The organism is Streptomyces sp. W1SF4, from assembly GCF_003950035.1.
In the GTDB taxonomy this organism is placed as follows: Bacteria; Actinomycetota; Actinomycetes; order Streptomycetales; family Streptomycetaceae; genus Streptomyces; species Streptomyces racemochromogenes.
Genome location: NZ_CP034352.1, coordinates 230,687 through 313,480 on the forward strand (window position 1 = coordinate 230,687; position 82,794 = coordinate 313,480).

76 protein-coding genes (1 of these 76 running past the window's edge) are annotated in these 82,794 nt (G+C 73.2%); 21 read left to right on the forward strand and 55 right to left on the reverse strand.

Features of this window, described 5'->3' with window-relative positions:
* Window positions 1-84, reverse strand: the start of a protein-coding gene (locus D1J60_RS36685; protein ID WP_206436705.1) for a DUF1772 domain-containing protein. It extends 498 nt beyond the left edge of the window; only the first 84 of its 582 coding nucleotides appear in the window; the start codon lies at window positions 82-84; its stop codon lies off the left edge, out of view.
* Window positions 85-248: 164 nt separating this feature from the next.
* Entirely contained in the window at window positions 249-1,640 is a 1,392-nt protein-coding gene (lpdA, locus tag D1J60_RS36690; protein ID WP_125824831.1) for a dihydrolipoyl dehydrogenase, read from the reverse strand.
* 204 nt (window positions 1,641-1,844) lie between these two features.
* Between lpdA and D1J60_RS36695 the strand changes: the two genes are divergently transcribed.
* On the forward strand, window positions 1,845-7,139 hold the full coding sequence (locus D1J60_RS36695; protein WP_125824832.1) for an acyltransferase domain-containing protein: 5,295 nt from the start codon (window positions 1,845-1,847) through the stop codon (window positions 7,137-7,139).
* Window positions 7,139-7,990, forward strand: a complete 852-nt coding sequence (locus D1J60_RS36700; RefSeq protein WP_206436706.1) for a metallophosphoesterase — start codon at window positions 7,139-7,141, stop codon at window positions 7,988-7,990. The genes D1J60_RS36695 and D1J60_RS36700 overlap by 1 nt, the downstream gene beginning before the upstream one ends.
* A 72-nt stretch (window positions 7,991-8,062) precedes the next feature.
* On the opposite strand, the gene D1J60_RS36705 is transcribed toward D1J60_RS36700, so the two are convergent.
* From D1J60_RS36705 to D1J60_RS36730, 6 genes are all read right to left on the reverse strand, one after another.
* Window positions 8,063-8,263 carry a DUF5302 domain-containing protein gene (locus D1J60_RS36705; protein WP_125824834.1) on the reverse strand — a complete coding sequence of 67 codons (201 nt, stop codon included), beginning with the start codon at window positions 8,261-8,263 and terminating at the stop codon, window positions 8,063-8,065.
* 104 nt (window positions 8,264-8,367) lie between these two features.
* Window positions 8,368-9,987 (reverse strand): AMP-binding protein, encoded by a 1,620-nt coding sequence (locus tag D1J60_RS36710; protein WP_125824835.1) that lies wholly within the window; start codon window positions 9,985-9,987, stop codon window positions 8,368-8,370.
* Window positions 9,988-10,171: 184 nt separating this feature from the next.
* The gene (locus D1J60_RS36715) at window positions 10,172-12,010 is read right to left on the reverse strand and encodes a condensation domain-containing protein (RefSeq protein ID WP_125824836.1); all 1,839 of its coding nucleotides are present in this window, start codon (window positions 12,008-12,010) and stop codon (window positions 10,172-10,174) included.
* Window positions 12,007-12,975 carry an aromatase/cyclase gene (locus D1J60_RS36720; RefSeq protein WP_164721137.1) on the reverse strand — a complete coding sequence of 323 codons (969 nt, stop codon included), beginning with the start codon at window positions 12,973-12,975 and terminating at the stop codon, window positions 12,007-12,009. The genes D1J60_RS36715 and D1J60_RS36720 overlap by 4 nt, the downstream gene beginning before the upstream one ends.
* A 122-nt stretch (window positions 12,976-13,097) precedes the next feature.
* Complete coding sequence (locus D1J60_RS36725; RefSeq protein WP_241253728.1) at window positions 13,098-14,708, reverse strand: class I adenylate-forming enzyme family protein; 1,611 nt, start codon at window positions 14,706-14,708, stop codon at window positions 13,098-13,100.
* A 161-nt stretch (window positions 14,709-14,869) separates the two neighbouring features.
* Window positions 14,870-16,027, reverse strand: a complete 1,158-nt coding sequence (locus D1J60_RS36730; RefSeq protein ID WP_125824837.1) for a DegT/DnrJ/EryC1/StrS family aminotransferase — start codon at window positions 16,025-16,027, stop codon at window positions 14,870-14,872.
* Window positions 16,028-16,292: 265 nt separating this feature from the next.
* Here D1J60_RS36730 and D1J60_RS36735 point away from each other — a divergent pair, with 265 nt between their 5' ends.
* Genes D1J60_RS36735 through D1J60_RS36750 form a run of 4 tightly spaced genes read left to right on the forward strand, consistent with a single transcriptional unit; the run spans window position 16,293 to window position 19,928 of the window.
* Window positions 16,293-17,372, forward strand: coding sequence for a hydrolase (locus D1J60_RS36735; RefSeq protein ID WP_241253729.1), 1,080 nt, complete (start codon window positions 16,293-16,295; stop codon window positions 17,370-17,372).
* A gap of 58 nt (window positions 17,373-17,430) precedes the next feature.
* Window positions 17,431-17,901 carry a nuclear transport factor 2 family protein gene (locus tag D1J60_RS36740; RefSeq protein WP_125602834.1) on the forward strand — a complete coding sequence of 157 codons (471 nt, stop codon included), beginning with the start codon at window positions 17,431-17,433 and terminating at the stop codon, window positions 17,899-17,901.
* Between the two features lie 18 nt (window positions 17,902-17,919).
* Window positions 17,920-18,987, forward strand: coding sequence for an LLM class flavin-dependent oxidoreductase (locus D1J60_RS36745; RefSeq protein ID WP_125824838.1), 1,068 nt, complete (start codon window positions 17,920-17,922; stop codon window positions 18,985-18,987).
* The gene (locus D1J60_RS36750) at window positions 18,984-19,928 is read left to right on the forward strand and encodes a 3-hydroxyacyl-CoA dehydrogenase NAD-binding domain-containing protein (protein WP_164721138.1); all 945 of its coding nucleotides are present in this window, start codon (window positions 18,984-18,986) and stop codon (window positions 19,926-19,928) included. Before D1J60_RS36745 ends, D1J60_RS36750 begins: the two co-directional genes overlap by 4 nt.
* Window positions 19,929-20,019: 91 nt before the next feature.
* On the opposite strand, the gene D1J60_RS36755 is transcribed toward D1J60_RS36750, so the two are convergent.
* The 29 genes from D1J60_RS36755 to D1J60_RS36895 all read right to left on the reverse strand — a co-directional run bounded on the left by D1J60_RS36755 (window position 20,020) and on the right by D1J60_RS36895 (window position 51,130).
* Complete coding sequence (locus D1J60_RS36755; RefSeq protein WP_125824839.1) at window positions 20,020-20,853, reverse strand: AfsR/SARP family transcriptional regulator; 834 nt, start codon at window positions 20,851-20,853, stop codon at window positions 20,020-20,022.
* A gap of 272 nt (window positions 20,854-21,125) precedes the next feature.
* Window positions 21,126-24,977 carry an amino acid adenylation domain-containing protein gene (locus D1J60_RS36760; protein WP_125824840.1) on the reverse strand — a complete coding sequence of 1,284 codons (3,852 nt, stop codon included), beginning with the start codon at window positions 24,975-24,977 and terminating at the stop codon, window positions 21,126-21,128.
* A gap of 290 nt (window positions 24,978-25,267) precedes the next feature.
* On the reverse strand, window positions 25,268-25,501 hold the full coding sequence (locus D1J60_RS36765) for a tautomerase family protein (RefSeq protein WP_164721139.1): 234 nt from the start codon (window positions 25,499-25,501) through the stop codon (window positions 25,268-25,270).
* 163 nt (window positions 25,502-25,664) lie between these two features.
* The gene (locus D1J60_RS36770; protein WP_125824842.1) at window positions 25,665-26,582 is read right to left on the reverse strand and encodes an EamA family transporter; all 918 of its coding nucleotides are present in this window, start codon (window positions 26,580-26,582) and stop codon (window positions 25,665-25,667) included.
* A 228-nt stretch (window positions 26,583-26,810) separates the two neighbouring features.
* The gene (locus D1J60_RS36775) at window positions 26,811-27,749 is read right to left on the reverse strand and encodes an alpha/beta fold hydrolase (protein ID WP_125824843.1); all 939 of its coding nucleotides are present in this window, start codon (window positions 27,747-27,749) and stop codon (window positions 26,811-26,813) included.
* 20 nt (window positions 27,750-27,769) lie between these two features.
* A complete protein-coding gene (locus D1J60_RS37635; protein WP_164721140.1) occupies window positions 27,770-27,946 on the reverse strand; it encodes a hypothetical protein in 177 nt (58 codons plus the stop codon).
* Between the two features lie 7 nt (window positions 27,947-27,953).
* Window positions 27,954-28,451, reverse strand: a complete 498-nt coding sequence (locus tag D1J60_RS36785) for a nuclear transport factor 2 family protein (protein ID WP_125824844.1) — start codon at window positions 28,449-28,451, stop codon at window positions 27,954-27,956.
* 38 nt (window positions 28,452-28,489) lie between these two features.
* A complete protein-coding gene (locus D1J60_RS36790; protein ID WP_125824845.1) occupies window positions 28,490-29,461 on the reverse strand; it encodes a Gfo/Idh/MocA family oxidoreductase in 972 nt (323 codons plus the stop codon).
* Window positions 29,458-30,867, reverse strand: a complete 1,410-nt coding sequence (locus D1J60_RS36795) for an NDP-hexose 2,3-dehydratase family protein (RefSeq protein ID WP_125824846.1) — start codon at window positions 30,865-30,867, stop codon at window positions 29,458-29,460. The genes D1J60_RS36790 and D1J60_RS36795 overlap by 4 nt, the downstream gene beginning before the upstream one ends.
* Entirely contained in the window at window positions 30,864-32,168 is a 1,305-nt protein-coding gene (rfbH, locus tag D1J60_RS36800) for a lipopolysaccharide biosynthesis protein RfbH (protein ID WP_125599084.1), read from the reverse strand. Before rfbH ends, D1J60_RS36795 begins: the two co-directional genes overlap by 4 nt.
* Window positions 32,165-33,175: a dTDP-glucose 4,6-dehydratase gene (gene rfbB / locus D1J60_RS36805; RefSeq protein ID WP_125599082.1), complete on the reverse strand. Its 1,011-nt coding sequence runs from the start codon at window positions 33,173-33,175 to the stop codon at window positions 32,165-32,167. The genes rfbH and rfbB overlap by 4 nt, the downstream gene beginning before the upstream one ends.
* An 84-nt stretch (window positions 33,176-33,259) precedes the next feature.
* On the reverse strand, window positions 33,260-33,496 hold the full coding sequence (locus D1J60_RS36810) for an acyl-CoA carboxylase subunit epsilon (protein ID WP_125599079.1): 237 nt from the start codon (window positions 33,494-33,496) through the stop codon (window positions 33,260-33,262).
* Window positions 33,497-33,531: 35 nt separating this feature from the next.
* The gene (locus tag D1J60_RS36815; protein ID WP_125599076.1) at window positions 33,532-35,094 is read right to left on the reverse strand and encodes an acyl-CoA carboxylase subunit beta; all 1,563 of its coding nucleotides are present in this window, start codon (window positions 35,092-35,094) and stop codon (window positions 33,532-33,534) included.
* Between the two features lie 30 nt (window positions 35,095-35,124).
* Window positions 35,125-36,072, reverse strand: a complete 948-nt coding sequence (gene fabD / locus D1J60_RS36820; protein WP_125824847.1) for an ACP S-malonyltransferase — start codon at window positions 36,070-36,072, stop codon at window positions 35,125-35,127.
* A gap of 23 nt (window positions 36,073-36,095) precedes the next feature.
* Window positions 36,096-36,923 carry a 4'-phosphopantetheinyl transferase superfamily protein gene (locus D1J60_RS36825; protein ID WP_125824848.1) on the reverse strand — a complete coding sequence of 276 codons (828 nt, stop codon included), beginning with the start codon at window positions 36,921-36,923 and terminating at the stop codon, window positions 36,096-36,098.
* On the reverse strand, window positions 36,920-37,282 hold the full coding sequence (locus D1J60_RS36830; RefSeq protein ID WP_164721141.1) for an acyl carrier protein: 363 nt from the start codon (window positions 37,280-37,282) through the stop codon (window positions 36,920-36,922). The genes D1J60_RS36825 and D1J60_RS36830 overlap by 4 nt, the downstream gene beginning before the upstream one ends.
* A gap of 84 nt (window positions 37,283-37,366) precedes the next feature.
* Window positions 37,367-37,951 (reverse strand): NAD(P)H-dependent oxidoreductase, encoded by a 585-nt coding sequence (locus D1J60_RS36835; RefSeq protein WP_125599064.1) that lies wholly within the window; start codon window positions 37,949-37,951, stop codon window positions 37,367-37,369.
* Window positions 37,952-37,962: 11 nt separating this feature from the next.
* On the reverse strand, window positions 37,963-39,381 hold the full coding sequence (locus D1J60_RS36840; RefSeq protein WP_125824849.1) for an MFS transporter: 1,419 nt from the start codon (window positions 39,379-39,381) through the stop codon (window positions 37,963-37,965).
* A gap of 148 nt (window positions 39,382-39,529) precedes the next feature.
* Window positions 39,530-41,848 (reverse strand): SDR family oxidoreductase, encoded by a 2,319-nt coding sequence (locus tag D1J60_RS36845; RefSeq protein WP_125824850.1) that lies wholly within the window; start codon window positions 41,846-41,848, stop codon window positions 39,530-39,532.
* A 2-nt stretch (window positions 41,849-41,850) separates the two neighbouring features.
* Complete coding sequence (locus D1J60_RS36850; RefSeq protein ID WP_125824851.1) at window positions 41,851-42,795, reverse strand: aromatase/cyclase; 945 nt, start codon at window positions 42,793-42,795, stop codon at window positions 41,851-41,853.
* Between the two features lie 50 nt (window positions 42,796-42,845).
* Window positions 42,846-43,631 (reverse strand): SDR family NAD(P)-dependent oxidoreductase, encoded by a 786-nt coding sequence (locus D1J60_RS36855; RefSeq protein ID WP_125824852.1) that lies wholly within the window; start codon window positions 43,629-43,631, stop codon window positions 42,846-42,848.
* A gap of 82 nt (window positions 43,632-43,713) precedes the next feature.
* Complete coding sequence (locus D1J60_RS36860) at window positions 43,714-43,986, reverse strand: acyl carrier protein (protein WP_185899336.1); 273 nt, start codon at window positions 43,984-43,986, stop codon at window positions 43,714-43,716.
* Between the two features lie 108 nt (window positions 43,987-44,094).
* Complete coding sequence (locus tag D1J60_RS36865) at window positions 44,095-45,312, reverse strand: ketosynthase chain-length factor (RefSeq protein ID WP_125595235.1); 1,218 nt, start codon at window positions 45,310-45,312, stop codon at window positions 44,095-44,097.
* A complete protein-coding gene (locus D1J60_RS36870; RefSeq protein WP_241253730.1) occupies window positions 45,309-46,577 on the reverse strand; it encodes a beta-ketoacyl-[acyl-carrier-protein] synthase family protein in 1,269 nt (422 codons plus the stop codon). Before D1J60_RS36870 ends, D1J60_RS36865 begins: the two co-directional genes overlap by 4 nt.
* Before the next feature lie 37 nt (window positions 46,578-46,614).
* Complete coding sequence (locus tag D1J60_RS36875) at window positions 46,615-46,947, reverse strand: TcmI family type II polyketide cyclase (protein ID WP_125595233.1); 333 nt, start codon at window positions 46,945-46,947, stop codon at window positions 46,615-46,617.
* A 44-nt stretch (window positions 46,948-46,991) separates the two neighbouring features.
* Window positions 46,992-47,639, reverse strand: coding sequence for a TetR/AcrR family transcriptional regulator C-terminal domain-containing protein (locus tag D1J60_RS36880; protein WP_125824854.1), 648 nt, complete (start codon window positions 47,637-47,639; stop codon window positions 46,992-46,994).
* A 66-nt stretch (window positions 47,640-47,705) separates the two neighbouring features.
* Window positions 47,706-49,175, reverse strand: coding sequence for an FAD-dependent monooxygenase (locus D1J60_RS36885; protein WP_125595231.1), 1,470 nt, complete (start codon window positions 49,173-49,175; stop codon window positions 47,706-47,708).
* Between the two features lie 256 nt (window positions 49,176-49,431).
* On the reverse strand, window positions 49,432-50,280 hold the full coding sequence (locus D1J60_RS38555) for a hypothetical protein (protein ID WP_241253731.1): 849 nt from the start codon (window positions 50,278-50,280) through the stop codon (window positions 49,432-49,434).
* A 76-nt stretch (window positions 50,281-50,356) separates the two neighbouring features.
* Window positions 50,357-51,130, reverse strand: a complete 774-nt coding sequence (locus D1J60_RS36895) for a response regulator transcription factor (RefSeq protein WP_125824855.1) — start codon at window positions 51,128-51,130, stop codon at window positions 50,357-50,359.
* A gap of 231 nt (window positions 51,131-51,361) precedes the next feature.
* Here D1J60_RS36895 and D1J60_RS36900 point away from each other — a divergent pair, with 231 nt between their 5' ends.
* Entirely contained in the window at window positions 51,362-51,976 is a 615-nt protein-coding gene (locus D1J60_RS36900) for a ScbR family autoregulator-binding transcription factor (protein WP_277607529.1), read from the forward strand.
* Window positions 51,977-52,154: 178 nt separating this feature from the next.
* On the opposite strand, the gene D1J60_RS36905 is transcribed toward D1J60_RS36900, so the two are convergent.
* The 4 genes from D1J60_RS36905 to D1J60_RS36920 form a co-directional block, all read right to left on the reverse strand.
* Window positions 52,155-53,120 (reverse strand): SRPBCC family protein, encoded by a 966-nt coding sequence (locus D1J60_RS36905; RefSeq protein ID WP_125595228.1) that lies wholly within the window; start codon window positions 53,118-53,120, stop codon window positions 52,155-52,157.
* Between the two features lie 76 nt (window positions 53,121-53,196).
* Window positions 53,197-53,469, reverse strand: a complete 273-nt coding sequence (locus tag D1J60_RS36910) for an acyl carrier protein (protein ID WP_125595227.1) — start codon at window positions 53,467-53,469, stop codon at window positions 53,197-53,199.
* Window positions 53,470-53,629: 160 nt separating this feature from the next.
* The gene (locus D1J60_RS36915; RefSeq protein WP_007268976.1) at window positions 53,630-54,451 is read right to left on the reverse strand and encodes an AfsR/SARP family transcriptional regulator; all 822 of its coding nucleotides are present in this window, start codon (window positions 54,449-54,451) and stop codon (window positions 53,630-53,632) included.
* Window positions 54,452-54,763: 312 nt separating this feature from the next.
* Window positions 54,764-55,588 carry an AfsR/SARP family transcriptional regulator gene (locus D1J60_RS36920; protein ID WP_125595226.1) on the reverse strand — a complete coding sequence of 275 codons (825 nt, stop codon included), beginning with the start codon at window positions 55,586-55,588 and terminating at the stop codon, window positions 54,764-54,766.
* A 1,179-nt stretch (window positions 55,589-56,767) separates the two neighbouring features.
* Between D1J60_RS36920 and D1J60_RS36925 the strand changes: the two genes are divergently transcribed.
* Window positions 56,768-57,766 (forward strand): ScbA/BarX family gamma-butyrolactone biosynthesis protein, encoded by a 999-nt coding sequence (locus tag D1J60_RS36925; RefSeq protein WP_241253733.1) that lies wholly within the window; start codon window positions 56,768-56,770, stop codon window positions 57,764-57,766.
* 51 nt (window positions 57,767-57,817) lie between these two features.
* Here D1J60_RS36925 and D1J60_RS36930 read toward each other — a convergent pair whose 3' ends face one another.
* Window positions 57,818-58,666: an SDR family oxidoreductase gene (locus tag D1J60_RS36930; RefSeq protein ID WP_125595225.1), complete on the reverse strand. Its 849-nt coding sequence runs from the start codon at window positions 58,664-58,666 to the stop codon at window positions 57,818-57,820.
* 142 nt (window positions 58,667-58,808) lie between these two features.
* On the opposite strand from D1J60_RS36930, the gene D1J60_RS36935 reads away from it, so the two are divergent.
* Entirely contained in the window at window positions 58,809-59,480 is a 672-nt protein-coding gene (locus D1J60_RS36935; protein ID WP_125595224.1) for a ScbR family autoregulator-binding transcription factor, read from the forward strand.
* Here D1J60_RS36935 and D1J60_RS36940 read toward each other — a convergent pair.
* Window positions 59,473-61,062, reverse strand: coding sequence for an FAD-dependent monooxygenase (locus D1J60_RS36940; RefSeq protein ID WP_347147222.1), 1,590 nt, complete (start codon window positions 61,060-61,062; stop codon window positions 59,473-59,475). The two genes, D1J60_RS36935 and D1J60_RS36940, sit on opposite strands and share 8 nt — an antisense overlap.
* 26 nt (window positions 61,063-61,088) lie before the next feature.
* On the opposite strand from D1J60_RS36940, the gene D1J60_RS36945 reads away from it, so the two are divergent.
* Window positions 61,089-61,562: a GNAT family N-acetyltransferase gene (locus D1J60_RS36945; RefSeq protein ID WP_185899334.1), complete on the forward strand. Its 474-nt coding sequence runs from the start codon at window positions 61,089-61,091 to the stop codon at window positions 61,560-61,562.
* Here D1J60_RS36945 and D1J60_RS36950 read toward each other — a convergent pair whose 3' ends face one another.
* From D1J60_RS36950 to D1J60_RS36960, 3 genes are all read right to left on the reverse strand, one after another.
* Complete coding sequence (locus tag D1J60_RS36950; protein ID WP_125824858.1) at window positions 61,563-62,543, reverse strand: AraC family transcriptional regulator; 981 nt, start codon at window positions 62,541-62,543, stop codon at window positions 61,563-61,565.
* A gap of 4 nt (window positions 62,544-62,547) precedes the next feature.
* Complete coding sequence (locus D1J60_RS36955) at window positions 62,548-63,396, reverse strand: NAD(P)H-binding protein (protein ID WP_125824859.1); 849 nt, start codon at window positions 63,394-63,396, stop codon at window positions 62,548-62,550.
* 68 nt (window positions 63,397-63,464) lie between these two features.
* The gene (locus D1J60_RS36960; RefSeq protein WP_125824860.1) at window positions 63,465-63,671 is read right to left on the reverse strand and encodes a DUF4287 domain-containing protein; all 207 of its coding nucleotides are present in this window, start codon (window positions 63,669-63,671) and stop codon (window positions 63,465-63,467) included.
* A 168-nt stretch (window positions 63,672-63,839) separates the two neighbouring features.
* On the opposite strand from D1J60_RS36960, the gene D1J60_RS36965 reads away from it, so the two are divergent.
* Window positions 63,840-64,352 carry an FBP domain-containing protein gene (locus D1J60_RS36965; protein ID WP_125595219.1) on the forward strand — a complete coding sequence of 171 codons (513 nt, stop codon included), beginning with the start codon at window positions 63,840-63,842 and terminating at the stop codon, window positions 64,350-64,352.
* A gap of 58 nt (window positions 64,353-64,410) precedes the next feature.
* Window positions 64,411-64,956, forward strand: coding sequence for a flavoprotein (locus tag D1J60_RS36970; RefSeq protein WP_125824861.1), 546 nt, complete (start codon window positions 64,411-64,413; stop codon window positions 64,954-64,956).
* A gap of 12 nt (window positions 64,957-64,968) precedes the next feature.
* Here D1J60_RS36970 and D1J60_RS36975 read toward each other — a convergent pair whose 3' ends face one another.
* From D1J60_RS36975 to D1J60_RS37010, 8 genes are all read right to left on the reverse strand, one after another.
* A complete protein-coding gene (locus D1J60_RS36975; protein ID WP_125824862.1) occupies window positions 64,969-65,475 on the reverse strand; it encodes a DinB family protein in 507 nt (168 codons plus the stop codon).
* A gap of 41 nt (window positions 65,476-65,516) precedes the next feature.
* Window positions 65,517-66,443, reverse strand: a complete 927-nt coding sequence (locus D1J60_RS36980; RefSeq protein ID WP_125824863.1) for an NAD(P)-dependent oxidoreductase — start codon at window positions 66,441-66,443, stop codon at window positions 65,517-65,519.
* A gap of 72 nt (window positions 66,444-66,515) precedes the next feature.
* Window positions 66,516-67,337, reverse strand: a complete 822-nt coding sequence (locus D1J60_RS36985; RefSeq protein ID WP_125595215.1) for an AfsR/SARP family transcriptional regulator — start codon at window positions 67,335-67,337, stop codon at window positions 66,516-66,518.
* A 268-nt stretch (window positions 67,338-67,605) separates the two neighbouring features.
* Window positions 67,606-68,331, reverse strand: coding sequence for a ScbR family autoregulator-binding transcription factor (locus tag D1J60_RS38560; RefSeq protein WP_241253734.1), 726 nt, complete (start codon window positions 68,329-68,331; stop codon window positions 67,606-67,608).
* Between the two features lie 77 nt (window positions 68,332-68,408).
* Window positions 68,409-69,257, reverse strand: a complete 849-nt coding sequence (locus D1J60_RS36995) for an AfsR/SARP family transcriptional regulator (protein ID WP_125595213.1) — start codon at window positions 69,255-69,257, stop codon at window positions 68,409-68,411.
* A 239-nt stretch (window positions 69,258-69,496) separates the two neighbouring features.
* Entirely contained in the window at window positions 69,497-70,111 is a 615-nt protein-coding gene (locus tag D1J60_RS37000) for a ScbR family autoregulator-binding transcription factor (protein ID WP_125824864.1), read from the reverse strand.
* A 191-nt stretch (window positions 70,112-70,302) separates the two neighbouring features.
* Window positions 70,303-71,514: a cation:proton antiporter gene (locus D1J60_RS37005; RefSeq protein WP_125824865.1), complete on the reverse strand. Its 1,212-nt coding sequence runs from the start codon at window positions 71,512-71,514 to the stop codon at window positions 70,303-70,305.
* Window positions 71,515-71,565: 51 nt separating this feature from the next.
* Window positions 71,566-72,303, reverse strand: a complete 738-nt coding sequence (locus D1J60_RS37010; RefSeq protein ID WP_241253735.1) for a TetR/AcrR family transcriptional regulator C-terminal domain-containing protein — start codon at window positions 72,301-72,303, stop codon at window positions 71,566-71,568.
* Window positions 72,304-72,421: 118 nt separating this feature from the next.
* Between D1J60_RS37010 and D1J60_RS37015 the strand changes: the two genes are divergently transcribed.
* The 4 genes from D1J60_RS37015 (at window position 72,422) to D1J60_RS37030 (ending at window position 76,704) form a co-directional block, all read left to right on the forward strand.
* The gene (locus D1J60_RS37015; protein WP_125824866.1) at window positions 72,422-73,606 is read left to right on the forward strand and encodes an FAD-dependent monooxygenase; all 1,185 of its coding nucleotides are present in this window, start codon (window positions 72,422-72,424) and stop codon (window positions 73,604-73,606) included.
* Window positions 73,607-73,784: 178 nt separating this feature from the next.
* Entirely contained in the window at window positions 73,785-74,456 is a 672-nt protein-coding gene (locus D1J60_RS37020; RefSeq protein ID WP_241253736.1) for a ScbR family autoregulator-binding transcription factor, read from the forward strand.
* Between the two features lie 101 nt (window positions 74,457-74,557).
* On the forward strand, window positions 74,558-75,817 hold the full coding sequence (locus D1J60_RS37025; RefSeq protein WP_125599303.1) for a ParA family protein: 1,260 nt from the start codon (window positions 74,558-74,560) through the stop codon (window positions 75,815-75,817).
* A complete protein-coding gene (locus D1J60_RS37030; RefSeq protein ID WP_125824867.1) occupies window positions 75,814-76,704 on the forward strand; it encodes a ParB/RepB/Spo0J family partition protein in 891 nt (296 codons plus the stop codon). The genes D1J60_RS37025 and D1J60_RS37030 overlap by 4 nt, the downstream gene beginning before the upstream one ends.
* Before the next feature lie 88 nt (window positions 76,705-76,792).
* On the opposite strand, the gene D1J60_RS37035 is transcribed toward D1J60_RS37030, so the two are convergent.
* Window positions 76,793-77,251 (reverse strand): nuclear transport factor 2 family protein, encoded by a 459-nt coding sequence (locus D1J60_RS37035; RefSeq protein ID WP_125599312.1) that lies wholly within the window; start codon window positions 77,249-77,251, stop codon window positions 76,793-76,795.
* Between the two features lie 124 nt (window positions 77,252-77,375).
* On the opposite strand from D1J60_RS37035, the gene D1J60_RS37040 reads away from it, so the two are divergent.
* From D1J60_RS37040 to rfbA, 5 genes are all read left to right on the forward strand, one after another.
* Window positions 77,376-78,530, forward strand: a complete 1,155-nt coding sequence (locus D1J60_RS37040; protein WP_125599315.1) for a nucleotide disphospho-sugar-binding domain-containing protein — start codon at window positions 77,376-77,378, stop codon at window positions 78,528-78,530.
* A gap of 85 nt (window positions 78,531-78,615) precedes the next feature.
* Window positions 78,616-79,671 carry a hypothetical protein gene (locus tag D1J60_RS37045; protein ID WP_125599318.1) on the forward strand — a complete coding sequence of 352 codons (1,056 nt, stop codon included), beginning with the start codon at window positions 78,616-78,618 and terminating at the stop codon, window positions 79,669-79,671.
* A gap of 24 nt (window positions 79,672-79,695) precedes the next feature.
* Complete coding sequence (locus tag D1J60_RS37050; RefSeq protein WP_125824868.1) at window positions 79,696-80,652, forward strand: SRPBCC family protein; 957 nt, start codon at window positions 79,696-79,698, stop codon at window positions 80,650-80,652.
* A gap of 31 nt (window positions 80,653-80,683) precedes the next feature.
* On the forward strand, window positions 80,684-81,598 hold the full coding sequence (locus D1J60_RS37055) for an NADP-dependent oxidoreductase (RefSeq protein WP_125824869.1): 915 nt from the start codon (window positions 80,684-80,686) through the stop codon (window positions 81,596-81,598).
* Between the two features lie 158 nt (window positions 81,599-81,756).
* Entirely contained in the window at window positions 81,757-82,680 is a 924-nt protein-coding gene (gene rfbA, locus D1J60_RS37060; protein WP_125824870.1) for a glucose-1-phosphate thymidylyltransferase RfbA, read from the forward strand.
* Window positions 82,681-82,794 lie beyond the last annotated feature (114 nt).

An 82,794-nucleotide genomic window follows, 5' to 3' on the forward strand; every position in this document is an offset into this window, starting at 1 on the left:
GTCGGTGCCCGTGCGTGCCGTGCCGTTGGTGCCGTGTGCCGGATTGGTGCCGTGTGCCAGGTTGGTGCCGTGTTCCGGGTTCATGGATACGTCCTCGCCTGATGGCCGGTTACCGTCGGACCCCACGCCCGCGGCGCAGTGATCGTGGCATCCGGGTCACCTGTCGTACCAGCGGTTTCGCCGAAAACCCGGGAAGGGCCGGGGAGTTGACCCCGGCCCTTCCGAATGGCGGAATACCGACCGTGAGGTCAGCCGTGGACGTGCAGCGGCTTGCCGGCGAGGGCGAGGTGGGCCTCGCCCAGGGCCTCGGTCTGGGTCGGGTGGGCGTGGATGAGGCTCGCCACCTCCGTCGGCAGGGCCTGCCAGTTGAAGATGAGCTGGGCCTCGCCGATCTGCTCGCTGACGCGTGAGCCGATCATGTGGATGCCGATGACGGGGCCGTCGACGACCTGGACGAGCTTCACGTCGCCGGCCGACTTCAGGATCTTGCTCTTGCCGGTGCTGCCCGCGTTGAACTTGCTGACGACGACCTTGTCCTCGCCGTAGACCTCCTTGGCCTTCGCCTCGCTGAGGCCGACGGAAGCGATCTCGGGCTCGCAGTAGGTGACCCGCGCGACGCCGTCGTAGTCGATCGGGGTCACGGGCAGGCCCGCGAGGCGCTCGGCGACGAGGATGCCCTCGGCGAAGCCGACGTGGGCCAGCTGGAGGGTCGGGATCAGGTCGCCGACGGCCGAGACGGTCGGCAGGTTGGTGCGCAGCAGCTCGTCCACGACGACGTGCCCGCGGTCGAGGGCGACGCCCGCCTCCTCGTAGCCGAGACCGGCCGAGACCGGGCCGCGGCCGACGGCGACGAGCAGGAGCTCGGCCTCGATCTGCTTGCCGTTCTCCAGCGAGACCCGCACGCCGCTCTCGGTGTACTCGACCCCGGAAAAGCGGGAGCCCAGCTCGAACTTGATCTTCCGCTTGCGGAAGGCGCGCTCCAGGGACTTGGAGATGTCGACGTCCTCGGCGGGCACCAGGTGCGGCAGGCCCTCGACGACGGTGACGTCCACGCCGAAGGACTTCCAGGCCGAGGCGAACTCGACGCCGATGACGCCGCCGCCGAGCACGACCGCCGACTCGGGGATCCGGTCGAGGAACAGCGCGTGGTCGGAGGAGACGACCCGGTTGCCGTCGATGGCCAGGCCGGGCAGCGAGCGCGGCTGCGACCCGGTGGCGAGGACGACGTGGCGGCCCTGGTAGACCACGCCCCCGGCCTCGACCTCGGTCGGGGAGACGAGGCGTCCCTCGCCCTCCACCAGGGTGAGGTTCCTGCGCGACTTCAGCATGCCCTGGAGGCCCTTGTAGAGGCCGGCGATCACGCCGTCCTTGTACGCGTGCACCCCGGCTATGTCCACGCCCTCGAAGGTGGACTTCACTCCGTAGGACTCGCTGCGGCGCAGTTCGTCGGCGACCTCGCCGGCGTGCAGCAGCGCCTTGGTCGGGATGCAGCCGTTGTGCAGGCAGGTGCCGCCCAGCTTGCCCTTCTCGATGAGGACGACGTTCAGCCCGAGCTGGGTCGCGCGCAGGGCGCAGGAGTAGCCCCCGCTGCCGCCACCGAGGATGACCACGTCGTACACACCGTCGGCGGAATTCTCCATTGCAGATGACCTTTCGTCTTCCATGGCGTTACCAGCTCTCCCGGCATGCTCTCATCTCCCTTTCGGGTGAACGTTTTTAGGGCTGTATGAGATCCGTCCCACCTGTTGGACGGCTGGATTCAGCCGTTCTTGAGCCCGGCTCCAGCCACTGTGCGCACCATCTCCCCCGCACCACCTCGCGTCAGGACGGATGGGTGAGAAGAAATGCCTGAAGACGCTCGCGGTCCGCTCCCGGACGCCACCGTGCCCCCCGACCACCGGATCGCGGTCGTCGGCCTGTCCTGCCGCCTGCCGAAGGCCCCGGACCCGGACCCGGACGGTCCGTGGCGGCTGCCGGACGACGCGGCCGACGCCTTCGACCCGGCCTTCTTCGGGATCTCCCCGCGCGAGGCCGCGTCGATGGGCCCGCGCCGGCGGCTGGTGCTGGAGCTGTGCTGGGAGGCGCTCGAACACGCGGGGATCGTGCCGGGCTCGCTGCGCGGGGCGCGCGTCGGCGTGTTCGTGGGCGCGGTGCGGGACGGGCACGCCGCGCCCTCGTACCAGCAGGGCCCGGGGACCATCGGCCACCGCACCGGCGGGCTGCTGGGCCTGCGCGGCCCGAGCACGACCGTGTACGCCGGGCGTTCCTCCTCCCTCGTGGCCGTCCACCTGGCCTGCGAGAGCCTGCGCGGCGGCGAGTGCGACGCCGCCCTGGTCGGCGGGCTCGGTCCCGAGCCGGTCCCGGGCGCGGCCGGCTCGGTGCGCTGCGAGGGCGGCGGGGTCATCGTCCTCAAGCCCCTCGCCCGGGCGCTGTCCGACGGCGACCGGGTGCTCGGCGTCATCGCGGGCAGCGGCGTCGGCGAGGACGGCGGTACGGGGCCGGGCGCGCCCGGTGGCGAGAGCCGGGAGGAGGCGCTGCGCCGGGTCGGCGAGCGGGCCGGCGTCGGCCCCCGCGGGGTCCGGTACGTCGAACCGCACGGCGCCGTCGGCATCACGGACCTGATCGGCGCGCTGCCGGGCCTGGGCCCGGACCGGCGCGGGCCGGCCCGGGCCCCGCACCCCGGGGAGGCCGGGCGGCGGCTGGTCGTGGGCCTCGGCTCCGGGGGTACGGGCGGCCCGGACTGCCACGTCCTCCTGGAGGAGGCACCGCGTACGGCCCCGGCCGACGGGACCGGCGGGACCGGCGGGACCGAAAGGGCGGACGGGGCGGCGCACCCGCTGCCGTACACCGTCTCCGGCACCACCCCGGAGGCCCTGCGCGCCCAGGCCCGGCGGCTGCTGGGCTGGCTGGGCGAGCACTCCGGTGCCCGGCCGGCGGCCCTGAGCCGGGCGCTGGCGACCACCCGGACGGCCTTCGCGCACCGGGCGGTGGTCGTCGCCGCGGACCGGGAGGAGCTGACGCGCGGCCTGGAGGCCCTCGCCCGGGACCGGCGGGCCGCGGGCCTGGTGCGCGGGACCGCGGCCCGGCGGCGGGACCTGGCGGTCCTGTTCACCGGCGAGGGCGGGCAGCGGCCGGGGACGGGCCGCGGGCTGTACACGGCCTTCCCGGTGTTCGCCGCCGCCTTCGACGAGGTGTGCGCCGCACTCGGCGGCGGGGTCCGGGAGGCCGTCTTCGGCGCCGACGCGGACGCCGCCCGCACGGCCCTGGGCCGCACCGGGACCGCGCAGGCCGCCCTGTTCGCCGTCGAGGTCGCTCTGTACCGGCTCGTCGAGTCGTGGGGGGTGGTGCCGAAGTTCGTCGGCGGGCACTCCGCGGGTGAGATCGCCGCCGCGCACGTGGCCGGCGTGCTGTCCCTGAAGGACGCGGCCGCGCTCGTCGGCGCGCGCGGGCGGCTGATGGAGGCCCTGCCGGAGGCCGGGCTGATGGTCGCCGTGCGGACGGGCGCCGAGGAGGTCGCCCCGCTGCTGGTGCCGGGGACGGCGCTGGCCGCCGTCAACGGGCCCCGGGACGTCGTCGTCTCCGGCGCCCGTGAGGCCGTCCGGGCCGTCGTGGGACGGCTGGCCGAGCAGGACGTCAAGTCCAAGACCCTGCGCGCGGGCCACGCCTTCCACTCGCCGCTGATGGACCCGATGCTGGAGGAGTTCCGGCGGGCCATCGCGGGCCTGGACTTCCGGCGGCCGCGGATCGCCTTCGTCTCCGCGCTCACCGGCGGCATCGTCACCGACGAGGTCGCGCACCCGGACTACTGGGTCGGGCACGTCCGCGCGACCGTCCGCTTCCAGGACGCCGTCCGGACCCTGGAGTCCGAAGGCGCCACAGCGGTACTGGAGTTGGGCCCCGACGGGACGCTCGCGGCCATGGCCCGGCCCTGCCTGGCCGACGAGGGCGCCGTGGTCGTGCCCGCCCTGTGCCGCCGGGGCGACGAGGTCCGGGCGCTGCTGACCGCGACCGCGACCCTGTACGCCCACGGCGTCCTCGGCCGGCTGCCGCTCGGCGTCCCCGCCGGGGCGCCGCTGCACGGCCTGCCCACGTACCCCTTCCGGCCCGAGGACCGCCGGCCCGGCGGGGGCCCGTCCGCCCGGGCGGGGCGGTACCCCGCCGGGGGGTTCGTGCGGGCGCGGCGGCCGGACGCAGCCGGATCCGGCGGGGCCGGTGCCCCGGGCACGGGGGCGAGGGGAACGGGCGGAGCCGGCACGGGCGGAACGGGCACGGGCGGAACGGCCACGGGCGGAGCCGGCACGGGCGGAACGGGCACGGGCGGAACGGGACCGGCCGCGACGGGCATGGCCGCGACGGGGCATCCGCTGGCCGCGTGGCGGCTGGACCTCCCCGAGGCGGGGGCCGTCCTGTTCACGGGCACGGTCTCGGCGCGCAGCCACCCGGAGTTCGCCGCGGCCGGCCGCGTGCCGGCGCAGGCGCTGGTGGAGGCGGCGCTCGCGGTGGGCGGCGCGATCGGCGCGCCCGAGGTCGAGGAGGCCGCCGCGGAGGCGGCACTGACGCTGCCCGCACGGGGCGGGGTGCTGCTCCAGGTGCTGGCGCAGGCCCCCGACGCGGCCGGCCGGCGGCGGCTGACGGTGGTCTCGCGGGCCGAGGGCGCCGACCCGGAGGAGGCGTGGGTGCGGCACCTGACGGCCGTTCTGGCCCCGGGCCGGGCGCCGTCCTTCGACCTGGCGCAGTGGCCGCCCGCCGGGGCGGAGCCGCTGGAGGGGGCCGAGGAGCATCCGGTGGTGGAGCGGGCCTGGCGGCGGGGCGAGGAGTTCCTCGCGGAGCTCCTGCTGCCGGCCGGGCTGCACGGGCAGCCGTACGCCCTGCACCCCGAGCTGCTGGAGGCGGCGCTGCACCCCGTGCTGGCGGCGGCGCCGGAGCCGCTGTCGGCCGGGCAGTGGCGGGGTACGGCCCTGTACGCGACCGGGGCGACCTCCCTGCGGGTGCGCGCCGTGCGCGGGGCGTTCGGGGTGGTGGCGCTGGAGCTGGCCGACGCGGAGGGCGGTCCGGTGGCCGCGGCGACCGTGACCCTGTCCGAGCTGCCGGGCGGGCCGGGCCGGCCGCCCGTCACCCCGCTGGCACTGGTGTGGGAGCGGGTGGCGGAGGCCGCCGAGCCCGCCCGGGGTCCCCGGCGGGCGCTGCTCGGGGTGCCGGGGGGCGGGGCCGGCCCGTCACCGCTGCCGGAGTGCGACGGGGCGCCCGCGTACACGGGGCTGCCCGAGCTGCTGGCGGCCTCGGCGGACGGGCGGCCGGTGCCGGAGCTGGTCCTGGCCCGCCTCCCGGAGCCCGCGGCCGGCGCGGAGCCGTACGGGCGTGGCGTGGCGGCGGCGGTGGACGAGGTGCGGGAGCTGGTGGGTGCCTGGCTCGCCGAGGAACGGCTGGCCGGTTCGGTGCTGGCCGTCGTCACGGGCGGCGCCGAGGAGGTGCTGCCCGGGGAGGGCGTCGCCGATCTCGTGGGGGCTGCCGTACGCGGCTTCGTGCGCTCGGTGCAGGCGTGGCTCGCCGGTGCGGGCGGGGGCCGCGTCGTGCTGGTGGACGTGGACGACAGCGACGCGAGCCGCAAGGCCCTGCTGCCGGCGCTGGCCGGCGGGGAACCGGACCTGGCCCTGCGCGACGGGGTCGCGTACGCGCGCAGGCTGGCGAGGGCGGAATGCGTGGTGCCCGGGACCACGGGCGCGGGCGGCCCGGGGACGGTGCGGCTCAGCGGCGCGGTGGAGGGGCCGCGGGCGCGGGAGAGCGCCCGGCACCTGGTGGAGGCGTACGGCGTACGGCTGGCCGGGCCCGGCGAGGAGGCGGCCGCGGTCGTGCACCTGAGCGGTCCGGACGGGCCCTCGCTGGAGGCGTCGGTCGACGCGGCCCTCGTACTGGAGGGGCACCCGGCGCCGCTGGCGTTCGTCACCACCGTCGGGGCCTGCACCGGCTCGGGCGGACCGGAGTGCGATGCGGTCGTGGGCGCCTTCCTCACCGCGCTGGCCGCCCGCCGCCGCGCGGCCGGACTGCCCGCGGCCGTGCTGGGCTGGGGCGCCGGCGCCGAGGGCCTCCCGGCGGGGACGGCGCTCCCGGCCGGCGGGGACGGGGCGGCCCTGCTGGGGCACGCGCTCGCCCGGAACCTGACCCTGGTGGCCGCCCGCGCCGACGCCGCCGGGCTGCGCGCCGCCGGGGGTGCGGTGCCGGCGCTGCTGCGGAGCCTGGTGGTGCCGCGGCCGCGCCGGGCGGCCAACCGCCGTGCCGACGAGGGGACTTCGCCGGCCGGGCCGGCCGCGGAGCCGGGCCCGTCGCAGGCGTCCGCGGCCGGGGGCACCTTCGCGGGGCTGCTGCGCGGGGCGCACGCGCAGGGCCGTACCGCCGAGGGCGCGGCGCTGCTGATGGCGGCGGCCGGGCTGCTGCCCGGCTACGACTCCCGGTCCGGGGTGGCGCGCTGGCCGGCCCCCGTGCGGCTGGCCGACGGGCCGGAGGGGGCGGCGGGGCTGTTCGCGTTCCCCTCGCTGGGGGCTTCGTCCGGTCCGCAGGAGTTCCTCGCGCTGGCGGCGGCCCTGGAGGGCCGCCGGGGGCTGACGGTACTGGCGCACCCCGGCTTCGCCGGTGAGGCGGTGCTGCCGCGCAGCCGGCAGGCGTTGGTGCGGGCCCAGGCGGAGGCCGTGGCCGAGGCGGCGGGCCCGGTGCGGCCCGTGCTGCTGGGGCACTCGTCCGGCGGGTGGATCGCGCACGCCGTGGCGCGGGAGCTGCTGGAGATCGGGCGTGAGGCGGCGGCGGTGGTGCTGCTCGACACGTACGCGCGGGACGGGGACCGGCGCGGGCCCGCGACGCCGGCGGAGCGTCTGTTCGACCCGGCGGGCCCGCCAGGAATGTCCGACGACGGGCGGCTGCTCGCGATGGGCGGCCACCTGAGGCTGTTCACCGACTGGACGCCGGAGCCGGCTTCGGCGCCCACGCTGCTGGTGCGGGCCTCGGCGTCGGCGGCCTCGGCCACCGCGGGCTGGGAGTACGCGGACCACCTGGCGGAGGTGGCGGGCGACCACCTGTCGCTGCTGGGCGCGGACGCGGGCGCCGTCGCGGACACGGTGGACGGCTGGCTGCGGAAGGTGGCCGGCTGATGGCGGCGGCTGCCGGGCGGCTGCTGGCCGTGTCCGACCTGCACGTGGTGCACGCGGAGAACCGCCGGCTGCTGGAGGAGGAGATCGTGCCCGGGTCTGACGGGGACTGGCTGCTGGTGGCGGGCGACGTCAGCGAGACCGCGTCCGAGATCGAGTGGGCGCTCGGGCTGCTGCGCGACCGTTTCGCGCGGGTGGTGTGGACCCCCGGCAACCACGACCTGTGGACGCCGGCCGACGACCCGGTGCAGCTGCGCGGGGAGCCCCGCTACCGGTACCTGGTGGACATGTGCCGAAGGCTGGGGGTGCTCACGCCGGAGGACCCGTACCCGGTGTGGCAGGGGCCCGGCGGGCCGGTGGTGGTGGCTCCGCTGTTCACGCACTACGACTACTCGTTCCGTGACCCGGCGCTGACGAAGGAGCAGTCGCTGGCGGCCGCCCGCGAGTCGGGGGTGGTGTGCACGGACGAGTTCCTGCTGCACCCGGATCCGTACCCGGACATGGACGGCTGGTGCCGGGCCAGGGTGGCCGGGACGGCGGCCCGCCTGGACGCCGTGGACCCGGCGCTGGGGACCGTGCTCGTCAACCACTACCCGCTGGTGCGGGAGCCCACCGACGTCCTGCGCTACCCGCAGTTCGCGCAGTGGTGCGGGACGACGCTGACGGCGGACTGGCACCTGCGCTACCGGGCGGCGGCAGTGGTGTACGGACACCTGCACATCCCCCGTACGACGTACCACGACGGGGTGCGCTTCGACGAGGTGTCCATCGGCTACCCGCGCGAGCGCAGGCGGCGGGGCCTGCCGCGCGGGGTGCTGCGGGACGTCCTGCGGCCCCGCGAGGACGGGGCCTGAGGAGCTGAAGGGGGCCGCCGCGACCGGTGCGGGACACGGATCGCGGCGGCCCCCGGGGCGTTCGGGTGCGGTTCAGCCGGCCTTGCGGCGGAAGGTCCGGCCCTGGCCGCTGGGGCCGCTGCCGCCCTTGAGCTTCAGGCCGCCCGCGTTGTGCGCCTGCTGGGAGCGGGCGGCACTGGCCTTGCGCTCCAGGGCCTCGCGGAACCTGGCCTTGTCGTCGGGCTCGGCGGCCGCGACGGGCTCGGCGGCTTCGTTCTGCGGCGTATCGGACATGGGGTACCTCCTGTTTGTTCCGGAGCGGAGTCATTGTGTCAGCCGGGCGGCACCCCGGCGACGCTGTTTTCGATCACCGGGGGTCCCGTGGTGTGCCGGGGTGCTCAGGCGGCCGCTTCGGCGGCGGCGCGGGTGCGGACGGTGCGGCGCAGCTCGCCGCGTACGGGTTTGCCGACGGGGGTGCGCGGGACGGCGTCGATGGCCTCGACGCGGCGGATGCGTTCGAAGGGCGCCAGGCGGGTGTTGGCGCGGGCGGCGATCTCCTCCAGGACGGCGGCCCCGGCAGCCTCGTGGTCGCGCAGGACGACGCCGGCCCAGGTGACCGATCCGTGCACGGCGTCGGGCCAGCCGACGACCGCGCACTCGGCGACCCGCGGGTCGGCGACGAGGACCCGCTCGACCGCGCTGGGCGAGACGAGTTCGCCGTCGTGCAGGAACACGTCCCCGAGCCGGTCGACGAGGAACAGGTCCCCGTCGGGGCCGATCCGGCCGACGTCCCCGGTGGAGAACCAGCCGTCCGCGTCGACGGGCGGTCCGCTCTCGCCCAGGTAGCCGGCCATCAGCTGGGGGCCGCGCACCTGCACCTCGCCGGTGTCGCCCGGGCCCAGCGGCACCCCGGTCTCCGGGTGCACGACGCGGCATTCGGTGCCGGGCACGGGCGGGCCGACCGAGCCCGGCACCGGCCGGTCCGGCCTCTGCGAGTGGGTGAGCGGGGAGAACTCGGCCAGGCCGTAGCCCTGGATGACGGGTACGCCGAGCCGTTCGCCCAGGATCCGGGCGGCGTCCGGGGTGAGGGCGCTGCCGCCGCACAGCACGGCGCGCAGCCGGGGGCCGGCCGGGACGCCCGGGAGGGCGTCGGGGCCGTGCAGCCGGTCGTCGGCGGCGAGCCGGTGCAGGCGGGCGGGCAGCTCGTAGTGGTGGGTGGCGCCGGTGGCGCAGGCGAGCGCGAGCGCGGCCAGCGGATCCGGGTCGGGGCACAGCACCTGGCAGGCGCCCGCGTGGACGGCCGAGTTGAGGTGCATCGGCGGGTAGAGGGGGAGGTGGTTGAGGACGACGGAGCCGGCGTCGAGCTGGTGCGCGACGGCGGTCTGCGCGGCGTTGGCGACGAGGCTGCGGTGGGTCAGGCGCACCCCCTTGGAGCGGCCGGTGGTGCCGGTCGTGAACTGTACGCAGACCTCCGCGCCGGGGTCGAAGGCGGCGGGCTCGCCGGGTGCCGCCCGCCGGGTGGCGGCGGCGACGGCGTCCAGGACGAGGTCCACCGGGACGGTGTCCCCGGGGACGGGCTCGTCTCCGGCACCGGTGACCAGGACGAGGGACAGGCAGGGGGGCCGGCCCTCGGCGTCGGCGAGCAGTTCGGCGGTGGCGCGGGGGACGAAGGCGAGTTCCACCGCGGCCGAGGCGAGCACCTTCACGAGGCGGGTCGGCGAGACGAGCGGGTTCAGCAGGACGACGGTGTTGCCGCTGCGGACGGTGCCGTAGTAGGCGGCGGGGAAGTCGGCGTCGAGGGTGTTGGCGACCCCGACGCGGGCTCCGCGCCGGCCGACCGAGCACTCCAGGAAGGCGGCGATCCGGTCGGCCCGGGCGTCGAGTTCGCCGAAGGTCAGCGTCCGTTCGCCCACGCGGAGCGCGGGGGCGTCGGGGGCGCGTTCGGCGGCTCGGCGCAGGAGTCCGTCGAGCGGAAGGTGCGGCAGGTGCGGCGGTTCCGGTTGGGCGAGGGCCGGCACGGCTCTGCTCCCCTCTGCGCTGGGCGCTCCCGGTGACAGGGCCCTACCACGTTCGGCGGCGGCGGTTGAAGACCCCTGCAGGAACGCTCGAGCCGCACTGGCGGCGGTGTCCGGCAGCGCCCTGCCGCGGCTGCCGCGTTGAGCCGCTCCCGGCACCGCGACGCCCTCCGGCCGGGCGGCGGAGCTACGTCGCGGACGCCCTCGGGGAGAGCCCCGCCAGGGCCTTCGCGAGCGCCCGGTCGGAGCCGGCGACCACCACCGGCGGGGCACTCCAGCCGTGCGCGGCCACCCGGCGGGCCACCTCGTCGGCGAGGGCCCGCGCGCCCGGGTACCCGCCCACGGCGACGGGTTCCCCGGCGGCCAGGGCGGGAGCCAGCGCGGCCAGGACGGCCGCCGGGTCCGGGACGGTGGTCAGCAGGGCGCACGCGCCCCGGTGACGTTCCGCGAGGCGTTCGTAACAGTCCCCGGGGACGCCCGGGGGCGGAACCAGGCACACCAGCCCGGCCCCGGACGCGGTGGCCGGGCGCAGCGTCCGGGGCGTCGGCACGGGGTCCGGGGCGGCCCGGGGTGACGGCGTCCCGTGCAGCGGCGCGAGCGCCTCGGCGACGGTGGTGTCGGGCCCGGCCTCGAGCGGCAGCCGCCGCAGCAGCAGGGCGGTCTGCCAGAGCAGTTCGGCGGCGTCCCCGTCCGTGATCCGCGTCCGGTCGTGCACGGCGGTCAGCGTGAGGCCGCCGTCGTGGTCGTGGCGGGCCGTGACGGCGACCGGCATCCCGGTGAGGGCCCCGACGGTCTCGGCGGTCTCGACGGGATCGGCCCCCGCGGGCTCCGTCGGCCCCGCGGGCTCCGGGCCGGCCCACGGCGAGGGCCGGGCGGTCTCCGGCGTCGGCCCCGCGGGCCGCCGGCCGGCCGTCGGCGGGAGGAACGCCAGCACCGACTCCGTGCGCGGGGTGCCGGGAACCCAGCCGCGGATCTGCCCCGGCGAGACCCACTCGTACGCCGCGAGGTCGACGGCCCGCCCGGCCAGTTCACCGAGCAGCACCGCCACCGTCGCTCCGGGATGGACGTCCACCGCCACCGGGAGCGCGTTCCCGAGGGGTCCCGGCAGCTGGCCGGCCCCTTCCAGCGGGATGCCCCGCCCGGTGACGGCCGCGGAGAACGCCACGGGCACCGCGCCCGGTGTCCCCTCCGCGCCGGCGCGGTAGAGCAGCAGCGCCCAGGCGGCCTGGAGCGCGGTGCTCTCGGCCGCGCCGAGCAGCGCGGCCCAGGCCCGCAGCCGGCCGGCCTCCACCGGGGTGAGGCGCTGGCGGGTGCGGCCGTGCCCCTGCTGGTGGGTGGGCCCCCGGTCCAGGGCGGGTAGGGTCACGCTCCCGGGGGGCGGGGCGGCCCAGGTCCAGAACGCGCGGGCCGGGGCGGGGTCCCGGGCGTCCACCCAGCGGAGGTGGTCGCGGAGGTCGGGCCGGCGTTCGCCGCCCCGGGGCGGTCCTTCGGCGGCGTAGGCGCGGTGGAAGGCACGCAGCAGCCGGCGGGCGCCCACGGGGTCCAGCAGCGCGCGGTGGTAGGTGAGCAGCACCCGCGTGCCGCCGTCCGCCCCGTCGAGCAGGGCGATCCGCAGCGGGCCGGGCCGCGTCAGGTCGAACTCGCGCATCCGCTCGGCGGCGAGCAGCGCCTCCCAGGCCTCGGGGCCGGTGCCGCCGGAGTGGTGGTGGGTGATCAGCGGGGCGGCGTACGGGTGTACGGCGATCCGCGGCGTCGCTCCGGACCCCGGTGCGGGTTCGACGAGCGCGGTGCGCAGTACGGCCTCCTGGCCGGTGACGGTCTGCCAGGCGCGGGCGAAGCGCTCGGCTTCGAGCCGGCCGTGCCAGCACCAGTGCAGCTGCTCGGTGTACATGCCCGGGCCGGGGTGCGCGAGACCGTCGAGGAGGACGTCGACCTGGACGGGGGCCGCGGGGTGGGTCCACGGCCGGGCGGTGGCGGTGGCCCTCGCGGCGGACGGCGGCGGGCGGTCGCCGGGGGCCGCGTTCACCGCTGCGGGATCAGTTGGTGGACCGCCGTCTCCGCGTGCCGCCGGGCGAGGTGCAGGACGCGGGTGCTCGCGGCGCCCAGGGCGCGGCGTACGTGGTCGCGGGCCTCGACGAGGTCCGCGCCGGGGCCGAGCACGGGCTCGATGTCCTCCTCGCGGAGCAGCACCTGGTGGGTGGCGACGGCGGTGGTGCCGGTCTCGTCGGGGTTGACGGCCCATTCACCGGTGTGGGCGGCGAGCAGCCGGGGAGTGCGGGTCTGCTTGAAGACGATCCGGCCGGCGTGCGGGAAGCAGACCCGTACCGATTCGCTGGTCTCGGTGACGCCGTCGGCGCCCCGGGTGTCCATGCCGAGCAGCTGGACGCCCTGCCGGTCCTCCGCCACGTCGGCCCGGAGGATCTCGGGCAGGTGGACGGGCCAGTCGCCGGCCCGGTAGAGGAAGTCGTAGACGAGCTCGGACGGGCCGTGGACGCGTACCGACTCCTCGACGGTGAGCAGGAGGCCGTCGAGCTTCGCCCAGAGTTCGGCCGTCTCCTTCAGCCGGTGCAGGTTGTCCCGGCTGTTGGCGTCGGTGGCCCGGGTGAGCCACTCCACGCCGGCCGGATCGTCGTCACGGGCCGTGAAGCGGTGCAGGAGCGTCAGCCGGGAGCGGTCGGCGCCCAGTTCCTCGACGGCCCATCGGCCTCCCAGGGAGGTCGCCGGGGGCGTCGGGACCTCCTGGTGGAAGTCGATGGTCCGCCGCACGGGGTCCAGGGAGCGCCGGGAGATCCAGGAGGTGACCGTTCCGTTGGCGGTCGCCCACATGCCGAAGCGTTCGCGGGTCCCGTCGAAGTCCAGCCGTTCGACGTGGACGCTGGGCGGGACGAACAGCGGCCACCGGGTGGTGTCCGCGATCAGCGCGTAGACCACGCCCGCGGGGGCGGCCACGTCCACCGAGTACGACGTGTGCTGCACACGCTCACCTGACATCGGATCACACCTCTCTCAACCTCGCTCTCGACCATCGCGGGCTTCGGCGGAGGTCCGCTCGAAGGGTCCTGGATCCCGGCCTCATCCGCCGTCCACGGCCCCTCGTGAGGGCGACGCCCGGCTCAGGCGGCCGCCTCGGCCGCCGCGCGGCGGCGCAGCGCGCGGCGGAGCGAGCGGCGCTCGGGCTTCCCGGCGGGGGTGCGCGGAACGGCTTCCAGGACCTCGACCCGCCGGATCTGCTCGTGCGGCCCGAGCTGGGCGTTCGCGGCCTCGACGACCGAGTCGAGCACGTCGAGGACCCCGGGGGCGGTCGGGTCCGCGAGGACGACGCCGAGCCAGACGAGGGCCCCGTGGACGGCGTCGGGCCAGCCGACGACCACGCAGTCCTCGATCCGGGGGTCGGCGGCGAGGACGGCTTCGACGGCGGTGGGCGAGACGAGTTGGCTGTCGTACGAGAAGACGTCGTCGAGGCGGTCGACGACGTGCAGTCCCCCGTCGGGGCCGATCCGGCCGATGTCCCCGGTGGAGAACCAGCCGTCCGCGTCGACGGGCGGTCCGCTCTCGCCGAGGTAGCCGGCCATCAGCTGGGGGCCGCGCACCTGCACCTGGCCGGTCTCGCCGGGGGCGCACGGGACGCCGGTCCTCGGGTGTGCGACGCGGCATTCGGTGCCGGGGACGGGCGCGCCGACGGTGCCGGTGCCGGAACGGCCGTCGGGCCGCTGGGAGTGGGTGAGGGGGGAGAGTTCGACCATTCCGTAGCCCTGGAGCACGGGTACGCCGAGCCGTTCGGCCAGCAGCCGGGCGTCGGCAGGGGCGAGGGCGCTGCCGCCGGAGAGGACGACGGTGAGGCGTTCGGGGCGGCCCGGGAGGGGGTGCGGCAGGCCGTCGCCGCGGGGGCCTTCGGCGAAGCGGATGTCGGCGGCGAGCTGGTGCAGGCGGGCGGGGAGCGTGTAGAGGTGGGTGGCTCCGGTGCGGTCGGCCAGGGCGAGGGCCGCGGCGGGGCGCGGGGAGGGGCACAGCACCTGGCAGGCGCCCGCGTAGACGGCCGAGTTGAGGTGCATCGGGTAGTGGACCGGCAGGTTGTTCAGGGTCACCGAGCCGGCGTCGAGGTGGTGGGCGGCGGCGGTCTGCGCGGCGTTGGCGACGAGGTTGCGGTGGGTCAGCCGGACGCCCTTGGGGCGGCCCGTGGTGCCGGTGGTGAACTGGACGCAGGCTTCCGTGTCCGGGTCGAAGGGGACGGCGCGGCGGGGCTCGGGGCGGGGTGCGCGGTCCAGGGCGACGCACAGCGGGACGGCGTCGGCGGGCACGATCCCGTCGGGTGCGTCGGTGACGACGACCGCGCGGAGCAGGGGCAGCCGGTCGGCGGTCTTGACGAGCAGTTCCGCGGTGGCGGTGGGGACGAAGGCGATCTCGACGCGGGCGTCCTCGCACATGTGGCGCAGCCCGGCGGCCCGCACCAGCGGGTTGAGGAGGACGGCGGTGTTGCCGCTGCGCAGGATGCCGTACCAGGCGGCGGCGAACTCCTCGTCGAGGGTGTTGGCGATGCCGACGCGGGCTCCGCGCCTGCCGAGGGCGTGCTCCAGGTAGGCGGCGTAGCGGTCGGCGCGGGCGTCGAGTTCGGCGTAGGTGCGCATGCCGTGGGCGGTGCGGACGGCGCAGGCCTCGGGGTCGCGCAGCGCGGCCCGGCGCAGCAGCCCGTCGAGCGGCAGTTCCGGGTATCTGAAGATCGGCACGGCGCGTCCTCCTGATCAGGGCTGATCCCGCCCTACCACGGTCCCCGGACCCGGTCGAGCGGGGTTCGAAGGAAGCTCGATCAGCCTGCTGCCCGCCCGGCGCGGCGGTCCTCGCGCCGGCCCGGGGCGGGGGCGCGCCGGAGCGGGGGCGGTGTCCGGGCTCAGGCCGCGGTTTGCGCGAGCCGTGTGCGGACCGCCTCGCGCAGGGCGCCGATGACCGTGGCGACCTCGCCGTCGCTGAGCCCGCAGTGCAGGGGGAGGCGTACCGTGCGCTCCACCGCCCAGTCGCAGGCGGGCAGGCCCGCGCCCGGGGTCCCTTCGTCCGTTCCGTCGCCGGACCGGACCCGGTGCAGGGGGGCGTAGTGCGGGGTGGTGTAGATCTCCTCGGCGAGCAGGTCGGCGACGACGCCGTCGCGTATGGCGGGGTCCAGCTGCACCCAGTAGAGGCAGTTGGTGGACTCGTGGCCCTCGGGCAGCGGCGGCGGCGTCAGCAGGCCCTCGGTTCCAGCCAGTTCGCGGTCGTAGCGCTCGGCGATCTCCCGGCGCCGCTCCACCATCTCGGGGAGCCTGCGCAGCTGTACGGAGCCGATGGCCGCGGTCAGGTCGTTGCCGACGATCCCGCGGCCGTACTCGGGCAGGTCCGGCTCGCCCGGCACGGCGCCGTGGCCGAAGCTGCTGGCGCGCACCAGGCCGCGCCTGGCGAGCTGCCGCGTCCGGGCGGCCCGGTCGGGGTCCTTCGCGTAGACCATGCCGCCGTCTCCGGTGACCAGTACCCGGCCGGGGTCGAAGCTCCACACGGCGAGGTCGCCGAAGGTGCCGGCGGGGGTGTCCGCGACGCGGGACGCGACGGAGCAGGCTCCGTCCTCGATCAGCACGATGCCGAGTTCCCGGCATCGTGCGGCGATCCGGACGACGTCGCCGACCCGGCCGCCGTAGTGGAGCAGGAGCACCGCTCGCGTGCGGTCGGTGAGGGTGGCCTCGATGTCCTCGAGGGAGGGGTTGAGGGTGCGGCGGTCGACGTCGCTGAAGACGGGGCGGCCGCCGCGTCCGGCCACCGCCTCGGCGGTGGCCGGCAGGCCGAAGGAGGAGAGGACCACCTCGTCGCCCTCCTGGAGGTCGAGGGTCTCGACGGCCAGGTGCAGGGCGGAGGTGCCGGAGCTGGTGAAGACGACGTGATCGGGTCCGACGCCCAGGTGCTCGGCGAAGGCCGTCTCGAAGGCCCTGGTCCGGCGCCCGCTGCCGAGCCGACGGTCGTGGAACACGCCGGCGACCGCGTCGAGTTCCTCCGCTCCGACCTGGGGCTGAAAGAGATTGATCATGGTCGCCTTTCACGTGCCGCTGTCCGTCCGAGCATGTGAACGGCCCCTCGACCCCCGATGGAGGGCCGGTGGTCCCCGTACGCGGCGAGGCGCCCCGGGCCTCGCCGGAGCTGGTCGAGCGGCCTTCCAGCGGGCCTGGATCAACCGGGACCAGGGTGGTCACATTGGCACCCGCATGGCGCGCCGCCACGAAACAGCGAGGAAAGTGGTATTGATGCCGAGCTTTCCGACATCAGGCACGGACCTGCATGTCAGGACACAGGAGTTGGCCTCCGTCGCGAGCCGGTACGCGGAGCGGGCCGATGCCGATCGGATGCTGTCGCCGGCCGTCACCGACGGGATCGTCGACGCGGGGTTCGCCCGGCACTTCGTGCCCGCCCGCCTCGGCGGTACGGAGGGTACGGCCGCCGGGCTGCTCGGGGCCGTCTCCACGCTCGCGCAGGGCTGCACCTCGGCCGCCTGGAGCGCCTCGGTCATAGCCGGCGCGGGCCGGATGGGTGCCTACCTTCCCGAGGAGGGTCAGGACGAGCTGTGGGCCAAGGGGGCGAACACCGTCGTGGTGGGCGCGCTGATGCCGCGCGGGAGCGCCACGGCGGTCAGCGGCGGCTGGCGGGTGACCGGTGAGTGGGCCTACACGAGTGCGGTCGGGTTCTCCGACTGGGCCCTGGTCTGCGCACTGGTGCCGCAGGACGGAGCGCGGGTGCCGTGGTTCTTCGCGCTGCCGCGCCGCGACTACGACGTGGCCGACACCTGGACCTCGCTCGGCATGCGCGGCACCGCCAGCAACACCCTGATCGCCGACAACGTCTTCGTGCCGGCCCACCTCGGCTTCACCCGCCAGGACATGATCGAGGGCCGGAGCGTCGGTTCCCGGGCCCGGTGCCACACCGCCCCGCTGCGGCTGCTGAGCGGTCTGCTCTTCGGCGCGCCCGCGCTGGGCGCCGCACGGGCCGCGCTGCGGGTGTGGGCCGATGACGCCCGGACGGGAGCGGAGGAGGAGGAGCTCTCGCTGCGCACCGCCCTGGCCCGCGCCACGATCGCCGTCGACGGCGCCGCGCTGCTGCTCGAGCGCGCCGCCGGCGTCGCCGACGCCCCGGCCGCCGGCCCGCTCGAGCTGACGCGCAACCCGGCGGACTGCGCGTACGCGGTGGAGCGGCTGGTGGACGTCGTCGAGGGGCTGCTGCGCGCGAGCGGCAGTTCCGGGCAGCTCGCCGGCCATCCGCTCCAGCGGATCTGGCGGGACGTGCACAGCCTCGCGAGCCATGTGGCGCTCCGGTTCGACCCCGCGGCGGGCGCCTACGGATCACAGCTCCTGCAACCCGGTCCCGGGTCCGGCACACCGTGACAGCACAGGACGTCGTAACACAGCCGGCTCGCCGGCTCCTTCACGAAAGGCAGATCGTATGAGCGACTCGACCCCCGGCACCGCGCGGACCGCGGCGGACGCCTTCGTCTCCGCCGAGCTCTACTCGCAGGTGCAGCAGTTCTACGCCCGCCAGATGGGCCTCCTGGACGGCGGCGACCCCGACGGGTGGGCGCAGACGTTCACGGAGGACGCCGTCTTCCAGGAGGCGAGCCGGCTGGACGAGCCGCTGCGCGGGCGGACGGCGATCCGGGACTCCTCGCGGGCCCGCAAGAAGCGCCTCGAGGCCGACAAGATCGACTTCCGGCACTGGCTCGGGATGCTCGACGTGCGCCCCGAGCCGGACGGTTCGCTGCGGGCCCGCAGCTACGCGCTGGCGATGCGCACCCAGCGTGGCGGCGCACTCGACATCTTCGCCAGCGTGGTCTGCAACGACCACCTGGTGCTCGTGGACGGGACCTGGCAGGTCGCCGAGCGGGACCTCCACCACGACGGCTCCGGCCGCGACTGACGAGGCTGAGGAGCTTCAGTGAAATTCGGGATCGTCTTCTTCCCCACCGTCGGCCCCGCCGACAAGCCCGCCCAGCAGTACTTCGACGAGGCCCTGCGCCTGGTCGACCTGGCGGAGGAACTGGGCTTTGACCACGTGAAGATGGTCGAGCACTACTTCTTCGCCTACGGCGGCTACAGCCCCGACCCGGTGACCTTCCTCGCGGCGGCCGCCGGCCGCACCAAGCGGGTGCGGCTGGGCACCAGCGCCACCATTCCCGCCTTCCAGCACCCGGTGAAGCTGGCGGGCAAGCTGGCCATGCTGGACAACATCTCCAACGGCCGGGTCGACGCCGCGTTCGGGCGTGCCTTCCTGCCCGACGAGTTCAAGGCCTTCGGCATCTCCATCGACGAGTCGAAGGACCGTTTCGTCGAGGGCGTCCAGGCGATCAAGCGCCTGTGGAGCGAGGAGGACGTGGTCTTCGACGGCCGGTTCCACCAGTTCGGCCCGGTCACGCTGCTGCCCCGGCCCGTGCAGGCCCCGCACCCGCCGGTGTTCGTGACCACCGCCCGCAGCGCGGAGTCCTGCGCCGAGGCGGGCCGCGACGGGCACAACCTGCAGACGGTGCCGAACGTCATGTCCACCGAGGAGCTCCAGAACCGGCTGGCGATCTACCGCGCCGAGTGGGCCGCGTCCGGGCGCACGCCGGGTACGGAGCAGATCCACTTCAGCTACCCGTGCGTCGTCTCCGAGGACGGCGAGGAGGCCCGGGTCAAGGGCCGCCTCGACGACGACCGGAACTCGGCCGCGATCCGGGACGCCGTCGCCTCCTGGGGCACCACCCGCTCCGAGGCCTACCCTGGCTACGAGAAGCTGGTGGAGGCCACCAAGAACTCCCACTTCGAGAGCAAGATGGAGCAGCAGAAGCTGCTCATCGGCGCTCCCGACCAGGTGCGCGCGCAGCTCGAGCAGATCTCCGAGTGGTTCGGTGACGACATCACCATCAGCCTCGGCGTGCACTCGGGCCACCTGTCCTTCGAGGACGCCGCCACCACGATGCGCCTGATGGCGGAGCAGGTCATCCCGAAGCTGGGGGCCGGCGCGTGAGCGCGGAGCGGGAGCGCGTCGTCACGGTGATCGGCGCGGGCACGATCGGGCTGGGCTGGATCGCGCTGTTCCTGGGCCACGGGCTGCACGTGCGGGTCAACAGCCGGCGCGAGGACGCGCCGCGCATCGTGGCCGAGGGACTGGAGCTGTTCGCGCCGTACCTGCCCGAGGGCACCGCGGACCCGGCGGGCTTCGCGGAGCGGCTCAGCTTCGAGCCCGACCTGGAGCGGGCGGTGGCGGACGCCGACGTCATCGTCGAGAACGCGCCGGAGAACCTGGAGCTCAAGCAGGAGCTGTACGAGCGGATCGGCAAGGCGGCCCCGTCCGGGGCGCTGCTGCTGTCGTCGACCTCCACCCTGAACCCGGACGACATGGGCGCCAGGATGGCCGACTCCAGCCGGCTGGTCGTGGGACACCCCTTCAACCCGCCGCACGTGGTGCCGCTGGTGGAGGTCGTGGCCGGCGAGCGGACCTCCGCGCAGGCCGTGGAGGAGGCCGTCGCCTTCTTCACGTCGGTCAGCCGCAAGCCGGTCGTCCTGCACAAGCCGATCATGGCGTTCGCCGCGAACCGCCTCCAGTCCGCCCTGCTGCGCGAGTCGGTGCACCTGGTGCGCGAGGGCGTGGTCACGCTGGAGGAGCTCGACCAGGTGGTCACCACCTCCATCGGGCTGCGCTGGGCCACCGTGGGCCCGTTCCTGGCCTTCCACCTCGGCGGGGGCCACGGCGGCCTGCGCAAGTGGCTGGGCACCCTCGGCTCCAACCTGGAGCGCGGCTGGGAGGGCCTCGGGCGTCCCCCGATGGACGACGAGACCATCCGCTCGCTCATCGAGCAGGCGGAGGCGGCCTACGGCTCGAAGACGTACGAGGAGCACGTACGCGAGCGGGACGCCAAGCAGACGGCGATCCTGCGCTCCCTCGCCGCGGTTTCCGGCGAGGAGTGAGCGCGGCGCGCTGAGGGGCGCGGGGCGCACACGGGAGTCCCGGTACGGACCAGGTCCGTACCGGGACTCCGTCGTATGTGCTCCGCGCCCCTCAGGCGCCGGAGCCGGCCGGCGTCCGCACCGGGCGGGAGGCGCCGTCCCGGTCCCGGACCCCGGCCACGGGCTGGTGTCCGACGGGGCTCAGGAGCCGGGCCTGGAGCTGCTTGAGTTCGAGCGAGGGCTCGAGCCCGAGTTCGTCCGCGAGCAGGCGCCGCAGGTTCTGGTACGCCTGGAGGGCTTCGGCACGCCGGCCCGCGGCGCCCAGGGCGCCGATGAGCTGGCTGTGGAACCACTCGTTGAGCGGATAGTCGTTGATGAGCCTGCGCAGCTCGGGGATCGACTCCCGGTGCCAGCCGAGCTGTTCCTCGCAGGCGATGCGGATCTCGAACGCCCGGATGCGCAGTTCCTCGAGGTGGACCACGTGACCGGCCAGCATGTCGCCCGCCGGGAAATTGGACAGGGCGGGCCCCCGCCACAGTTCCAGGGCCTCCCGCACGGTGTGCAGGGCCGTGAGCGCGTCGCCCGCGCTCAACTCGGCGCGCGCCCTCGTGACGAGGCGCTCGAATATCCGGATGTCGATCTCGGAGTCCTCGACGAGGATCGAGTAACCGGGCGGGTTGGTGACGATGAGGGGCCGGCCCTCGGGTGTCAGTCCCTCGTTCGCGAACATGCGGCGGGCGTGGTAGACGTACGTCTGCAAGGTGGTGACGGCGCTGCGCGGCGGCTTCTCGCCCCACAGTTCCTGGATGAGCGCGTCGGCCGTGACGATCTCGTTGGGCCGCGTGAGCAGCAGGGCGAGCGTCTGGCAGACCTTCGGCGTTCCGGGACGGAGCGTCCTGCCGTCGTCCGTGACGATCTCGAAGGGTCCAATGAGATTGAAGCGCATGGATGATAACTCCTCGTCAGCAAGACAGCGGAAATTTCCGAACGGTCATCGACGGAGTTTGGAATGCAATATACAGTCCGCCTGGATTATATAGAGTCTCTTCCAGGCCTCAGATACACGTCAACCGGCCACATGTCAGGGCGTCGTCAACTTGCGTCAGAATTCGACATCCCATTTACCGGGAATCTTTTTCGGGCGTCATAAACCCAAAAAAACGGCCGCCCCGACGGACTTCTCCGTCGGGGCGGCCGTTTTGGTCCACCGGACCGCGACTACTCGCCGAGCAGGTAGCGGATGTGCTTGACCAGCTCGCCGATGTCCTCGCGCAGCAGGCTGTAGTGGTCGGCGTCGAGGTCGATGACCGTCGGCGGCTCGGCCGAGTAGCCGCTGCTGTTCTCCAGGAACGAGTAGTCGTCGCCCACGGCCTTGAAGATGCTGATCGGCGCCTGGAGGGTGCGCTCGGCCAGCTCGTGGAAGGAGTACTCGAACTCGTAGGTCTGGCCCACGACCGAGATGATCCGCCGGGCGAGGTCGACGTCGATGCCCTTGAGCTCGCTGATGAACTCGGCGAAGGACGCCTCGTCCGTCACGGTCTCCAGGCAGCGGTCGAGGTCCGGGCCGGAGATGGTGCCGGTGAACACCGAGAAGAGGATCGTGGTGTAGCCGCGGTTGGCGAAGGACGCCTCGCGGCCCCACACCTTGCCGTTCTCGGCGCGCACCTTCGGCGAGCCCGGGGCGATCAGGAAGAGGTTGTCCACCTTCTCGCCGGCCTGCTCCAGCTGGTACGCGGTCTCGAAGGCCACGCGGGCGCCGAAGGAGTAACCCCACAGGGTGTAGGGGCCGGTCGGCTGGATCTCCTTGAGGGCCTCGATGTCCTTCTTGGCCATCTCGGTGATGGTCTCGTACGGGGTCTCGCCCTCGTTGATGCCGTAGGACTGGACGCCGTAGAACGAGCGGCCGAGGCCGATCTCGCCGGCCAGGCTGCGCAGGTTCATCGGGTAGCCGCCCAGGCCGGGCCAGCAGATCACGGGCCGGGCCTTGCCGGTCTCCGCGTGCAGACGGACGAAGCGCGAGGATTCCTGGGCGACCTCGCGCTCCAGGCGGCGGGCCAGCTTCTCGATGGTCGGGGACTCCAGGACGCTCTGCAGCGGCAGGGAGACGCCGAGGCGCGCGTTGAGCTCGCGGACGAGGCCCACGGCGATGAGCGAGTTGCCGCCCGACTCGAAGAAGTCGTCCTGGACGGAGGCGTTCTCGCGGCGCAGGGCCTTCTCCCAGACCGCGGCGATCTCCTTCTCGGTCTCGGTGCGCGGGGCGACGAAGGGGCGCTCCACGAGCTCGGCGTTGACCTGGTCGGAGACGGCGAGCGCCTTGACGTCGATCTTGCCGTTGGCGGACAGCGGCAGCCGGTCGAAGACCACGACCCGGTTGGGGATCATGTAGTCCGGGAGGAAGCTGACGAGGTCGTCGCGGATGAGCTCGGCGGGACCGCGCATGTGGACGCTGTCCTCGCGCATGCCCTCGTGGCCGAGCTGCTCGTCGCTGACGCGGCCGCCGACGAAGAAGTACATCGGACCGCCCTCGACGCCGTTCTCGGCGAGGACCGCGTCCATGCGGCGCGAGGCGGGCAGCGGGTTGCCGGTCTTGGAGCTGTAGCCGGAGGACATGAAGCCCAGGTTCAGCCCGTTCATCATCAGGTGCTGGAGCTTCTTGCCGAGGGTGATGTACTGCAGCCACTCCTCCTCGGCGCGGCTGTAGACGCTGATGCCGAAGCTGGCGGCCTGGTAGACCGACTGGTTGATCGCGATGACGTGCTTCTTGAGGACGATGTCGTCCGAGAAGCGGGTCAGCGCGCCGTTCTCGTAGCGGTACTGGCCCTCGGGGAGGCCGGCGACCTTGCCGCCGTGCGTCTGGACGTAGACCTCGGCGTGGTCCTCGCGCGGGCCCTCGTTCGGGACCAGCTCGAAGGTGCCCAGGTAGTAGTCCTCGTCTGCGACGTCGAGCAGCTCGCGGACGGCCGGGTCGTAGGCGCGGTCCTGCACGTCGAGGCCGTAGGCCGGCAGGATCTGCTCGAAGAGGCCGAGGATGTGGCCGGTCTCGATCTCCAGGACTTCCTGGATGTTGTTCTTGTAGACCGGCTCGATGCCGCTCTTCTTGCCGATGAAGTGGATCTGCGCCGTCGGCCGCCCGGTGGCGGTCCGCTCGCTGATCAGGACGAGCTGGTGGCGGACCGGCTGGTAGTAGTAGTAACCGGGCTTGAGCCCGCCGACGCCCTCCAGCTCGAAGTACATCTGCGTCGCGTACAGCGCGCCCGGGGAGGCGTAGCCGTACTTCGGCAGCAGGCGCTCCTCGCTGATGTACTGGCCGAACCAGCGCAGGATCTGGCCCAGCTCGGAGGGGGCCAGGTCGGCCGCCTTGCGGGAGTAGGCCGCGGTGACCTTGGAGCCGAGCAGCTTGAGCAGGTCGTCCTGGGTGACCGCGCCGCCCTCGTAGAAGCGGTAGGTCTTGCGGGCGAAGACCCGGGCGCGCTGCTCGGGGGTGGGCTCGGAGCCGTCCAGGTCGAAGGCAGGGCGGCCCGCGAGCTCGGCGTCGTCGCGCAGGCCCGGGTTGGACAGCTGCGCCTTGACCTGGAGCTTGCTCTTCTTCGAGGCGTGGTGGGAACCGTGGTTGCCCTGGTCCATCAGGGCGGCTTCCTTCTCGCTCAGCTCGATGCAGGCGATCAGGTTCTGGAAGCCGGTGCGGCCGTCGTTCTTGACGATGACGGCGGCGTTGCGGACCCAGTCGTGGTTCTCGATGGCCAGGGATATCTCGTCCAGCTCGACGCGGTAGCCGCGCAGCTTGACCTGGTTGTCGGCGCGGCCGGCGAACTGCACGGTGCCGTCGGCGTTCCACTGGCCGAGGTCGCCCGTCTTGTACAGGCGGACGGGGGCAGCGCCCTCCTCCAGCTCGATCTCGAGGAAGCGCTCGGCGGTCAGGTCGTCGCGGTGCAGGTAGCCGCGGGCCAGCTGGACGCCGCCGATGTACAGCTCGCCGATCTCGCCGACGCCGACCGGCTTGAGGGTGTCCTTGTCGAGGATGTGGTACGTGGTGCCGTGGACCGGGGAGCCGATGGAGATGGACTGCGGGCCCTCGTCCAGCGCGGCGGGGTCGACCACGAACGAGGACGAGTTGATGGTGGTCTCGGTCGGGCCGTAGACGTTGATGAGCGCCCGGCCCGGCATCTCCTGCGTGGCCTGGATCGCCAGCAGGCGCGAGAGGGCCTCGCCACCGCTGAAGATCTGCTGGAGGGAGACGCACTCGGGGAACTTCTCGGTGTCGATCAGGCCCTGGAGCAGCGTGGGGACGCACTGGAGGGTGGTCACGCCGTGCTTGACGATGGTCTCGATGAGGCCCTCGGGGTCGGCGTAGACGCCGGGGGCGCCCATGACGACGGTGGCGCCGTTGGCCGGGGAGAGGATCTCCCACTGGGCGGCGTCGAAGCTCATCGGGGTCTTCTGCAGGATGACCTTGCTGCGGTCGATGCCGTAGGTCTCCCGCAGCCAGCCGAGCTGGTTGACGATGCTGTGGTGCTCGATCATCACGCCCTTCGGCTTGCCCGTGCTGCCGGAGGTGTAGATGACGTACGCGAGGGTGTCCGGGCGGGCGTCGCCGCCGGCGGCGGGGGCCTCCTGGCCCTCGGGGCGGACGAAGGCCTCGGACTCGCGCAGGGTCACGATGGTGACGTCCTGCGGGGCGAGTTCGCGCAGCCGGGACACCAGGCGCTGCTGCGCCAGGATGATCTTCGTCTCGCTGTTCTCGATCATGTAGCGGAGCCGGTCCTCGGGGTACTCCGGGGACAGCGGCAGGTAGGCCGCGCCGGCGCCCAGGATGCCCCACGCGCCGACCATGAGGTCGATGGACGGCTCGACGAAGAGGCCCACGCAGTGGTCCGCCGAGACTCCGAGGTGCCCCAGGTAGTCGGCCAGGGCCGCGCTTCTGGACGCCAGCTCGCGGAAGGTGAGCTTCTCGTCCCGGTAGGCGACGGCGATCGCCTCGGGGTGCTCGGCGACGCGCGCGGCGAGCAGGCCGGGCAAGGTGGTGGTGCCGCGCAGGGTGGGCTCGAGCACGCTGGTCTCCTGAAGAGTCATTTCCCGCTTCCTTAAGTTCCGTTGTGGAGCAGCGGGCGCCGTCGAACGCCCCCGCGAACCGGGCTCGCGCTGCGGCGGGCCCGGTGTCAGTGGCCGGGTTGACTGCCCGGCCGGATGAGACCGAAGAACTGAGGGGCGCAAGGCAGAGCCTCACCACCCGGAAGAACCGGAACGGCGCGGTGCGTGCTGCGGCCGCCTCCCCCAACGGACGTCGGGCCCATCGGCCCGCCCGCCCGGGCGATCACCGGCTCCTCGGGAGCCGGGTTGGAGATCTGTTCTCGAAACGTCTGTCAGCTCTGGTTCAGGTAACCGGGCCGCCTGACCTGCCGGTCCGGACGGTCCGCTATCTCGGTGAGGACCTGGGTCTCCCAGTCCTCCGGTGTGACCGGCTCGAGGGAGATCGAGACGGCGTCCTCGCCGATCGCGAAGGACTGCGTCACGGCGGCGGTCACCGCCTCGTCGATCGCCCTCAGCTGCTCGGCCGTGAAGTCCCTCGGGTAGTGCCTGATGTGGACGTGGGGCACGGGACTCGGTCCTCTCACGGTTCGGTGGCGGGACGTGGGGGGAGTGGGGCGGGGGGGGTGGGCGGCACACCGCGGACGGGGGAGGCCACGGTGTGCCACCACCTTCCCCGCCCTGCCCGGGTGGGGCGGGCCGTGGCGGGGAGTCGTGGGCGGGTCCGTCGCGCTACGCCTTGACGGATTCCCGCGCGCTCTCCTGGAGCGGCGCCGGCTCGGGCTTCTTGCGGCCGGGCCGTGGCTGGGCCACGACCACCGCCGCGACCACCGTCAGCGCTCCGACGAGCTGGAGCGGTGAGAGCGTCTGGTCGAGCACGAAGTAGCCGAGCAGGGTGGCCGCCAGGGGGGATCCGAAGCTCAGGAAGGACACGGCCAGGGCGGGCAGCCGCTGCACACCGCGGAACCAGATCGCGTAGGCGATCAGGGCCCCGATGATGCCCAGGTAGGCGAACCCCCAGAGGTTCCTGGCGGTGAGGTGGTCCGGCAGGCCCTCACCGATCAGCGTGACCGGCAGCAGGACCAGACCTCCGACCGTGAGCTGCCAGCCCGTGAAGGGCAGCAGCCCCACCCCTTCGGGCCGGCCCCAGCGCTTGGTCAGGACGATGCCCGAGGCCATGCTGACCGCGCCCAGCAGACCGGCGATGACGCCGGTGGCGTTGAGCCCGGCGTTCGGCTGGAGGACGAGCAGGGCCACGCCACCCGCGCCGAGGGCGCAGGCGACCAGGTGCATGCGCTTGATCTTCTCGTCGAGCAGCAGGGGACCGAGGAGCAGCACGACCATCGGCTGGACGGCCATCACCAGGGCCGCGACGCCGCCGGGCAGGTTGTAGGCGGCCACGAAGAGCAGGTAGAAGAAGGCGCCGATGTTGAGCACGCCGAGCACGAGGGCGCGCCACCACCAGATCCCCTTGGGCAGCGCCCGGCCGATGAGCACCAGGATCAGGCCGGCCGGCAGGGCGCGGAGCAGCGAGGAGAGCAGGGGCCTGCCCTCGGGGAGCAGCTCCGTGGTGACCAGGTAGGTGGACCCCCAGACCGCCGGGGCGAGCACCGTGAGCGCGGAGTCGGCGAGCGTACGGCTGCTCTTCATCAGGCGGCCGCCGCCCCGGTCGTGGCCGTGTGCGTCGCGGCGTCCATGACGCCGACGACCTGTAACAGGTCCTTCACGTCGTACATGCGCGTTCCTTCTCGGGATGGGTCAGATGGATCGGACGGACGCCGGGAGCCCCGGCGGACGTGTCCTCGTGCGGACCTCGTTGGCGTGACCCGGGGGGCTCACCCAAACACTCGCCGGTGCCCCTCGACGGGTCAACGGGCTCTATGTCAGATCCGCGTCAACCTTTTGCAGGTCGCGGTCAGGGGTGGTCACGACCCGGCCACCGGCCGCGTCGCGGGCGAGGAGGCATTCCTCCAGGAAGGACAGGACCCGCAGGTGGTAGGTGCGGGCGGCCCAGCCCAGACTGATGTTGTGCCCGGCGTGGGGCTGCCGGGCCACCGCCGCGGGGGCCGCCATCAGCGGAGTCAGCAGTTCCTCCAACGCCTCACCGTCGTGCCTCCACCACAGCTCCTGCTCGGCGAACGTGAAGCGCACGGGGACCCGTACGCCGGCCGCCACGGCGGGGTACATTTCCGGCCACAGCCGCGTCTCGCGGGACTCGGCGGCGGGGACCGGGCGCAGCAGCCGCTGCCCGAGCCGGAAGGCGTCCGGCGGGTAGAACCGCAGGGCGCCCCAGTGCCGCCGCCACTCCCCCGGGAGGTCGGGGCCGGGCAGCCGGCCGGCCTCCACGGCGAACCGCCGGCCGATGCCGGAGACGTCCACGCCGACCGGTACGAGGCGGCCCCGGGCGGCACCCGCGGCCGCGAGCGCGACGCGGCCGCCGCCCGAGTGGGCCACGAGGAAGACTCCGGCGCCCAGCTCGCGCCCCTCGGTGAAGCCCTCCAGGGCCGCGAGCACCGTGGCCGTCTGCCCCGCGAGGTCCTGGCCCTCGGGCAGCGCCCGTGCCGAGGCCCCGTATCCGGGCCGGTCCAGGGCGAGTACGGCGTAGCCGAGGGCGGCGCCGAGCTCCAGCAGCGAGAGCCCGGGAAGGGCCCGGCTGTCGAAGTAGCCCGCGCTCATTCCCGAGCCGTGCAGGGCCACCACCAGCGCCCGGGGTACGGGCTGTGCGGGCAGGGCCAGCAGACCGGACAGCGGTATCCCGTCGGCGTCGAGGGTGACGGGCCGGACCGGGGGCGCGCCGACGGGCGGCACAGGGACCATGAGGGGCATCTCCAGGAGGTTCAGGCGGGCCGGGCGGACGGGGGGCGCCGGGACTTGGTGACGGCCAGCCCCCAGGCGGCCCGGCGGAGCAGCAGGGTGGTCAGGGGCGGCGCGGCGTACGGCCGTGAGGGGCGGAAGGCGTCCGGTGCGAAGTCCCTGGCGGGGACCCAGTAGCCGGCGATCTGCACGGCGTTCATCCGGTTCTCACAGCCGGACTCCGGCGAGTTCCGGCAGGCGCACCCCGGAGTCCCACACCACGTGGAACGCGACGTGGCTCAGCCGCCAGCCGGCCGGCGTGCGCACGGCCCGGGCCTCGGAGTACCCGCCGACCTCGAAGTGGGCCACGGGCTCCGGTCCGGTGTGGTGGACGTGGGTGGTCCGCTGCTGGGCCCGCACGGTGGCGCGGTCCCCGTCGAGGACGATGGAGTGGTTGGAGCTGGAGTGGTGGGTGCGTGCCCACCGCTCCCGGGCCTCGCGCTGGAAGGCCGCGAAGGCCTCGATGCCCGCGCACACGCCGATCGGGAAGGCGAAGGTGGCGTCCTCGGTGAAGAGCGAGGTGTAGCGGGAGTCGTCCGGACCCGTGCCGTCGTGGGCGTCGAGGGCGCTCACGTAGCGGTCGAACAGCTCGCGCAGCTCGGCGCGGTCGCGCAGGATCCGGATCTGTTCGCGCAGTACCGCGATGTCGTCATGGGGCGAAGGCATGGCCTCTCCAGTCGGCGGACTTCATGGGCGTGGGGCGTTCAGAGCACGCGGGCGACGCCGCGGACCGCCTCCAGCAGCTCGGCCTGGCGCAGCGACGGGCCGTCGGGGGCGACGGCGCCCGTACGGACGGCCTCGGTGAAGGCCTCGACGGCGGCCCGCACCTGGTCGGCGGGGTCGAGGGCGATCTCCTCGGTGCCGGTCCGGCGTTCGAGGAGGATGCGGGGCGGGTGGCCGGCGGGCGGGGTGAAGGCCCGGTCGACGGTGACGCGCCCTTCGCTGCCCGTGATCTCGTAGGCGCTGCGGTAGCCGTGGTCGAGGCCGAAGGCGAGCTGTGCGGTGACCCCTTCGGGGGTGCGCAGCAGCGCCGTGCCGGAGGTGTCGACGGCCCGGCCGGGGCCGCCCCGGACCAGCACGGCGGCCTCGGCCTCCAGCTGGTCCCCGAGGAGGTGCAGGGCCGCGCGGACGGGGTAGACGCCGGTGTCCCAGAGGGCGCCGCCGCCGAGCGCGGCGTCGTAGCGGATGTCCGCGTCGGGCAGCCGGGGGATGGTGAACTCGGCGCGGAAGGAGCGCACTCCACCGATCGCGCCGTCCGCCACGAGGGTTCTCACCGCGGCGTGCTGGGGGTGGTGGACGAACATCACGTTCTCCCTCAGCACCAGCCCGGTCCCCGCGGCCAGGGCCACGAGGCGCCGGGTGGTGCCGAGATCGGTGGTGAGGGGCTTCTCCGCGAGGACGTGCTTGCCCGCGCGGAGGGCCGCTTCCACCCATACGGCGTGCAGCGCCGCCGGCAGCGGCACGTACACGGCGTCGATGTCGTCCCGCTCCAGCAGTGCCTCGTAGCCGGTGACCGCCTCGCAGTGGGCTTCCTCGGCGGTGTCCCGGGCCTTGGCCGCGTCGCGGCTCGCGACGGCGACGAGCCGCGCGCCGGACGCCGCCCGCAGGGCGGGCAGCATCCGGCGGCGGGCGATGTCGGCGCAGCCGAGCACGCCGACGCGTACGGGCTCCGTCACAGGCGCACCGCGCCCGAGGTGAGGCAGGAGAGCAGGGTGCGCGCCTGCACGTTGACGTAGTGGTTGTGCCGCAGCAGGGTGGCGAGCTGTCCCGGGGTCGCCCACAGGTAGCCGGGCGGCGCGTCGAGCGGCGCCTGTTCCTCGTCGGTGTCGAGGAACAGGTAGCGGCTCTCGGCGTTGAGGAACCGGCCGCCCTCCTCCGAGTGGAGCGCCTCGTAGCGGATCCGGGCGGGATCGGCGCCGAGCACGAGGTCCAGGAAGGGCGGGCGCTTGGCCGACGGCAGGTGCGCGTAGTTCGGCGGGGTGTACTGCACCGTGGGGCCGAGCTCGACCGTGTCGGCGAAGCCGCCCTCGACGCGGGCGTGCACGAGCAGGTGCGGGACGCCGCCGATGCTGCGGGTCAGGAAGGCGGTGACGCCCGTTCCCCTGGGCTCGAACAGCGGCTGCGACCAGCTGGCGACCTCGCGGCTGCCCGCCTGTACGCCGACGGCGACGACGTCGAAGTAGCGGCCTTCCTCGTGCTCGATGGTCCGCTCGCCGCGCTTCCAGCCGGGGATGCCGGCGAGCGGCACGCGTTCGGCGCTCACGTCGTGGCGGGTGCGCTCCCCGGTGAACCAGGACAGCAGCTCGGTGTCGGAGTGGTGGGAGAGCTCCTCGGGGTCCGCGAACGGGGCGCAGGCGAGGACGGTGCGGGCGTCCATGTTGATGACGTTGTCCTGGCGCAGCAGCTCGCCGATCTGGCCGAGGGTCAGCCAGCGGAAGTCGTCGTGCTCGGGCACCTCGCCGACGGCCTCGACGAGCATGTTGCGGTTGCTCTTGCGGTAGAACCACGAGCCGTGCTCGGACTGGAGGACGTCGGCGAGCACCCGGGCGCGGCCGGGCTGGGTGAAGTACTCGATGTAGCGCACGTCGGCGCCCTTGTGGGCCTTGGTGTAGTTGCTGCGGGTGGCCTGCACCGTGGGCGACAGCTGGAGCAGGTTGCGGTTGCCGGGCTCCATCTTGGCCTGCATGAGGAAGTGCAGGACGCCGTCGAACTCCTTGACGAGGATGCCGAGGATGCCGACTTCGGGCTGGCGGATGATCGGCTGGTGCCAGTGCTGTTCGACGCCGTCGGTGGAGCTGGTCACGCGCAGGCCCTCGACGGTGAAGAACTTGCCGCTGCGGTGGCCGAGGTTGCCGGTGTCCGGGTCGAAGGACCAGCCGTCGAGCTCCGCGAAGGGTATCCGGTCCACCTGGAAGCGGTGTGCCCGGCGGCGTTCCTCCAGCCAGGCGTGCACGTCCGGGGTGTCGCCCGTGGCGGCCGCGGGGGTGGCGGCCGACCGGGCGAGGCGCTGCGGGAGGTCCGCGTCGGAGCGGGGGCGCAGGGCCGGTGCGCTGCGGCCGGGGAGGGCGGCGGAAGCCGTCACGAGTGGCTCCCGACGAACTCCTTGACCGAGGCGATGACGTAGTCGAGCATCTCGTCGGTCAGTGCCGGGTAGACGCCGACCCAGAAGGTCTGGTCGGTGATGATGTCGCTGTTGGTGAGGTCGCCGACGATGCGGTGCGGCTGGTCGATGTACGCGGGGTGCCGGGTCAGGTTCCCGGCGAACAGCCGCCGCGTGCCGATCTTGCGGTCCTCCAGGAAGTCCACGAGGGCGGCCCGGGTGTAGGGCGCCTCCGGGTCCACGGTGAGGGCGAACCCGAACCAGCTCGGGTCGCTGCGCGGGGTGGCTTCGGGGAGGATCAGGTGCGGCACCCCTTCGAGCCCGTCGCGCAGCCGGCGCCAGTTCCGGCGGCGGGCGTCGCAGAAGTCGTCGATCTTGTCGAGCTGGGTGAGGCCGAGTGCCGCCTGGATGTCGGTGGCCTTCAGGTTGTAGCCGACGTGCGAGAAGATGTACTTGTGGTCGTAGCCCTCGGGGAGGGTGCCCATCTGGTACTTGAAGCGCTTGAGGCACTTGTTGGTCTCGCCCGGCTCGCACCAGCAGTCCCGGCCCCAGTCGCGCAGCGACTCCACGATCCGCGCGAGCGCCAGGTTCGAGGTCAGTACGCAGCCGCCCTCGCCCATGGTGAGGTGGTGGGCGGGGTAGAAGCTGACGGTGGTGATGTCGCCGAAGGTGCCGGTGAGCTGCCCGTCGTAGGTGGAGCCGACGGCGTCGCAGTTGTCCTCGATGAGGAACAGCCCGTGGTCCTCGGCGAGCTGGGCGATCTCGGCGACCTCGAAGGGGTTGCCGAGCGCGTGCGCGATCATGATCGCCCGGGTCTTCGGGCCGATGGCGGCGGCGACCCGGTCGGCCGTGGTGTTGTACGTCCCCAGCTCGACGTCGACGAAGACGGGCACGAGGCCGTTCTGGATGATCGGGTTGACGGTGGTCGGGAAGCCCGCGGCGACCGTGATGACCTCGTCCCCGCGCCGCAGGCGCCGGTCCTCCAGCAGGTGCGAGGTGAAGGCCGTCATGGCCAGCAGGTTCGCGGAGGAGCCCGAGTTGGTCAGATGGGCCTTGCGGTGGCCGAGCTTGCGGGCGAACCGGGATTCGAACTTGCGCGAGCTGGGTCCGGCGGCGATCCGCATCTCCAGGGCCGCCTCGACGAGGGCGGCGCGGTCGCGCTCGTCGAGGACCGCGCCCGCCGGCCAGATCTCCGTGGTGCCGGGGACGAAGGGCCCGTCGTTCTGGGTGTCCTGGTGGAACTTCGCGGTCTCGTCGAGGATGAGTCCCTTGTGGACGTTCATGCCGGGGTCCCTTCACGGCCTTCGGGGCCGGAGTTGTCGGTTCGGTGCTTGACGGCCTTCCACCAGCCGGGGTTGTCGCGGTACCAGGCGACGGTGTCGGCGAGGCCCTGTTCGAAGGGGACGCGCGGGGCGTACCCCAGCTCCTCGCGGATCTTGGTCTCGTCGAGGGCGTAGCGCAGGTCGTGGCCCTTGCGGTCGGCGACCCGGCGCACCGAGGACTCGTCGGCACCGCACAGGGCGAGCAGCCGCTCGGTGATGTGCAGGTTGGTCTGCTCGTTGCCGCCGCCGATGTTGTAGACCTCGCCGGCCCGGCCCCGGTCCAGGACCAGGGCGATGGCCCGGCAGTGGTCGTCGACGTGCAGCCACTCGCGGATGTTGCGCCCGTCGCCGTAGAGGGGGACCTGTTCGCCCTCCAGCAGGTTGGTGACGAAGAGCGGGATCAGCTTCTCGGGGTGCTGGTACGGCCCGTAGTTGTTCGAGCAGCGGGTGATGGAGACGTCGAGGCCGTGCGTGCGCCAGTAGGAACGGGCGATGAGGTCGGAGGAGGCCTTGGACGCCGCGTACGGGGAGTTGGGCTGGAGCGGCCACTCCTCGGTCCAGGCGCCCTCGGCTATGGAGCCGTAGACCTCGTCGGTGGAGACGTGGACCACGCGCCGGACCCCGGTCGCCAGGCAGGCGTCCAGCAGGGTCTGGGTGCCGCCGACGTTGGTGCGGACGAACTCGGCCGCCGAGTGCACCGACCGGTCGACGTGGGACTCGGCCGCGAAGTGCACCACCGCGTCGTGGCCGGGCAGCAGCTCGCGCAGCAGCGTCTCGTCGCAGATGTCGCCGCGGACGAAGTCCAGGCGGGGGTGGGCGGCCGGGAGGTTGTCCCGGTTGCCCGCGTAGGTGAGCTTGTCGAGGACCGTGACGCGGGTTTCCTCGTGACCGGCGTATCCGCCGTCGAGGAGGGTCCGGACGAAGTGCGAGCCGATGAACCCGGCCCCGCCGGTGACCAGCAGCCTCATACCGCCTCCTCGTGGCGCGCCCGTTCGGGGACGGGGTGTGTCATGTCGTGCTCCTTGGCAGGGAGGGAGGGAAGGACGCCGCCGTCAGGCGGATCGGGCCTCGGTGGTGTTGTCGCGCCAGGTGCGCGGGCCGAGGAAGCCCCGGACCCGCTCGGGCCGGTGCCAGCCGGCGAGTACGGGTCCACTGCCCGCCGTACCGCCGTGCTGGCCTTCGTGGGCGGCCGCCCGTGCCATGACGACGGCGGTCAGTGCCGCGAGTTCCTCGGCGTCGGGCGATCCCTTCACCACGCGGATGTAGTCGGCGGACTGCTCGGTGTTCACGGGCTGCTCCTCGTCTCGTGACGTTCTGCCGGTGCTCACTGGGGCGGGTTGCCGTGCTTGCGGGCGGGCAGGTCTGCGTGCTTGGCGCGCAGCATGGCCAGGGAGCGGATCAGCACCTGGCGGGTGTCGCGCGGGTCGATCACGTCGTCGATCAGGCCGCGTTCGGCCGCGTAGTAGGGGTGCATCAGCTCGTCCTTGTACTCCGCGATCCGCTGCGCCCGGACGGCCTCGGGGTCCTCGGCCGCCGCGATCTCGCGCCGGAAGACCACGTTGGCCGCGCCCTCGGCGCCCATGACGGCGATCTCGTTGGTGGGCCAGGCCAGCGCCAGGTCGGCTCCGATGGAGCGGGAGTCCATGACGATGTAGGCGCCGCCGTACGCCTTGCGCAGCACCAGGGAGATGCGCGGCACGGTCGCGTTGCAGTACGCGTACAGCAGCTTGGCTCCGCGCCGGATGATGCCGTTGTGCTCCTGGTCCACGCCCGGCAGGAAGCCGGGGACGTCGACGAGGGTGACCAGCGGGATGTTGAACGCGTCGCAGAACTGGACGAAGCGCGCGCCCTTCTCGGACGCCTCGATGTCCAGCACGCCCGCCATCGCGGCCGGGTTGTTCGCGACGATGCCGACGACGTGGCCGTCGAGGCGGGCCAGGGAGCAGACGAGGTTGGGCGCCCAGGCCGGGTGCACCTCGAAGTGCTCGCCGTCGTCGACGACCTCCTCGATGACCTTGCGGATGTCGTACGCCTGTCCCGGCTGCAGCGGGACCAGGTCGAGCAGCGCCTCGTTCAGCCGGTCGGCCGGGTCGCCGGTGTGCTCGACGGGGGCCAGCGAGCGGTTGTTGGAGGGCAGCAGGGCCAGCAGGTAGCGCACTTCGGCGATGCAGGTCTCCTCGTCGTCGTACGCGAAGTGCGCGACGCCGGAGGTGGCCGAGTGGACGTCCGCCCCGCCCAGTCCGTTCTGGCTGATCTCCTCACCGGTGACGGCCTTGACCACGTCCGGGCCGGTGATGAACATCTGCGAGGTCTCGCGGACCATGAACACGAAGTCGGTGAGCGCCGGCGAGTAGGCCGCGCCGCCCGCGCAGGGGCCGAGCATCACCGAGATCTGCGGGATGACGCCGGAGGCGCGGGTGTTGCGCTGGAAGATGCCGCCGTAGCCGGCGAGGGCGGAGACGCCCTCCTGGATGCGGGCGCCCGCGCCGTCGTTCAGCGAGACCAGCGGGGCGCCGGCCGCCTCGGCCATGTCCATGATCTTGTGGATCTTCGTGGCGTGGGCCTCGCCCAGCGCGCCGCCGAAGATGCGGAAGTCGTGCGCGTAGACGAAGACGGTCCGTCCCTCGACCGTGCCCCAGCCGGTGACGACGCCGTCGCTGTAGGGCTTCTTGGCCTCGAGCCCGAATCCGGTCGCCCGGTGCCGCCGCAGCGGCTCGACCTCGCTGAACGATCCCTTGTCCAGGAGCAGCGCGATCCGCTCGTGGGCGGTCAGCTTGCCCTTGGCATGCTGACGCCGGGTCGCGCCCTCGTCGCCGCTGCGCGCGGACTCCTTGATCCCGTTGAGTTCGTCGATCCGCTGCCGGATCGTGTCATCCGCTCGGGGCATGGTTCTCCCACCCTCTCCGTGGGTCGATGGTCAGACTGCGGTGGCGGTGAAGGCGTCCACCGCTCCGGCCAGACGGGCCGCGGTGTCCGTCGGGTGGACCCGGGCGCCCGGCAGGATCCGGCGGATCAGCCCGCCCAGCACCCGTCCTGGCCCCACCTCCACGAACCGGTCCGCGCCCGAGGCGGCGAGCGCCTGGACGGTCTCGGTCCACCGCACCGGGCTGGTGAGCTGGCCGCGCAGGGCGACGACCGCCTCGGCGGCCGTGGTCACCCACCCTCCGGTGACGCCGGAGACCAGCGGCACGGCCGGGTCGCGGAACTCCGTGGCGATCAGCGTCTCGGTGAACTCCGCCTGTGCCTCGTCCAGCAGGCTGGAGTGGAAGGGGCCGCCGATACGCAGCCACTCCACGCGGGCGCCGGCGGCCCGGGCCGCGTCGGTGGTGCGGGCCACCGCCTCGGCCTGGCCCGACACCACGGTCTGGCGGGGTTCGTTGTCCCCCGCCACCTCGACCACCTGGCCGGTGGCCGCCCGGGCCTCGGCGCACATCCGGGCCAGGTCCGTGCGGCTCAGGCCGATGACCGCCGCGGTGGCGCTGCCGATGCGGTCGCCGACGGTGGCGACGAGCTCGCCGCGCAGCCGTACCAGCCACAGGGCCTCGGTCCACTCGAGCACGCCGGCGGCGACCAGCGCCGCGTACTCGCCCAGGCTGTGCCCCGCCACGGCGTCCGGCCGCAGCCCCTCGCCGCGCAGCACCTCCAGTACGGCCAGGCTGGTCAGGAAGATCGCGGGCTGTGCCACCGCCGGGTCCTCCAGGTCCCGGGGAGACCCCTCCAGGCAGACCCGGGCCAGCGGGATCCCGAGCAGGTCGTCCGCGGTGCGGTAGTAGGTGTCGGCGAGGTCGGGCCGCAGGGCGAGCAGGTCCTTGCCCATGCCGGCGCATTCGGAGCCCTGGCCGGGGAAGACGAAGGCGGTGGTCATCCGGTCACGTCCTTACTTGCGGTTCAACTGGCGAGGACCGTTGCGTCCGGTCCGGGAGCGGCGGCGCCGCACACGCTGTTGCCCGTGGCCAGCCAGGTGTCGGGCACCCACCGGACCTCGACCGCCTTGGGGGCGGCTCCCGCCACCGCCACGGCGGCGGCGTGGTTGGCGTCGGCCGGGACGCCGACCATGGTCCAGCCGTCGGGGTGACGGTCGTGGTCGGTGCCCAGGTAGTCCTCGGCGGGCGAACGGCTCAACCCTGTACCGAGCCCCTTGAGGAACGCTTCCTTTCGCGTCCAGATCTGCCCGAACAGCTGCCGCCGCTCCTCACCGGCCTCGGCCCCGGCGATCTCCAGCTGCTCCTCGGGGTGCAGTGCCTTGGAGCAGATGTCCACCGTCTCGGCGCCCGGGAGTTTCTCCACGTCAACGCCGATCGGTGTGGTGCCGACGCCCACCATCGCCACGCCCCCGCTGTGGGAGAGGGAGTAGTGCAGCGGCGGCGGCGGGGGAGAGAGTGCGGGGCGCCCGTGCGGCTCGCCGCAGCCGGGGCAGGGCTCGCGCATGAAGCGGACGTCCTGGGGCAGCGTGGCCGTGTAGCGTCCGAGGAGCCGGCGCACCGCGACGTGGGCGGCGGCGTACAGCAGGCCGTCGGACTGGCGGATGAAGGAGTCGGTGCGCTTGCGCTCCTGCTCGTCGAGTTCGCCGATCGCCAGGGCCTCGGCGTCCGCTCCCGTGGGACGGCGGATCAGCCAGAGGTCGACGCGGTCCGCGGAGAGGGTGAAGTCGGGGCGCGCCAGGCCCTGGTGGTGCACCGCCGGGCGCGCGGCCGGCAGGAGGGTCGTCGTCGTCATGCCGGCACCGCTGCCCCGTGCAGGTGGGCGTCCGGACCGAGCTGGCCGGCGAGGCAGTCGATGAGCTCCTGGGCGCTGTTGGCGAGCAGCAGCCGCTGGAGGTTCACGTCGACGCCGAGGGTCGCTTCCATGCGGTACTGGAGTTCGATACCGGAGATCGAGCCGATGCCGAGGCATCCCATGGGGCGGCCCGTGGTGTCCACGAGGTGGGGCTCGATGCCGAGGATGCGGCCGAGTTCCTCGCGTACGTACTGCTCCAGGATCCGGGTGCGCTCACGCAGCCCCGCGGTGGCCAGGACCGCCATGTCGGGCCGGGTCATATGGACCAGGCCGGTGTCTGTCTCGTATGTCTGTGACATGTGAAGTGTGTTCATGATGCTTTCCGGGTCGGGGCGGACGGAGTCGCCTCCGTCCGCCCGTGGTCGGGTGTGCGGGGCTGGGGATCAGGCCTGGTAGGGGTTCTTCTCGCGGCCCTCGCGCAGGGCCGCGGCCCACCAGATGAGCTGGTCGAGCAGCACCTTGGCCGCGCCCTGCGGGCCCTCCGGGTCCTTGGGCAGGCCGTCCTCGCCGAACTGCTCCCACGCCGAGTGGAAGCTGACGCAGTCGCGGACGGTCACCGCGTGCAGCTCGGCGAAGATCGGACGCAGCTGCTCCACGGCGCGCAGGCCGCCCGCGAGGCCGCCGTAGGAGACGAAGCCGACCGGCTTGGCGCGCCACTGCGTGTAGTGCCAGTCGATGACGTGCTTGAGGGAGGCCGGGAAGCTGTGGTTGTACTCCGGCGTGACGACCACGAACGCGTCGGCCTGCTCGAGCCGCGGGGAGATCGTGGCCAGCGCCTCGGCGGTCTCCGGGGAGGGGTTGTGGGAGAGGGCGCTCGGCAGCTCGTGCTCCGTCAGGTCGATGACGTCGACGAGGAGGTCCGCCCGCTCCCGGGCCTGCTCGGCGAACCACTGGCCCGGGACGGGACCGAAGCGGCCCTCACGCACGCTGCTGATGATGACGGCGAGCTTCAGGGGTTCGTTCGACATGCTGGGCCCTTTCATGGACGAATTCGTGATGAGGTGAAATGAGGTGAGGTGGAGCGGGGGTTCCGCAGCAGGCCGCCCAACGCGACGCACGCCCCGGCCGCTCCCACGGCGATGACCAGCCAGAGCGCCTGGCTGCGGCCCGCCGTGTACAGCACGGCGGCGGGTGCCGCCGTGAATGCCGCGCCCGTTTGGACGCAGGTCTGGTAGAAGCCTCCCGCCGCTGCCTGCAGTCCGGCCGGGAGCGATCCCGTCGCCTGGAGGTGCAGGGCGGTGAAGGCGAGTACGAAGGCGGCTCCGACACACGTCATGGCGGGGAGCAGCCCGACGGGGCCCGGCTCGGCTCCGGCGCCCCGCGGATAGAGCGCGTACCCGAGCGGGGCGAGGACCGCCCCCGCGGCGACCGCCCGGGCGGGGCCCAGCTTCGCGGCGATCCGGCCCGAGTGCAGGGCCGTCAGCGCGAGCGGTACGGCGGCGGGCAGGAAGACGAGTGCCGTCCGCCAGGGCCCCCACCCGGCCTCGTGGAGGTGCAGGCCGGCGATGAGGAGGAAGGCCACGTACGAGCCGTTGAGCGCGGCGGCGCCGGCGGCGGACCGCAGCAGTGGCGCGTGGCCCAGGAGCTCGCGGGGCACCAGGGGCCTCGGCGCCCGGCGCTCGGCCAGGACGAAGGCCGCGCCGAGCACGAGCGACGCCGCGAAGGCCGCCGCCGCCCGGCCCCCTTCCGGCCCGGGGCCGGGGAGGTGCGAGAGCGCGTACACGAGCAGCAGGACCGCACCGGTGAGGCTGAGGCCGCCGGCCAGCGCGTACCGTCCCGCCCCCTTCGCCGACGGCCGCGGTGCGGGGTCCCGCGGGACCAGCCGCAGGCCGGCGGCCAGCAGCAGCAGCGCGACGGGCGCCGGGAAGGCCATGGTCCAGCGCCAGCTGAACACGCTCAGCAGCCCGGACAGCAGCAGCCCCGTGCAGAAGCCCGCGGCTCCGAAGAAGGAGTAGAGCGACACCGCCCTGCGCCGGGCCTCCCCCTCGGGGACCGCGGACATGATGATGGCGAGTCCGGTGGGCGCGGTGAGCGCCACGCAGAAGCCCTTGACCACACGGGTCGCGGTCAGCAGGGCGGCGTCCTGCGCCAGCGCCCCGGCCAGGGAGGCGACGGCGAAGAGGAGGAGCGCTGCCAGGTAGACCCTGCGGCGGCCGAGCCGTTCGACCAGTCGGCCCCCCAGGAGCAGGAGCCCGCCGAAACCCGCGGCGAAGCCGGTGACGATCCATTGGAGCCGCGGGGCCTCCAGCCCCAGACCGGCCCCGACGACGGGCAGGGCCACCAGGCTCGCGGACACTTCCAGGGCGTCGACCAGCATGTTGGCGGCGAGTACGGACACCAGGGCCCAGGGGGCCGGGGCCCGCTCGCCGACGGGCAGGTTCTTCGTCGAGGAGTGCATGCTCGCTTTTCGCTGGAGGGTGGGAAAGGGGAGGGGCGGCCCGCCGGGGAGGGTTCCCCGGCGGCCCGCCCCGGTGCCGGCGCGGCGCGGGGTTGCGCCGGCGGTCTGGAGGGCTCGCGCGGCCGTGCCTCGCGAGGCCGTGCCCGGCTCAGCCGAGCAGCGTGCCGCCCGTGACGTCGACGAAGGAGCCGGTGATCCAGCGGGCCTCGTCCGTGGCGAGGAAGGCCACCACGTCGGCGACGTCCTCCGGCTCGCCGACCCGGTCGAAGACGGACAGCGCCGCCATCTGCTCGACGGCTTCGGGGATCCCGAAGACCGGGTTGTCGTTCCGGGTGATTCCGGGCGCGACCGAGTTGATGGTGATGCCGCGCGGGCCCAGCGCCTTCGCGAAGTGCAGGGCGAGCTGTTCGACGGCCCCCTTGCTCATCGCGTAGGCGATCTCGTCCGGGTTGGCGAACCGGGTGAGGCCGGAGGAGATGTTGATGATCCGGCCGCCGTCGGGCATGTTGCGCAGCGCCCGCTGGATGAGGAAGAACGGGGCCTTCGCGTTGACCGCGAAGATCCGGTCGAACTGCTCGGGGGTGATGTCGTCGGGGCCCACTCCCCCCATCACACCCGCGTTGTTGACGAGGATGTGGAGGTCGGTGCTGCCGGTGCGCTCCAGCAGGTCCCGTTCCAGCGCGTCGAACAGGGTGGCCACGTCTCCCTGGACACCGAGTTCGGCGCGTACCGCGAAGGCGCGGCCGCCGTCCCTCTCCACGGAGGCGACGACCTCGTGGGCGGCGGCCTCGTCGGTGGCGTAGTGGACGGCGACGAGCGCGCCCTCCTCGGCCAGCCGGACGGCGGCCGCGCGGCCCATGCCCCGGCTCGACCCGGTGACCAGTGCGGTCCTGCCCGCGAGCCTGTCCACGCCGTGCCTCCGTCCTCCCGCCGCCGGTGCGGTGCGCACCGGCGTGACCCGGCCCCGCGGAGCGGGCCGCCTGGGGTCCGCTCCGGTGGCCGGCCCGAACCACCGCTCCAGGACGGCCGTGAGCCCGTCGTCCCGCGCCGCGTCCGTCCACGCGACGTGACCGTCCGGCCGGACCAGCACGGCCGTGCCGCCGGCCGCCGGCTCCTGGTCACGGGCGGCGGTCGCGATGCGGATCCGGTCCGTCCACGGCTCGGCGGCCGCGCGCAGCTCCTCGCGGCGCGCTTCGTCGCCGGGGGCGAGGAGGAGTACGCCCCGTCCCGCGCGCAGCAGCCCGAAGGTGGTGGCCGCGCCCTCGCCGTGTTCCACGGGGGCCTGGGGCAGGCGCCGGCCGAGCAACGGGTCGTCGCCCGGAGCGGCCCCGTAGCGGACGTCCAGGCCGGAGATCATTCCGGCCAGGTGGGCGCGGACGTCCTCGTGCGCCGTGAGCTCCGCGAAGACCTCCCGGATCGCGTCGACCTCGCGGCCGCCGAGCAGCAGCAGGGCCTGCGTCCTGATGTTGCTCCGGACGGCCTGGCCGACGGCGTGCCGTTCCTCGTGGTAGGTGTCGAGCAGGTCCTCTCCGCCGTGTCCGGCCGCCACGGCGCCCAGCTTCCAGCCCAGGTTGAAGGCGTCCTGGAGCCCGAGGTTGAGGGCCTGGCCGCCGATCGGCATCTGCTGGTGCGCCGCGTCGCCGGCGAGCAGGAGCCGGCCGCGGCGGTAGTGCGCGGCCTGGCGGGAGGCGTCGCCGAAGGAGTTCACCCACAGCGGTGTGCCGCCGCTGATGTCCTCCCCCGTGACGCGCTTCCACGTGTCCGCGACCTCCTCGAAGGTGGGCTGACCGCTGCGGGGCCGTGCCCCGAACTCGTGCACCATCACCCGGGTCACCCCGTCGGGGCGCCGGGCGGCGATGGCCAGCCCGTCCTCGAGCCGTTCGAAGCGGCGAGCCGGGATGTCGATGCCGGCCACGTCGGCGCGCAGCAGTTCCCGCTCCGCGTCGGTGCCCGGGAACGCGAAGCCGCCCAGTCGGCGCACGGCGCTGGTCTCGCCGTCGCATCCGACCGCGTACGCGGCACGGAAGGACGTGACGCTGCGGTCCGGTCCCCGCGTGTCCACGGTGACCGAGTCCCCGGTCGCGGTCAGCCCGGTGACCTCGTGGCCCCGGCGGACGTCCGCGCCCAGGTCCGCCGCCCACTGCCCCAGGACCTCCTCGAGGCGGGTCTGGGCGACCTTCCACTGCCCCGGGTAGGGGCCGGTCGCACCGAGGCCGAAGGGGATCCCCCCGAAGTGGCCGGCGGGGTCGTTGGGAATGTCGCCCAGCAGGTCGAGCAGCCCCCGGGACTCCAGGATCTCCATGGTGCGGGAGTGCAGGGTGGACGCCCGTGATTCGGTGGTCGGCGCGGTCAGCTTGTCGAGGACCACCACGTCTGCGCCCGCCAGCCGCAGTTCCCCGGCGAGCAGCAACCCGACGGGGCCCGCGCCGACCACGATCACCTGGGTGTCGTTGTAGTCCCCAGCCATGATCAGTCCTTGTTCTCGGCGTGGTTCTTGGCGTGGTTGAGGGTGGCGAGGCTGTTGGTGCTCAGTGCCGTGTGGACGTATTCCTTGGCGTCCTCGACCGTGGCCTGCTCGCCCAGGATCCGGGCGATGTTGGCACTGTTGATCGTGACCGTGTGCTGCGAGGACGCCGCGACACCCTCCGCGTTCTCCACGAACGTCCAGTAACCCGTGTGCAGCGTCATCAACGCCGGCAGCGTCGTCTGCTTGTACGCGATCTTGTGATGCGGGAACGTCACCCGGTACGACTTCGTCGTGTGCACCGAACCGTCCTTGGCCCGGGTGTCCATCTCCAGCTCCTGCAGCCCCGGAGTCTCCTCCGACAACCGCACCGACGCCACATGCGGAAGCCGCTCCTGCCACAGACCGGCCTCGTTGACGAAATCAAACACGTCCTTCGCCGAACCCGCGATCTGCACCGTGTCCTCGAACGAGAACGTCAGACCCTCCGCCGCGTGCGCCGCCTCCACGTTCGTCTTCAACGCGGCCAGCTCCGACCGCGAATTACGGTCCACCGCCTCATCGATCCACGCCAGACTCTCCGCGTCGTCACCCACCGCCCGGTAGTCATGCAGCAGCCGCACCCGCGACAGACCCTCACCCAGCTCCTCGATCACCCACGCCCCGCCCATCGACGCCACCGGCGGCGCCGGCACCTCCTGACGGAACGTGATCCGCAACCCCACCGGATCCAGCGACCGACGCGAAGTCCAGCTCTTCGCCTCACCATTGGCCGTCGCCCAGATACGGATCCGCTCCTCACCCGGACCCTCCGGCACATGATCGACATAAATCGTCGGCGGGAAGATCCGCGGCCAGTTCCCCACCTCCGCGATCAGACGGTAAACAGCACTCGCCGGAGCCGAGACCGTGATCTCATGCTCCACCTCACGCAGACCAGGCTGCGACATACATGACTCCTAGAAAGAGAAGGGAACGACACCCGACACACCAACGAAGGTCAGAAGTTGCCCAGACCACCGCACACGTTCAGCGCCTGCGAGGTGATCGAGGCCGCCGTGTCCGAGGCCAGATACCCCACCAGCCCCGCCACCTCCTCCGGCGTCGAGTAACGGCCCAGCGGAATCTTCGACTGGAACTTCTCCAAGATCGCCTCCTCCGTCGCGTCATACGCCGCCGCATACCCCTGCCGCACCCGCTGCGCCATCGGCGTCTCCACATACCCCGGGCACACCGCGTTCACCGTGATCCCCGTCGGCGCCAGCTCATTGCCCAACGCCTTCGTGAAACCCACCACCCCGTGCTTCGACGCCGAGTACGGAGCACCCAGCACCACACCCTGCTTCCCCGCCGTCGACGCGATGTTGATGATCCGACCCCGGCTCTTCGCCCGCAGACCACCCGTCGTCAACGCCTCACGCGTCACACGGAACACACTGTTCAAATTCGTGTCGATCACGTCATGCCACAGCTCGTCATCGATGTCCGCCGTCACACCACCACCCGAACGCCCCGCGTTGTTCACGACCACGTCCACACCACCGAACCGATCCACCGCCGCCTGGATCCAGCCCCGCACCCCCTCCCCCGACCGCACATCCACCGACGCACCATCCACCTCAAGACCCTCGCCCTGAAGCACCTTCACCGTCTCCGCAACGTTCTCCGCACTCCGCGCACCGATGAACACCTTGTGGTCCTGAGTGGCGAGGAGCCGGGCCACGGCGAGCCCGATCCCACTGGTGGCACCGGTCACCACGGCGACCCGCTTGTCCTGGTCCGACATGTGTTTCTTCTCCAAAGGAAGGGATGGAACGAGGGGAAACGGGCGGCCGCCACGTGGGGCGGCGGCCGCCCGGCAAGACCGGTCAGGCGTCGACGAGGGCGTCGCGCAGGGTCTTGTTGATGGCCGCGACCAGCGATCGGGGCGTGGAGTTGTCGCTGAAGATCTCGTCGTCCAGCGTGATGCCGAACTCGCGCTCGATGCGCCCGCCGGTTTCCAGCAGCGCCAGCGACTCGTATCCCAGCGTCTCGAACTCGTGGTCGAGGATGTCGCCGTCGAGGTCGATGCCCTCGTCGGCGCCCGCGCCCTCGAGGAGGATGCGCTTGAGGTCGTCAATGGTGAATTCCTGCTTGGACACGATGGATCCCTTCATAGGTTTTCCGCACCCGGAGGTTTTCGGCTGCGGGGTCCATGGGGCGCCCCGGCCGTCAGGGGCAAGCGACGGCGGCGGCGCGGGCTGGGGCCGTCAGTCGACGGCGCGCAGCACGACGGCGGAGTTGAATCCGCCGCGGCCGCGGGCGATCACGAGCGCGGTGCGCACCGAGGCCGTCCGGGGCCGCACGGTCACGAGGTCGATGTCGTGCGCGGGGGAGAGTTCCACGTTGGTGGTCGGCGGGATCAGTCCCTCCCGCATGGAGAGGACCGCCGTGACCACGTCGACCGGTCCGGCGCCCGCGTTGATCCGTCCGGTCATCGTCTTGGGAGCGGTGACCGGCACCTCGTGCGGGCCGAAGACCGCGGTGATGGCCTCGGCCTCCTCACGGTCGAGCCGAAGAGTGGCCGAGGCGTCCGCGAAGACCACGTCGACCTCGGCGGGGTGGCAGGCCGCGTCCTCGAGCGCCGTCACGATGGCACGGCGCAGGCCTGGCTCCCGGCCGCTGCCGGGCCTGGGGTCCAGCGTGGAGCCGTAGCCCGCGAACTCGGCGTAGACGGTACGGGCACCCCGGGCACGGGCGCTCTCCTCGTCCTCGAGGATGAGCAGGGCCCCTCCCTCACCGGGCACGTATCCGCCGGCGGCCTCGTCGAAGGGCAGGTAGGCCCGCTCCGGCTCGTCGCTCGTGGACATGAGCCCGCCGTTGAGGTGGGAGGCCCAGGCCAGGGAGCAGATCGAGGCGTCGAAGCCGCCGGCGGCGATCAGCCGGCTGCCCTTGCGCAGCTGGCGGCGGGCCTGGGCGAGGGCGTCGAGGCCGCCCGCCTGGTCGCCGACGACGACACCGGTGGGGCCGCGCAGACCGTTGCGGATGGAGATCTGGGCGCTGTTGACGGCGTAGAACCAGGCGAAGGACTGGTACGCGCTGACGTGCTTGGCGCCCTGGCCCCAGAGCTTGCGCAGCTCGTGCTCGCCGAATTCGAAGCCCCCGGAGGCGGCCGCCGTGACGACGCCCATCTCGTACGGGTCGATCTCCCCCGGTACCAGGCCGGCATCGGCGAAGGCGCAGTCGGCGGCGACGAGGGCGAGCTGGGTGACCCGGTCGGTCTGCGGGACGAGCCGGCTGGGCAGGTGGTCCGTGGGGTCGAAGCCGCGGATCTCCCCCGCCAGGCGGGAGGGGTACGTGGAGGCGTCGAACCGCGTGACGGGCCCGATGGCGTTCTTGCCGATCCGCGTGGCCGCCCAGAAGTCCTCCACCCCGACCCCGCTGGGGGCGGCCACCCCGATGCCCGTGACCAGGGTCCTGGCGCTCACGCGGTCCTCCTTTCGGGTCGGGTCAGCACCATCGCGCTCTGGAACCCGCCGAATCCGCTGCCGACGGTCAGCACGGTGTCGGTACGGTGCTCCCGCGCGATGAGCGGCACGTAGTCGAGGTCGCACTCCGGGTCCGGCGTGTGCAGGTTCGCGGTGGGCGGCACGATGTGGTGTTCCATCGCGAGGAGGGAGGCGGCGATCTCCATGGAGCCGATGGAGCCGAGCGAGTGCCCGATCATCGACTTGACCGAACTGACGGGTGTCGCGTAGGCGCTGTGGCCCAGGGCCAGCTTGTAGGCGGCCGTCTCGTGCCGGTCGTTCTGCTTGGTGCCGGAGCCGTGCGCGTTGACGTAGTCGATGTCGGCGGGGTTCACGCGGGCCTCGTCCAGCGCGACCGTGATCGCCTCCGCCAGCTCCCGGCCGTCGGGGCGCAGCCCCGTCATGTGGAAGGCGCTGGAGCGGGAGGCGTAGCCGGCGATCTCGGCGTAGACGTGCGCGCCGCGGCGGCGTGCGCTCTCCAGCTCCTCGAGGACGAACACGGCGGCGCCCTCGCCCAGGACGAAGCCCTTGCGGGAGGCGTCGAAGGGTCGCGAGGCCGTCTCGGGCTCGTCGTTGAGCGTGGTCGTGGCCTTGATCGCGTCGAAGCTCGCCAGGGTGAGCGGCGTGATCGGGGCGTCGGTGGCGCCGGTGATCATGATGTCGGCGCTGCCCTCCCGGATCAGGTCGACGGCGTGCGCGACCGAGTCGATCCCGGAGGTGCAACCGGTGGAGACCACGGTGGACGGGCCCTCGGCACCGACGGCCCAGGCCACGTCGGTGGCGAAGGAGCTGGGGACGAAGTGGTCGTACAGATGACCCGGGGCGTACATGTGGTCGACCGTGGCGAGCCGACCGTCGCCGCTGGCCACCCGGTACGCGCTGTCGAGGTTGCCGACGGCTCCGACGGCGGTGCCGATGCTGACACCGGTGCGGTGCGGATCGAACCCGGCGAGGTCGAGGCCGCTGTCGGCGACCGCCTCGCGGGCCGCCACCACGCCGAACTGCGCGGCGCGGCCCATGCGGCGGATCTCCTGCGGGGTCATCCCGTGCAGTTCGGGAAGGAAGTCGGCCTCGGCGGCCACCCTGGAGCGGAACGGAGCGGGATCGAAGAGGGTGATCCCACGTGTCGCGGTATGGCCTGAACTCAGCAGATCCCAGAACTCGCGCGTGCCGATGCCCCCGGGCGCCAGTACTCCCAACCCTGTGATCACTACCCGGCGAGCCACCGGTACGGCCCTCCCCTCGTATCGGCCTGGAGGGACGTCACTCGGACGCCGTCCAGTCGTAGAAGCGGGTGGCCATCGCGTCGGCGGGGCTGCGCCAGGTGGCCGGGTCGTACGGCTGGATGAAGGGCAGCAGGTCATGGCTGATCTTCATGAAGCGCGGGTCGTTGCGGGACTCCTGGATGCGCTTGCCGCCGTCGTCGTCGGCGAAGTCCTGGAGGTGGAAGTAGAGCCCCTTGTACATGAAGAGGCGTCGGCGCAGGGTTCCCATGCGCTCGGGCATGTCGGTCTTGTCGAACGCGGCGAAGAGCTCGGCGACTTGATCGCTCGACTTGCCGTCCATCCGGGCCACGATCAGGTTGCTGTGCTGCATCCGGTGTCTCGCTTCCGTGAGTCTGGGGTGGTGTGGGGCGTGGTTCAGGGCTGGTAGAGACGGACGAAGTCCGCCACTCCGTCGGCGATCAGTGCGTCCGCTTCCTCCTGTGGCAGTGGCAGGGCGCCCAGGAAGGAGCGCTGGACGACACCGGAGGGGACGAGCAGGATGAAGCGCTCCGCCGCCTGGTCGGCGTCCGTGATGTCCAGCAGGCCCCGGGCCGCGAGGCTGCCGAGCCGGCGGGCCAGCTCGCGGCGGGCCTGCCTGGGGCCGGTCGCCTGCCATTTCTGGACGGCCTCGGGGGGCAGGCGCGTGACCTCGGCGCTGATGTGCCGGACGATCGCGAAGTGCTCGCGGAAGGCCTCCAGCGGGGCCAGCCAGGCCCGGCCGAGCGCGATCAGGTCCTGTTCCAGGTCGGTGATCTCCGCGAGGTGGCTCTCGGCCACGGCCGCGAGGGCCGCGGCGACGGAGGCGGAGCTGTCCAGCAGTACGTTCAGGAGCAGTTGCTCGTGGTCGGGGAAGTGGCGCGCCATGGAGTGCGCCGGCACTCCCGCTTCCCGGGCGGTCGCCTCGGATGTGCAGCGCGTCCAGCCGTCGCGCGCCAGCACCGTGCGGGCGGCCCTGACGATGGCGCGGCGTTCCTCGGTGAATCCGGAATCGGCACGCGCCATCGCCGCCGTGGGCGTTGCCATGGGGTTCCTCCTCGTACGTGCTCGTCCGGCCGCCGGGTGCGCCGGCCGTCAGGGGTGCGCCGGCCGTCAGGGGGTCCCGAACCAGCGTTCGAGCGCCATCGGCAGGTCGTGGTGGCTGCCGGGCGCGGCCCAGGCCACGTACCCGTCGGGCCGGATCAGCAGGGCGGTGGTGTCGTGCGCCGCGCCGGTCCCGGACGCCGCCCCGCGGGGCCGGGCGGTGACGACGTCGACCCGCTCCGCCCAGGCAGCGGCGCGCTGCCGCAGCCGGGGGTTGTCCGCCAGGTCGAGGAGCACCCCGCGGGCGGGGCGCAGCAGTGCGGTGCTGGAGGTGGGGCCGTCGGGGCCGGTGAGCTCCAGGTCCGGCATGCGCCGGCCGAGCAGCGGGTGGCTGCCCCGGCCCACGTCGTAGGTGATCTCCAGTCCGGTGACCATGGCGGCGAGGTGCCGGGCGACGTCCTCGTACGCCATGAGTTCGCGCAGGGAGTCGCGCAGGGGCTGTACCTCCGCGCCGCTGAGGAACAGCAGTCCCTGGGCCCGGGTGTTCATCAGGAGCCGCCTGCCGACGGGGTGGCGCTCGTCGTGGTAGGTGTCGAGCAGGGCGAGCGGGGCCCGGCCGAGCACGACGGAGGCGAGCTTCCAGCCGAGGTTGACGGCGTCCTGGATGCCGGTGTTCATGCCCTGGCCGCCGGCGGGCAGGTGGATGTGCGCGGCGTCGCCGGCGAGCAGGACCCGGCCGCGCCGGTACTCGGTGACCTGCCGTGCCGCGTCGCCGAAGGCGCTGACCCACACCGGTTCGGCGGCCGAGATGTCCTCGCCGGTGAGCCGCTGCCAGGCGGCGGCGACCTCGTCGAAGGACGGCGGGCTCTCGCGCCGGCGCGGCGGGGTGCCGCGTTCGCAGACGACGATGCGGGTGGTGCCGCCGGGCAGCGGGCCCACCATGACCATGCCGCCGGGCAGGGTCTCGCCGATCATCCGGGGCTTGAGCTCGATGCCCTTGATGTCGGCGAGGTACATCTCCATGGTGGCCGCCGAGCCGGGGAAGTCGAATCCGGCCGCCTTGCGCACGGTGCTGCGCCCGCCGTCGCAGCCGACCAGCCAGCCGGCTCGCAGGGTGTGCGTACCGTCCGGGCCGCGGACCTCGACGTCGACGCCCTCGCCGTCGTCGCGTACGGAGAGCACCTCGTGGCCGCGCCGGATGTCGGCGCCCAGGGAGACGGCCCATTCCTCCAGGTGCGTCTCGGTGACGGACTGCGGCACGGTCTTGGCGGCCTGGCAGGCGCCGTCGAGGACGCCGAAGTCCAGGGGCAGTCCGCCGAAGTGGCCCTGGGTGCTGCGCTCGATCTCGCCGAAGCGGGCGAGCAGGCCGCGCTGGTCGAAGGTCTCCAGCGTGCGGGTGGTGAAGCCGAGCCCGCGGGATTCGCCCGTACGCCGCTCAAGGCGTTCGAGGACGACTACGGCGACTCCCGCCAGCCGCAGTTCGCCGGCGAGCATCATGCCCGCGGGACCCGCGCCGACGACGATCACAGGGGCGTCCATCACGTCTCCTTGAATTCAGCCTCCGGAGACAGTGCACCGGATCTTGACTACAAGGTTCTTCGGCCGCGAGCGGTCGTTCAATGGCGCTGGATTCAGGAGTAGGTCAGGTTCCACAAGGCCCGGTGCGGTGCGTCGGACGACGGAAAAGGGAATGTCAAACACCGGTCAGACGGCCGGATCCGGATGCTGCCGGAGGCCGTGCTGACCGGTGTCGGGTGCTGCTGGGTGTGGTGCCGCGGGTGTCGGGACAAAGGGCTCAGCTGCGGGCGGCCGCCCGGCGGGTGAAGCAGTCCCGGACGTCGCTCTCGTTGTAGTACGTGCGCCCCGCGCGGTTGCGACGGCGCCAGCGCTGCTCGCTCGCCAGCCGGTAGACGGTGCCCGTGGGCGTGTGCCACAGCTGCGCGATGTCGGCGGCGGTCAGCCAGCGCTCGGTGGCCGGCGCGGCCGGGGCGCCGGCTTCCCCCGCAGAGTCCATGGAGCGGCTGAGGGCGCTCCACCGGTCGCTGGTCCAGCGGTGTTCCGGGTCCGCGGCGCACACGATGGCCGGCTCGTCGGCGCGGGCCGCGGCGCGCACCGCGAGGGTGAGGGCGCCGGCGCAGCCGGGCTCGGGGCAGTCGCCGAGGCGGATGCTGCGGGCCGGGTCGGGGAAGGCGGCGCGGCGGCCGGCCCGTACCAGGCGGGCGATCTCCTCGGTGGCCTCGCCGGCGGCGGAGTGGGCGGCGAGCCAGTCGGCGTTGCGGAGCAGGAAGGCGGTGAGCGCGGCGACGGTGCGCGGCGGTGCGGGGATGCCGCGCTGCTGGGCGACGAGCCCGCTCCAGGAGCCGAGTACGGAGACCATCCGGGCCCGTACGTCGGCTGCGGCCCCGTTGAAGGGGAGGCCGGGGAACTCTCCGCCGGTGGTGCGCTCGCGCAGGCTGCCGGGGGCGGCGCCGCCGAGGACGCGTCCGCACTCCTCGTACAGGTGGGCCAGTTCCGCGAGGCCCGCGGCGAGGTGCTCGCGGCAGGGCCGGCAGAGCCGGCTGCCGTCGGCCGGGCGCCTGCGGGTCCGTCCGTCCGCCCGTCGGGTGCGGCAGCCCTCCCCGTGGCACAGCGCCGTCACTGCCATGCTCGTTCCCCCTCGGCTTGCGTCGTGCTCGGCGGTCGTCCTCGCGCGGCTGCGCGCGCGGGGGCGAGGTTCGGACTCAGGCGCCATGGCCGAACCGGAAGCCGACGCCCCGGATCGTGATGATCCAGCCGGCTCCGATCTTGTTGCGGAGCGTGCTGACGTGCGTGTCCACGGTCCGGCGGGACCAGGAGTCGCCCCAGACCTGCTGCATCAGCGTCTTGCGCGGGATGACGGTGTCGGGGTGGGACGCGAGGAGGTAGAGCATGTCGAACTCCTTGCGCGTGGTCTCCACGGGCTCCCCGTCCAGGGTCACCTCGCGCGTGCCCGCGTCGATCCGCAGCGGACCGCAGGTGATGGTGGCCGCGACGGGGCGGGCCGGCCGCGCCCGGCGCATGACCGCCTCCATCCGCGCCATCAGCTCGCGGAACCCGTAGGGCTTGACCAGGTAGTCGTCGGCGCCGGCCTGGAGTCCGAGGACCCGGTCGAGTTCGCTGCCGCGGGCGGTGACCGCGATCACCGGTATCTCGTGGGCGGCGCGGATGCCGCGGCAGACCTCCAGACCGTCCAGGTCGGGGAGTTCCAGGTCCAGCAGGACGAGGTCGGCGTCGGCGTAGCAGCGCAGGGCGTCGCTGCCGGTGGCGACGATCTCGACCTCGTGCCCGTGCCGGCGCAGGCCCCGGGCGAGCGTCTCCGCCTCGATCGTGCTGCTCTCCACGATGAGGATCCGCCACAGGGCCGACTGGGTCGGCGCGTGCTGTGGCGTTCTGAGCCCCTCGGCCGGCAGGAACCCCCCGTTCACGCTCGCGGTGGCCGTGTGAGGTTCCAGTACAGCGATGGTCCGCTGGTTCATCTGCCCCCCTCCCCTCAAGCTCGGTTGAGCCAACGTCCCGAAGATACAAACCGCTGCGTCGGTTTGTCAAAGCCCTCAAACTCCGGCAAGGAGCTTGAAAAAAGGATCAAATCGGGCCACTCGGGGGCACCAATCGCCGCCAAACCAGCCAGGAAGGGGCATCGTGAGCCCATTCCCATACCAACGGCGCGGTTTAATAATGGAAGGAAACTGATACAGGAGCTATGCGTGATGAAACAAGAACGCGCTGTCCGGACGCGTCATGCACTGATTGAGTCAGCCGCGACCGTGTTCGGGCGGCGCGGCTACGCGGAGGCGACGCTGAGCATGATCAGCGTCGGGGCCGGGGTGAGCCCGGGCGCGCTGCACTTCCACTTCGAGAACAAGGCGGCGGTCGCCCGGGCCGTCGAGGCCGCCGGGGCCGAGGCCCTGCGCGCCGCCGCCCGCGAGGTGTACGCGCGGCGCACGTCCGCCCTCCAGGCCCTGGCCGACAGCTCCCAGGCGCTCGCCGGGCTGCTCCTGGGGGACGTCGTGGCCCGGGCCGGCTTCCGGCTGGGCCGGGAGTCGGCGTACGCGTCCTCCTGTGCCCTGCCCCGGGAGTGGCACGAGTACGTGCACCGGCTGCTGGCGGAGGCTTCCGAGGAGGGCACCCTGCTGCCCGGTCTGAACCACCGCAGCGTGGCGGCCACGGTGGTGGCGGCCACCCTCGGCTTCGAGGCGCTGGGCCGCGACGACCCGCAGTGGCTCGCGCCGCGCACGCTGGCCGGCTTCTGGCGGGTGGTCATGCCCTGCCTGGCGGTGCCCGCCACCCTGCACGAACTGGACACCGCCGGGCGGGGGAGCTGAACGGCACGACGGCCCGCCACCGCGGGGGACACGGTGGCGGGCCGCCGCCAGGGGGGGAGCCGGTGGAGACCGGCCGGAGCCGGCGGAGACCGGCAGGGGCCGGGGGAAGCCGGCGGAGACCGGCAGGGGCCGGGGGAAGCCGGCCGGAGTCAGAGGCGCCCGGGGGCCCCGGGGGACCTCACACCGAGCGCAGGGTCCGTACCGGGTCTCCCGTGTACCGCGTCGCCGGCTCCAGCACGGCCCGGCTCTCGCGCCCGACCACCTCGCGCACGTACCGCCGCGCCGCGGCCAGTTCCGCGCCGGGGCCGGGGCGCCGCCCCACCGCCCGCTCGTCCAGCAGCACGTCGTGCCGACAGGACACGGTGACCCCCGACACGTCCGGCTCCACGGCCCACTCGCCGGCGTGCGCCGCGAGCAGCGGGTGCGGCCGGGTCCGCTTGAAGACGATCCGCCCGGCGGCCGGGAAGCACAGCCGCACCCCCTCGGTCGGGTAGGCGCGGCCGTCGTCGGCCAGGTTGACCAGCCGGGTGCGCTGCACGCCGGGCCGGTCCTCGGACACCTCGGCCTCCAGCACGTGCGCGACCCTGCCGGGCCAGGAGCCCAGGCCGTACAGGAACTCGTACACGGGCTCGGCCGGGCCCTCGATCCGTACGGACTCCTCGAAGGACACCACGAGTTCGTCGAGCCGCCGCCAGCGCTCGGCCGCGACCCGCAGGCCGCCCAGCGCGGCCCACGCGCCCTCCTCCGCCCGCGCCACGGCCCGTTCGGCCTCCGCGGGCCGGCCGCCGTCGAGGGTGACCTCCCGTTCCAGGGTCAGTCTCGACCAGCCGGGGGCGAGTTCCTCCACGCACCAGGTGCCGCCCGAGGCGGTGACGGGGGCGTCGGGGCGCTCCTCGCGGAAGCGGACGCGCCGCCCGCCGGCGTCCAGGCTCCGCCGCACGAGCGAGCGCCGCAGCTCCCCGCCGGCGTCGGCCCACCGGACGTACCGGTCGGCGACGCCGTCGAAGTCCAGCCGCTCGACGTGGACGGTGTCCGGTACGAACAGCGGCCACTGGGTGACGTCGGCCACCAGGGTGTACAGGGCTCCGGCGGGTGCGGCCGCGTCGACCGCGTATGACATCCGGTGCACTCGCTCGACAGACATCGGGGACACCTCTCTCAACGCTTGGCGCAGAGCCTGTCGGTGTCCGCCGGAGTGCGCGTCGAACGCCGCTGGAGTCTCAGACGGCGGCGCGGCCGGCCAGCGCGTCGTTGACCATGTCGAGGAAGAGCCGCGGGGTGTCGCCCAGTTCGAGGATCTCCCGGGCGAGCGGGACGGCGAACTTCCGCTCGATCGACTCGATGGTCTGGAGGATGGAGAGGCTGTCGTAGCCGATTTCGATCCAGTACAGGTCCTGGAGTTCCTCGGTCAGCTCGACGCAGTCCTCCTCGCCTCCCCAGATCCGCAGGATGCGGGTGAGGTCGGCGAGTTCCAGCCGGACCGTGGCTTGCATGGTTTGCCTCTCTCCTCGTCCGCCGGCGCAGCGGCTCATACCGGGTCGCCAGGAGCCTGACCGGCCGCCCTGGAGAGCCCCTCACGCCGGGGACGAGCCCCACTGGAGCCGCCGCGCCCACCCGCCCGGCCTCCCGGTCCCGGGGCCAGGGGGCGTCACCCTAGGCCGCGTACAGGTCGAAGGTGGAGCTGCGGCGCGGTCCGGCGACCACGTCCAGCGCCGGGTCCACCCGCAGCATCGCCTGGTGCAGGCGCTGGAGCTGCTGCGACGGTTCGACGCCGAGCTCTCCGATCAGCCGGGCGCGGAGCCTGCGGTAGACGTCGAGGGCGGTGGCCTGCCGGCCCGAACGGTACAGCGCGACCATGGCCTGCGAGTGCAGGCCCTCGTGCTGCGGGTTGCGGGCCATCAGCTCGGTGAGTTCGGCGAGCAGTTCGCTGTGCCGGCCCAGGCGCAGGTCGACGTCGATCCGCCGCTCGGTGGTGACGAGCCGGCTCTCCGCCAGCCGCAGCACCTCGATCTCCAGGATCGGGCCGACGCGTACGTCGACCAGCGCGGGTCCCTGCCACAGGTCGAGCGCCTTGCGCAGCAGGTCGGCGGCACGCTCGTCGTCACCGTCGTCGAAGGCGTTCTGGCCCGCGGCGACGAGTGCCTCGTACTCGTGGACGTCCACCGACTCCTGCGGGATCTGGAGCAGGTAGCCGCCGTGCCGGGTGGCGAGCACGTCCTTGGCGGTGCCGGGGGCCCCCGGGCCCATCGCCGTGCCGAGTCTGCGGCGCAGCTGGAGGATGTACGTCTGCAGGGTGGTGAGCGCGCTTTCGGGCAGGTTCGTCCCCCAGATCTCCTCCATGAGGGTGGGGACGGGCATCACCCTGCCCGGGTAGAGCGCGAGAAGCGCCAGGATCTGACGCGGCTTGCCCGCCGTAGGAACGATCGATGCCCCGTTGACCTCGGCACTCAACGGACCCAGAACCTGAATCTTCACGGTATCCCGTCTCCCCTCCATATTTCGTCGAGATACTCTCGGTTTTCAGTATTCGACCCGATGACGGTAAGCCAGCCCAGGGCAACATCACCGGGCACTCAAGCCGACATCGAGCGGACCTCCGAAACAGGCGAACAGACGGCGGATTCGAAAGACAGGATTCCGATTGGACGGTAAACCCCGTGCTCAGCCCGCTGATCGAGCTCGTCGTCTTTGTTCCGATCCCCGTTATGCAAATTAAATCTCAGGTCTTACCCAGCGCTTTCTTAAATCCTCGTGCAGCATTCACCGGGGGATCATCCGGCGCCCGGCTCAGCCGACCCGGGCGAGCCGCTTGCGGGCGTTCTCCGCGGATTCGGCGGCGGGCACCTCGGGGCCGCTCATGAGGATCGACCGCTGGAGGCTGCGCAGGGCGGCCGAGGGCTCGATGCCGAGCTCGCGCACCAGGGTGGCGCGCAGCCGCTGGTAGACGCTGAGCGCCTCGCCGCGCCGGCCGGAGCGGTGCAGGGCGAGCATGAACTGCCCGTGCAGGTTCTCGTGGATCCGGTAGCGGCTGGCCAGCACGGTCAGTTCCGCGAGCAACTCCCGGTGCCGGCCGAGCCGCAGGTCGGCCTCGATGCGCTGGTCGAGGGCGCACAGCCGGGTCTCCTCCAGGCGACGCGTCTCCATGTCCAGCTGCACCCCGCCGTCGACGTCGGCGAAGGCCGGCCCCGACCACAGGGCGAGCGCCTCCCGCAGCAGTCGCGCGGCAGTGGGGAAGTCCGCCGCGTCCATGGCCCGGTAGCCCATCCCGGCCAGCCGGTCGAACTCGCGGACGTCGCTGGTGCCGCCGCCGCTGTTGAGCATGTACCCGCCGGGCAGCGTGACGAGGACGTCCTTGGCGGTGCGCGTCCCGTCGGTCCCCTCCAGCGCGGTGCCGATGAGACCGCGCAGCTGGAGCACGTAGGTCTGCAGGGTGGTCCGGGCGCTGCGCGGCGGCTCCGTCCCCCACAGCTCCTCTATCAGCGCGGCCACGGGCACGACCTGGTCCGCGTGCAGCGCGAGCAGCGCCAGCACCTGCCGGGGCTTGGCCGCCGTCGGCGTGATGGAGACCCCGTTCTCCCGAACGGTCAGTGCACCCAGTACATCGATGTCCACGCCGTACTCCCCTGCTTCGTCCGTGGATGAGCCCTTGACTTTCGCTGGAATGAGCAAAAAACAGCTCCGCCGGTTTGTCAATACCAAACCGGATGTACCGTTTTTCGCCGTCCCGGCACCGCCGGATCCGCTCAAAACCCACCCTGACCTGCAACTTCATTGGTTCCAACCCTGCTGGAGGATGGCTTCAAGGTCGCCTCAGCCCGAAAAAATCCCCGTGAAACCCGTACAGGAGTGGCTTGAATGACCCCTTAACCGACCGCGCGGTTGGCTGATTCGCACCCATGGTGGGTAGGAAACCGCGTCCGGAGCGTGGCGAGCGCCACGCTCCGGACGGGCGAGTACGTACCGGGCTGGCCAACTACAAACCGCTTTCGCGGTTTGCCGAACGTGAATCCTGCTCGGCTCGCGCCGGAGCCGTGCCGGAGGGCCGCTGGAACCGCGCTCAAAGCGGAGGCGGAGGAGTCGCCTCGACAACGCGCCGGCCGCGAACCGTTCGGGCCACGCCCCAGGCGCCCCAGGGCCGCCCGGCCGCGCACCGGGCCCGGGCCCCTCGCACCGGCCATCCGTCGGCCGCTGGCCGGAATCCCGCGGGCCGTCCGGCGCCGCGCACCGGCCGGGAGACAGGCGGGTGACATCCCTCTTCGCGACAGCAATTCTCCGGGTGGTTCCGTCACCCGGCCCGGAAGACTCCCCTTCCAGCGCCGCGGCGGCCTCGCGCCCGCCCGCCCCCCGATCCCCGGCCGCCGGAGCTTCACCCGAGGTGAGCGGCATGGTGGGGGCTCCCGTACGACCTACTGAGGGACCAACGATGCCCGTTCGGGCCCCCGCCGGGGTGCCGGCCCCGGCCCGGCCGGCGAACGGCACACCCCAAAGGTGCGAAGCGAATCGTCCTGAGCGAATCGACGCGGGGGCTTCACCACCCCTTTACCGGGGGGGCATCGGCCGACTAAAGGATCACTCTTGGCACACTTGAGATCGTTCGCGGCCGATGGCGGAGATTCGACGCCGCCCAACGGCCCGAGACCAGGGCAAACACGGAGTCGCAGCATGGCCGGAAGGAATTCCTCCGCATATTCCGGAGCCAATCCTCGGACATCCCCTGGATAAAAAACCGGTTGGTATATATTTTTCTCGGCAGTCACACCTGTTACTGGCCAGCGCTGTCTAGGGGGAACAATGAGCGCGAGCACGTTTCATGTCGAGCGCGCAGCCATCTACGACCCGGCATGGCGGTACGCCACCACGACGTCGGAGCAGAACGGCTTCCGCTTCCCGTCTCTCACCGCCACCGTCCCGAAGGAACTGGTCCACCGCGCCTCCGTCGCCGAGGTCCTGCTCACGAACTGGCACCGCCTGGACGAGGCCCACTTCACGGTGACGGCGCAGTGGCCCCGCAGCCACAGCTTCTTCACCCCGGTCGCGGGCGGCTACTACGACCCGCTCATCTGCGCCGAAACGATCCGTCAGATCGGCAGCCTGCTGGGCCACGCGGAGTTCGGCGTCCCGTTCGGGCACCACTTCCTCATGTGGGACCTCAACCTGACGGTCCACCCGGAGCACCTGCAGGTCCGCCAGACGCCGGCCTCGCTCGAGATCGAGGTCACGTGCACGACGATCAGCCGGCGGGCGGGCCGGCTGACCGGGCTCGGCTACGAGGCGGTCGTCCGCCGCGAGGGACAGGTCGTGGCGACGGGCGGGGGCTCCTACACCTGCACCAGCCCGTCCGTGTACCGGCGGGTGCGCCCCGCGCACACCCTCGAACCCGGCCACCGCGCGCTGCCCCTGACGGCTCCCGCCGCGCCGCAGAGCGTCGGACGGCTGTCGCCGACCGACGTGGTCCTCTCCCCCATAGGCGAGCCGAACCGCTGGCAGCTGCGCGTGGACACCCTGCACCCCGTCCTCTTCGACCACTGGGTCGACCACGTACCGGGCATGGTGCTCCTGGAGGCCGCCCGGCAGGCCTCCGCGGCCGCACTGGGGCGCTCGTCCTTCCTCCCGCTCAGCATCTCGGGCGACTTCAAGCGGTACGCCGAGCTGGACGTCCCCTGCGTGATCGAGGCCGAGCGCCTGTACCCGGACATCCCGGGAGCGGAGGAAGCCGTACGCGTGACCGGCCGCCAGGAGGGCCAGGTCATCTACACCGCCGTCGTCACGGCGGCCGCCTACGGGCACTGAGCCCCGCGGCGGCCGCCGGCCCGGACGAGGACGGCCTCGGGTACGGCGGCCTCAGGGCCGCGCGAAGGCGGCCAGATGGTCGCCGGCCCACGCCCGGAAGGAGCCGGCGGGCCTCCCGGTCAGTTCCTCGACCGAGCCCCCCACACCCGCCTTGGCTCCGCGGCGCTGCCGGTCGGCACTGCTCAGCAGCGCCTCGACGACGGGCTCCGGGTAGCGCGCGCTCCACTGGGCGCGCGCCTGCGCGGCGTCCAGCTCCTCGAAGCGCAGCGGACGGCCCAGCAGCTCGGCGAGCTGTGCGGTCTGCTCGGCGGCGGTCAGCGCCCGCGGCCCGGTCAGGGCGTACGCCCGGCCGGCGTGCCCGGGCGCGGTCAGCGTGCGCACGGCGGCCTCGGCGATGTCGCGCGGATCCACGCAGGAGTTGGCCGAGGCCCCGTACAGGGCCCGCACGACGCCGTCCGAGCGGATGGAAGACGCCCAGGACAGGGCGTTGGACATGAAGGAGCGCGGCCGCAGCAGCGTCCACTCCATCCCCGAGCCGCGCAGGAGGTCCTCGTTCTCCCGCTGCCAGCGCGTGATCAGGTCGTCGGCGTCCCCGTCCTCCACGGCCGCCGCCGAGAGCTTCACGACGTGCCGTACTCCGGCCGACCTCGCGATCCGCAGGAACCGCGCGTCGTCGTCGCGCCCGACGCGGCTGGTGACCAGGAAGACGCTGTCCACGCCTTCGAGGGCCAGGGCGAGCGACTGCGGGTCGTCGTAGTCCCCCCGAACGGTCTCGGCCGTTCCGCTCCCCTGCGCCGCGCGTGCGGGCTGCCGCGTCATCGCCCTGACCCGAAGGTCCGGGGACAGCCGTCTCAGCACCTCACGCCCCACCGTCCCAGTGGCGCCCGTCACAAGAATCATCGTCCGTCCTCACTCATTTTTGGTCCTGCGGGGTGGCGGCATGGTTGGCGTCGGAGTTACCCGCTGTAAGATACGTACGGGACGGACGGTTTGCATCAGGGCTTCCGACGCTCCGCCGAAACCTGATGAAGGAGGAGCCACCGTGGCTGAACAGGTCCGAGCCATCCGCACGCGCCAGGCCATCCTGAGCGCTGCGGCCAAGATCTTCGAGGAGCGGGGCTACCAGGCCTCGACCATCTCCGAGATCCTCACGGTCGCCGGCGTGACCAAGGGAGCGTTGTACTTCCACTTCCAGTCCAAGGAGGACCTGGCCCTCGGCGTCCTCAACGCCCAGAACCAGAACCTCCCGCTGCCGGAGCGCGCCTCCAAGCTCCAGGAGATCGTGGACATAGTCATGCTGCACACCTACCGGCTGCAGACCGACCCCATGGTCCGCGCCGGCGTGCGGCTGACCATGGACCAGCGCGCCGAGGGGCTCGACCGCAGCGGTCCGTTCCGCAACTGGGCCGTCCCGGTCGGCGAGCGGCTGGACAAGGCCCAGCTCCAGGGCGAGCTGCTGCCGCACGTCGACCCCGCCGAGACCGCCGACGTGCTCGTGGGCGCCTACGCCGGCATCCAGTCGATGTCGCAGGCCCTCACCGACTACCGGGACCTCGTGGTCCGGGTCAGCGCGCTCATGCGCCACCTGCTGCCCAGCATCGCGCAGTCCTCGGTGCTCGCCTCGCTGCACCTTTCCGAGTCCCGCGCCTCCGAGGTCTACCACGAGGCGCTCCTGCTGGCCCAGGAGCGGGAGGCCGCCGGCTCGCTCAGCTGAGCCGGATCCCACGCCCGCCTCCCGCGGTCGCCGCGGCGGGTGCGCAGGCCCCGCCGCCGAAGTACGCCGACAGCGCGCCCTCCAGCGCGCTGCCGCCCGCGGACCAGGCCACGTAGCCGTCGGGCCGGACCAGCAGCGCCTCGTGCGCCGCGCCCGGCACCCTCCCGGTCCGCACCACGCGCAGGAGCGGCGCCCACGGGCGCGCCTCCTCCTCGTGGCGCGTCCCGTCCTCCCCGAAGAGGAGCAGCAGCGGCCGGCCGTCCCGCAGGAGGGTGACGAGGTCGTCCGCCCCGGCCCCGGCCGGCAGCCGGAAGTTCGGCAGGAACCGGCCCTCCCACGGGGACGGCCGTTCCGTGTACGCGGGGAGCACCGTCCCCTGCGCGCTGATCATGCCGGCGAGCCCGCCGGCGTCCCGGTCCGCGGCCAGCAGTCCCGTGAACACCTCGCGCAGCGCGTCGACGTCCTCCCCGGGCCGCATCAGCGCGAGCTGCGCGCGGGTGTTGTCGACGACCGCCCGGGCCGCGGGGCGGCGCTCCAGGTCGTAGCTGTCGAGCAGCCGTTCCCCCGCCACGCCGCGCACGGCGAGCGCCAGCTTCCAGCCGAGGTTCAGGGCGTCCAGCACCCCGGAGCTCAGCCCCTGGCCGCCGATGGGGAAGTGCACGTGTGCCGCGTCGCCCACCAGGAAGGTCCGTCCCGCGCGGAAGGTCCGGGCCAGGCGCGTGAAGTCGCTGAACCGGCTGATCCAGCGCGCCCCCGTCAGCTCGATGTCGCGGCCGGCGATCCGGGACACCTCGTCCCGCAGTTCCCGCGGCGTCGGCTGCCGTTCCCGGCCCTCGTACGCGCCCGCGCAGTCCAGCGTCCGGATGTGCGTCTCGCCGCCGGGCGTCCGCTTGGAGACGATCCAGCCGCGCGGGGTGCGCAGCCAGCCCTGCTCCAGGGCTCGCGGGTCCTCCAGTGTGGCCAGCCCGGCCAGGGCGGAGACCGAGGCCGGTGCCGTGTCGGAGGCGATCCCCAGCCGTTCCCGTACGGTGCTGCGGGCCCCGTCCGCGCCGACGAGGTACTCGACGCGGCAGGCCGCCGGGCCCCCGGGCCCCTCGACGTCCAGCCGCACGCCGTCCGGCTCCTGGGCGATCCCGGTCACGCGGTGCCCGCGCAGCACCCGTGCGCCCGCCGCCCGGGCCCGCTCCTCGAAGAGGCGTTCCAGCTCGGCCTGCGGCCGTTTGAGGACCGGCTCCGGCTCCCCCTCGGGCACGGTGATGACCAGCCGGTGGATCCCGGCGAAGTGGAACGCGGCCGAGGTTGCGCCCGCGTGCGTCCCGGGGGCGTCGCCGGGCAGGTACCCGCGCCGGGCGAGGCTCTGCACCGCCCGGGCGTGGAGCGTGGTGGCCTTGGGCCGCTCGGAGATCTCCGTGCGCTCCTCCAGGACCACCGTGTCGACTCCGTACCCGGCGAGCTCGGCCGCGACGAGCATGCCGACCGGCCCCCCGCCGACGACCGCCACTTGTGCCCGCAAAGCCATCCTCTTCCCCTCCCGACGCACCCTGCGGGCAGAAAATATACCGGCTGTCCCGTTCTTTTCAATCGCCCCGGGAGAACTAAGCTGCGCGCATGATCAGCTCATCCCTGCGCCTGGTGCCGGTGACCCCGGACAACTTCGAAGCGGTGACCGCCGTCCGCGTCCGTCCCGACCAGGAGCACCTCGTCGAGTCCGTCGCCCAGTCCCTCGCCGAGGCCTACGTCCACGGGGAGGCCGCCTGGCCCCGGGCCGTCCTCGACGGTGACGAGGTCGTCGGCTTCGTGATGGCCTTCCTGGACATCGTCTGGGACCGGGCGAAGGACCCGGAGCACCGCCGCTCGGGCATCTGGCGCCTGAACATCGACGCCGGGCACCAGGGCAAGGGCTACGGCCGCTTCGCCGTGGAGGCGGTCACGGAGGAGATCCGCCGGCGCGGCGGGACCCGGGCGTACGTCACCTGGCACGACGGTGACGACAGCCCGGCGCCGTTCTACCTCGGCCTCGGCTTCCGCCCCACGGGCGAGCTCAGCGGCCCCCAGCCCGTCGCCGTCCTCGAACTCGCGTAGCTACCCGAGCACCACGGTGCCGGACGCCCCCGCCGCCGTGGCCGCTCCCGCTCCCTCCCGGAACTGCTGCGGGCTCACCCCCCGCACCCGCTTGAAGGCCGCCGACAGCGCGAACGCGCTCCCGTAGCCGACCCGGCGGGCCACCGTCGCCACCGTGGCGTCCGGCTCGCGCAGCAGGTCGGCGGCCAGGGCGATCCGCCAGCCCGTCAGGTAGGCGACCGGCGGCTCCCCGACCAGCTCGGTGAAGCGCCGGGCCAGCGCGGCCCGCGACACCCCGGCCCGGCGGGCCAGTTCCTCCACGGTCCACCCGTACGCGGGGTCCTCGTGCAGCAGCCGCAGCGCCGCCCCGACGACCGGGTCGCCCTGGGCGCGGTGCCAGGCCGGCGCCCCCGAGCCGGGGGCGGCGAGCCAGGCCCGCAGCACCCCGATGAGCAGCAGGTCCAGCAGCCGGTCCAGCACGAGCTCCTGCCCCGGCTCGTCCCGCGCCACCTCCCCGGCCAGCAGGGTGATCAAGGTGGCGTCGGCCGCCCGCACCGGCCGTACCAGCACCGCGGGCAGCGCCCCCAGCAGCCGCCGCCCGATCTCGCTCGGCGCCTGGTAGGTCCCGCTGAGCAGCACCACCGAGCCGGCGCCCTCCCGCGCCGGGCCCCAGGTCCGCACCCCGAGCGAGAACCGCTCGGTGACGTCCTCGCCCTGTGCGCTGCACCGCTGGTCGGGGCCGATCCTGACGCCCACCGGGGTGTCCGCCGAGTCGGCGAGCGTGTACGGCACGGGTCCCCGTACGACCGCGACGTCACCCGGCCCGATCCGCACGGCCTCGCCGTCGTCGGGCAGCAGCCACGCCGAGCCGCGCACGAGCGTCATCACCGACAGCGGGGCCCGGTCCTCGACCCGCATGGCCCACGGCGGGTCGAAGACGGACTTCATCAGGAAGGCACTGCGGGCCCTGGGCCCTTCGAGGAGTCCGGTCAGCGTGTCCATGGCCTCATCCTCGGGCGTCCCAGACCCCGCTCGCCGCCGCTTCGCGCGCGTAGTCGGCGAAGTCCCTGGCGGGGCGCCCCAGCACTTCCTCGACCCCGTGGACCAGGTGCGCGTTGCGCCCGTCCGAGATCAGGGTGAACAGGTCGGCGAACTCCTCCGGGAGGCCGTGCTCGCGCAGCACCGCCCGGTACTGCGCGTCCGTGACCGGGACGTACGCGATCTCGCGCCCGGTCGCCTTGGACAGCTCGGCGGCCACCTCCGCGAAGCCGAGCAGCCGCGGCCCGGACAGCTCGTACGTCCTGCCGACGTGCCGGTCGTCGGTGAGCGCGGCCACCACCACGTCGGCGATGTCGTCGGCGTCCACGAAGGCCTCCACCGCGTCCCCCACGGGCAGGGCGATCTCCCCGGCCAGAACCGAGTCCAGGAAGAAGTACTCGTCGAAGTTCTGGTTGAACCAGCTGGCGCGCACGACGGTCCAGTCGGCCCCGGAGTCCCGCAGCCGGCTCTCGGCGAGCCGGGCCGCCTCCTCCCCGCGCCCGGACAGCAGCACCAGGCGCCGCGCCCCGGCGGCCACGGCGGCCTCGGCGAAGGCGCCGATGCGGTCGGCGGCCCCGGGGAAGGCCAGGTCGGGGTGGTAGGTGACGTACGCCCGGTCCACGCCCTCCAGCGCGGGGCCCCAGGTCTCGGGCCGGTTCCAGTCGAAGGCGGGCTCGCCGGTGCGGGAGCCGATCCGTACCGCGCGCCCCCGGGCCTCCAGCCGCTCGGCGACCCGCCGTCCCGTCTTGCCGTTGCCCCCGATGACGAGGGTGAGCGTGTTGCGCGCCGTCTGCGTCTCGTTCGTGTTCTTCGTCATGACACCCAGTCAACCCGCGTCCGTTGAGAGGGGACATGGCTCAGACGCTCTCCCGCATGCGCGAGCGTCTACTTCTCCGTGAGGGTGTGCTTGACCAGGGCGTTGGCGTGGCCGTGGCCGATGCCGTGCTCGGTCTTCAGCCAGGAGACCAGCTCCATGTGCCTGGTCAGCGGGGAGGAGCGGATGAGGTCCGCCCATTCCGCCACCGGGCGGCCGTACTTCTTCTCGATCGAGGGGAAGTAGCTCGCGGGGCCCTTCACCGGCTGCTCGCTCATGTCGTGTCGCTCCTCATGTGTACGCCGTCTCTATCACCGGGGTAGACCGGCCCCCGCCCGCAAACTCATCGCGGACCCCGCGAGAAGTTTCCGGACCTCCCTCCCCACCACCCCCACCTGCGAAAACGAGGTGCGGACCGGACGAAACGCCCCGTAGGCTCGACTCCCGTGGAACCCCTCACCGAAAAACAGATCCGCTCGTCCTTCGTCAACTGCACCAAGGGCGAGGCAGCCCGCCTCCGCCTGCCCCTCGACTTCGCCGAGCTGCCCTGGCAGGACCTGGACTTCCTCGGCTGGGTGGACCCGGGTGCCCCGCTGCGGGCCCACCTCGTCATCCCGCGCCCCGACGGCCCGGTCGGCATCAGCCTGCGCGTGCCCGCCGCGACCCGCACGAGCGCGGTGAAGTCCAGCCTGTGCCAGATCTGCCTGACCGGGCACGCCTCCTCCGGCGTCACCCTGCTCGCCGCCCCGCTCGCGGGCGCCCGCGGCCGCGAGGGGAACACGGTCGGCACGTACGTCTGCGCCGACCTCGCCTGCTCCCTCTACGTGCGCGGCAAGCGGCAGCCGAAGCTGCGCGCCGGGCGCCAGGAGGAGTCCCTGACCGTGGACGAGCGCGTCGCGCGGATGTGGGGCAACCTGGACTCCTTCGCCGACAGGATCACCGCCGCCCCGGCGGCCTGAGCCGAGCGGCCGGACCCTCGAGGAGAGTTGGGGGCCGGGAATGTGATCACATGACCACATGACGAGGACTCTCTACCTGTTCTGCTCCGCCGCCCCGCCCGTCTTCGACGTGGCCCATGTGATCGAGGACGCCCAGTCGCGCGGCTGGGACGTGTGCCTGGGCCTGACGCCGACGGCGGCGCGGTGGGTGCAGGAAAGCCTCGACGGTCTCGCCGCCCTGACCGGCAACCCGGTGCGCTGGCAGTACAAGCTCCCCGGCGAGCCCGACGTGTGGCCGGCCGCCGACGCCATCCTCTTCGCCCCCGCCACCTTCAACTCCGTCAACGCCTGGGCCCTCGGTCTCACCGACCGCTTCACCGTCGGCGTGGCCGCCGAGGCACTCGGCAAGGGGACCCCGGTGGTGGCCATGCCCTGCACGAACGCGGCGCTCGCCGCCCACCCCCAGTTCGAGCAGTCCCTGGCCGTGCTGCGCGGCGCCGGCGCCGAACTGCTCTACGGCGAGGGCGGTTTCCTGCCCGGCCCGGCCGGCCCCGACGCCCCGCCGCACTTCCCGTGGCAGGTCGCCCTCGACGCCGTGGACCGGACCGGAACGGTCCCCGCCTGAGCCGCGGTGGCACTACTCCCCGGTGACCCCGTCGATCGCCTCGCGCAGCAGGTCGGCGTGCCCGTTGTGCCGGGCGTACTCCTCGATCATGTGCGCCAGGATGTAGTGCAGCGAGTACGCCTGGTCGCCGGAGTTCCCTCGTACGTCGAGGGACTCGGCGGCCGCCACGATCGCCCGCGACCGCTCACAGGTCTCCTCCCAGATCCGGAAGGACTCCGCGGGGTCCGCGTCCTCGACGTGGAACTCCGTCCGCTCACCGGCGTCGTTCTTCGGGAAGTACCCGCGTACGTCCTCGCCGTTCAGGACGTTGCGGAACCAGCCCCGCTCCACCTCCGCCAGGTGCCGGACCAGCCCCAGCAGGCTCAGTCCGGACGGCGGCACGGCCCTGCGCCGCAGCTGCTCGTCCGTCAGGCCCGCGCACTTCATCCGCAGGGTGTCGCGCTGCCACTGGAGCACGCTGGTCAGGGTGGAGCGTTCGTCACCGGTCAGTACGGGCGGGGTGCGCGCTTCGATGTCCATCGGCCGATGATCACAGCGGTACGGGCCTCCCGCCGGACGTTTCACATGCCGGACGCCCGCTGCGCCCCGGCCGCCGCCAGCGCCCGCACCCCCTGCGGGCTGCTCGCGTACCGCGGCTCCCAGCCCAGCTCCCGCCGCGCCTTGGCGTTCGAGAGCCGCAGCGAGCTGCGCATGATGGCGTGCGCCAGCGGGGCCGCCCGCAACACCCACAGCGGCACCCTCATCGGCGCGGGCGCCCCGAACGCCTCCGCCACCGCCCCCAGGTGCGCGCCCCAGCCCACCGGGGTGTCGTCGGCGATGTTGTACGCCTGCCCGGCACGCCCCGACTCCAGCGCGAGCACCACCGCCCGCGCCGCGTCCCCGGCGTCCACCCAGCTCAGCGCCCGGCCCCGGTCGGCGACCACGGGCAGCTTCCGCCCGCGCAGCAGCGGCACGAGGTGCGTGTCGGTGGTGCCGGCCCCGTAGAACAGGCCGAAGCGCAGGCTGACGCCCTCGATCCCGTCGGCGGTGAAGGCCAGTTCCTCCTTGGCCCGCATGGCGCCCACGTGCCGTTCCAGCGCGGCGTTCGCCCCGCGCGGCCCGAAGCCGTCGTCCTCGCCGATCGGGGCCGCGCCGTGGTCCCCGTACCCGTAGCCGAACATCATCGACTCGACCAGGAACCGCCGCGCCCCCGTCTCCCGCGCGGCGGCCAGCAGGTTCACCGTGCCCTCGGTGCGCAGCCGGTTGGTGGCCGCCATGTCCCGGTGGGCGGCCATCGCCCTGCCGGAGAGGGCGGTCGCGGCGTGCACCACCGCGTCGAACCGCCGCCCGCCGACGGCCCGCAGCAGTCCCTCCCGGTCGAGCAGGTCGGCCCGTACGTCCATCCCCTCGCCCCGGCCCAGCCCGGCCACCTCGTGGCCCGCGGCCCGCAGCGCGGCCGCCGCCCGCCGTCCCAGTACTCCGCTCGCGCCCGCCAGCAGCACCAACATCCCGGCCTCCTCCGTCGTGGTCTCACCCACAGGACAGACGGGCCCCGCCGGATGTGACACGTGCGAGGGAGATCAGGCGGCGTAGAGGTCGAACGTGGAGCCCCTCCGGGGTCCGGCCACGACGTCGAGGGCGGGGTCGACCCTCAGCATCGCCTGGTGCAGCCGCTGCAGCTGGGGCGACGGCTCGATCCCGAGCTCGCCGATGAGCCGGCCGCGCAGCCTCCGGTACGCGTCCAGCGCGGCGCCCTGCCGCCCGGACCGGTAGAGCGCCACCATCAGCTGGGAGTGCAGCCCCTCGTGCTGCGCGTGGCGCGCCGTCAGCTCGGTCAGTTCGGCGAGGAGTTCGGTGTGCCGCCCGAGCCGCAGGTCGACGTCGATCCGCCGCTCCACCGCGACCAGCCGGCTCTCCTCCAGCCGCATGACCTCGATCGCGAGCACCGGTCCCACCCGTACGTCGACGAGCGCGGGCCCCTGCCACTGCGCGAGCCCCGCCCGCAGCCGGGCGGCGGCACCCTCGTCGTCGCCGCCCTCGAAGGCGGCGAGGCCCCGCGCGACGAGGTCCTCGTACGCGTGGACGTCGACGGCCTCCGGCGGCACCTGGAGCAGGTAGCCGCCGTGCCGGGTCGTGAGGACGTCCTTGGCGACCCCCGGCCGGCCCGGCCCCATGGCCGTGCCCAGCCTGCGGCGGAGCTGGAGGATGTACGTCTGCAGGGTGGTCAGGGCGCTGTTGGGCAGGTCCTGGCCCCAGATCTCCTCCATGAGCGTGGGCACCGGCACCACGCGCCCGGGATGCAGCGCGAGCAGGGCCAGGATCTGCCGCGGCTTGCCCGCCGACGGCATGATCGACTCCCCGTCGACCTCGGCACTGAACGGTCCCAGAATCCGGATCCTCATGGTCTCCCCCTCCGCAGTTCGTCGATGCACCTCGATGAGCCGAAAACCCCGGTCGGCCGCTTCCCGCACCGGCCGCCCGTTCCTGCCGACACCCGCTCCCCCGGCCACGCCGAGGGCGACCCGCCGCCACCCGCCCGAGCGGGCCCCGGGCGCCTTCCCCGGCCACCGCCGGGAGCCGTGCCCCCGGTCGGACCGGACCACGATGCCCGCTCCCCCGGCCACCGCCGGGCGGTACCGGGCCACGGAAGTACGCCCGGCCACGGCACCGCTAGACCGCACTCCCGAGGAACTCGTACGTCCGCTCCCCGCCCGGCTCCCGAGCGGCAGCGGTATCGGCAGCGATGCGGTACTCCCGCACCCGCTCCGCACCCACCAGGCTCGGCAGCAGCAGCCCCCACAGGGCCGCCACCTTCCGCTGGAGCTCCTCGTACGACAATCCCGTCCCGGCCAGCACCTCGATCCCGCAGACGGCCGCCGCCACCAGCGCCTCGGCGCTCTCCCACCGGTCCACGGCCGAACCGGCGTCCTCCGCACCGTCGGGCACCCCGACGGCCGGCCGGTCCAGCGGCAGTTCTCCCACGTCCCGCGCCATCCGCAGCAGCTCGCACACCACCGACAGCCACGCCCCGTGGAAGTCGACCGAGGCCGGCTGGTGCCCGGCGCACTCCTTGGTGATCCGGAAGCTCGCCGGGATCGCCGGATCCTCGTGCAGCGTCCGCGCCAGCCAGTGCGTCGTGTCGATCAGCGCCTGCAAGGGCGAGGCTCCGCCCTCCCGCAGCCCGCGCACCGCCTCGTGCAGCAGGCCGCAGCCGCGCTGCTGCACCGCGTCCGCCAGCTCGTCCTTCGAGGCGAAGTGGAAGTACAACGCCCCCTTCGTGACCCCCGCCGCACCCGCGATCTCACCGAGTGTGGCGTTGGCGTACCCGTTGCGGTGGAACAACTCGGCCCCGGCGAAGACCAACCGCCTGCGGGTCCGCTCCGACCTCTCCTGCACCGCTCCGTCTCCCTTCGCCCCGCTCCGTCCCTGCACCTACCGCCGGCCGGCCCGCGCCGACGCCGGCCGCGCGCGGGTCAGGCCCGTACGAGCCGCTCGGCCCGCACGGCCGTCCCGGTGCCCGCCCCGGCCGCCACCGCCGGCTTGCCCACGCCCTCCGGACCCGCCATCAGGATCGACCGCTGGAGTCTGCGCAGCGCGGTGGACGGCTCCAGCCCGAGGTCCCGCACGAGCGTGGCGCGCAGCCGCTGGAACACGTCGAGCGCCTCCCCGCGCCGGCCCGAGCGGTGCAGGGCGAGCATGAACTGCCCGTGCAGGTTCTCGTGGGTGCGGTACCGGCTCACCAGGACCGTCAGCTCCGCCAGCAGCTCGCGGTGGCGGCCCAGCTTCAGGTCAGCCTCGATGCGCTGGTCCAGCGCGCACAGCCGGGTCTCCTCCAGGCGGCGCGTCTCCATGTCCAGCTGCACCCCGCCCTGCACGTCGGCGAAGGCGGGCCCCGACCACAGGGCGAGCGCCTCGCGCAGCCGCTGCGCGGCGAGGGGGTAGTCGCCCGCGTCCATCGCGCGGTAACCCATCCCGGCCAGCCGGTCGAACTCGCGGACGTCACTGGTGCCGCGGTCGCTGTTGAGCAGGTAGCCGCCGGGCAGCGTCACGAGGACGTCCTTCGCGGTGCGCTCCTCGTCACCGTTGCCCTCCAGGGCGGTCGCGATGAGCGCGCGCAGCTGGAGCACGTACGTCTGCAGGGTGGTGCGCGCGCTGCGCGGCGGCACGGACCCCCACAGCTCCTCGATCAGTGCCGACACCGGCACGACCTGATCGGCGTGGAGGGCCAGGAGCGCCAGGACCTGCCGGGGCTTGGGGGCGGTGGGCGTGATGGAGATCCCGTTCTCCCGCACGGCGAGTGCGCCCAGTACATCGATGTCCACGTCGTACTCCCCTGTCCTTTGGATGAGGTCGCAAGAGCCAGTAGAAAACAGGACGGACGGTTTGTCAATGCACCGTCACCCCGACAGTCTTCTTCCTGGCGGAATCTCGGCGCCCTCCAGAAACCCACTCCGACCTGGGCTTTCGTGAGCAACCTACTCACCCGTGCCAGTTTGGGGCTCTTCAGCCGCCTCGCAACAGGGGTCATATAACACCCATCAGGGCCCTAAAATCAAACCATTCAGTCTGTTTCTTGCCCCGTGGTCGCCGTGCCGTGCGGCGCGATGCCCGGCAGCACCACCGTCCAGATCCGGGCCAGCGCCTGACGGGGGGTCCACTCCGGTTCCACGGCCCCCAACCCCTTCAGCCCGGCCGTGAAGCCCACCACCACCCGTGCCGCGTCCTGCGGGGCCACTCCCTCGGCGAGGAGCCCGGCCCGGCCGGCGGTGGTCATCAGTTGCTCCGCCCACAGACGGCACTGCCCGCGCAGGTCCACCTGGCTCTGGTGGGCCGCGTCGGCGCCCAGCGCGAACCCGGCCCGCACGACGACGTCCGCCGCCACCAGTTCCTGCAGCGCGTACGTCGCGTCGACGAGCGCTCTCAGGGGGGCGCCGGCCCGATCGGGTTCGCCTTCCGCTTCCGCGATCCGTCGCAGCGCCCGCGCGGCCCGGGCCTCCACGGCGTGGGCGAGGGCGGGCTTGCCGTCGAAGTGGAACTGCACCGCGCCGGAGGTCACTCCGGCGCGCTCGCTGATCGCGGCGATCGACGCCGCGGCGAAGCCCTCCGCGGCGAACACCTCCGCCGCGGCGAGCACGAGAGATTCCCGCGTGCGTGCCGCACGCTCCTGCTTGACCATGAGGGGCTCCACACCGCAATCGCCGCATCCGCGGGTCGCCCCACATCCAGGGGTACGAGATCCTGGGCCACAGTCGGCTCCCGCACCGGAGCCGGACCGGACTCCCGACGGAGCCGCCCCCACCGTTGACGCCGCGGACACCACCGGCCCCCGCGCACAGCGCCGGCCCCGCGCCCCCGGCGTTAACGCCGTTAACGCCCGCCCCGCACCGCCAGCGCCCGCACCACCGGCCCCGTGGCGGCCGTCGTCACCAGGGCCATCAGCACCAGGACGGTGAACAGCTCCACCCCGATCACCCCGAGCCCGAGCCCCACGTTCAGCACCACCAGCTCCGTCACCCCCCGGCAGTTCATCAGCGCCCCCAGCAGCACCGCGTCCCTGCGCCGCACCCCCGCCACCAGCGCCGCCACCGCGGCCGCGCCCCACTTCGCCACGACGGCCACCCCCAGCACGGCCGCCGCCCACCACCAGGCGCCGCCGCCCCGCAGCGCCCCCACGTCGGTCCGCAGCCCGCTCCCCACGAAGAACAGCGGCAGCAGCACCGGCACCGCGAACTCCCGCATCCGACGCGCCGCCGACTCCACCGCCTCCACCCCGCGCGGCACCACCGCACCGAAGACGAACGCCCCGAACAGCGCGTGCACCCCCAGCGCCTCCGTCGCGTACGCGGCCAGGCAGGCCCCGCCGAACAGCACCACCACCCCGCCGCCCCGCTCCCGCACCCCCCACCGTCCGGCCCCCCGGGCCAGCAGCGGCCGCACCCCCCACCACATCCCGGCGACGAACACCCCGGCCAGGGCCGCCCGCCACAGCCCGGCCCCCGCCCCACCGCCCCCGGCGACGGCCACCACCACCGCCAGCAGGCACCAGGCGACCACGTCCACGACCGCCGCGCAGGCCATCGCCAGCGCCCCCACGGGCGTCCCGTACAGCCCCTGTTCGGTGAGGATCCGCGCCAGGACGGGAAAGGCGGTGACGCTCAGCGCCACCGCCACGAACAACACGAACTCCGCCCGCCCCACGCCCTCCGGCGCGAAGGTCCCGTACAGCCCGAGCGCCAGCAGCCCCCCGAGCCCCAGCGGTACCCACACGCTCGCCTGACTCACCACCACCACGGCCCGCCGCAACCCCCGCAGCATTCCCACGTCGAGCTCCAGCCCCACCAGGAACATGAAGACGACGAGCCCGAGGTTCCCCAGCTCCGCCAGGTGCGGCAGCACCTCATCCGGCAGCAGCCACCGCCGGCCCGGGGGCCACAGCCACCCCAGGAAGGTGGGTCCCAGCAGGATCCCCACGGCGATCTCCCCGACCACCGCCGGCTGACCGACCCTGCGGGCCAGCACCCCGCCCGCCCCGCACGCGAGCACGACCACCGCCACGGCGCCCAGCACACCACCCGCCACGGCCCTGTCCTGCCCCGGGCCCCTCCTCCCAGAACCAGAGGGCGTCCGACTTCAGGAGGTCGCCCGCCGCTCCACGAACAGCCCGACGCCGTCGAGGATCCGCTCCAGCCCGAACTCCAGGGCCTGGTCCTGCCCCCCGTGCGCGGCGACGGAGGCCAGTGCTCCGGCGAGCGCCGGATAGTCCTCGCCCCGCGCCCCCACCACCTGCGCCAGCACGGCCCCCAGTTCCGCGTCCGGTCCACCGGCGCCGGCCGTCGCCCGTTCCTGCTCGGCGATCCCCCGCACGTGTCCGGCCACCAGCACCACGGCGTCCATCGCCTCGGCCCCGGTCAGCCCGCACCCCTCCAGCGCGGCCAGCGCCCGCTCCAGCCACCCGACTTCCCGCGGCCCCACCGCCCGCGCCCCCACCGTCGCGTCCAGCAGCCACGGATGCGCCCGGAACCCGGTCAGCAGCTCCCGCGCCCACACCCCCAGCCGCTCCCGCCAGCCGTCCCCGGCCACCGCCAGCGCCGCGTCCAGCTCCCCGGCCGGGTCCGGCATGGCGGCCTCCACCATCAGCGCGACGACCTCCGCCTTCCCCGGCACGTACCGGTAGAGCGCCATCTTGGTGACCCCCAGCTCCCCGGCCACCCGCTGCATCGACACCCCGCCGAGCCCCTCGCCGTCGGCGATCCCGACTCCGGCCGACGCGATCTGCTCCAGGGTCAACCCCCGCCGCGGCCCCCGCGCCGGCGTCACCGGCGGCCCCCACAACAACCGCACCGCCGCAGCCCACTGCCCGTCCGCCACCGGAACCCCTTGCCCTCGCACCAAAACCGCGTCTACCGTACACAAAACAAACAGCATCCACCGGACGCAATAAAGCTCCCCCACCCCCTCGCCCCACACCCCCGAAGGACCGACCACCATGGCGCCCCTCACCACCGTCCTGATCTCCGGCGCGAGCATCGCCGGCCCCGCCCTCGCCCACTGGCTCGGCCGCCACGGCTTCCACCCCACCGTGGTCGAGATCGCCCCGGCCCCGCGCCCCGGAGGCCGGGCCGTCGACTTCCGCGGCGAGACCCACCTCCACGTCCTCGACCGCATGGGGATCCTCGACGAGCTCCGCCGCGTCCAGACCGGCGGCACCCCGATGACCTTCGTGGACGCCGACGACCGGGAACTCCTCCACCTCCCCGCCGCCTTCGCGGGCGGCGACGTGGAGGTCCTGCGCGGCGACCTCTCCCGCATCCTCCACGCGTCCTCCCGCGCCTGCACCGAGTACCTCTTCGGCGACACGGTCACCTCCCTCACCGAGACCCCGGCCGGCGTGGACGTCACCTTCCGGCACGCCCCGCCCCGCACCTTCGACATCGTCATCGGCGCCGACGGCCTGCACTCCACCGTCCGCCGGCTGGCCTTCGGCCCCGAGGAGCGGTACGTCTCCCACCTCGGCCACTACGCCGCCACCTGGAGCCTGCCGGGCGACCCGCACCCCACCCGCCCCGGCTCGGTGGGCTTCAACGCCCCGGGCCGCCTCGCCTCCGTCGCCGCCCCAGCCGCCACCCCCGGCCGGGCCGGCGCCTTCTTCCTCTTCGCCTCGCCCGAGCTGTCGTACGACCGGAACGACCCGGCCGCCCACAAGGCGCTCCTCACGCGCGCCTTCGCGGGCCTGCCCTGGCGGGTGGGCCCGCTCCTCGACTCCCTCGCGGCCGCCGACGACCTCTGGTTCGACTCGATCAGCCGGGCCGACGTCGGCAGCTGGTCCACCGGCCGGACCGCCCTCCTGGGGGACGCCGCCTGCGGTGCGACGATCGGCGGCATGGGCACCGGCACCGCCGTCGTCGCCGCGTACGTCCTGGCGGCAGAACTGGCCCGCACCCCACAGGACCCCCGGACCGCCTTCCGCCGCTACGAGTCCCTCGTCCGCCCCTACGCCCGGGCCTGCCAGCGGGGCGGCAACCGCACCGGCCCCTTCCTCGCCCCCGCCACCCCCCTCGGCCTGCGCCTGCGCAACGCCCTCCTGAACCAACCCCGCGCCCTGGCCTGGCTCCTGAAACAGGGCCGCACCACCGCCACCCTCCCCCTGCCCCGCCTCCCCGGCCCCCGTTAACGGCGTTAACGCCCCTCCCCCGCCCCCTCAGCGAAAAACAACCACCCAAACCACCCCAACTACTAACGAACCCACACCCCCAAGTGCCCTAAAAGTACTGGTCGACTGGTTTTCTTTCGCCTGCCCCCACTAGATTGATCTTCCCCACAGCGGACGTAACCGACAATCAGGAGCACACGTGGCGAGGGTCAGGCAGGAACGGGCCGAGATCACCCGGCAGGCGATCCTCGACGGCGCGGCCGTCGCCTTCGACCGCGCCGGCTTCGGCGGCACCAGTCTCAGCGACGTCGTCAAACACGCCGGAGTCACCAAGGGCGCCCTCTACTTCCACTTCCCCTCCAAGGAAGCCCTCGCCCGCACCCTGATCGACGAGCAGTTCCAGGTGTCCAAGGACGTCCCTGCCCTGGCGGACCCGGGCCTCCAGACGGTCATCGACCTCACCCACCAGATGGCGTTCGGGCTGCGCACCAACGTCCGCATCCGTGCCGGCATCCGCCTGGTCATCGAGTTCGGCTCGTTCACCAGCCCGGACCCGTCCCCGTACAACGCCTGGATCGAGACCTGTCGCAGCTGTCTGGTACCGGCCCAGGAACGCGGCGACGTCCTGCCCTCGCTCGACGTGCGGGACCTCTCCACCTTCCTCGTCGGCTCCTTCACCGGCGTCCAGGTGACCTCGCACGTCCGTGCCGGCCGCGAGGACCTGCACGCCCGGGTCGTCGACCTGTGGAGCTACCTCCTGCCGGGCATCGTGCCCGCCCCCCGCGTCCCCCTCTTCGACCCCTCCGGCTCCGCCGCCTGCCGCGCCGAACTCGGCCTGCCCGCCCCGCAGGCGCCCGTACCGGTCGGCTGACGACTTCCTGTCGCGCATCCGGGCGCCCCGTTACCCATTTCGTTAGCAAAACCCAAGCGTGGCGCCCACGCGCACCCAAGAACGTTAGTAAAGTCCCTCTCATGACTTCGCCCTCGTCCCAGAACGACCGAGAGAAGGTCGTCTCCAAGCTCCCCCCGTGGCTCCGCCAGGAGTTGAAGATCCGCACCGCCCAACTGCGGGTCGACATCCAGGACGCCGTCCACCAGGGCATCGCGCACTGGAGCGCCCTCGCCTCCGCCCCCTCCCCCGTCGACACCTCCGGCGCCGAGTCGTTCTCCACCTGGCTGCCCGCCGGCCAGTGGGAGTCCTTCCGCACCGACTCCAAGGACCGCGGCGTCTCCCTCATCCAGGGTCTCGCCCAGGCGGTGCACCTCTGGCTGGAGCTGAACCCGGCCCCCACCGTGAAGCGGCCGTCCGTCGTCCGCCGCATCGTCGTGTGCAACCAGAAGGGCGGCGTCGGCAAGACGGCCGTCACCGCCGGCACCGCCGAGGCCCTCGCCGAGGACCCGGCCAGCCTCCACCCGGTGCGCGTCGCCCGCCAACTGGCCCGCCGCACCGCCGCCGAGGAAGCGGACGCCGGGCACCCGGCCGCCTCCGCCCTGGACCTCGAAGACCTCCCGGGCCTGGGCATGCGCGTCCTGCTCGTCGACTTCGACCCGCAGGGCCACCTCACCAAGCAGCTCGGCCAGCAGCCGCTGCCCATCGGCGGCGACAGCCTCACCTGCCACATGGCCGGCGAGGCCAAGGGCCCCCTCCAGGACCTCATCGCCCCCATCGAACACGACCGGTTCGGCGACCGCCTCCACCTCCTGCCCGCCTGCACGGACGCCTTCCTCCTCGACGTCCGCCTCTCCACCGTCCGCGCCCGCGAGGCCGCCCTCGAACGCGCCCTCGCCCCCGTCGAGTCCGACTACGACGTCATCCTCATCGACTGCCCGCCCAGCCTCGGGCTGAGCATGGACGCGGCGATCTACTACGGCCGCCGGCGCGACACCGAACAGCCGGGCGCCTCCGGCGCGCTGATCGTCGTACAGGCGGAGGACTCCTCGGCGGACGCCTACGACCTCCTCACCTCCCAGATCAACGACCTGCGGGACGACCTCAGCCTCGACATCGACTACCTCGGCCTCGTCGTGAACCTCTACGACGGCCGCCGCGGCTACATCGCGACCTCGTCCCTCCAGGCGTGGATGGACATAAAGGATCCCCGGGTCGTGGCGATCGTCCCCGACCTCAAGGAACAGCGCGAGTCCGTCCGCCTCAAGCAGCCCCTCTTCGTCTACGCCCCCAACGGCGACCAGGCAGTCGCCCTGCGCGCCCTCGCCCGGGAGATCTCATGAGCAGCAAGGCAGACAAGCTCGGCGTATCGGCGTCCTTCGCACGGGCCCAGCCCGTCGGCGTCAGCTCCCGCCGCGCCGCCATCGCCGAGGCCACGGGCGCCCCCACCTCCGGCGTCGTCCCGCCCTCCGAGGTTCCCATCGAGGCCCTGGCCCACAACCCGTTCAACCTCCGCGAGGACCTCACCGACCTCGAGGAGCTGGCCCAGTCCCTTTCCGTACGCGGCCAGCTCCAGCCCCTCGCGGTCGCGACCCGGCTGGCCTTCATGGAGGCCCACCCGGGCCAGACCGACGGCCTGGGCCGCGCCCCGTACGTGGTCATCGACGGCAACCGCCGCCTCGCGGCCGCCCAGCTGGCCGGGCTCAAGACGATGCACATCCACGTCAACGACGCCCTGTCGGCCTCGGCCGCCGACATCCTCGAATCGGCGCTCATCGCCAACGTCCACCGGGTCGACGTGGCCCCCATGGACCAGGCCCGCGCCCTCCAGGAACTGGTCGACGTCCACGGCTCCCAGGCCCAGGTGGCCAAGCGGATCGGCAAGACGCCGGCCTGGGTCTCCCAGCGCCTGACCCTCCTCAACCTGACGCCCGACCTCCAGGAGAAGGTGGAGACGGGCGAGCTGAAGGTCGAGCCGGCCCGCCGCATCGGCCGCCTCCCCCAGGAGGAACAGTCGGTCGCCGCCGCGGAAGCCGTCAACGCCGCCGCTCCGCCGCGCCAGCGCAGCCGCCCGACGCCCGCCCCGGCCACCCCGCCCGCCCCGGCCGCCCCGGCCGCCCGCATCACGATCTCCACCCAGTCCCCGGAGACCATCGCGGACGCGCTCACCGCCCACCTCACCCCCGACGACCTCAAGGCCGTCACGGAACTCCTCGTGCAGCGCATCTGAGGCCCACGAGGTCCACGTTCCGCATCCGCACCCACGCCGGGCCCCCGGCGGCACCACGCCGCCGGCGCCCCGCGTGCGCGCGAGGACGTCAGCGTTCGCGTCCGTCCGCCTCCAGGCTGCGCCGCCGTACGAGCAGCCGCCCGTCGTCGCCGCGCACGAGTTCGTCATGGCAGAGCAGCGAACCGCGCACCGCCAGCGGACCGCCCGGCGCGGTGGCCATCGCCAGCGCGTAGTAGCGGGTGCGGAGGGTGCCGTCAGCCCTCTGCTCGACACCGACCATGCCGAACCAGTGCCGGAAATCGAGCCCCTGCGCGGCGATGTGCGCCACTCCCGCGCGCACGGTGGCGCGCAGCGTCTCGCGGCCCCGCTGCGGCTCCGGCTCGCCCGCGGACTCGAAGACCGCGTCCTCGGTGAAGGTCTCCGCCCATGCGTCCGGGTCGGCGTCCGTGCCCTCCAGAAGGTTCATCTGCCAGGCGTAGAACTGCTGCACCTCGGCGTACAGCTCCGCCGGCACGTAGGTGTCCGGGGCGATCGTGCTCCCGCTCATCCGCACTCTTCCTCTCTCGCGCGCGCTCTTGGCGCCGAGGCTCCAACGTGCCTCTCGAGTCCGAGTTGAGCCGGGCCCGCCATCGTGGCCGCGCAGAAGCATCGGCTGAATCGAGGGGTCACACATGCGTGTTCTTTTCAACGTCTCTCCGGGTCTCGACCACATCTACCCCGCTCTCGGGCTGGCATGGGCCCTGCGCACGGCGGGTCACGAGGTGGCCGTGGCCACCACCGGCGTCTCCGTCCAGGCCGCGGTGGGTGCCGGGCTCATGGCGTACGACGTGGCTCCCGAGGCCGACTTCTCGAAGATCTTCCCCAAGAAGGGAACGCCCGAGGAGCGCGTCGCGGCCATGCGCGCGCGGGGCGAGGAGATGACCGCGTCCGAGGAGACTCCGGACTTCATCCTCGAGAAGTTCAGCGAGATCAACGATCTGATGGCCGACCGGACCCTGGAGTTCGCCCGTACCTGGCGGCCCGACCTGGTCGTCTACTCCCGCCTGCAGGGCACCGCCCTGATCACCGCCCGCGCGCTCGGCATCCCCGCCGTCGAGAACGGCTACAGCTTCCTGCGCGAGGGGAACCTCCCGGAGCGTCTGCTGCCGCACCTGGCGCGCACCTTCGAGCGGCTCGGCGTCCCGGTGGAGCTGCCCACCGTGCAGCCGATCCACTTCGCCCCGCAGGAGTTCATGCGCGGCGAGGGCGAGGGCTGGAGCATGCGCTTCGTCCCGCACCACGGCGGCGGCGTGCTCCCCGACTGGCTGGCGGCCCCCAAGGAGCGGCCGCGCCTGGTCGTGACCCTGGGCACCATCGTGCCCGGCGTGGCGGGCGTGGGCAGCCTGGGCAGCGTGCTGAACGCCGTCGAGGGACTGGACGCCGAGGTCGTCCTGGCGCTCGGCGACAAGGTGGACCTCGAGCCGCTCGGCCCCCTGCCCGGCAACGTGCGACCGGTCGGCTGGACGCCGCTCAGCTGGCTGCTGCCCACCCTCGACGGCATCATCCACCACGGCGGCGCGGGCACCACCCTGGCGTCCGCCCACGCCGGGGTCCCGCAGCTCGCGATGCCGTACGGCTCCGACAACTGGATCAACGCCGGCATCGTCGAGACGGCGGGCATCGGCTTCAACCTGCAGCCGGAGCAGATCAACGTCGACGTGCTGCGGACCCTCATCAGCGACGAGCAGCTGCGCAAGACCGCGACGGCCGTCGCCGAGCACCTCGCCGCCCAGCCCGGCCCCGACGTGATGGTCGCGCGCCTGGTCGAACTGGCCGGCAAGGCCTGACGAAATCCGGGGAACCGCCCGCCCCGCGGGCTCGGGCCCCCTTCAGCACAGCCACATCCCGCACCACTGGAAGGAAACACCGGACATGAGACTCAGCCTGCTGGCCCGCGCCGCCCGTGGAACCGGCATCGCGCTCGGCACGGCCGCCCTGGTGACGGCCGCCGCGCTTCCCGCGCAGGCGGCGATCACCGTCACCGATCTCGGCACGCTGCCCGGGCACACCTCGAGCCTGGCGTACGGGATCAACCCCTGGGGCGTCACGGTCGGCTACTCCGCCAACGCCCAGGGCGTCACCCGCCCGGTCCGCTGGTCGCCGAACGGCACCGTCACCGACCTGGGCACGCTGCCCGGGGACGTCAACGGCACGGCGTTCGTCGTCAACGCCTCCGGGACGATCGCCGGCCGCTCGGTGGGCGCCGACAAGTCCGAGCACGCCGTCGTGTGGCGCCCCAACTCCGCGCCCGTCCAGCTCCAGGGCATACCCGGCGCCGTCAAGAGCCGCGCCTACTCGCTCAACAACGCCGGGACCGCGGTCGGGTTCTCGGCCGCGGCGGACAACGTCTACAAGGCGCAGCGTTGGGGATCCGACGGCAAGGCCGTCCACCTGGCCCCGCTGCCCGGCGGCACCGCCAGCTCCGCCGGTTCCATCAACAACGCCGGCGTCACGGTCGGCTACTCCCTCCAGAACGGGTTCCAGAACGCGGTCCGCTGGAACCCCGACGGCACCACCGTCCCGCTCGGCGGCATCCTGCCGGGTGACGACTCGAGCCAGGCCAGCTGGATCAACGACTTCGGCGTCACGGTCGGCAACTCGTTCAAGGCCGGCAAGTTCTACGACGGCCCGTACCACGCGGTGCGCTGGAACCAGCAGGGGCAGGCCGTGCCGCTGTCCCCGCTGCCCGGTCACACCGGGACCGCCGTCTACGGCATCAACAACTTCGGGGTCGCCTCCGGCTTCTCGTACTCGCCGGGCGGTGTCTACCACGCCGTGACCTGGAGCGAGAACGGCACGGTCACCGACCTCGGTGTGGCGTGGCCGTCGGGCGCGACGGAGGCCTACGCCGTGAACGACGCGGGCACCGCCGTCGGCTCCCTGACCACGAGCACGGGCGTCCTGCGCGCTGCGCGCTGGCACGGCTGACCGGCCACCACGGAAGAGGAGCACATGGGACAGACACCAACGCACCGGCACGTGCACGAGGCGCCGGTGCGGGCGTCCGCCGAGGACGTCCACCGGCTGCTCGCGGACGAGGACAACTGGCCCCGGGTCTTCGCGTCCTTCGTCCACCTGGAGAACCTCGGCCCCGAGGGCGGGTCCGAGGGCGGGTCCGACCGGATCGGCATGTGGGGGCACTACGACGGCACCATCGAGCACTGGGTGGCCCTGCGTCGCATCGACCAGGACGCCCTGCGCGTCGAGTTCCAGCCGGAATCCCTCCCGCCGGCGCTGGAGTCGATGCGCCGCTCCTGGGTGGTCGAGCCCACGGCGGACGGTGGGTCGACGGTGCGCCTGGAGCACGAGTACCGCCTCAAGGACCCCGCCGCGGCGGAGGGCGTGCGCGCCCAGGTCGAGGAGATCGCCGCCTCCGAGGTGGCCGCGGTGCGCGAGGCCGCGGAGCTGGCCTCGCTCCAGCCGGAGGCGCTGGTCACCGTGGAGGACGAGGTCACCGTCGCGGCGCCCGTCGCAGCGGTGTTCTCCGCCCTCTACGAGGCCGCGGAGTGGCCCTCGTACATGGAGCACGTGGCGCGCGCCGACGTCTTCGGCGGGGGCGAGGGGCACACCCACGTCCTGGAGGTGGACACGATCGAGCGCCACGGCGGGATCTTCACCACCAGGGCCGCCCGTGTCGGGCTGCCCGGCGCGAAGATCGCGTACAAGCAGCTGCTGCTGCCCCCGCTGGGCGCCTCCCACCACGTCCAGTGGCTCCTGTCGGCGCGGGACGGTGCCACCGTGGTCCGCTCCGTGCAGACGGTCGTCATCAAGGAGTCCGGGGTCGCCGCCGTGCTCGGCGAGGGCACCGGTGTCGCGGCCGCCAGGCCGTTCGTGCAGAACGAGCTGAGTTCGAAGGTCCGGCTGATATTTGACGCGGTCAAGCACCGTCTCGAGCAGGATGCGAACTGATCCACATGAAGATCTACTGAAAGGACCCGTGATGCGAGCAGCCGCTCTGTCCGAGTTCGGCACCCCCGAGGTGCTGCGGGAGACCACGGTCAAGGACGTACAGGCCGGACCGGGCGAAGTACGCGTGCGCGTCAGGGCCGCCGGGGTGCTGCCCTTCGACGTCCGGGTGCGCGGCGGCTGGACCCCGCCGTTCATCAAGCGGGAGTTCCCGATGGTCCTCGGCAACGAGTTCGCCGGCACGATCGACCAGACCGGCGAGGGCGTGACGGCCTTCGCGGAGGGCGACGAGGTGCTCGGCTACAGCGTCCTGGGCGCGTACGCGGAGTACCTGGTCGTCCCGGCGGACCAGATCGTGCGCAAGCCCGCGGGCATGCCCTGGGAGGTCGCGGCCGGATTCTCCGGGAACGGCCAGGGAGCGCACATGGCCCTGTCCACGGCGGGCGTGAACCCCGGTGACACGGTGCTGGTCAACGCGGCCGCGGGCGGGTTCGGCACGTTCGCCGTGCAGCTCGCCTTCGCCTGGGGCGCGGCCCGGGTCATCGGGACCGCCAGCGAGCGCAACCACGACCACCTGCGCGCTCTGGGCGCCATCCCCGTGACCTACGGAGAAGGTCTCGCGGAGCGGGTCCGGGCCATCGCTCCGGAAGGCGTGGACGCGGCCGTGGACGCGGCGGGGCCCGACGCCGTGCGGGCTTCCGTCGAGGTGGCCAAGGACAGGAACCGCGTCGTCACGATGATCGCCGACGAGACCGCGCAGGAGCTGGGCCTGCCGCCCGTGGCGGGTGCCCGGTCGGCCGAACGGCTCGCCAAGCTCGTCGACCTGTACGTGCAGGGCAAGGTGAACATCCACATCCGTGAGGCGTATCCGCTCGCCAGGGCCGCGGAGGCCCACCGGGACGTGGAGAGCGGCCACGGCCGCGGCAAGGTCGTCCTGACGGTCGACTGAGCGGTTCGCGACACCCCGTCGTCGGAGGGGGCGGCCATGGCGGCCGCCCCCTCCCGCGTGTGTGCTTCGAGGCTCCCTCGACCGGTCGGCCACAGGCTCGAAGCCAATGCTCCGGCCCCCTGCGCACGAGCCGACGACAACATGAGGTGAGACTTTCCGTGAAGGGAATCATCCTGGCCGGCGGGAACGGCACCCGGCTGCACCCGCTCACCCTGGGAATCTCGAAACAGCTGCTCCCGGTCTACGACAAGCCGATGATCTACTACCCGCTGTCCGTGCTGATGCTCGCCGGTGTCCGGGACATCCTCATCATCAGCTCGCCGGTGGACCTGCCGCAGTTCCGCCGCGTACTCGGCGACGGCAGCGCGCTGGGTCTGAACCTGTCGTACGCCGAACAGCCCGAACCCCGCGGCCTCGCCGAGGCGTTCGTCATCGGCGCCGAGCACATCGGCGGTGACTCCGTCGCCCTCGTGCTCGGTGACAACGTCTTCCACGGCCCCGGCTTCGCCAAGCTGCTGCGCCGCCACGTCCCCCACACGGAGGGCGCCCTCCTGTTCGGCTACCCGGTGCGTGACCCGGAGCGGTACGGGGTGGGTGAGACCGACGTCCGGGGCAGGCTCGTGTCCATCGAGGAGAAGCCGGCCAGCCCGAAGTCCAACCGGGCCATCACGGGCCTGTACTTCTACGACAACGACGTGGTGGACATCGCCCGGAACCTGCGCCCCTCCGCGCGCGGCGAGCTCGAGATCACGGACGTCAACCTCGAGTACCTCGCCCGCGGCAAGGCCTCGCTCGTCGACCTCGGCCGGGGCTTCGCGTGGCTGGACACCGGCACGCACGACTCGCTGCTGGAGGCGTCCCAGTACATCCAGACCATCGAGCGGCGTCAGGGGCTGCGCGTCGCCTGCATCGAGGAGATCGCCCTCCAGATGGGCTTCATCGACGCCGACCAGTGCCACCGGCTGGGCTGGCTGCTGCGCAAGTCCGGCTACGGGGAGTACGTCATGGCCGTGGCCGAGGCCGCCCGGCACGCGACGACGGTCCCGGCCTCGGCGGCCGGGACCGTCGCGGCGGCCCTCTGACGACTGCTCCCGGTCAGCTGCGGCTGGGCTCCGGTTCCGCCCGCGCCTCTTCACCGGCGGCCTCCTCGCGGGGCCGCTTCGGCGTGAAGAGCGCGGGCACGACCATGGCCGCCC

Bases quoted from the DNA above. Each gene is read 5' to 3' on its own strand.
- D1J60_RS36955 (WP_125824859.1), bottom strand. From the start codon at position 63,396: ATGACGAAGAACACGAACGAGACGCAGACGGCGCGCAACACGCTCACC.
- D1J60_RS37045 (WP_125599318.1), top strand. From the start codon at position 78,616: ATGAGACTCAGCCTGCTGGCCCGCGCCGCCCGTGGAACCGGCATCGCG.
- D1J60_RS36840 (WP_125824849.1), bottom strand. From the start codon at position 39,381: ATGCACTCCTCGACGAAGAACCTGCCCGTCGGCGAGCGGGCCCCGGCC.
- D1J60_RS36970 (WP_125824861.1), top strand. From the start codon at position 64,411: ATGACGAGGACTCTCTACCTGTTCTGCTCCGCCGCCCCGCCCGTCTTC.
- D1J60_RS37635 (WP_164721140.1), bottom strand. From the start codon at position 27,946: ATGAACGCCGTGCAGATCGCCGGCTACTGGGTCCCCGCCAGGGACTTC.
- D1J60_RS36975 (WP_125824862.1), bottom strand. From the start codon at position 65,475: ATGGACATCGAAGCGCGCACCCCGCCCGTACTGACCGGTGACGAACGC.
- D1J60_RS36900 (WP_277607529.1), top strand. From the start codon at position 51,362: ATGAAACAAGAACGCGCTGTCCGGACGCGTCATGCACTGATTGAGTCA.
- D1J60_RS36830 (WP_164721141.1), bottom strand. From the start codon at position 37,282: ATGTCACAGACATACGAGACAGACACCGGCCTGGTCCATATGACCCGG.
- D1J60_RS36835 (WP_125599064.1), bottom strand. From the start codon at position 37,951: ATGTCGAACGAACCCCTGAAGCTCGCCGTCATCATCAGCAGCGTGCGT.
- D1J60_RS36850 (WP_125824851.1), bottom strand. From the start codon at position 42,795: ATGTCGCAGCCTGGTCTGCGTGAGGTGGAGCATGAGATCACGGTCTCG.
- D1J60_RS36980 (WP_125824863.1), bottom strand. From the start codon at position 66,443: ATGTTGGTGCTGCTGGCGGGCGCGAGCGGAGTACTGGGACGGCGGGCG.
- D1J60_RS36825 (WP_125824848.1), bottom strand. From the start codon at position 36,923: ATGACGACGACGACCCTCCTGCCGGCCGCGCGCCCGGCGGTGCACCAC.
- lpdA (WP_125824831.1), bottom strand. From the start codon at position 1,640: ATGGAGAATTCCGCCGACGGTGTGTACGACGTGGTCATCCTCGGTGGC.
- D1J60_RS37025 (WP_125599303.1), top strand. From the start codon at position 74,558: ATGACTTCGCCCTCGTCCCAGAACGACCGAGAGAAGGTCGTCTCCAAG.
- D1J60_RS36930 (WP_125595225.1), bottom strand. From the start codon at position 58,666: ATGATTCTTGTGACGGGCGCCACTGGGACGGTGGGGCGTGAGGTGCTG.
- D1J60_RS36875 (WP_125595233.1), bottom strand. From the start codon at position 46,947: ATGCAGCACAGCAACCTGATCGTGGCCCGGATGGACGGCAAGTCGAGC.
- D1J60_RS36705 (WP_125824834.1), bottom strand. From the start codon at position 8,263: ATGTCCGATACGCCGCAGAACGAAGCCGCCGAGCCCGTCGCGGCCGCC.
- D1J60_RS38555 (WP_241253731.1), bottom strand. From the start codon at position 50,280: ATGGCAGTGACGGCGCTGTGCCACGGGGAGGGCTGCCGCACCCGACGG.
- D1J60_RS36760 (WP_125824840.1), bottom strand. From the start codon at position 24,977: ATGACTCTTCAGGAGACCAGCGTGCTCGAGCCCACCCTGCGCGGCACC.
- D1J60_RS37030 (WP_125824867.1), top strand. From the start codon at position 75,814: ATGAGCAGCAAGGCAGACAAGCTCGGCGTATCGGCGTCCTTCGCACGG.
- D1J60_RS36905 (WP_125595228.1), bottom strand. From the start codon at position 53,120: ATGTCTGTCGAGCGAGTGCACCGGATGTCATACGCGGTCGACGCGGCC.
- D1J60_RS36775 (WP_125824843.1), bottom strand. From the start codon at position 27,749: ATGGTCCCTGTGCCGCCCGTCGGCGCGCCCCCGGTCCGGCCCGTCACC.
- D1J60_RS36700 (WP_206436706.1), top strand. From the start codon at position 7,139: ATGGCGGCGGCTGCCGGGCGGCTGCTGGCCGTGTCCGACCTGCACGTG.
- D1J60_RS37050 (WP_125824868.1), top strand. From the start codon at position 79,696: ATGGGACAGACACCAACGCACCGGCACGTGCACGAGGCGCCGGTGCGG.
- D1J60_RS36755 (WP_125824839.1), bottom strand. From the start codon at position 20,853: ATGCGCTTCAATCTCATTGGACCCTTCGAGATCGTCACGGACGACGGC.
- D1J60_RS37035 (WP_125599312.1), bottom strand. From the start codon at position 77,251: ATGAGCGGGAGCACGATCGCCCCGGACACCTACGTGCCGGCGGAGCTG.
- fabD (WP_125824847.1), bottom strand. From the start codon at position 36,072: ATGACCACCGCCTTCGTCTTCCCCGGCCAGGGCTCCGAATGCGCCGGC.
- D1J60_RS36730 (WP_125824837.1), bottom strand. From the start codon at position 16,027: ATGATCAATCTCTTTCAGCCCCAGGTCGGAGCGGAGGAACTCGACGCG.
- D1J60_RS37000 (WP_125824864.1), bottom strand. From the start codon at position 70,111: ATGGTCAAGCAGGAGCGTGCGGCACGCACGCGGGAATCTCTCGTGCTC.
- D1J60_RS36720 (WP_164721137.1), bottom strand. From the start codon at position 12,975: ATGTCAGGTGAGCGTGTGCAGCACACGTCGTACTCGGTGGACGTGGCC.
- D1J60_RS36770 (WP_125824842.1), bottom strand. From the start codon at position 26,582: ATGAAGAGCAGCCGTACGCTCGCCGACTCCGCGCTCACGGTGCTCGCC.
- D1J60_RS36950 (WP_125824858.1), bottom strand. From the start codon at position 62,543: ATGGACACGCTGACCGGACTCCTCGAAGGGCCCAGGGCCCGCAGTGCC.
- rfbB (WP_125599082.1), bottom strand. From the start codon at position 33,175: ATGAGGCTGCTGGTCACCGGCGGGGCCGGGTTCATCGGCTCGCACTTC.
- D1J60_RS37055 (WP_125824869.1), top strand. From the start codon at position 80,684: ATGCGAGCAGCCGCTCTGTCCGAGTTCGGCACCCCCGAGGTGCTGCGG.
- D1J60_RS37040 (WP_125599315.1), top strand. From the start codon at position 77,376: ATGCGTGTTCTTTTCAACGTCTCTCCGGGTCTCGACCACATCTACCCC.
- D1J60_RS36845 (WP_125824850.1), bottom strand. From the start codon at position 41,848: ATGGCTGGGGACTACAACGACACCCAGGTGATCGTGGTCGGCGCGGGC.
- D1J60_RS36885 (WP_125595231.1), bottom strand. From the start codon at position 49,175: ATGGACGCCCCTGTGATCGTCGTCGGCGCGGGTCCCGCGGGCATGATG.
- D1J60_RS36985 (WP_125595215.1), bottom strand. From the start codon at position 67,337: ATGAGGATCCGGATTCTGGGACCGTTCAGTGCCGAGGTCGACGGGGAG.
- D1J60_RS36895 (WP_125824855.1), bottom strand. From the start codon at position 51,130: ATGAACCAGCGGACCATCGCTGTACTGGAACCTCACACGGCCACCGCG.
- D1J60_RS36855 (WP_125824852.1), bottom strand. From the start codon at position 43,631: ATGTCGGACCAGGACAAGCGGGTCGCCGTGGTGACCGGTGCCACCAGT.
- D1J60_RS36960 (WP_125824860.1), bottom strand. From the start codon at position 63,671: ATGAGCGAGCAGCCGGTGAAGGGCCCCGCGAGCTACTTCCCCTCGATC.
- D1J60_RS36945 (WP_185899334.1), top strand. From the start codon at position 61,089: ATGATCAGCTCATCCCTGCGCCTGGTGCCGGTGACCCCGGACAACTTC.
- D1J60_RS36785 (WP_125824844.1), bottom strand. From the start codon at position 28,451: ATGCCTTCGCCCCATGACGACATCGCGGTACTGCGCGAACAGATCCGG.
- D1J60_RS36815 (WP_125599076.1), bottom strand. From the start codon at position 35,094: ATGCCCCGAGCGGATGACACGATCCGGCAGCGGATCGACGAACTCAAC.
- D1J60_RS36740 (WP_125602834.1), top strand. From the start codon at position 17,431: ATGAGCGACTCGACCCCCGGCACCGCGCGGACCGCGGCGGACGCCTTC.
- D1J60_RS37015 (WP_125824866.1), top strand. From the start codon at position 72,422: ATGGCGCCCCTCACCACCGTCCTGATCTCCGGCGCGAGCATCGCCGGC.
- D1J60_RS36695 (WP_125824832.1), top strand. From the start codon at position 1,845: ATGCCTGAAGACGCTCGCGGTCCGCTCCCGGACGCCACCGTGCCCCCC.
- D1J60_RS36880 (WP_125824854.1), bottom strand. From the start codon at position 47,639: ATGGCAACGCCCACGGCGGCGATGGCGCGTGCCGATTCCGGATTCACC.
- rfbH (WP_125599084.1), bottom strand. From the start codon at position 32,168: ATGAACGTCCACAAGGGACTCATCCTCGACGAGACCGCGAAGTTCCAC.
- D1J60_RS36925 (WP_241253733.1), top strand. From the start codon at position 56,768: ATGAGCGCGAGCACGTTTCATGTCGAGCGCGCAGCCATCTACGACCCG.
- D1J60_RS36910 (WP_125595227.1), bottom strand. From the start codon at position 53,469: ATGCAAGCCACGGTCCGGCTGGAACTCGCCGACCTCACCCGCATCCTG.